This is a genomic window from Natronococcus sp. CG52, assembly GCF_023913515.1.
GTDB classification, from domain to species: Archaea; Halobacteriota; Halobacteria; order Halobacteriales; family Natrialbaceae; genus Natronococcus; species Natronococcus zhouii.
In genome coordinates this window covers 173,014-288,356 of the sequence record NZ_CP099393.1, presented here as the reverse complement: position 1 = coordinate 288,356, position 115,343 = coordinate 173,014, and the positions used below count along the sequence as shown (strand labels likewise).

The window sequence follows — 115,343 nt, the reverse complement described above, 5'->3', positions numbered from 1 at the left end:
GAGGAACTTGAACGGTGCTTGATAATACCAAGCAACCCCTCCCTGACTTTCCGCGTCACAGATATGCCCGCCGGGATTACCATCGCTCTCACGATAGTTCGGATGGTCGCTCCCGCCGTTTTGCGAGATGAGCCAGCCGTCGGCGTCCTCGTCGAACGTGCTCTCGATGCGGTCTACAGACTCGGTCTCCGGGTTGATATCTGACGTGTGGATCGTCTTCGAGAACTGCTCCGTCCCTTCCTCGTCGTAAATGCCGATCGTCAGTTCGTCGCCCAATTCGTCGACCTCGACGGTGCCGAAGTTAGCGTACTCGCCCTTGGCAAAGAACTCCGTCGGATTGAGCGGCGGATAGAGGTCCTCCGGCAGGCCGGCGGGTGCGCCGAGCGGACCGGCGATAGCTTCGAAGAATTCGAACTCGCCGTCACCGTCCGGATCGTACGCACCGACGACCGACTTGTGGATGTCTCCGGCGACGACGACCAGATTCGAAATCGGCTCCGTCTGGATGTGTTCGACGACCTCGAAGAGTTCCGTCTCGTAGCCAGTTCGGTCCGCCGGGGTCGCCCACGAATCCGACGGGTGTCCCAGCGGAGCCGGCGAAGCGAGGATCTTCCACGTCGCATCGGAGTCCGCGAGTGCGTTTTTCAGCCACTCGAGTTGCTCGTCGCCGAGCAGCGTCTTCGAGTCGCGTTCGACGTTCGGATCGCGGTACTGGCGCGTGTCGATGATGAACAGCTCGACGTGTTTTCCCCAGCGGAACGAGTCGTAAAACCGATTGGAGTCGCCGGGTCGGGCGTCAGCGTCCCGGTCGAGCGGCCAGTACTCGCGAAAAGCCCGCCGCCCCTCGGGCATCAGCGGTTCGATCGGGCCTGCGAAGTTGTTGATGACTTCGTGGTCGTCCCATACCGTGTACACCGACGTCGATTCGAGCAGTTCTCGTAGATACGTCCGCTCGGCGACTTCAGCCGGCGGATCGCGCATCTCCTTGTATTTGGCCCGGTAGATCTCGAGCGCGTCGTCGATCGGCGTGTTCTCGGTGATTTTCCCGGCCGGCGTCTGTGCGTCGGCGTAGATAGTGTCCCCGTGATAGAGGAAGAAGTCCGGCTCTCGCTCCGCGATCGTTCGAAGTCCCGGGAAGGGCGGTTCAACGGGGTTATCCCCGTAGCCCCACGTGTCGCCACTCCAGGCGAACATCACACGCTCCTCATCGGTGGATCCGGGCGCCGTGACGAACGTCCCCGTGGTCGCCGTATCCGGAGCAGATCGCGTGTCGGAGCCGTTCACCCCGTCACCGGCGGTCGCCCAGACGCGATAGTAGTACCGCGTTGCCGATTTGAACCCCGTTAGGCGAACCTGGCCGGTGAAGTCGGTTGTGGAGTCCACGGTGGTGTGTTGCTGCCGGGAGGGCGAGAACGTCTCGTCGGAACTAAACTCCACGTGAAGGGTCGACTTGTCGGTCGCTCGTGCCCAGACGACGGCCGTCTTGGCCGTAACTTCACCTGACGCTACACCGTGGGTTAGAGGAACTGTGTCGCGTCCGCTCGCTCCGTTTTGCTCGGTCGCACTTACGGTACTAGAGAGACCAGTCACGGTCGCTGCCGTTCCGCCGACGGCCTGAAGGAAGGTTCGACGTTCGTCATCCGGATCGTCGGTGCTCGTATCCGTCTCGTTCGTATCAGACATCGTGCGATGAGTGATCGAGATATAAGAACAATAAAATTTTATATGAATGATATATTAATTTATTAATTATAATATAGAAATACTATTTGAATATGGAAGAAAGTAGTTCTACGGATGTCTCCTGAGTCAGAAATACCGTTTCACACGCTTCTCTCGACGTACGCCCGTCCGAATCTTCTCATCAGACTAGTCGGCCTGCAGACGGTCGCTCCTAGCGAGAATTCACCGAACTATGCCGCGAATTATCATTTCCGAAGTACCGCCGTACAGCGTCACAGGACCCCGTTACGCGAGTTTGGAGGCGATGAATGAACTCGGTGGGTCAGACCTCGAGGAGCGAACGCGACAGGCGAGTCCGAAGCAGCTCGTAGAGCAGAGCCTCTGGACGGACCTCGAGACGGCAATCGGACTCCGCAAGTATCGGTACTACCGCCCCGATATCCTCGGCGAAAGTACAGTGAGTGCAAGAGGCGTCACACGCGTCGTAACTCCCGAGGAAGACGAAAATTCTAACGACGAGCGAGATACGGATCCACTGAACCTCGGTGTAGTCGTGTACAACCGTTAGTCAACGTTCGTACCAGTTGGGATTGAAGATCTCGGAGGCAGACTCACTCGTTCTCGAACACCTCCGCCGTTTCCTCGGCTAGTTCGCTCGCCTCGATATGAGCGTACATCTGTGACGTCGTCCGCGGGTCAGCGTGTCGGAGCACTCGTTGTGCTGCCGCCGCGCCGTGCTCGCGATAGACAGCTTCACCGACGCCACGCCTCGCGCCGTGCGGTTTCAGGTAATCGCCGTCGACGTCGATCTCGGCGTCGTCGCACAGCCGTTTCAGGACGGACCGGCCGCCGTTCGTCGAGAGCGACGGCGGGACCACGCCGTGTTTCCGCTGTAACTCGAGCGATTCGCCCGCGGATGGGTCCACGTTGTCCGGGAGATTACTGTACAGCGACGGTGCGTGACTCGTCACGAAGACCGGCCATGCCGGCGACTCCGGCTCGAGGGCGTGCTCGAGGCGCTCGATCGAGCCGTGTGCCTGAGGTGGGAGTTGGACCTCCTTGCGTTGCTGATTCTTCCCGAGGACGTTGAGTTGGTTGTTCTCGAGGTCGACGTCGCCACATCGCAGGCCGGTGCGCCGGTCGTCGCGTGGATCGCTCAGGACTTCGCCGCCCCGAGCCCCGGAGTACGCGAGGACGTACACGAGCGCGCGATCTCGGAGTTCCTCGAGTGAGTCGAGACCCTTCTCGTCGACGGCGTCGTGAACTCGGCGATCGGCGTACCGAACCAGGGCCTTCCGATCCTCGGGCGACCAGAACTGCTGGTCGCCGCTCTTCTTCTTCGGCCGTGGCGGCAGCTCATCGAGTGCGATTCCTTTCTGTGCCGAGTTTTCTTCGAGATAGTCCCACCGAACACAGTAGGACAGAAACGCCGAGACGTAGTCGTAGTACGTCCATGCCGTTGCCGCAGTGATTCTGCTCTCGGCTTCGCGGGACTTTCCGGCGTCGACGCGCTGGGAGAGGTACTGCGCGTAACTCGCCATGTTTCGTTTGCCGACTCGGTCGACCGTTTCGACGCCGCGATCCTCGAGTCGCTTGCGCCACTAGGTGAGGACGCACTCTAAGACGTCTCGGTAGTTCCCCGATTTGTTGCCTGACTCGAGAAGATCGTCAATCACTGTCTCAAGAGCATATTCCCAGAGATTCGCCCTGGATCAGTCGATTCCATTTGGTCGGATGACCATACAGTGTAGACCCACATAAATTCACTGTACATTACTCGTCTAACGCACAGTAGAGTGTTAGTTCGCTAATTCCGGTGTTTTCGGTGGTCTCGAGTGTCCTACCCTTCTAATCCATGTTCTATAAACTATATATCACTATACAAAATTCAGTGGTCTTGGAAGTTGAGACTACAGCGGGTTTAGCGGGCCTGTGATGCGGATATTTGATCGAATCAGTAAATTCCTGTCAAGAGAAGCCTGCTGAATATAGAGGATGAGTTCAGCACGACGGTTGGCTTTGTTTCGTCCGATTGGCTCTGAACTATCCGAAAGAGAAACATGCGTATCTTGCACCGGCCGTGTTCGAACTGGGACGGTCAGTGCAGGTGAAGCAGGTAACAGAGTGATACTCAACTCTAGCGATAGCCGTCAAGAATACCATTCTGAAGAGAGGGATGGATCGTGCATCCAGCAGATCCTGCTATTAACCAAGCAAATCGGTTTGGGACTTGCACACCATTGTTACGCAGCAAAACGGTCTGAGAAATGACTTTGGGCAACTTCAGTCTCTCATTCCCGAGATTCTCTCACGGTTCAAAAGTTAGCATCCTGTTTCAGTCCCGTAATTATGATGAATGGTTTAAGGATCTAGTCGTAGCCAGACTCGTCTGATGGTACGAGAGACAGCACGACGGCGAGTTCTTCAGATGATCGGCGGAGCGATTCTAATCGGGTTGGGAAGTGCGCCTGTAAGTGCACAAGAAGACGATGAAGCTCTCGAGCCCGATACACAGATTTTGCTCGAAGCCCTGACCGAAGGCTGGGTCGGCGTTGAGCCAGAAGAGATTGCGGACGAAGAGAATCCGACACTCACGCTGCAGGACGGTGAATCGTATGAAATTGGCTGGGAAGAAGGCGACGGCGAGCCGCACAATATCGAGCTCGTCGATGAGAATGACGAAGTCGTCGAAGACTACGAGACCGAAGAAGCAACCGAAGGCGGCGATGATCAGTTCATCGAGTTCGACGCGACCGATGAAATCGTCGAATACGTCTGCCGGGTTCACCCCGAGACGATGCGCGGCGAAATCGAAATCCAGTAACTGTCGCGCATAACACTGAAACGGCGAAGCATGAGCGCGACAATGATTCCCTCGTAGTACTTATTCTGATCTAACTTCGCATTCGGCTCTGCCGACATCACTGGTACCTCATAGAAGTATCAGCATTACGTTCGCATCTACACATAGCATGACATTCTCAGAAGCTTAGGGGAGAATAGAACGATTACGTGAGACTGGATGTACTCAATTCTATGGTTACGCAGTCAGAATTTCCCGACAGAATTCGATAGTTTCCCGAAAATCATTAATCGCACCAGCATCAACAGCAATCATGAATCCTGTTATTTCGTCCACCAAAGCGTGAAGTTCGGTTGCATCAGTGAAACACCGGGCTGTGTAAAGGAGTTCACCATGTGCGTACATTGACCCTTGATTCTCGCTATCAATTGCTTCAAGGCGAACATCACGAATGATCTGGCCGAGCTCAAGGGAGTCGTACGTCGACTCGATGTCATCACGGATGAAGACGAAATCGCTCACAAGACCAGAAAAATTTTGTATTGAAATCCATTGCGAGGATTTCTGGGATCGGTGCCAATCTACTGTTGAACTATGGCAGCGGGTAATACTGTAGTACTCGCTCCTTCTCTCAGGTAAGCAAATCTAGTGGATGTAACGGTCTGGGCTGCTTTTTGAGTCGTCGATATACTGAATCAGAAGGAACAATGGCTAACAATGACGAGCAGAGGGATGACTCAGCAGAAGTCCGTAGTATACGGCGATCAGTATCCCCCAACCGGCGGTACGAGCACATGTCACGAACCTCCCGGCGGCGGTTCTTACAAGCCGCAGCAACTACCAGCGCAGTAGTCGGGTTCAGTACCCCCAGCATTGCCCATGATCATTAGCGATCAAGGACGTTCACTACACGACAGAGAAAGCGTGGGATGGTCACATCGGGATGCAGGTCTTCCGCCGGTAGTGATTCAGATGAATTCTGGGCATAGCGATTCGGTAGTTTCTGCTCACGATGCTGTAAACGGCTACGTTGAGATAACCCATACCCAAAAGTTCGCTTAACTACTATTAATCTGGAAGACCTGCGTGTGTTGTCCGTTGACGCAAACTACTCGTGGAGCGACCTCCGTGAGAGTGTCGCTCCGAGTCAACGCGACCGTTGATCAAGCACAGAGAACAGACGCCGTTACAGAAGGCCCACAAGCTCGAATGGACGCTGACGCCTACAATCAGCATTAGATGAATGAAACAGGCTTCCCGCAATTGAAGGAAGACGACGACGAGAAGCTCAGCTCCCGGAATTGGCCGTGCCGGCTCCGGGAGCTGACTCGCAAGTGCATCGTGCATAACCTAACGCAGGCAGCAAGTTAGGCTCGCCGCCTGTTCCCTTTCTCTGGACGTATCCGGGAGAGGCATCGCCATCGTCCAGTTCATACTTCACGCGGTATGCCATGAAACTGATGTTTTGAACACCGAACAAACCGACTGAAAGTGAATCATCTGATCTCAGAATCTGCCGATAGAGCGTATCCACTGGTGGAAAACTGAATGTTACAATACTGATAGCGCCGCCGTCTTGCGTTCAACACTGCAGGTAGGAGTGGTATCCTCGAAAGCTCACAGTCACATCGGTGAGAATTACCAGCGATGATCTTCTCACGTGGTCCCATAACACCGTTAATCCACAAAAATTCCAGCGCAAATTCATTTGAATTAATAGAACCTATCACATCGTCAGAGAGGTTTCCCGTCGTTGGTCGTGTGTTAGCCGAGTAGGGTTGCGGCCGGATCGCCGATTGTCTGCGACGTTAAGTAATCTATGAGGGACTAGACGGCTGTCGCGCTGTCTCCAGCCAGAATTCTTCGATTGCTTGTGCCATTGAGTCGAATTCAGTTGGGTCGTCTGGCTTGGTAAGATATGCATTTGCAGCGTTTTCGTAGCTTTTGGCGATGTCCTCTTCACCCTGTGAACTCGAAAGAACGAGGACTGGGGGTGACGGATAATCCAGCTCTTTGTCGAGTTTTTCAAGAACCGTGAAGCCATTCATCTGTGGCAGGCTCAAATCTAACAGAACTAAATCAGGGTAGGGGTTTGATTCTGTAGACTGGTGGGAATCAAAGTACTCTACTGCCTCTTCACCGTCACTGACGATGTGAAATTCTATTACACTCTCTAGTGATTTGAACGCTTCATGTGCAAGGCGAACGTCGCCGGGATTGTCTTCAACGAGTAGGATATCTACTGGCTCATCGGGAGTTTTGTTGCTCATACTCCCCTTCCACGAGCGACTCAGATAAGATATATCCCTACACATGTGGTGGTTGTCAGCTTCACGTCTAAATGTGAATCCGGTTTAGTACCTGGACTGAGCATTTGCCAACTGACGCGGGAGGGTGTGCAAACAATTCGATGACACCCTATCCGGGGCGGTACAATGATCGCTAATTCTCAAGGAACCAGTCGGAGATCTTCTCACAGTTCTCCTCTCTTCGGCTGTCGAGACAACTGATGGAGGCAGATCACGCGCTGCCGCTCTGGCAAGTCATTTCGGAGATGGTGTCTCTCGCTGTGTCTCTGGGTCTTCATCAACACTTCATTGGACGAACCCATCGGCTGAGAGTTCTTGAAAGTCCGTTCCGCCACAGTTCGGACAGCCCTTCCTCGAGCCGACGATCTGCATGTTACCGTCTGCGATGTATTTCGCAGTATAGGGTTTCTTACAGTCCCGGCAGGCGGCCAGGACTCGTTTCATCGCTGATGTGTGGTCAGTGCTGTTGGTCTCGGTCTCGGGTTGGCGTTCAGTTGTCATGGTCGTGATCCTCCTCGCTGTGCGTGCCTGTCTGTGAGGAGCCGAGCGAGTCCTGCCCGGGCGCGCCCAGATACTCGTTGGTCTTCCTCTGCTTGGCGAACTCCAAAGAGGAGTCAATCTGCTCGCCGTGCTCGGTGAGCGTCACCGTGCCGGTCTCCCGATCGAACTCGATGAATCCGTAGTCTTCCAGTTTCGGCAAGTCCGCGTGATGGAGGCCAGCGTACACGCGATTCGACATTTCTGCTGTGGCCAACTCGACGGTCGTCCGATTCTCCCACGCGGCCAGATGCTTGGCGATTTTCTCGAGGATCGCGGTCCCACCGTGGTCGGTGAGATAGTAGAGGGCGTATTGCTGGCGTTCGTCCGCAAGGATACCAAACACGACGCTTGGCGAGAAATTCGTGTTGCGCGCTTCCTCTGGGTCGATGACACGGCGGTCGGGTGACGTCGCCGTGTCGTCGACCGCTTTTGCTTTCGCAGCCGCGTGCGCTTGTTCTTCCGTCGGGTTGGGCGATACGTCGTCGACCGCCTCGTCAGCTGGATCATCAAACATGATGGCTCGCTCGTCTCGAGTCGACTCATCCCGCCTCGCTGCGTCGGGATCCTTCTGTTACTTTCCAATTATACCCCGGCGAGATCGTCTGGGATCCGTACTACAACTGTACAGTCGTCAGGGCGATAAGAACCGCCTTCGCAGGCGAAGCCCCTTACCCGGAAAGAGGGTAAATTCGGCTCATACACAAGAACCGACGCTCCTGCCTTCGCAAGCGAAGCCGCTGACAGACAAGATATAACTTTGACTCGCCACTACCCTCAGTATACCACTCCCTACCTGCGGTCACTCCGCAGTACGAGGGGAGGGTGACAGCCACGACTACACGAGGTGAACACCCATGATCGTCATTACCGACATTAGTATCCCTGCCCATGCGTTCCCGCTAGGCCGGGTGCTTGAAGAGTACCCGAACGTCGAGATCGAATTAGAACGAATCGTCCCGTTGCGCGAAGCGATCATCCCCCTGTTCTGGGTGGATGCTGAGAGCGCGGACCACATCGAGGAGACACTCGAAGATGATCCGTTGACGATGAGCGTCGCGCAACTCACCCAGACCGACTCGCGGATTCTCTACGAAATCCAGTGGAGTACCGACATCGATGGACTCGTCCAGTCGCTTATCGAGACCAATGCCCGCATTCTGGAAGCCGAGGGCACCGCCGACGTGTGGGACTTCCGATTGCAGTTCAGAAGTCGCGAGGACCTGAGTGCGTTTCGTGACGCCTGCGAGGCCCACGACATCCCGCTCACGTTGCGACGCTTGTACAATCCAGCGCTGCCCGAAGACGGCGGGCAGCTCTCGGCCGACCAGTATGAGACGCTCATTTCGGCCTACCGAGGGGGCTATTTCGAGGTGCCACGCGGGACCTCAATGGATGCGCTCGCTACGGAGTTCGACATCAGCGACAGTGCGGTCTCCCAGCGGATCCGTCGGGGAACAGCCGCGCTCATCGCTGAAACCTTGCTCACGAACTACAACAGCGGGCATTCCTGACGGCTCTCTCGAGTGGTTGTCTCGACAATCGTGTATTCGCCGACCGATGGACGGATTCAGCTCTGACGTCGTCAACGAACTCCCCGACGAGTGAACCAGCCCAGCTGGAAAATCGCCAGCATCCGTGTTTCTTGCTGGATGTCAACCAGTATAATTTCCAACGGACTTTTGGGAGAATAACCCGTGATATTCGACAATGGATTTTGCTCCGGCAGACCGTTCGATGGACGATCAGTCGGTGAGTACCACGGTTATCGAGACGATCGCGGCCCGTGACGGCGTCGATCCAGTCGAACTCGAACACCCGTTGTACGAGGCGACCGACCCGGACGCGTTAGACGCCCTCTTTGCTCCACCACGGACAGGGATGGCTCGTTCGGATGGTCGGCTCCAGTTCAGCTACTGTGGATACGACGTTATCGTCAGGAGTGACGGGGACGTTACTGTCACCGATCCAGCCGAACCAGCAGCGTAGATTGAACGAGAATAGACTCAGTACTTCACAAAGCCGTTGATTGAGAAGTCCGCTTGCTGAGTTGTGTCCAAGCAAGCAAAGCAAGCGGACGGTTCAATCCACGAGGACCAGCTCCGTAACTTCCTCGTCAAGGGAGTTGACGAGGAAATTGATCTTGATCTCGGCAAGAATGCAGAGGTAGACGCAAAAGACATCTATGAGGTCCTCGTCGGCGCGTGCGCCGACGGGACCTCGGTTTCGGAGCTTTGTGAGAACAGCAACGATTCACCTCACCAAAACACCGTTCTGTACCATCTCCGCGAGAAATTCGATCTTGAGTCGGTTGAACAGGTTGGAAACACGCTTCTCCAGAAGGACGCACTCGCTGTCCTTCCTGAGCAGGTGGAGGTCTGTGTAGACCTCCACCTGCGGCCCTACTATGGTGATGAAAACGACACAGACGGCCTCTATCACTCGGAAGCGAAACGTGGAACCACTGCGTTCCATGCCTATGCTACTCTCTACGCGCGTGTACAGAACAAACGCTATACGCTGGCGGTGCGCCGTCTCACCGACGGCGACACCGCCAGCAGCGTCCTCGCGGAGTTTCTCGGGATTCTTGATGGCCTTGACCTCAGCGTCAAGGCCGTCTATCTTGACCGTGAATTCTACGATAGCAAGTGTCTCACGCTGCTTCAGGCGCACAACCACGCGTACGTGATGCCGATCATCCGCTGGGGACAAACGATCAAGCAGGAACTCTCGGAAGGCTGGAGCCGCGTTATCCAGCACGATCTGACGGCGAAACTCGACGGTCACAGCTGGACCGTCGAGTTTCCCGTCTACATCGACTGTACCTACCAAAACGGGCGGTACGACGAACATGGGGTGGCGCGTCACGGCTACGCCGCTGACGCGCCGTTTATCGACTCACCACGCGACGCCCGATACCACTACGCGAAACGCTTCGGTATCGAGGCGACGTACCGGCTCTCCGAGCAAAGCATTGCAACGACGACAACGCAAAATCCGGTGGTTCGGCTGTTGTACGTCGTGGTGAGTCTGCTGTTACAGAACGTCTGGCGGTACTTGCGCTGGGAGTACGTGGCGACGCCCCGCCGTGGCGGGCGTCGCCTCTGGTCCTGGTCGTTCAAGGAGTTCATCAAGATGGTGTGCCGGGTAGCATGGACGGCCCGACGCACCACGAGGGCCGTCCCTGCAAATCGGCCACCAGACGATCGGTTCCACCGCTAACGCCGATCGAGCCAGCCTCCCTGCAAGTGGCAACGCCGTCTCGTCGGCGGCTGACCGCCGCCGACAGCGACGACTCTGCTCGACCTTCGGTCAGAACTTTCGTCAATCACTACCGTTCAGGATGAAACTGCGGCTTCAGTTCAAGTGAGCAGGGACGCTTTGTGAGGTACTGAGACTGCACTGCCCAAGGCAGTAGGTCCATCATCCAGCGGAACCTTCGAGAGTGTAGATTCTATCAGGCACATTCCTTCGCTACCGAAGGTAATGTATGTCCTTGGGGGATGTATTGTACTGGTATGGGACGCGAAGACCATGCGTCGGTAGACGACACCTTCAGTCTGATCGCACACCCCCGCCAGCGGCTCGTCCTTCAGTATTTCAAACAGCACACGAACCCCGTGGCACTCGATGACCTCGCGGCCCGGGTTGCCCGCTGGGAGCAAACTGCGACCGAACCCTCGGATGAGGAGATCAGTCGCGTTCGGACGACTCTCCAGGAGACGCATCTCCCAAACTTAGTGGAGGCAGGCGTGATCGACTATGATCCTGACGACCACACGATCAGGCACGATAGGGCCGCGATTGCGGCGTCGATGGAAACCGCGAGCAGCGTCATGGAATTTCTGTGGCACCCCGAAAAGGGGGTCGAGGACTGATACCGCTGTCAATAGGCGTCACACCCAGTGGCGAGCCACTCATTTATTACGATGGGTTATTCATCAGGGAGCGTTTGTCCGGCGACATGGAACGATGAAAACTACGACCGGAATCTCGATATTATCATAATGATCGGGATGTATTGACTGCTGAGAAAGCTATTTTCCGCTCCAGCCGTCTAGTAAGGAGGGTGTCATAGAAGAGTTCTCACACCGTGATCACGGTACTTCCTGGATTGTCTCCTCGTTCGTAGTTGGTGATTGCGACGACGAGGCGAAGACACAGCGCGAGGAACACCTGCGCTCGTGCGTGGACGCGGCCTCGGGCGCGAACGTGCCCGAGGCCGCAGTCCTTGACTGCGTCGTTGGTTCGTTCGACTCCACTCCGTCGGTTGTACGTCTCGTCTAGTGTCGCTTGCTTCAGCTGCACGTCCTCGCTGAGTTTCTCGATTCGGTCTTCGACCCTGTACTCGATGTCTTTCGGGTGGTCAGTGTTTCGTGCGTTGTACGGAGCGACTGGCACGACCACTTGCTGGCCGCAGGGGTCGTGCCAGTCGAGCGTGTCGTAGGCACTATCCCCGATCATCCAGATCGGCTGTTCGACGGCGAGCGCGTCACGTGTGACGCGCATCGCCGTCTCTTCTGGCGCTTGTTTGCTCTCAGTGAATTCCGCGGCGATAGGGATCTTTTGTCCGGTCGAGACGATCGTACAGCCATAGCCGTAGTAGTATTCTTCAGCGGTTGGATCGTAGCATTTCGACGCATCTTGATCGGCGGGCATTGTTCTCACGTCGGTCGAATCGATGCAGTAGGTCAGGTCGAGCAGGCCGCCTGCCGCGGCTTGCTCGACGAGATGGTCGAAGATCTCATCAACGACGTGTTCGAGATCAGTGAGAAAGCGATCGACCGCGTCTCTCGACGGCGGTCGATCGAAGCCACAGCTGAGCCAGACGACTGTGTTTCGAAGCTCTCGTTCGACGGGACGAATTCCATAGATGTCGTGGTAGTAGCAATGAAGGAAGCCACGCATCATCTCGGGTGGTTCGTGGTCTCGTGTTCGCCCCGTCTCCGCCGGGGCGAACACGTCGAGCTCTTCGAGAAACTCGAAGGAGAGATGCTCAAACAACGCTAGCGTCTCTGTCTCCACGACATTGAAGAACGTCTCTACCGAAGGAGCATCTTGCAGGGTCGCTGAACACATCCACCTCAACGTTCACCCTGCTCTTTGGTATGGTAACTGTTCTATGACACCCTCAGCCGATATTGAAACTCCATTGGCCCTCAGTCTTGCGGTTCCCCTTATCTAGGCAGTGCTCCGACGATCAGTTCAGCAGCTCTTGAATGGCTGGTTCACCGGTATCAACGCGAAACAAACGGTGCTGCCGTGCTGCACCTATCCTCTGTAATCTGCTCTGTAGGATCGCTAGGCTGCGCTGCAATTGACCCTAAATAGCCGAGAAACAGCCAATTACTGGACTGATAATCCAAATCCACTGCTGGTTCCGGGTTTCGCTGAAATCGGTTCACATGACTACCCGTGAACGGCTAAGGTTCATGCGAAATTCGTAGATATTAACTACCATCAATCGCCCAAAATCCACCGTTGCCTAGTGATCCTACAGAGCACTGTAATCAGCACACTGCTCTTGGCAGTGATTCGGTAGTTTGATCAAGTCTTGCTGAATACAGAGCGCGTATCTTGCACGATCTTCAGCGACAAAATGGCTATAACTACACGTACGGACCTTGCAGTGAGAAAGTAAGTATAGTTAGGCATCGAGGTCTTCGACGTGCTCCAGGAAGTGTATCTCATACGAGTGGATGCGAGCGCGATCCCACTGTTTCGCAGGGATGACTTCCTCCATGAACTCGCGGGCTTTTTCTTCAGATTCCCACTCAAAAAGAACGACGATCTCGTTCGGGTTCGCTGGCGATTTGAAGAGTTGACCTCCCTGGGACCCGCTTTCGGCACGCCGGTCTGCTAACTCCTCCACGATTGCCTTCCATTCCTCGTAGTCGCCGACCACCGCTCGTTGGAGTGAATAGACCATGCTCCAATAAGGCACGGCACCACCATAAGCATATTATTGGTACCGCTCTGCTGCATACAACCTCTGTACTGAGCGTTCGATCTTCCGCGCTGATCGCCTCTCAGTCTGTGCCACATTTGCGCTGTGTATTCAGCACAGCTCCTCAACAATCTCCATTAGATGACAGAAACAATCGCACTAGGTTCGCACTCTCTATGTATCGGCGATCCCAGTAAGGCTCCTGAAACAAAGTAACGAAATGAGTCCAATTCCATATACATTGAGCGGAACGGTCGCAACTTCTGCTGCTACTTCCCCTAGAAATGATTCTGCCGAAAACAAATGTCTGACGAGTTCTATCTCCTCAAAATGTTCGCTCGACTTGTGTTCGTCGCTTGGTGCCTCAGCTAGCGTTCTTTCGCACTGGGAGCCACACGAATGAATTCAGCCTTCTCACGGGCTTTCTGTATTGTGTGACCGCCACAATAGGAGAGACCAGACTGGATACCAGCACAAAACTCGTCCACGATATCGGTGACCGGACCTTTGTACGGTGTTAATGCCTCAACGCCCTCATCTGTTCGAACATTGTTTTCCTTGTCTTCACGCTTCTCGGCGGCAACCGTGGTTGCCATTCCACGTGAGCGCTTGTATCGGGTCCCGGCGATATCGACTACTGCACCGGAGGCCTCCTCGGTGCCAGCAAAGAAACTGCCAAACATCACAGTATCTTCACAGCATCGCCAGATGTGCGTATACCGCCATCTGCACAGATAATAACATCGAGATCATCAGCCACCCCTGCACAGTCATCGATAGCAGTTATCTGCGGAACGCCAGCACCAGCGACTTTTCGGGTCGTACAATGGGATCCAGGTCCGATCCCGACTTTCACACAGTCGGCACCAGCGACTGCGAGATCTTCAACGCCCGCTGGAGTAGCAACATTCCCAGCAATAATATCGATAGTAGGGAACTCTTCTCGGAGGATTTGTACAACAGTGAGTGTTCGCTCGAGGTGCCAGCGTAGTACTTAGTCGATGTTTTACCAGTTCGTAATAAATAATCTCTTTGAGTAAGATAATTCATGGAATAGTGTGATGTATCTATAATCCAATTCTGAGAATGCCGGAGATATGGTGGGTAAGGGCGGATCAGTTGAGAATTGTGGTGTGTCAAGCAATTCCCTTCCCTCGGCGATCCGTCCGCCTCCGGTGCCTCCGACAGTGAAAAAGACGCTCTTTTCATATTATAAAGGATTTGTTTTTCATCGGATTCTCCAGCGAATAAGAGTATCTAGAAGCGAATAGAGTTGGTTATTCTCCCTCGGCTGGCATCCTGGTGATGAACCACTTCGCGCGCGTGACGATCCCGGCTTGGGCCTTGCGCTCGGAGAGACTCTTTTCTTTTTCCACGTACTCCACCAGCTCCGTGCGCTCTTCGCGATCGTTGATGAGCGTGCGTTTCTCGTTGCGCAGTCGTTCGACGTCTTGCTCAAGGTCTGTGATACGACTCTCGTACTCGTTGCGCAACTCTGCCAACATGTCGCTGTCTGCCGATTGTTTGACTTGCTCGACTTGCGCAAGATGTTCGTCACTTACGGTAGCATTGACACGGCCCATGTGTACGCATTCGCAATACATTGTCCATGAGTGTGTGTCAGACGCGCGAATGACGTCTGTCAGCTGCGCTTCATCTGGTTCGAGTGGGACGAGTGGAGAATTCGTTTCGGGTCGAGAATTCGCTTCGGGTGGAACAAGTGGAACAGACCACAGTCGCGTTTGTTACTCAAAGCCCTAGAACGGGAGGATCCGGCTCTCAGGGTAAGCGGAGTAGAAGACGTCTTGTCTCGAGAACCCGAGCGCTATTCATTGGCGAGTTCGTCGAAGATCTCCTGATGCTCGTCAATGTAGTCATCAACGAACCGCACTGCGCGCTCACGGCGCTCTTCAGAGTTTTCGTACTCGGGGTGGTTCTCAGCTCGAGACATGGTTCGTACCTCGTACGCTCTTAGAGATACGTAACGACGGCATGATCTCAACAGACTCCGCATCAGTAGCAAACGCTCGGAGATAGTCTTTGATTTGGCGATCAACATGGAGATGGTAGCCGTTGAGATCGTAGAGATACGCCGCTGCAGCGAGAGCTGTTCGCTTGTTACCGTCCACGTAGGGGGTGTCCAGCAGCAATGCGTCTCATAAGGTGTGCAGCCTTCTCGTGGATCGTCTCGGGTCGCTCGCTGAAGAATAGATAACTTGGGATAACAAGCCGATTGTCACGTAACTGCTCGAGGATTGTTCTTTTTCTGCCACAGTCCTTTTTCCATGGGTAAGCAGCGTATACCTAAGTTGGAATCTCCCGTAGGAATCAATGCGGCTCGGCAGAAATTGACAGGTATTGTGACGTCTCGGCAACATAGCAATGGGGAACCCCGAAGCTCCCCCCAGGCTTCGGGATCCTTCGAACGTGTAAGTCGCTATAGCTTCGAGTCTATATCTCTCGAGAGAGAGAGACTACTCAGTGACTCATAAGTCGGATTAACAGGCCTTGTTGAAACCCTTAAGCGCTGATAGGTTTCTGCGGGTGTATTGGATAGAGAGGATGAGTGCAGCACGCTGAGCTATTTAGTCCATAGACTTCACTCTGGATTGTAAAATATAGATTGATGAATGAACGAATATCGGGAATAATCGCATAGATTTGAGAGTGGACCGTCAATTGTAGGCTGTTGGTTGAAAATTATTGGTTCCATCCATAATGTTCTGATCCTCAAGAGAAATATTCATGAAGCATATTAGTGTGATAATAGTATGGTTCTCAAGAAAGGTCCACAGGGAAAGAGACATTTTCCGAGTTATAGGAACGGTTGTTATTACCGACGACTAAGCGATTGCTGCTGGTTGTGTATGGTCCGTCTGGCCACCGATTCGACCTCGCCAATTAACTACCGGATTCGAGAGGCAAACACCACATTCGAGCATGATTTTGTCGGTGAACGACTCAGGGTCCCGAATATTGGGCAAGGCTCCAATGAGACACCTCTCGAATACATAGGAGGCACAGTCGTTGAAGTCCACATGCTTTCTGGCAACGATCTCGATATTCTCACCATATTGACAGATGACGATCAATTCATCCATATTGATCTAACGGCCGGACCACTTGAGCCTTCGAAACCGACATAAACGACACTGAGTTCTGTACTCTCTATACTGATCAATTCTTTCCTCATTCTGATCGGGCAATGATGCCTGCTGTATATGCGCCTTGGGCCGTGTTTAGACGCTAGTAATATTGCCACTATGTCGGGATTTCTAGGAAATGAAGCGAGCACGGTCGGATGTGCACTCCAAATTGGCCCGCTTCACCGAACGATGCGTCGAATTATCTCAAAAAGCTGTCAGAGACGATCCAAAAGAACCTCTCAGCAAAGGAAAAGGTGGCTATGCTGATTAGGTAATCGTGGCGATTCACGGTCTTCGAGAATATCTTGATCACTCTTATCGACAACTGCTAGATGTACTTCGAGAAATGCCTGCTATTGTCGCTAAACTCGGTCTTTCAGTGAATGAGTTGCCGGACTTCACCACCATTTGTGCTCGGAAGCAAGACCTCCAGATGCCTGTCTGGCGGATGCTGTTGCAGCTGTCGGCGGAACTATTCGATACCGGAGAGGTACAAGCAATCGACTCAACTAGTATCGCTCATCGCTCGTCGAGCCATAATTACGCAAAACGCGTCAAAGGGATGTTTGAATCGGTCTAGGCCACCATTCTCGTAGACTGCTCCACGAGGGCTATCCTCGATGTACACTGCTCGATGAACCTACCACATGACACGCAGATTGCGTGGCAAGTACTGAAGAGAAACCTCAACAACGTGGAAACTGTCGTCGCTGACAAAGGGTTTGATTGGGATAAACTCCGACAGATGCTGCGAAACGAGGGTATTAGACCGGTGATCAAGCATCGTGAATTCTACTCACTCGATGCAGCACACAATGCTCGGATTGATGATGAAACCTACCATCAACGTTCTATCGAAGAATCGATGTTTTTCGCATTGCGCAAACGGTTCGGTTCAACACTTAAGGCACGAACGTGGTTTGGGCAGTTCCGAGAACTCGTCCTTAAGGCCGCTGTCAGAAACATCGAACAATCGCTCACGACCTAACTCGGATGATTTCGTGCGTCTAAACAAGACCGAAGGCGCGTATTCATCAGTAGAGTCTGCATCCGAGCACTGAATCGAGATGCGCAGTACCGTGGCCGGAATGACCACTGGATCAGTTACCTGAACCGTAACGGATGGCCCCAGTGCACACGGTAGGTCTGTCGGTCACTGGCCGGACTACTCCTCCCACTGAATCTCCTCTGCTTCTTCAGTTTCGCGAAGGGTAAACGGCCCCACCGCAAGCGTCCGCTTCGCTACGGTAGCGACCCGAAGAATGTAGGCGAACAGTACCATGAACGGCATGACGCCGAAAGTTACTGCGAGACAGACGATTAGGAGCACACTCTCCACTCCCCAAATCGTTCCCGACACGAGTTCGGGATCGAAAAACAGTATCATTGTAAACGCTACAATCAGTGCCGGGATTGTAGTGAAGAGGATCGCGTAGGACAGGTTGATCAGTTCCCACTGGAAGTAATATGTCTTAAAGTGTTCACGTGCCGGTCCCAGAAATTCCAACACCTCCTGGAGATCGTCGAGTGTTCCATTTGCCTCGTCGGAGAGTGCATCACCGTGATCATTCTGGATCTGGCGGGCAGTGTGTATCTTCCGCGAATAGTCGTAATCCAGCGCCGCTCCGAGAACCTGATACGTTCCGAACTGCGCATCCGCTAATTCCTCGCTCACCTCTTGGGCATTCTCGGTCAGATCATCAACGTAGGAAGTGACCTCATCGACGGCTTCCTCGTCAGTGCGGTCACCGACAGTGTCCTGGAGTGCCACCGCTTTCCGTTCGGTAGCCTCAACGAGTGCTCGGAGAAACGCGGATGCTTCCGTGGGGCTCACGGCCAACTCCGTCTCTGCCTCTACGTCTTGGCGGAAATTCATCGCGCCTTGCATTCGGTCGCGCTGTTGGCCCAGAGGACCGAGTTCCTGGGATAACACCAACTGGTTGATCGTTAGCACGAGAGTGACGCCGGTAATGATACCAGCGATGAGCCCTTGGAAAGCGGTATCCACCGGCGCTTCGAGTTGCAGAAGCTCACTGGCGGGGGCAGGATTGGCGGTGGCGAGCAGGACGAGCAAGATGAATACTGCCAGCAAGAGGAGACCGACGATAGTCCATCGATTTGCCTCCAGTAGTATCCACTGGTTGAGACGGCGTTCACTCTCACGTTCTTGCATCGTATCGCCGGAGCCCGACTCACTGTTCGACTGGTCCATGATGGCAGTATTCCCTATCGAAGAGTGAGAGGTTTAGGTGGTTCGATCAGGAATCTGGACGGGAGCAGCGCCCAGTCACAGTAAGCTGTTCCTGTCAGACACAAAAGGTTTCAACAGAGCCGACTAACAAGTTCTCAGTAGTCCAAAACCCCGTGCAGGGGTAGGGGGGTAACAGCTTGGCGAGCGTCGGATCTCGCCGGTTAGTCTGGCCATCTGCAGTGTTATAATACGTACGGGTGGTGCGCAATTCGCTCGGATTGTGGAGGACGTCGATTGGAGTACTCTACCATGCGTATGGAGAGGAACAGGAGGCCGTTCACGCGGCCTCCCATGAAAGTTGTCAACAGATGGGCCGTTCGTCCGAAGCGATCGACCTGACCGAGCGGAGGCCGTCGCAACTGTCAACGACGGCCATCTTGAGCTATTACATGTAGCGAGAAAAAACCGCGCTATTCTTTCACACTGTAAAACGAGCGCTGCCAGTAGCGGGCAATTCGTCCTACGGTGTCTCACAAGACGATCCAATCTGCGAGAAGTGCTGTGCAATTCGTCCGGCTTGTAGGGGGCGTCAATCGGTTCGATGGGGAAAGTGGAGAAAACGGCAGGTGGGGTGAATGGTGGGGTTGCGAAGGGTGCAGGGGGAGTGCTCCCTCTGGATCGATTGGCTCGCGTAGAGCCGATTGCGTCTGAGCCCTTTCGGGCACTCGAAGCCAGGGGACAAGGGTATATTGAACGTCGGGATTGTGCTGCTGGATTACAGAGCGTTAAAGCGAGTTGTCGCCCTCTTCACGATGGTTCTCCAAACCCCGAGGACTACTCTTCGTCGTTTTCTTCGCTATCCACCCCCCACCCCCACCTCACGTGTCTGCTGACCGGCCTCGGTATCGGGCTAGCCGTCGCGTCGATACTCGACAGAATGCTCGGGATTGACGTGTTCAGCGAGCTCTGAGTCACACGCCGACAGAGAACGGAGGGGACCAGGTGGGTCCACGCCGTGTTGTTTCGAGGCACGATCTGTCCAATAGCCGTCTGGGGAGTGAGCCGACGGCCGTCTTTTTGCACGACAGATAGTGACAAAAATGTATGATTTGTCTCCATGATATGAAATGGGGTCGTTTTCACTGAGTAACAAGCCTGGCGTAGACAATTAGGCCCAACAGTTCTGAGTAGTTTGCTCGGAAGTCGACCGCCCTATCGCCCCCAAAGCTACGGGGGTCAACGCCACCGAAGTGCGTCGGCTTGAGAGTCGGGCCCACCATTTGAGAGTGAACCCGTTATTCTGAACCGTAAGACGGTCAGTTTAAATCTATCGGCTTTTCGGTTCTGCCTCCACTCTCCCGACCACACCACATACTGAAAATGTAGGTGGCGGATCCCTGGGGAGATCGATACCCTCGTTATCAGTTTTACCAGGATGATTTCTGCACCCTTCTGAATCGTCTTTTGAAGGTCAGCCGAAAAGCGGTCATGCCACGTTCGCTACAGCGTCAATTGATCCGGAACCGTCTCAAATCCGAGTTGGTGACAAACGGTTGGTCGATGTTCAAGATACTCGGTCAGCGCTGTTTCGTGATCCCAGCCGTGGATCGCTTTCAAGAGAAATGCACGTACCAGCGGCTTCATTTCATACCTCACTGAACCACTATAGCCATCATGAGGCCGAAAATTGATGCACTCCAACGGGAGTTCATAAATGAACTCATCGATTGAATTGTGAGTAGAAAGGGTAAACCAGGCCGTTGCGACAGTTCGAATATCTTCTTCGAGTGCACCGAGCGAACTCCGGTCGTACAGCGGTGTCGTGTCGTACGCTGGCCACCCGTGGTACGAGGTCGTCGCGATCGTCCGAAAAATATCACGTCGCGAAGCCAGCGTCGAGCCCATTGGCCGAGTGCTGCTGATCCGATTGCAAGAGCCTGTCTATACTGATCAGTATAGGAAAACGCCATATCGCTATGGATGATCGCATATAATGAATCCTAAGTGAGTGGCATGCTGCTGTCTCCCAATATAATTAGACGGAGTCGTTTTGCCATCGGAAGCCCTGCTCTGAAATGAATAGAATATGGATCAGACGGAGGCAGCTCACGCTCTTGCCAGCGCTGACCGTCAAATTCTTCTCCATGAGTTGGTAGAACGAAACGGAGAGGGCACTATAACGGAACTCTCACGAGAGGTAGCTGCCCGAAGGCACAAAATCCCGCTCGAAAAGGTTAACAATGAAAAGAGTAAGCGTGCCCAAGTTCGGCTAATTCATACTCATCTTCCGCAATTGGTAGAGAAAAACATCCTTACTATTAACCGAAAGGACAGAACAGTGGCATTTGGTAAGCAGAAGGAGATAGACCAACTGTTTGAAGTCGCCACAGAGTTGGAAAGCTGGCCGCCCACTGATTTACTGGATTATCCCTCTCAGAACGGGTAATCTCTGAGCACTGCTCCAGTTCTCCTTCCGCATCTCGAACGATCGAATAGGCCACCGATGTTACCTCTAGTTGACAGAGTTCGTAGCGTTACGTTCGCACTCTCTATGTATCGGCTATTTCAGCGCGGGTTCCTGGAACGAAGTGACGAAACGAATGCCAATTCCATATGCATTGAGAGCGACAGTCTCAACTTATGCTGGAGTTTTTCTCATAGGTGTACTGATCACTGGATCTCAAAGCTTTAAGAAAAATTTACGAAACGCTTTCGATGATCTGATTAGTAGTTAAGGTATGTCCACGACCGTCACAACCCCAGAAGCGGACGAGACATGTGAGTACTGTAGGTCACGTATTTTCGACCATGACCCTATCTGCGTCCGTGACTGCACCGATGAGTGTAGGTCACCTACATACTTCTGTAATTACGCTTGTCTCTCGACATACATCGCCGATAACGACCTGACAACTGGCAATACCTGCGAATGGTCGCCTGATGAAAGCAACTGTTGTTAATTAGACCTCCGTACTGAACGATCATTACCTTCGTCAATCGATTTCAGGGAATGCTGCATTGAGTGCATCTATTCAGGGACGTAGTGAGACAAGAAATATCAAATAAATAACTGCAACTTAAGAATCTTACTTATCCCTTGCATCCTTCGCATGATGGAGAATCCGTGGCGTAGTACTTCATATGTTCGTGTCGCAACCTATCGCGCTTGAGGATACCAAAGCCGATCAAAATGCCCTGTTGAATAGCTTTTCTACAACTACTCATGGAGGGAAAACTGTAGCGTAGGCCGGTTCGTTTTGCAGTCGAGAATAGCGTACTTATCTGGATTGGTGGCAAGAACAAAGATTGATTTCTGAGATATTTTCCTTCGGGCTCTAAGTCGTGGCTGTAGCACACCTACCCGATGCCGTACCCCTATTCAACAGAACACAAGAGTCGATTGATGACAGAATTCCAATTCAGATGGGTTTCCGAACCCTCCTACCCCACCAGTTCCGCTGTTAGAGAAGGAACGACTATACCACCCTCCATGTGAGGAGGGTGTTTTGTTGTTTGGTGATGAACAGACAATGAGATCATTTTTCCACATTTGCTTAAAACCTTTCTAGCTAATCAGACAAATAGGACACGTATTAAACCACAAAGTGCGTCCAAAGAGAAAGTACAGACACTCTTGTCCCTGTTAACAGCGGAAGCAGTGGGGTGGGTGTCGGCACCCACCCCTCTTTTTTGGATGAGCTAACAGCGGAACTGGTGGGGTCAGGGAGTCGCTCCAAGAAGTTCCTTCAATCCAGCCTTGACACTCGAGATCGATTGGTCCAATTCGTGCTCTTTGTACTTTCCGCCCCCTTTGCCGCGGTTAATCTGTGTTGATGATATGATTCCGAGTGTTTCCAACTCAGCAAGATACTCACGTACTGCTCGATCGGAGACGGGATTGCTCCCCTCACTGTCGCACAAAATTTCATATGGTTCTCGAATATCTCGTGTGCGAACTGGTGTCTTCTCTTCCTCTTCTAAGATCGTCAGTGCCCACAAAACCAATTGACCGTGTCTTGAATAGTTGCTAATCCCGTCGAACAGCCGCAATCGTGCCGGAGCGGCGTGGGGAACGTTCCTCCGGATGCTCGAATACAAGTGCGAACGCGAAGGCACGCACTTCGTCGCTGTCGATCCGGCTGGGACGACCAAAGAGTGTGCGGCGTGTGGTGTCGAGACGGACAAACCGTTGTGGGTCCGCGAGCACTCGTGTCCGTCGTGCGGATTCACGGCGGACCGCGATTGGAACGCGGCCTACAACATCCTGGTACGCGGACTGAAGCAAGTAGGGGCGGGCTGTCCCGAATCAACGCCTGCGGAGACTGCGCTCCCTACGGGACCCAGTCGGTTCCTGCAAAGTGCGTCGTGGAAACAGGAAGCCCTACCCTCCAGGAGCGAGCGCAAGCGAGCGAGTAGGGTGGGGAGGAAGTCACTTTCTGCGGGGAAGTATCGTTTTATCAGATATCCGCACCCCACTCCCGGAGGATTTCTTCTGCGTCATCGATGTTCTCCATCCCGGCACGATAGATCGCCTCGCGAGCATCGAGCTTGTACACATCCCCGAGTCGATCCTCAAGTTCCCGACGAGCCTCTTTCTCTCTCTCGGCGGTGTCGGAGTAGACGAACAGTTGGTGGACCGCATCACGGTCCTCTTTGACTGTGTCTCGCGTGAGGATTCGAGGTAAGTCTGAACGGTCAATCTGAGTAGTCGAATCAGCCGTCTGTTGCTGGTTCTCTGGTTGTACTGACGAGTCAGACTGGCTGGTATTACTACCTGTGTTTTCGGTCTGATTAGGGTCGTCGGATTGGCTGTCTTGGTCGTCGTTCGCGAACGGATCGGTCGCGCCAGATTTCATGCTTGAACCTCCGGCTGTTCGAACTGTTTGGTGATGTATGCAGCAAGGTCGTCGAACTTCTCGAGTGTCGATCGCTCGTAGTCGCGGAGATCTCGGTAATCGTCATTCGAGTCGAGCTCGTAGACCGAAACCTGATTGTCCCAAGCGTCACCGAGCATCGATCCGCGCTCACCGATCGATACCGGCGCGATCGGGAGTTCCTCCTCCTCAAGCGCGTCGAGATATTTCTGGTTGATGTTCGTCCCCTTAACCTTGTTTGGGACAGTGCCGAGGACGCCGACGTCGATATCGCCGAGTTCGGATTCGATCCCGTCGACGACGTCGCGAAGCCCATTGACGCTTTGCTCGCCTTTTGGCGACGGCTCGAAAGGAATGAGAAGGTTCGATGTTGCGTAGACAGCGTTGTACAGGTGCTGGCCCTCCGAAGCCGGCGGGTCGATAACCAACACGTCGTACTCGGAGGGAACGCCTGCTTCGACGAGAACACGTCGGAGTTGCTTTTCCTTCTCGTACTCATAGTCCGGGTTCGGGTTTGTGTCTTCCTCGAGTTCCTTCGCTTTCCCGAGTAGGTCGTCGAGCGTCCCGAGCATATTGTGGCTCGGGATGCAATCGACGCCTTCACTAGAGCGAACGAGATCGTCGAACGGACCTCGGCCGCGGTTGAGCATGTGGAGCACGAGGTTATCGACTTCGCCGTCGGCCTTTCGGTCGTCGAGTCCGAAGTGATTCGTTAGGCCGCCGTCCTGTGGATCCATGTCGATCACGAGTACGTCCTGGTCGCGATTCGCGTGCGCTCGAGCGAGGTTCGCCGCGAGCGTCGTCTTACCGACGCCGCCGGCCTCCGACCACACTGTGTACGGAATCATACACTCGATAATCTGTGTATTAATACATAAATCCTCGGCAGATTATTCAGTCATATTGTCCAGTATTACTGGCCAGTGTAACTGGTCAGTAAAACTAATAAAGTAGTCTGTTGATGTTAGCATATGGGATGTTTCATTTGCGGTCAAGATAATCCCGCTGTATTGCAAGATCACCATGTCGTTCCGCAACGATCGCCGCGACGAAAGTATGAGTTGTTCACAAGAGTATTATCATTGCTCAGAGTGATACTAATTTCGGGAATGCAACCAGTTACTCAATTCGAAAGTCGTAACTGCCACCGTTATTGTCGGCCCGACACCGACGGCGACCAGCCCCACTCAGCGCCGCCACGCTGTTACCGACTGGCCGCTCGCACTCCGCTTCGCTCCGTGCTCGCTCTGCATGCTGTAGCCAGAGGTGACCCCCAGACACTACCTCGAGATCTCCCAGGATTGCATGTTTACACTCGAGATTAGTCTACCTATCTACCAGCCTGTTGATAGTCCACTTTGTCGGTGCTCAGTCTGATAGTCCACCCTGTGCTCGAGGTGATGATTCTCTCTGCTGTAACCTAGTGATGATCTCACTTCGCTTCGCTCCTCGAGGTTCGTTCTGCTGGTTGCGCCGCGCCGCGGCACTCGTAATCTCACTTGCTATCGCTCACTGTTCAACCACTCTTCTCTCGTTTCGTTGATAGTCACTCGAGGCTATCAACGCGGAGTCTCAATGCGGGTTGCTCGAGATTAGTATTGAGGGGGTAGCCGGGCTAGATGTAGTCGGTAATTCCCGTTTCAGGCTAAATTGAACTAAATATTTAACCGTCTAGAGATGGACATGTCTGTATGGAAGCTGACCAGGATCCATGGGAGATTGCTGAAGAGATATCAAGGAAACCACACAAGATATTGATCGCGATCCGCCACCGCGGCGGTGACGCCAAAACCTCGAGCATCACGAGCGATACTGACATCGACGCACCCCTCGCGAACTACCACCTCAAGAATCTCATGCGCGCTGGTCTCGTCAAGCGCCACGACGAGGGCGACCCGGCGTCAGTTCAACGAGACGGATATAATTATCATATTACTGATAGAGGCAAAGAAGTCCTCACAGCGACACAAGAAGACTACAATCTCACTCCGATCGAAGAGGGAGAAGTCCGCCGGCGCTTCGACGATCTCGAAGCGCGTGTGGAGAAACTCGAGCAGGAAAACAAGCAGCTCCGAAGTGTGCTCTACGATTCACACGAAAACTACGAGACACTTGACGAGTGGGTCGGGGCAATTCGTGACAATGTTGTCCTACTCCAAGAGAAGTGGCGGAAAGAAAACCAAGATTAGAATGAGGTCATCGGCTCACTGCTCGCCAACTACAGTGATGTCATAATCGTCGATCCCATCGGACCTGCTGTAAGGCGCAATCTCGAAGCGCCACTCCTACTGGACCGAATTCGGTGTTAGATCGCTAAAAACCGCTCGCTTTCGTCGGTCGCTCGCAGTGCAATTTAGTACTCTTGCCCGTGTATATCGTCTCCGCCCGTACGTAACGCGTTCTGTACCGAGATCCGCTGTGGCAACAGCAGTTCAGTTATAGAAAGAGACTGAACCTTACTCGAGTAGACCGAGGTCTTCGAGACGATCAGCGATGATACCAACAGCCTCCCTTGCGTCGTCGACTTCTTTCCCACCAGTCACGACCAGTTTCCCGGAGCCGAAAAGGAGGGCGACAACTCCGGGTTCGTCAAGCCGATAGACTAGCCCAGGGAACTGCTCTGGTTCATACTCGATATTCTCGAGTCCAAGCCCAATCGCGATCGCGTTCAGATTGAGATTGCGACCCAGGTCGGCACTACTGACGATATTCTGAACGATAACTTCTGGATCCTCATCGACCTCAATATTGAGGTCACGAAGTATCTCGAAAACGATTTACAGACTCTAGTGGACGTTCTCGACGCTTTTTGCCCCAGTACACACAATTTTTCCGGAGCGGAAGATCAGGGCAGCAGATTTGGGATCTGTGGTGCGATAGACGAGGCCAGGAAACTGTTCAGGATCGTAGTCAGCTCCCTCAAGGTCCATTGCAAGACTCTCGAGCGCAAGTTCTTGTCCGATACCGGATGATGCGACGACGTTTTCGATCTCGATAGAATCCTGTGGGTCTGTCATCTATCACCAAAGTCGGATTTGCGCGTTATAAAGATCAATAGTTCTACCCAACGATTTTCGGATCCCAGCGGTCCTCGAGAGCCCAAAGGTCGACTGAAATGCGGTGCTCTGTTCAAGCACCGACAAGGCAGAGCGATTGTTGAGAGCATCACGATAATCCCTCGACAGACTGTGGAAGCGGTTGCTGAGAGACGGTCGGGCCTATAAGCACCAGATCACACGTCGGATCGGGCTTCGGAGACTCGCATGCTGCATCGATCAGCGGAAGGACCGATCGGAGCCACGGCCACTCCTCGCACAGCGTTTCGAGAGCCGACTGTCGATGATCAACGATCACCACGGGATCTAGATCAGGAGGAAGCGAGAACACTCGAGCGTGTCATAGAATAGCTCTCACCCATACCTGGCGATTATACAGTTCTCATTTCGCGTGTAATCCGGTGGTTTTCGCCAGTTGTGTGTTTCGTTCAGGATTGAGATCGTGAATAATGGCTGTTGGGAACTATTGTATGACACTCTCAATAGTAGTCTAAGATCGATCCTCTGGCACCGAAGAACGTCTTTCTCGAGGACCACCATTCTCCGCCCGAAAAGATATTTTCTCAATCCGAGAGAGCCGCCAAAACGACGTCAGATCCGCGCATAAGTCGGTGTTCTAGGTAACTCCCTTCGCTGTGTCCACTACCTGTGTGTCGTGATTCGATGACGCCGAGAAACGACTGCTCTTTCAGAAGTCGATAGACACGGTCTTGGTTCAGCGGATCACTGCCCTCAGCATCTGCAATACTCTGGTATACCTGGTAGATTTCGTGCGTCGAGAAGGCGTCGCCCTCGCGATTCTCGGTGAGGTTCGCTAATGCACGAAGGAGGTATTTGACGTGTGGTGTCGAGCCCGAAACGAGTTCTTGGAAGCGCTGAACTTCTGCTTTCCGTTGACCGCGCTCGACGTGTGCTTCAGCACCTCCGCTGGTGTCTGTCCGTTGAGTGGCTGATGTGGTCGTTGTGTATTGTAGTAGTGTACGAACTATTCAAGTCACTCTCTGACACTCGCCCGACCGCCCACCCACGAGTTATGGAAGCGATCAACTCGCATCTTGAGAGTATGAAATCACTTTTCGATCAGGTTTCTCTCGACGTAATCGAGCTGACCGCTCAATTCTAACCGGGAGTTGGTAGTCAGATATCCGTAGCCATCGACGAGAAACACCGTGTCGTCGAGATCGTGTTTCTAGGTCAATCGATGCAGGAACGCAGCGGCTGGATCGGTGCCTTTCCGTCCGAACACTGCGATACCAAGAATTAGCCGTGAGTCTAGGTCTATTGCAGCGTATACCCAAGACCAGTCACCGTTGATCTTGACAGCGGTTTCATCGATGGCGACCCGCGACGGCTTCGCCGTCGGTGGGCTGTGTCCGCTGTCAGTCAGCCGATGTACCCAGTTCTAGACCGCTCCATGAGACCGCTCAACGCCTAATTCAGCGAGAATCGCTTGTACCTCTCGAGGTGAACAACTAGTCTGGTGGAGGCGGACGGCGAACACCCTGACGGGCGTTGCCGTACACTCTTTCTCCCAAGGTTCTTCTAAATCCGCCTCATAGCTCTTGCTGAGCAGGTTTACAAGCATCATTCCAAACTAACTCCACGACTTGCTCGTTCCTCAAACTGCGCTAACTAGACGGTACCGTTTGGACGTATGTATCCTATTCCTAGAATTATCTTATTATGACACTGTCTAGTTAAGCGCTTCTAGCGTAGAGCGATGTTTCAGCGCCCATTTCGCTACAATAGATGAAAAGGGAGATAATCTCTTTTCATGAGAAGTATACTGAAGCAGCCGAATTTTCGCCGCTCGTGGAACAGACTCTCTGTATGTCAGATCTAGATTCTGATTTCACGGCCGATACCGCAACTTCATCGTCTTTCAGTCTTGCGATTTCCCTCATCTAGACAGTGCCCTTATTATTATAATATCTGAGATAAAATAGTTATTATTTTGAATTAAAGAATATACCCATATGGTGTATAATGGTTTGTATTAATGACTGATAATAGCAATTAGTTCTGAACCGGAGGATGTATTGTCACCGCAGGTACTGTCTACACGTTCCTTTAAAAATGTAACCGGGCTTGATGAACAGACGAATACCAATTATTTATGGGCTCACATTTAACGAATTGCCGGCCAGGCCAATTAGAAATACTTATAGGTATGATAGAGAGGAGTGTATATGTCCGTGTCAGAAATTACCAATATATCCACTGGGTTGTATGGTATTCCCAATGAAGAGGCGCTCAAGGACGCAACACAGACGTTTGATGAATTAGAACTAGTAACTGTTACAATCGAAACATCAGCGGGAGAGCGCGGAGTTGGATTGACGTACACGATTGGGGAGGGCGGTACATCGATCAAACAATTTTTAGACGATGTTCTCGTCCCTAAACTCGCTGGTGAATCTGCTGCGCCAGAATCTATTCGAACGAAGCTCCGCTCCGAGACAACATTTATCGGTCGCGAAGGAATCTCCGAACTCGCGTTGTCAGCGATAGATATCGCGCTCTGGGATATCGTTGGAAAGGAGGCAGGAAAGCCGCTATACGACATTCTCGGTGGCGACCAAACACTCGTCCCGGCATACGAAACCAACGGTGGCTGGATTCAGTTCGATATTGAGACGCTACAGGAAAACGCAGCTGAAATTGCGGACAACGGGTTCTCTGGTATGAAGATGAAGATTGGACGGGGATATGCTGAGGATGCAGAGCGGATCCGCGCTGTCTACAATGTTTTGCCGGAGGACGTAGACCTCTTTGTCGATGCGAACTGCGCGTTTTCGGTTGCCGAGGCGCGCCGGTTTGCGAGCCACATTGGAGATATCGATCTCGCCTGGCTCGAAGAACCACTCGAAAAAGGTGACTACGATGCGTATGCCGATCTCCGTACACAGATCGATATTCCGATCGCTGTTGGGGAAAACTTCTACAATGAGACGCAGTTCAAACAGGTAATGGCTCGAAAGGGTGCTGACTTCCTTCAACCTGATGTTTCGCGTGTAGGTGGAATCACGCCTTGGATGACCGTCGCTCGCGCTGCGAGTCTCTGGAACATCCCTGTTTCACCCCACTATATTGAGCCAATCCACGTTCACCTCGCTACTGCCGTCGACAATGTGCCGTACATTGAACACCACTCCACGGTGCTCAATCGCGTTGTCGAAGAACCCCTGACTGTCGAAAACGGAGGTCTCGTTCCGCCCGATAGACCCGGACACGGTCTCGTTTTCGATGGGCTTGATCAATTCGAGAAATCGGGATAGTAATCTGCCAGCGGGAATCCGATCAGTCGCTTATATTTGGCTTTTGAAATTGAGCATTCACAACACAGTGCTACTTCGAGATGCCGTACACGTCGTCACCCCACTCTCTGGTACGATCATCGTAGACCGGATAATTCCGATCGAGTTGGTCTATACGCTTGCGGTCGGCTGCGTCGAGTTCCCAGTCGGATAACTCGCGGTTCTCTCGGATGTGTTCCGGTGACGTTGACTTCGGAATAACGACAACGTCGTTTTCGACGGCCCACTTCAGAACAACCTGTGCGGGGTTCTTGCCATATTTCTCGGCGATCTCTCGGACGTCCTCATCAGCCAGGATTTCGGTTCGGGCCAGCGGAGCGGCGGCCTCTACGACTGTCTCGCTCTCACGACAGTACTCGATCCAGTCCGGGCGCTGGAGCCACGGATGGTATTCGATCTGATTGACTGCGATTGGCGTTTCTGAGATGTGGTGCGCAATACTGAGCTGGTACGGACTGAAGTTCGAGACGCCGATATTTCGGACTTTCCCGTCATCGTGAAGCGTCTCCATCGCATCGAGAGTCTCTCGCAGCGAGATGGCGGGATTGGGCCAGTGAATCAGGTAGAGATCCAGATAGTCCGTTCCCAACCGCTCCAACGAGCGATCACACGCTCGGAGAACTGATTCATAGTCGAGATTCTTCGGTAGCACTTTCGAGGTGAGAAACAGTTCCTCACGATCATAGTCGGCGATCGCATCGCCGATTTCGTTCTCGTTCATATAGCCCTCGGCAGTGTCGATGTGGGTATATCCGGCCTCGAGTGCGGTGCGCACGGAGTCCTCGACGGCATCACCGGTCACATCCCAGGTTCCCATACCGACGACTGGCATCTCGTCACCGCTCGGAAGCGTCACTGACGGCGTGTTCATCTGTGTGTCACACCTGCACATGAAGAACATATTAAGTTTCCGTTTGTAGATCACGCCCTAAGGCTGCTGGAGACAAGGAACCCCGGCGCGGTGTGTCGATCCAGAACCGTGGGATCAGAACGCGATGTGCGGCGCTGGATTCTCGAACTGTCCGTCGTCGAATTCGATCGGCTCCGGTTCCCGAACTACTCGGAGATCGTCGCGCTGACGCGCCTCCTCTACGAGCGCCTGCGATGCGTACAGAGTGCCGAGATGCATCGTGTCTGCTGCTCGAAGTACTCGAACCTCATCCGGGTCGACGACGCCGATCGTCGAGAGTGATGCGATCAGTCCCGCACGATCCGTTTCGACGACCGGCGGCAGTCGAACCCCTCGAATCGTGCTCGCGGTAATCGCGTTAATCAACGTATCGTCGCTGTTCAGGTCAGCGAAGAGGTCTGCGTGAACGAAGTCCGCAGATCCCATACCCATCGCGTTTCCGTGAGTCGTTTCGGTGAGTCTGCGGACGAAAATCCGCTTGACGTCCGGGCGTTCTGGCTCGGGTTCGTTGATCGCGAACGGCCGTCGACCGATGACGTTCGTATCGAGTCCCTGCCCGCTCACGTCCTTTCCTTGGCGGTCCAGAACGAGAACGTCGACCTCGCCGAACGGAAGTGTCGGCATGATCTCGTACGCCGTCTCCAACAGTTCCGCTTCGCGATCGAGAAAGCCCTCCGGGCGGATCCCCTCGATGAGGGTCGTCTCGTCGTGCTGATCCTCGACGACGGCGACGCCACCGACGATCGGCAGGGCATCGAGTAGTTGCTCGGTGATTTCGGGTATCATGTTCCGAAAACTCCAATCGATTGCCCATTCGTGAGCGGTTTTTGCGCCGCGCTGCTTCCCCATTCCGATCACCAGCATCTTCGAGAGCCCACTCTCTACGGCACCGTCAAAATCAGTGTGCGGTTTGACTCGGTTGATTGGAAGGATTGCGTCCGCCGCTGCAGCGTGTTCGTCAGCAACGACTTCGACGCCTCGATCAGGTGTTTCGCCCACTTTGACGACTTCCATACTCGAGCGGATCTCGCAGCCGACCCGGCTTTCGGTTACACCGAGTGATTCGATCATCTCCTGCTGTCCTTCTGCGGTGGCCCCACCGTGGCTCCCCATCGCAGGAAAGATGAACGGCTGGTAGCCGAGCTCGTCGAGTCGCTCGACGACCCCCCGGACGAGTGCCGGCAGATTAGCGATCCCTCGACTGCCGACGCCAACGGCGACTTCGCCGCCGTCGGGGACGTCCTCGAGGGCGAGTGCGTTGACTTCCTGTCCGGTTCGATCCGCGATTCGGTCTTCGAGGATCGGGTCCGTCTCCCATATCTGTTCGATGACGCCGAACTCCGGCAGCGCCGTCTCTCCGCAGGCGTCGAGTATAGTCTCCTCAGGAACGCTGAGATCGATCGTCGCTTCCATAAGATGAACGACCGTTCAGAGCGCCATAAAGGTACGTGGCCGATGCGCTGCTACGCTACTTCTCTCGCTGTCTCCATCGAAGAGTTCGATTCTCACGGACGATTTTTCAATCGGTTGCGTCGGGTTGAGCAGCCGGAATCGGAACCAATAAACAGAAACACATATCTGATACATATGGTAGCTTCCCACATGACGACGCCAACGATTACAGCTATTCGATCCACCGAGTTCAGCTTCACCGTTGAAGATGTTGGATACTCTCCGTACGGATTCGATCCAGTCTACGAGCCAGGCAACGAGATGGAGCGAAAACTGTTCGCGCTCGAGATCCACACCGACGAGGGGGTGACGGGCGAGTACGTCGGCGGCAACTCGCCGGGCGCCGCCCAGATCAACATGTTCGCCGATTACCTCGTCGGCAAGAACCCGCTCGAGCGCGAGAAACACTGGAGCGAGATCAAACGCGCCCTTCGCAAGTACGACCGGATGGGCATCGGCCCGATCGACATCGCACTCTGGGATCTCGCCGGCAAGTACTACGATGCACCGGTCCACGAACTCCTCGGTACCTACCGCAAGCGCCTTCCAGCCTATGCCTCGACGTACCCCGGAGACGAGAACGGCGGGCTCGAAACGCCCGAAGACTTCGCCGACTTCGGTGAGGAGTGTCTCGAGATGGGGTATCCGGGATACAAGATTCATACCTGGACGGAAGCCAAGCGGGATACAGAGGAGATCATCGAGATGATCCACGCCGTCGGCGAGCGAGTCGGAGACGAGATGGACCTCATGCTCGATCCGGCCTGCCAGATCGAAACGTGGGCTGATACACTGAAAATTGGCAGGACTTGTGACGAAGAGGACTTCTTCTGGTACGAGGATCCGTACAAGGATGCGGGGATTTCTCAGCATGGTCACGAGACACTTCGTGAGCATCTCGAGACGCCTCTGTTACAGACCGAACACATCCGGGGTCTCGAAAGCCATACGGACTTTGTGGCTAACGGGGCGACGGATTTCGTTCGAGCTGACCCTGAGTACGATGCGGGTATTACGGGCGCGATAAAGATCGCTCGAATGGCCGAGGGATTCGGACTCGACGTCGAGTTCCACGCGCCTGGTCCGGCACAACGTCACTGTATGGCTGCGACGCGAAACACGAACTACTACGAACTGGCACTCGTTCACCCCAACTGTCAGAACCCGATTCCACCGGTGTACGACGGCGATTACTCGGACTACATCGATGCGATCGACGACAATGGAACGGTTCCGGTTCCGGACGGACCAGGGCTTGGCGTCAACTACGACTGGGACTTCATCGAAGCTAACCAAACCGGGAGTGTCCACGTATACGAGTGAATTGACGCCGAATCATACGGAATTATCTAACGAATGATTTTCGCTCTCCGAGATCGCTGCTTTTCGTCTCTCGCTACCAGTTCTGAATCGGCTGGCGTCTCAGAAACAAAATCGTGTACCGTGGCTTACATCGAAGGGCCGACGCGATTTATCGCGAACTTCGTAAGTCCGTGCTGTTCTGATGCTGTCGGGTGCCCGTCGGCTATTCGGCGGAGTTCTGCGAGCAAGTCATCCGGAGACGCCGACTGTGCATTGACATCGATATCGTCTGCGAGCGCATCGGCAGTCACGCCATCTCCCGTTACCTTGAGAACGGGAACGATCGGGTGTCCAGTGGGGATCCCTTCAGCGGTCACGTGAACGACGATCGAGGCGCCGGCTGCTGCGAGCGCTGTTGTGGCTTCCTCGAATCGCGACGGCGAGTCGACGACGACAAGTCCGTCGTCAACGGACGCCCGATCCCCGTACGAGACGAACTCTGCGGGGGATGCGGCTCCCCAAGCTCCGACGACGGACTCGAACGGCAGGTCCGCGGCTCGATGGACGATCCCTCGAACATTTCCGGGCTGTGCCGCCGATCGATCGACTGCTTTGCGAATCTTCTCGCCAACCTCGTCGGTCTCAGCGCGGCCAGCAGCGGCATCCGCATCGGAGACCAGTCGTTCGGTACCCGTGACGAGAACGCGCGCACCAGCTTCTAGTAGGCTGTCGACAGCTTCGCCGACCAATGGATCCGCGATCGTTCGAGTCGATTCCTCCAGATCCGAACTCACGATACCGACGGTGAGATTTGCGAGCGCGGCGTCAGTCCGATCGGCGGTTTCCGCCGCCGAGACGAGGTCAGTCGTTGCCTCGATGCCCTCTTCGAGACAGGCATCAGTCCCTCCCGCGTCTTGGATCGCTGTTTCGCGGACCGGGACGCCGCTGTCTCCGATACGGTCCGCAAACGGGCCGCTCTGCAGGTGCTCGCAGCCGAGACCAACCACCGTCGTCCCCGCAACGTTCGGGTTTTGTGCGAGGCTCAGCAACGTTCGCTCGGTCTGTTCGTGGTCCGCACCGATCTGGGCACAGCCATGGTCGTGCGGGGCGCTTACGGCGCCCTCGGAAGCTTCAGCGATACGATCTGCTACGATGTGTGAGCAGATAACTGACGGCGCGACGAGCACGCGATTTCGGACACCGATCTCCCCGTTTGATCGTTGATAGGCTTTGACGTCGTCCTCCAACGGGTCGGCAGCTTCGGTAGACAAGCGTTCGCTTTCTGGCGCCGACATCAGGCCACCTCCTCGTTCCCGGCGGCGAGGTCTCCGCGACCACGGGTACTCTCGCAGTTGTGGGTGTGGACCCATTCGCCCGGCTCGACGGACTCGGTCAGTTGACCGATGCTCTCGCCGTACTTTATAACCGTGTCGCCAGATTCGAACGCTATCAGGGCGATCTTATGGCCGAACGGGACGTCTTCAACGAGTTCTACGGTATCACCGTCGTACGGAATCTCGGTTCCGGCCTCGAGATCGTCGATGGCCGTTACGACGTTGTCATCGGCGGTCATATGCAGCGCGAGGTTACCGAGCACTTCGCCCTTCATGCTCCCGTTTCACCCCGTCGTTCCGCCAGTTCGTTCGGCTGGATTTCGTTGATGGCGAACTCCTCCAAGCGCCGCACCTCCGCAGCGGTCCGTTCGCCGCTGGCCACCGACAACAGTTTCTCGTAGATTCGCTCGCCGACTGAGGCGATTGACTCGCCGTCAATGACTGTACTCGCATCGACGTCCATATTATTGGCGAGCCGATGGGCTGTTTTCGGATTACCGGTCACCTTGATCACCGGCGCGATCGGATTCCCCGTCGTCGATCCACGGCCGGTGGTAAACGCGATCACCTGCGCGCCGCCAGCGACTTTCCCAACAACGCTCTCGACGTCGTAGCCTGGCGTATCCATCAACACCAACCCGCCTCCGACGGGCAGGCGCTCGGCGTAGTCGACGATACCGCGAACAGGGGTCGTTCCGCCCTTCGAGATGGCGCCGAGGCTTTTCTCCTCGATGGTCGTGAGGCCGCCTTCTTGATTTCCGGGACTCGGCTGCGCACCGCGGAAGTCGACACCCATCAACTCGGCGTTCGCCTCTCTCCGGTCGACGCGGGCCAGCATCTGCTCACGAACGTCGTTGTCGACGCACCGATCGGCAAGGATGTGTTCAGCGCCAATAAACTCCGGTGTCTCGGAGAATGTAGCTGTACCGCCGTCTTCGACCAGCAGATCGCAGGCCGCACCGACCGAGGGATTCGCGGCGATTCCGCTGGTCGCGTCCGATCCGCCGCATTCGACGCCGAACCGCAGTTCGCTCGCATCGCACTCGACACGCCGCTGCTCCGCAATCTCATCCCAGAGGGCGCGGGCGCTCTCAGCGCCGTCCTCGAGGGCGGCCGTCGTCCCACCCACTTCACGGATAGAGAGTGTCTCCACAGGCCGCTCCGCGTTGGCGATCTCGTCGGCTACCTCGTCAGCCGTGATCGTCTCTGTGCCGAGATCGATAACAAGCGCGGCGCCGACGTTGGGATTCGTTCCGACACCGGTGAGGGTTCGCGCGATCTGTTCGCGTGCACCGTCCGGTGGGTCACTCCCCATTTGATGGGGCGTTGCTCGGACGTTCTCTCCTGTACGATTCGCTATCTCTTCGGCAACCGGGGACGCAGCGACTGACGTCGGTAAGACAGCGACGTAGTTTCGGACGCCTGCTGGTCCGACCGGTCGGTCGTACCCCTCGAACGTTTCCATGTGTACTGTTCTCATCTCTCCCTCGATAAAAGGATTCTGGAATGAATGATATATAGTGAAACATTCCAACGGGCGAACGGTGGGTGCCCGGTGAATGCTGGGAGACGGCTAGAAGTATACTTATAGTATATTTGTATGCACGAATTCTGTTCCGCCATCACAGTGTTTATATTTTTAACCTGTGACCGTTCGTACGACTGCAACCGGTATTCGACTGGTGAGCCGAGTTGCGGACTACATGATCAACGCACGGACACAACCGAAGGATAGAGTATGAACGCGCCGGAACGTTCGTCGACCGTAACCTGCTGGTTTCCCTCGATTCCCCATCAAGCCGATATTGCCATTCCGCTGGAGCGGCGATGTCCGGAATCCATCGTAAAGTCAGGAGCGTGGGTCGTGTAACGTGAAAGGGATCTATCGCAGTGCGAGCGCGAAAAACGGAGTGGCTATTCGATCAGAGCCATGAACTGGCGCTACCGGGATACCGTTCTCACCCTGTGTACTCTCGCGTTCTTCGTGACGATGGTCGGGCGACTCGCTATCAGTCCGGTCGTCCCTGAAGTAACTACCACGTTCGATGTCTCGAACGCGGTTGTCGGAGCCGCACTCTCTGGGATGTGGCTCGCGTACGCGTTAACACAGTTTCCGAGCGGCGTACTCGCCGACCGGTACGGCGAGCGCCTGGTAATTCTTGCGTCCGTGGGCGGAACCGGCCTCCTCAGCCTGAGCATCGTATTTGCGCCTCACCTCGCCGTCTTCTTCGCCGGGACCGTCCTTTTGGGTGCCGCAGCTGGGCTTCACTATAGCGTCGCAACAACACTGTTGAGCCGCATTTATGACGATTTCGGCACCGCGGTGGGCGTTCACAACGCAGGCGCTCCCGCGGCTGGGCTCGTTACACCAGTTGTCGTCGCCTGGCTCGCTGTCGCGTACGGCTGGCGCCTGGCCGTCAGCGTTACGGCAATCATCACCGTTCCTATTCTAGTCCTCTTCTTTCTCCGTGTTCGTCCAACGGAACCGCGACGACCGAACCAGCCAATGCGTAACCAACTCGAAATTCGGCCGTTGCTCGGCGTCATGAATCGACCTCCTATCCTCTTCACCGGTGTTCTTGCGATCATCGCCGACTTCACGTGGCAAGGAATCGCGTCATTCCTTCCAACATTCCTGATTGAACACCAAGGCTACTCCGCAACCGTCGCCGGCGGGTTGTTCGCGGCGTACTTCGTTGTTCAGGGGGTCCTGCAGATCGGCGTCGGGTCGTTCTCGGATCGGTACGGTCGCGACCTCGCGACCGGCGTCTGTCTCGGTGGCGGGGTTGTAGGGCTGTCGCTGCTCGTGATTGGATCAGGATTCGTCGCTGTCGGCGGGGGCATCGTCCTACTTGGGTTGAGTATGGGGTGGGGTGCGGCGGTAATTCCGCGGTTTATGGATTATCTCTCTCCTGAAGAGCGAAATACTGGGTTCGGATTTATCCGAACGGCATACATGGTCATCGCCTCAAGCGGTTCTATTGCCGTTGGATTGTTTGCGGACCTCTTCGGCTGGGTCGTTTCGTTCGGCGTTCTGATCGTTCTGCTTGGTGTCGCGCTCGTACTACTCATTGTGAATTGGGCGTTCCGACTTGATCTCTGATGGATTTGGTTCTGTAACAAAGGAACTGTTTCGGATACCCTGCCAAATTTCCGCGTTCCACATGATATACGACGCATTCGAGTTCAAAATGAGATACCGTGCAAGCACGCCACTGTCGGAGCTGACTGTCGCTCTCCTGGCATCACTCCACGACTAAAGTCGCGGGCTTTCTCCTGATTCTCGTGTAAGCTGGTGGGCGTGAACGTCAGCTGTTGTCCGTTAGTACGGTTACTGGTCCGTCGAAGTTCAGAATCACGGACTGAGCCGTATCTCCGAAGACGGCTTTCCCGGTAGGAGACCGTTTGCGGCCGGCGACGAAGATATGATCACAGCCCTGTTTCTCGGCGACCGTCAGAATGTCGTCCGGAACCTTGCCGACGACACCGAGAACATCGTACTCAATGTCTTCATCGGCGAGCACTTCGTCGGCGAGTTCTTGGGCGTTCGCCGCGGCTTTCGTCGTCACCTCGTCGAAGGATTCACCCTGTCCACCACGATTCGCCTGTCGTTGGACTGAACCCGTGAACTCGTTCTCGTCAACGATATCGAGGACGACTAACTCACACCCGACGCCGGCGGCGATCGTGCCGGCCTTCTCGAGGAGTTGTCGGTGTGTCTCCGAATCATCGACGACGACTAGCAGTCGGTCCATACCGAATCCAGTTTACGAAGATTCATAATTACTCTGGTAGCCCATCTCGCGCTCGATTCGCGCCGCGACCATCGAACTGGGTGTCGGCCGTTCAATGAAAATCGGTTATGAGAGTGGTAATACCGGTCGAATGGCGATCAGAGACGGATGCGTTCGTCGACCGGAATAACCTAATCGGGGCAGACGAAGATAGGAGAGGTTAGTTCGCTATCTCCGGGACTATGGTCACGATCTCGGGGAAGATGATGATGAGGAAGAGCACACCTAGGATCGGGAGATAGAACGGCAGCACTGCCTTCATTACCTCCTCGATGCTGGCGTCAGTCACTTTCTCGAGGACGAAGAGGATGACGCCGAACGGGGGCGTCAGGAGCCCCAACATGAGGGTGAGGATCATCACGATCCCGAAGTGGAGCGGATCGATCCCAGAGATCTCGAGAACGGGCATCAACACCGGCACGAGGATGGAGATCGCTGCGATCGTCTCCATGAACGTTCCGACGACGAGCAACAGGAGCACCAGGAGGAGGATGATGAGGGTGGTGTTGGTCGTGAAGTCGGTGATCGCGTTGGCCATCATGATGGGGAGCTGGAGTTGCACCGCGACCAGCCCGTACAGCGCGGCGACGCCGACGATGAACGTCAGCGAGAACGTTTCAACTGTACTGTCGCGCATTTCTTGGAGGAGTCCGCGAGGGTTAAGCTCGCCGTAGTAAGCGCCGACGAGGAGGACGTACACGATCGCAATCGCACCCGCCTCGGTCGCGGTAAACCAGCCGGAGAGAATCCCACCGATAATGAGGAGTGGCGTCAACAGGGCAAGGAACGCGCCTCTGAAACTCTCCCAGAGTTCGTCCCATTCGAACACCTGGTCGATCCCGTATCCGCTCATGCGAACGATCACGACGACCAGCACCATCATGAGCAGTCCGAGGAGGATTCCTGGGAGGATGCCCGCTAAGAAGAGGTCGCCGATCGACTCCTCCGCAAGCACGCCGTAAATGATAACCGGAACACTCGGGGGAATGATCGGTCCAATGATGGATGAACCGCCCGTGACGCCGAGCGAGAGCTGCTTGTCGTACCCGTTCTCGCGCATTGCGGTGTACTCAACACGCCCGAGACCGGCGGCGTCAGCGACCGCGAGTCCCGACATGCCCGAGAACAGCATACTCGCGACGATGTTGACGTGCGCGATGCCGCCGCGCAGTTGGCCCACAAGCGCCTGCGCGAACCGGAAGATACGCCGCGTCATCCCGATGTGATTCATCAACCGCCCAAGTAATAGGTAGAACGGGATTGCCAGTAGGGTGAACGTGTTGAGGCCATAGAGCATCTGGTTTGCGATCACACCCAGGTTGAGGCCGGTCCCATAGGGCGAGACCATCACGACAACGCTGGTCACACCCATCGCGATTGCGACGGGAACGCCAGCTCCGTACAACAGAAGCAACACGCCCAGGAAGAGAAAGCCGATGATTAGCAGATCCATCTTAGAGTTCCTCCGTATCCGATCCCGCGCTTGCTTTCGATGACTGTCCTACTTCCACACCGAGCACTTGCTTGATTTTGGTGATCTCGTAGAAGAGAAACACTGCAAGCCCGATACTGATTCCGAGGTAGAGGTATCCCTCGGTAACGATTCGGACCCCGCCGATGCTGGTGTACCAGTTTCCGAGCGCAGCACGAAACGTCGCGATCATTGCGAGAGCAACGAACCCAATTACGATCGCGCTCGAGACGATTCGCAATGATCTTGCTGCGCTTGGACTGTAGTTTTCGAGTCGGTCCGTTATGAGCGTCATTTTGATGTTTTCATCATTTCGGGCGGCAACTGCGGCGCCGAGAAACGTCGCAATGATGAGTGTGAATCGTGCAAGTGGCTCCGTCAGGTACATCGGTCCAAGCGATTGGAAGCCGAGTTGTCGGACAAACACTTGGACGACCGTTAAACCGATCGTGACACCGAACAATGCAGTCGCGGTATACAGTGTAACGGCATCGAAAAGGGAGTCACGACGAAGGCCCAAATCCTGGTCAATATCCATGGTGATCTACTCGTACCGGATGGTTCAGATACTCAAGACATCGTCCCACGTTCCAACCCACTCTTCGTCGAACCACTGCTCGACTGCGTCCTCGGCTTCGTCCTCGAACGCCCCGTGGTCGACATCGTCCACGACTTCCATTCCTTCCTCCTCGAGTTCGTCGATGAGGTCATCCTCTCGCTCGAGTGAGATTTCTGCCGCTTCTTCGGTGACGTCCGAACCGATTTCGAGGACCATGTCCTGATAGCTGTCGTCGAGACTTTGGAAGAAGTCCTCGTTCATGTAGATGTTTCCTGTTTCGACGAGATGTCCAGTTAGGCTGACGTGGGATTGAACCTCGTGGAGGTTAAACGAGGAAATCTGTTCCGCGTCGCCCTCGGAGGAATCGGCAGTCCCCTGCTCCAGCGCACTGTAGAGTTCGTCAAGCGCAACCGGCGTCGGATCTGCTCCGACCTGATCCCAGATATCTACCCACGGATCGAGTTCTGGAAGCCGGAGTGCAAGTCCCTCTAGGTCTTCGGGCGCCGTGACCGGACTGTTGGCAGTGAAGTGTCGTTCACCGCGGTAGATCTGCTGTCCGAGCGGGCGCTGGTTACCTTCTTCGATCATCTGATCCTCAACCCCTTCCATGATATCGGTGTCCATCACGCGGAGGAGGTGGTCGTAATCCTCCATGACGAAGGGGCTCCCGAAGAACCAGTATTCGGGCGTGTACATGTCGAAGGGAACAGTTCCGGCTGCGTGGGCTTCAGCCCCCTGCTCCGCCACGAGCGACGTGATCTCGTCTTCTGCACCCATCGCTCCACCGGGTGTCACTTCTACCTCGAAGTCACCGTCAGACTGTTCTTCGATCTCCTCCGCGAACATTTCAGCGGCTTCGACGTTGATGTGACCAGGTTCGAATGCACTCCCGATCGTCATTTCAACGCCGCCATTATCACCGCCCATGCACCCCGCTAACGCAGCCATTCCTGAAACAGATGCTGCACCTGCGGTTGAGAGAAATTTCCGCCTATTCAGGTTGTTTCCTACTGTCATGCCTCATTGGTAGGTGAGCACATCCCTATTTATAATTTATGGTGTATCCCGACTCACGGGTAGAGCCAACTACCAGAATTTGTATCGAAAGAGTAGATGCAGAGAGGAAGAATTTATTTAGGCGTGTTCCTTCGTCGGGAGTAGCGCATGGAACCAGCAGTAATCTTACCAACCGAACCGGACGAGCGCTGGCAGCTAGCGAAACAGATGGGCGTTACAGACGCGGTCGTCCATACGCTCGAAATCGGAGACGATCGCCAATTCTGGGACTATGATACGCTCCTTCGATTACGGAATAGCTTCGCCAATGCGGGAATCGACATCGAAGTTATCGAAGGGTGCGTTCCAATAACGGACAAGACGCGATTAGGAAAGCCTGGCCGAGACGAAGAGATCGAAGAGTTCTGTCAGTTCCTTCGCGATGTTGGCGAACTCGGGATCCCCGTCGTCTGCTACGACTGGATGGCCGGGCGTCGCTGGGCACGAACGGCCGTCGATATTCGTTCTCGCGGCGGCTCACTGACGACCGGATACAATCACGAGCACATGGTTGGGGGGCCATCTGATCCAGCCGGGCCGGTGTCCGAGGAAGAACTCTGGGAGAACCTTGAGTACTTCCTCGAGCAGGTTGTTCCCGTCGCCGAGGAGGCAGGGGTAAAACTCGGTCTTCATCCGGACGATCCACCGCTACCCGAAGTTCGCGGCATGAGCCGCATCATCCGTAGTGTCGAGGCGTATGATCGTGTCCTCGATATCTATCCGAGCGATCACAACGGCATTACGTTCTGCCAAGGAAACTTCGCCGCAATGGGTGTCGACATTCCCGAAACGATCCGCCACTTCGGCGATGCGATCAACTTCGTCCACTTCCGGGACGTCGAGGGAGATGCGGAACAGTTCGTCGAAACGTGGCACGACGACGGACCGACGGACATGCTTGCGGCGATGCGCGCCTATCGGGATATCGGATTCAACGGCCCGATGCGACCTGATCACGTCCCGACGATGGCGACTGAGGAGAACACCAATCCCGGCTACGAGACGCTCGGTCGGCTCTTCGCTGTCGGGTACATGAAAGGGCTTATCGAAGCCGTCGAGTCGGACGCGTAGAGCTGCGCCCGCGGACGACCTCCGAGAATGGAGGTAACAGAGAACGCCCGAAGACCACTAGTGAGTTTGGTGCCCTACCGTGGTCAGATACATGCTTTGGAGACGGCAAGAACAAAACCGTCATCCGACGATTTAGCGAGTGCACGGAGGGGAAACTATAATTGGCGTTAGGTTAATCTCAATCGTGAACGCAAGAGAATGACCATCAAAGAAGCACTCATCTTACCACCGAATCGAGACGAACGGTGGGATTTGGCGAAGCAAAGCGGCGTCGATCATGCCGTTATCAATTCCCTTAATATCGGTGCCGGTCAACGATATCGGGAATACGACGAATTGTTACGGTTGAAAAACGCATTTCGAAACGCAGGATTGGATCTCCAAGTTATCGAGGAAGCCTTTCCTCTGACCGACAAAACGGTACTCGGCAGGGAGGTACGCGATGCAGAGATCGATGCGTTCTGCGAGTTCTTGCGGAACGCCGGCGCTGCCGGAATATCTACCGTCTGCTACGACTGGATGGCGTCGCGTCGATGGAGTCGCACCGATAGTGCTCGCCCTGCCCGCGGTGGATCGCTCACCACGGCCTATGACCACGACGAAATGCAGCGTGGCCCCAACCCGCCAGAAGCGCCAGTCACTGAAGAGACGCTTTGGACTACTCTCGAGTACTTCCTCGAGCGGGTTGTCCCCGTTGCCGAGGAAGCAGATGTCTACCTCGCGCTCCATCCAAACGATCCGCCTCTGTCGCCAATACGGGGTATTGAACGGATCATCACCAGTGTTGAGGCCTACGACCGTGTTCTAGACATCATCGACAGTGAACACAACGGGATCACGTTCTGCCAGGGGAATTTCGCTGCCATGGGTGTCGACATCCCCGAAACGATCCGCCACTTCGGCGACCGCATCAATTACGTTCATTTCCGCGACGTCGAAGGATCCGTTGACTCCTTCGTTGAAACATGGCACGATAACGGGCCCACCGATATGCTTGCTGCCATCCGTGCGTATCGAGACATTGGGTACGACGGCCTCATGCGTCCCGATCATGTCCCAACAATGGCCGGCGAGTCCAACGACAATCCTGGCTACGAAACACACGGGCGGTTGTTCGCCATCGGATATCTGCGCGGGCTCCTCGAGCAGGCCGAAGACTAGCTATGAACTCTCCGCCCTACTCGGTCCTACTGGTCGCTCAGTGAAGACGAGGACGTGACAGCCTCACGACAACGGCTACGGCCGAAAAGATAGCGATCGTCCCGCTTGGACTACGTTTGAGTGGGGGCGATCAATTCGATCGGATGGGGCGGCCGATCCCCGACGAGATCGCTGATCTGATCCTGACAGGACGTTCCGCTCGCGACGGCCGGATCTCCGACAGTGTCGTGTTGCTCTTTTAGCCGTGAACCGACCTCCATACTCAGTTCGTAATAGTCGCTCTTGTATCCGAACGAGCCGGCCATCCCGCAACACTCCGTATCGCTCGTCGAGACTTCGTACTCGAGATCCTCGAGAACTGATACCGTGTACGGCTCGAGACCGAGCGTGCGCTGTTGACAGTGACTGTGGTAGAACACCGACGATGCTTCGCCGGTCGAGAGGTCCTCGAGGGAGGCACCGTTCTCGTCGAGTCCGTACACGTACTCCAGAATCTCGTAGCTGTTCGCCTCGAGCCGCTCGAACTCATCGCTCGGGAGGAACTTTTCGTACTCGCGCTTGAACATCGCGAGATCGCTCGGCTCGATAACGACCACGTCGTAGTTCGCTTCGATATACGGTTCGAGTCGCTCTGTAACGTCTTCCGCGTGGTCCTGCGCAGTCTGAACCATTCCTTGCGAGAGCGGCGCTCGGCCGCTCGAACGGACCGGCGGCATCTCGACGGCGACGCCGAGCGCCTCGAGCGTCCGGACCGCGGCTTTGCCCCGGTCGGGATCGACGTAGTTGGTGTACAAGTCCGGGTAGAGGACGGCACGACGGATGGGGTCGTCAGGCTGCGTCATATCACGTGCTTCGAACCACTTGCGAAGCGTCTCGCGCTCGAACGAGGGGAGTTCGCGGCGCGCATCGATTCCGAGTGTCCGTTCGAGGATTGCTCTCGTCGGCCCGAGGTCCGCGGCCCAGTTCGAGAGGGGCGCGGTTGCGCTGCCGAGTTTGGCGGCCGTTTCGAAGTTTCCGAAGAAGCGCTTGCCAAGATCCATCCCGGCGGGCTCCTCGTCCGGAGTCAGGCTTTCGAAGACGTGATCGAACGCTTCGGGATCTTTGCCCCGATTGATGCGGTCACGAACGACGGTATTGATCCACGGGATATCGATCTTGACGGGACACTGGTTGACACACCGTGAGCAACCAGTACAGAGATCGTTGAACTCGGCAGCCGACTCCTGTCCGTGGACGCCCGCTTCCCAGCCAGTAGCGATGCCGCCGGTGTACGTTTCACCGCCGAAGGCGTGGCCGCCGACCGACTGGAAGTTCGCACACGAGTTGAGACACGCCGAACAGCGGACGCAGTACAGCGTCTCCCGGAGCTGGTCGTCGTCGCGCATCTCCATCCGTCCGTTATCGATCAGCACGAGGTGGAATTCCCGCTCGTCGGCGTCGACCGGTGGTGTATCTACCGGCGGCGAGAAGAGGCTCGTGTACGACGTGATCGACTGCCCGGTCCCCGATCGGGCGACGAGTTGGGTGAACGTCGCGATATCCTCGAGCGAGGGGACGATCTTCTCCACGCCCGCGACTGCGATGTGCGTATCGTTCGCCTCGACGACCTTGCGGGCGTTCCCCTCGTTCGTGATTAGTGCCATCGTCCCCGTATCCGCGGCGAGGAAGTTTGCCCCCGTCATGCCGACGTCAGCCTCTGCGATCCGCTCGGCGAGGTAATCGCGAGCGAACTTCGTCAGCTCTTGGGCGGTCTCGAGCGGCACATCGGGATCGAAGTGTTCGTTGAAGAGTTCCGCGATCTCCTCGCGAGACTTGTGAAGGCCGGGGCCGACAATGTGCGAGGGTTCCTCTCCAGCGATCTGGATAACGAGTTCCCCGAGGTCGGTCTCGACGGGCTCGATTTCGGCCGTCTCGAGCGCGTCGTTGACTTCGAGCTCTTCGGTTGTCATCGACTTGCTCTTGACGACGGTTTCGGCACCTGCGTCTTCACAAACGTCTCGGATGTACGCGTTCGCGTCCTCGGCGTCCTCGGCGACGTACACCGCACCGCCGTTTTCCTCGACGCTCTCGGTGAGCTGGTCGATCAGCTCGGGAAGCCGTTCGATAGCGTCCTCCTTGATCGATCGCGCCCGCTCGCGGAGTTCTTCGTGACGGCTCTCGCCGAGCTCCTCGAGCGACATGTACCGCCGCTCGTTGAACAGGCGCGTGTTCGTCGACACCGCTTCGCCTTCCTCGCTCATCAGCCGGCGGATGTTCGCCGCGACGTCGCGGTCGGATTCGCTACTCATCGTCGATCACCACGAGGTGTAGCTCCGCCGGTCCATGGACACCGGTTACGAGTGCGCCCATGTCTCCTGTCGTACTCGGGCCCGTGACTATTACTGCGTCATTCCCACCGCTGTCGGAACGATACCGTTCGCCGAGCGACGAAAACGCCGACTCAACGTCCTCAACGATGTTGTTGCGCTCGATCACCGCAACCTGTCGCTCTGCAAAGAGACTGATCGGTCCCGTCGACGCTTCGTCGGAAGGAACGACGACGCTCCCGAGCGTTTCGATCCCTAACGGAACGTCTGTAATACCGGTGATAGCCGCCCGTAGTTGCTCATCATCGGGATTCGTTTCGACCCCTGCTGGAAGCGACACGCCGTCGATCGACAACGGGACACCGACGGCAGGGGGTCTGACGAGTTTCTCGAGTGTTTCCGCGGCGTTCGCCCGGTCGACGGTGTGGACCGTCGCGCCGGCGGCAGTCGCGGCGCTCGAGAACCGATCGATTGCGCTCATTGAGTACCCACTCCCGGACGAGCGGGACAGGTGACTGGAACGAACAAGTTGCTCTCTACTCGGACCATTTACGTCCCTAATCGGGAGTTACCCGAAATAAAGGTTTCGCGCTCTTCTGATAGATAGGTGACAGGTACAGGTCGTGAGAAGTGGTCGAAAGCCGAAACGGAACTAACGCGAGCTACTCGCGTTAGTAGCTGTCGTACACCGTCTTGCTGATGGTGTAGAAGTCGAGTCCAGCGTCTCCCTGTTCGCGCCAGGTCTCGCTCGAAGAGGCCTTGACGCCGCCGAAGGGAACGTGCAGTTCGAGTCCGGTCGTCTTGTCGTTGACCTTCACGACGCCGGCCTCGACCTCGTCGACGAATCGGTTCGCCTCGGTGTGATCGTCCGTGACGATGCTCGCGGAGAGGCCGTACTGCGTATCGTTCGCAACCTCGACCGCCTCGTCGAAGCTCTCGACCTCGATCACCGAGAGCACCGGGCCGAAGATCTCTTCCCGAGCGATCCGCATGTCTGGATCGACGTCAGTGAACACGGCGGGCTCGACGAAATACCCGTCGCGATCGAGTTCTTCGCCGCCGTACTCGAGGGACGCACCCTCGCGCTGGCCGACATCGACGTACTCGAGAGTGCTCTCGAGTTCGTCCTGGCTCACGTGCGGCCCCATATCGGGATCTTCGAGGCCCACATCCGGCTCAATCGCTTCGGCCCGTTCGACGACCGCATCAACGAACTCGTCGTGAACGTCCGTGTGGACGATTGCGCGGGAGGCGGCGGTACAGGCCTGTCCAGTAACGCCGAACGCACCGTTGGCGACGATGTCGGCGGCTTCTTCGACGTCCGCATTCTCCGAGACGATTGTCGGATTCTTTCCGCCCATCTCGAGTTGGACCCGCTTTCCATCGTCGGTTGCTTGATCGTAGACCGTGTTCCCGACTTTTGTGCTGCCCGTGAACGACACGGCGTCGACAGCCTCGTGGGTAGCAAGTTCGCTGCCAACGTCGCTTCCAGATCCGGTTACGAAGTTCACGACGCCATCCGGAATGCCGGCCTCATCGAGTGCTTCGACGATCTCGCGGGCGACGCCGGGTGCGAGCGATGCCGGCTTGAGAACGACCGCGTTACCCGCGGCGAGCGCGGGCGCGAGCTTCCAGGCCGGAATGGCGATCGGATAGTTCCACGGTGTGATCAGAGCCGCGACACCGACGGGCTCGTTAATCGTGTAGAGATTCGTCTGCGAACCACTTGCACTCTTCACCGTACCACCGAGGTCGCGGGCCTTCGCACCGTAGTAGTCGAAGATGTCGATCGCTCGCTGGACCTCGCCGGCGGCCTCGCTTCGGGTTTTTCCTTCTTCGAGAACGAGCAGTTCCGTCAGTTCGTCCTTCCGATCAGCAAGAATACGACCGGTTTCGGAGAGGATCCGACCACGTTCGGGGCCGGGCGTCTCAGCCCACGTCTCTGCTGCATCGTTCGCGGCTTCGATCGCACGAGCGGCGTCATCAGCGCTTCCCTTGGGGTACGTCGCGACGGGCTCTTCAGGTGCCGCGGGATTATGCGTCTCGAACGTTTCGCCGGTCTCGGACTCAGTCCATTCGCCATCCACGAAGTGGAGGCGAGTCTCGTTTGCGGACATACACTATCCGGTATACCCCGAGTTGTGAAATTTCTTGCGTCTGCTCGTAGTTGACCTCCGCTCGCCTCTGATCAGACCGCTACGGACGATTGGAGAGCTATGCGGGGTTCAGTAGTGGTTGTACCGGAGTTCGGCCACATTTGCTCGGTTCTGAACGGCGTTGATGATCTCCTCCTCAACCTCGGTTCCGCTCTCGTTTGCAACGAGTCGCTGTCGCGGGCCTGAGATCGAGAGTGCTCCAATCACTACATCGGCCTGCGTGTCGAATATTGGAACAGCGACTGCGACGACTCCGTTTCGGTGCTCTTCGTTTTCGACCGCAAATCCTTGTTCGCGAATCTGTTCAAGCTCATTAAACAGCTGTTCACTGTCAGTGATCGTTTGTTCTGTTGCTTCTGGTAATCCGTGTCGGTCTACGATCTCGTTGACCCGCTCGTTCGAAAGGTTCGCGAGAATCGCTTTTCCGATCGATGTCCAATGCATATGCGTGAATTCGCCCGTCGACGTATTATCGTAAATCGCCTCTCCAAACTCGGACTTGTAGAGGATAACCCGCTGTCCGTCCTGTTCGACGCCGAGATTCGCCGCCTCCTCAACCTCGGTCGCGAGCCGGTCGACTTCTTCTCGGGCAGCCCGGTAGAGGCTATTTCGTCGACGAACGATGCTCCCGGTTTCGAGAAACCGTAGGCCGACGTCGTACTTCCCGTCCGTTTGAACGACGTAGTCCCAGTTTCGGAGCGTCTGGAGGTGAACGTGGACGGTGCTCTTCGGCATGTCTACCTTCTTTGCAAGGTCGGAGACGCCGATCGGTCCGTGATCCCGAAGCTGTTCAATGATGCCTAACGAGTGTTCGACCGATTTGATCCCGGTACGCTCTTGATCGTTCATACTCATGATGGACCATAGGTGCATATATGTACTATGGTTCGACGTATCATAGTGTTCGTGAGGGATGAACGTATGTTCTCCATTAGCCACCTCTTCGTTTACACCAGTACTTCTGTAATATTTGGGGCCGGGCTACCAGCTTTCTGATGATAGGTGATGCTCTCAGCATGGTGCCCGAACATATTCGTTCTTAGAGTCTGAACACGTATCGAGGAAGGATAATTAAATTTGTATGACATATACGTCTGGCGAAAGCATCAAACAGGCTCATATTATTGGGTACTGCCGGCATCGTAATTCGAGATAGAAAGAGCGTCAGTTCGAATACTCTAGGTTGAGTTCGATGACGTTGGCGGTGCTACGAACGGCGTTCGGTAGCGTTTCTTCGAACAGTTCGCCTTGCATGCGCGTCATTGGCCCTGAGACGCTGATCGCGCCGGCGACCACTCCGTCGTTTTTCTTGATTGGGGCGGCGACGCACCGGAGTCCGGAGAGACGCTCTTGGCGGTCGAACGCCACACCGCGATCACGTATCGCCTCTAGTTCCTCGAAGAGGACGTCTCGATCGGTGATCGTGTGCTCTGTCGACTGCGGCAGGCCACGGTGGTCGAGGATCTCCGTTATTCGGGTATCAGGCAGGTGCGCGAGTATCGCTTTGCCGAGCGCGGTGTTGTGGAGATAAGGCCGGTGACCGGCATACGTATCTGCCTCCACTGCCTTCTCTCCACGCGAGAGAGAAAGGTAGACGCACCGCCCGTGCTCTTCCGTCGCGAGATTGACGAGCTCTCCGGTTTCAGAAGCTAACTCCTTTACTTGCTCTCGACCGATTCGGTACAGCCGCATCTGATTTCGCTGGTACTCTCCAAGCTCAAGAAATCGTAACGACAAGCGGTACTCTTCGTCCTCCTTGACAACGAACTCGATCGCTTCGAGCGTATTCAGGTGGTTGTGGACGACTCCTTTGCTCATATCGAGCGCTTTCGCTGTTTCAGTTACTCCTGCCCCGTGGTTCTCTTTGAGAAACTCGATAATCTCGAATGATCGAACCGTCGTGCGAACCGGATATTTTGGATCTCTTTCCATGTCTTGGGATATAGATCACAGGTACAAAACCGTTGTTCTATCATACAGAACGGTTCGCCGTGTATCTCCCGGTGTGCTAGCCGATCGAGACCGCTCAAGAATTAGCTCATGTCGAACTGGAAAGCCGGTTACAAAATAAGCAGGCGCAACGCCTCGCCCTTCACAGTAGTTCGGTATTGTGCATTGGATTGGGTGAGATCCAACCAGTTAGACGCTCTTGTCCCGGTTTAGGTAGTGTCCAATGCACACTTCGCAATTACTGTTCTGGGCGGGGAGGAGGTCAAGCCTCGTCGATGAGCGTTTCGCCCTCAGCCATGTGCTTCTCGACGGTATCGAGGTCGAGGGTGAGACCGAGACCCGGCTGCTCGGGAACTTCGATGTACCCCTCTTCGATGAGGTCCTCTTCGACGAGATCGTTCCACCACTCGACCTCATAAGCATGGTACTCGACGGCCAGCGAGTTCGGAATCGCGGCGCCGACCTGTGCGCTCGCCATTGTTCCGACCGGTGAGGAGACGTTGTGCATCGCGACCGGGATATAGTACATGTCCGCCAAATCGGCGATCTTTCTCGTCTCGCGCATACCGCCGACCCGGGGAAGATCCGGTGCGATGATGTCGACCGCTTGCTCTTCGAGGAGCTGGCGGTGACCGAACTTCCGATAGACGTTTTCGCCGACGGTAATCGGTGTCGTGGTTCGCCGTGTCACTTCGCGCTGAACGTCGTGATTTTCTGGTGGAATCGGATCTTCGAGCCACCAGACGTCGTACTCCTCGGCGGCGGACGCGAGGCGATGAGCGCTGTTCGCGGTAAACGCCCAGTGGCAGTCGAAGGCGACGTCGGCTCGGGTACCGATCCGTTCGGTTACGGCACGAACGATGTCGATCTTGTGTTCAATCTCAGGTTTCCGAAGGTGTCTGTTCGCGCGGTCCTTTTGGTGGCCTGACGGGACGTCGAGGTCGAACTTGATTGCGTCGAACCCGAGTTCTTCGACGACGCGTTCGGCCTCCCTGGCGTTGGCTTCAGGATCAGCTTCGTCGCCAGCATGACAATCGCAGTAGGCCCGAACCTCGTCACGGTACTTGCCCCCGAGCAGCTGGTACGCCGGAACACCGAGAGCCTTTCCGGTGATGTCGTGAAGCGCGATTTCAATCCCGGAGATGGCAGAAATCACCTTTCCGGAGATTGACCCTTCGCCAGCGAGCTTTTCGACGAGGTGTTCATACAGGCGGTCGATGTCGGTCGGGTTCTCGCCGATTAGAAAGGACGACATTCGCTCGATGATTTCTGGCTCTCCCGCACCCCAGTAGGACTCGCCGTCGCCGACGATACCGGCGTCCGTGTAGACGCGCACTAACGTCCATGGGTAGTTCCCCTCAACGATCGTGGTCTGTATATCGGTGATCTCGAGGTCTCGGGGCCCAGCCCGGGTGTTTTTAAGACCCATTGTTTCCGACGAGAGGTTTCGCATCGTATACGTTGCATTCGGATCTGAGAGATTGCGGTAGTTCATACCTCAACTATCCACGATATGTTACGTCATACTAAAACTTCCCTTTCCCACTAATCTAGCAAGGCCGTCGTGGACGGGAGTTGTAGACTGCTTCATCCCTTTTTATCTAGAATCGTGGGAACTCCGGTAGATCGATCCACCATCGATTTCCGGTGTTGTCAGGCCTTACTTGGGTTGCACACAGACGGACAAGTAGCCGTTATTCGCGACACTCGGAGAGGTCGAAGACGGGCTTGCACGTCTCGCCTGCGAGGAACGCTTCGAACGCCTCGTCTTCATCTCGAACGGAGAACCGGGTATCGACGAACGTCTCGCAGTCGATTACGCCGGAATCGATCAGTCGGAGGGATCGCTCGAAGTCTTCCCACATCGACGCGTAAGAACACTGGAGGTCGGTTTCCGAACGAACCAGCGGCGAGTACGACATCGTCGTTTCGCCGGTCAGCGCGATCAAGACGATCTGTCCTCCCTTTCGGACGGCATCAGCTGACATCGTCAGTCCCGAGGGATGGCCGGTCGTATCAAACACGACATCGAATCCGATCCCGTCGGTTCGGTTCTCAAAGACGGCGTCGGCGTCCTCGGTTTCGACGTCGACGGTTTCGAATCCGAGTTCGCGCGCGAGCGGGAGTCGGTATGACGAATCTTGCTCGACGCCAGCAACGAGAACCTCGCCCCCCTGTGCATCAGCGATCTGTGCAGTCAGTAGACCGATCGGACCGGGACCCGCAACCAGTACTCGGTCGGCGGGTCTAACTCGTGAGTTCTCGATAACGGCTCTTGCGGCGATGCTCGTCGGTTCGACGATAGCGGCGTTTCTCGGGTTGATACTGTCAGGGACGGCCTGAAGTTCGGATTCTGGAACGCTAATGTATCCCGCAAACGCACCATCGTGATCGACGCCTGTGATCACCGCGTCCTGGCAGACGTTCTCGTTACCGGATTTACACTGGTAGCACGAACCGCAACCGCGGATCGGTCGCTCAACGACCTGGTCGCCAGGCTCGAAATCCGTGACCTCATCTCCGGTTTCGACGATGTGGCCGGTATACTCGTGGCCTGTGATCGTCGGGAGATCCATTCGCTCGAACGCCGACTTAAACTTGTAGATTCCCGCATCGCTACCACAGAGTCCGGCGTAGTCGACCTCGATGAGCGCTTCGTTCGGACCTGGCTCTGGGACCGGGTACTCTCTCAGTTCCATCGAACCATACTCTCGCGCAGTCTTGGTTAGCGCTTGCATGTGAAGATCATACCCAGGGGTAGTTATAATTCTGTGGGATTGGTGAATCGCCTCAAGGTCAAGCCCCAGGGCATTCTCCTAGACCGCCTGTAAACGCCAGCAGTCGTTTCCTCTCTACACGCCTGTCACGGCGGTTGACTGTGATGTGACTGGAAGTTGTGGTCGTGACCGTCCGACTATCGAGTGCACGAGAGATGTATTGCCTATCTTCTGTCTTGCTTCAGGCAGCTCTCGAAAAACCGGCTGAAATCGGCGAACGCGACGCGCGAACTACAGTCTCGAGACAGCTTTAGCGACGTTGGCAGTCGTCACTCCTGAAACGCGCTGTTCGAGAAACCGCCGTCGACGGTGAGAATCTCGCCGGTCGTGTACGAGGCCGAGTCGCTCGCCAGGTAAATCGCTGCGCCGGCGAGTTCCTGAGGCTGACCGATTCGGCCTACTTCGGTCTGATGTTCGACGCCTTTTCGTCGAGAGGACCCTTCGGCGTAGGCGTCTTCGGTCTGAGGGGTCAGGAAGAATCCCGGCCGAAGGCCGTTCACGCGGATGTCCGGGCCAAACTCCTTCGCAGCCACTCGGGTGTACGCATCGATTCCGCCCTTCGCGGCGGAGTACGCGGCGAGGTTTGGCATCGACCGCTGCGGGGACATCGAGGAGATCGTAATGATACTCCCCTCTTCGATCGCCGGTTCGAAGAGTTGGCAAGCCCGGTGGACACCGGTCAACTGTATCTCGAGGACGTGGTTCCACGCCTCGTCGGCGATTTCAGTGATCGATTCCCGGGCTATTGCTCCTGGAGAGGCGACGAGTACGTCGACACCGCCGAATTCGTTAACGACGGCATCGCGTAGTTCGATCAATGATTCCCGGTCCGTGACGTCACAACACTGTTCGATCGTATCGGCCCCTCGCTCACGAAGCTCCGCCGCAACCTCTTCGACCGCCGACTGCGTTCGGCTTGAAGCAACGACATCAGCGCCATCCTCGGCGAACGCAAGCGCGATGGCGCGACCGATGCCGCTCGTTCCGCCGACAACAACTGTACGCTTTCCGTCGACTGATACGTGACTGTCTGTCCCTTGTCGAGACATATCATGATATTCGCAACTCGCTTCCTTAATGTATCGATTTCGAGGTAGCCCTGATTAGATGCTCGGTTGGTTACACCCGGTTGAGTCAAAGCCGTGACTCGAAATGCCGATACCGCTCGCCGCCACAAGGGGCAAAAACTATTACGGAATACCCAGAACTATTTCTGGTATGCGATACTTTCACGTATCGACCGATAGCGGTCAGCGACTGATCGTCGATCACGATGGCACCACGTACGACCTCACTGCGATAACCGATTCCCTCACGTCGTTTACCGGTCTCGCCAGGACGGCCGACGTCGTTGGAAAGTCGATCGATGAACTTACGGATCAATTGCTCACAGACGCCGAGGCGGTGACAACGTCGCTCGATGAACCGCTCGCACCCATCGAGGCCGCGGAAGTATGGGCCGCAGGCGTTACGTATCAAATCAGCGAAGAAGCACGGGAATCCGAAAGCGGGATGCCGGAAATGTATCTCAACGTGTACGAGAGCGAGCGACCGGAGGTCTTCTTCAAAGCGACGCCGAATCGGACGGTTGGTCCCGACGAGGCGGTCGGTATTCGGACCGACTCCGACTGGGACGTCCCCGAACCCGAGCTGGGGATCGTGCTCTACAATGGAGAACCGGTCGGATACACGATCGGTAACGACATGAGTAGCAGATCGATTGAAGGAGAAAATCCGCTGTATTTGCCCCAAGCGAAAGTCTACGACCGTTGCTGTTCGATCGGACCGTGCATCGTTTCGCCGGAGACGATTGGCGACCCTCACGACCTGACGCTGTCGATGACGATCGAGCGCGACGGGGAAACGGTCTATACGGGTGAAACGTCGACTAGCGAGATGGACCGCACCTGCGAGGAGCTCGTCTCTTACTACACTCGAAACAATTCCGTCCCGGAAGCCTCGGTTCTCCTCACAGGGACGTCGCTCGTCCCGCCTGAAGAGTTCACGCTGCAGGAGGGGGACCTCGTTACGATCGACATCGAGTCGATCGGTACCCTCTCGAACCCGGTCATAACGGTGTAGCTACCTTTACGTTGGTTGGACGACGGGGATTCGGTTCAGTAAGAGTAAGTCCTGATGTGAATTTCCGGCCATACCCCGGAACTATCGCCGTTTCCCTTTCCTACAACCCTCCGAATTCGATTGACTCCGCTTTCCTGCCTATAGTACCAACTGAAACGGTTTCCACGCCGATCGCACTGTCCGCGGTTCGGAGCGAGCGAAGCAAGCGAGAACCGCGCTCCCGTCGTGCGATCGGGTGTGCACTGACTTTCAGTGGCTACTATAGCTGTGGCGCTCACTCTTTCATCTCATTCGAACGGCGACCACTACCTTGCCGGCGGAATCGAGCAGATTCACCGGCTTTGCGTCCGAAATTCTTTTTTGGTTTCGGAGAAACACTGGCATAGGATGACTCACACGATACTAGTCACGGATTTCGACTTTCCGGATCTTTCCATCGAACGCGACCATTTGTCGGACGCCGACATCGAAATCGCTGAAGCGCAGGCGGAAACCGAAGCCGAAGTCATCGAGGCGGTCAAAGACGTTCGTCCCGATGCACTCTTGAATCAGTACGCGCCGATCACACGGGAGGTTTTCGAAGCCGGTCCCGAGATACAGGCGGTGGGACGATACGGTATCGGGGTCGACACGATCGATCTCGAAGCGGCGACCGATCACGACGTCGTCGCGCTCAACGTCCCCGATTACTGCCTTGACGAGGTACCGACACACACGATGGCACTCATTCTATCGGTCGAGCGTCGAACGGCCCAGTTCACTGCCGAGATCGAGTCTCGGACTTGGGACTGGACGAACGGACGGCCCATCTATCGCCTCCGGGGACGAACGCTCGGACTTGCAGGGTTTGGCAAAATCCCGAAAGAAGTTGCCAAAAAGGCGGAACCGTTCGGGCTTGAACCGATTTCCTACGACCCCTATGTCGACGAAGCGGAAATGGCTGAGCACGGCGTCGAGAAGGTCTCGCTCGAGGAACTCCTCGACCGATCCGATATCATATCGGTGCACACGCCACTGACCGACGAAACCCGAGAAATGTTCGACGAAGAGGCCTTCGCCGCAATGGACGACGACACGGTCATCGTTAACACATCTCGCGGGCCGACGATCGATGTTGATGCACTCCACGACGCGCTCAGCGACGGCGAACTCCGTGGTGCCGGTCTCGACGTAATGCCCGAGGAGCCTCCGGAAGATCACCCGCTTTTCGATCTCGAGGAAACGGTGTTAACGCCCCACGTCGCGTGGTACTCCGAGGAGTCGATTGTCGACATGCGGAGTACTATCGCAGGAGACGTCGTTTCGGTGCTCGAGAACGAAACGCCGACGAATCCAGTCAACGAGGACGTGCTTTAGTAGAACGAGCCGACGTCTCACCGTCGTCACATTCCTTTCATCACGATTCGATTGCGTAAAAACGGAATCGCCGATGCCTTAGATCTCTCGGACGTCGTGCTCGAGGGTTCCGATCCCTTCGACTTCGACTTCGACACGATCCCCATCAGAGAGCGCTCCGACGCCCGCAGTGGTCCCCGTCGAAATGACGTCGCCCGGCTCGAGAGTCATGTACGCCGTGATTTCGGCGATCAACTCCGGTACTGAGAAAATGAACTCATCGATAGTCGATTCCTGACGGGTCTCACCGTTAAGCCGGAGTTCGATACGTGCGTCGTCAGGAACTTCGTCCGGCGTCGCGACGACTGGACCGATCGGTGCGGCGTCATCGAACGCCTTTCCGCGAATCCAGTTTTGTTCCTGCCGCTGATCGTCACGGTTAGAGACATCGTTTATGCAGGTGAATCCCTCCACAACATCCATCGCCTCGTTCTCGGGGACGTTCCGACACTGTTCGCCGATGACGACGCCGAACTCGGCTTCGAATTCGACGGTCTCTTTCCCCGCTGGTAGCGTAATCGTATCTCCGTGGCCGGCGACCGTGTTCGGCGGTTTGAGAAAGAGCATCGGACGGTCGGGCAACTCCATCCCTTCCTCTTCCGCGTGATCGGCATAGTTCAATCCGATGCAGACGATCTTCGACGGATCGCTCGGCGGAAGAATGTCCACTTCGTCCGGATCGTACGTTTCCGCTCCGAACTCGATTCCATCGTCGGTCCATACACCGGTACGAGTCGCGCCAGCTAAGTCTCTGAATCGAACGCGTCGCATACCGGTGCTGGTCGCGCTCACCCGATAGTCCTTACTATTTCGGCAAGCCGATACGACAATTCAGTACCGTAATGTCGGGTTCGATTCCTGGGAAGGATGCCAGCGAACCGATGGAGACTCTCCTTCTGCAGCGTTACTCTCCGGGAGTGGCGACCTGATTTTCGAACTCGGTGTCGTATCCTTCTGCTTCGATACGTTCGACGTTACGAACCATGATATCCGTATGCCGCTCCCAGTATTCTTCGGTGTGGCCCGAATAGTGCGGCGTTATCAGTACGTTCTCGAAGTCCCACAGCGGGTGGTTCTGTGGCAGCGGCTCTGGGTCGGTCACGTCAAGTGCAGCACCGCGGATAGCATTCTTTTGCACCGCCGCGAGTAGTGCATCGGTATCGACGACTGGACCGCGGGCAACGTTTACGATGACCGCGTCTGGTGGTAGGGTCGTGAAGACCTCATCGTTGATCAACCCCTCAGTTGTATCCGTCAACGGGCACGCGAGTACCAGATAGTCGGTTCGCGCGAATGCCGCATGGATGTCGCTATCGTACCCGAAAATCTCGTCAGCGGGACCACCTTTCTCGGGGGAATTGCGGATTCCGATCCGCTCAACGTCGAGCGGCTCGAGCAGTTCGAGCGTCCGCTCTCCGATCGCTCCCATCCCGACAACAGTTACTGTACTCCCGTTGAGTTCACGTGCCGGGAAACGGCGCCACTCGTTGTTACGCTGTCGACGCCATCCCTCGTGGAGCCGCCGGGCGAATACGAGTAGGTTGCCGAGAACGTGCTCGGCAATATTCGGCGCGTGGATCCCAGAGGCGTTCGTCACTGTGACGCCGTTCTTTGCAAGTGTTTCCAGTGGGAGGTGTCCCACACCAGCGGAGGCACAGGCGAATAGCTCGAGAGAAGACGCGCTAGAGAGTAGATCCGTATCGATGTCGGTTCCGGTCGCAATCGGCGCGTGCTCGATTAATTCCCTCTCTTCTCGTGGCGTCGACGCTAACCTGATATCGTATTCCGGAAGACGTGACTGGAGCGCATCCGCGCACGCTTCGCTGGATATTCCGTGTGCTGTGCTCCGAAGAACGACGATGTCGGGTGTACCAGAACCCATGTACGGGCGTACTTGCCGAGAGTACGTATATTCTCGGTTGAAGATAGGCAATACGCTGCGAATTGCTACTTTTGGGTCAGCGGTGACTTCGAGCGAGAATCACTCGCCCGGATCCCGAGATGAACGCGTCTCGTCCGGCTCACCAAGACGTGACGCGCACGTCACGAAGCGGCCTCGCGAGCGGCACGTCGACCTGTCCGTTCGTATGGTGCGAGAGGTAGAAGGCGATGATGATCTCGAGACTCTGGGTTGCCTCTTCGCCGGGCGAAGCGTTCTCGGCACGTCCGTCCAGTACGTCGACGATGTGGGAAGCGGCGTTACTAAACGCCCGCTTGTAGTCGTCTTCCCAGGTCCAGGCGCCTTCGATCCCGGGGAGACTCTCTTCGACATGCTCTCCGTCATCAGTGAGTCGCCAGTACCGCCACTCACCATCGTCGTTGTTCAGATAGAGTTTGCCGTTCGATCCGATGATCGAGATCGCCATCGACGAGTGCTCACGCGGAATCGTACAGTCGACGGTGACGAACGTCCCGTCGTCCATCACGACGAACCCACCTCCGCCAGCATCATCGACCGTCTGGGCTGCGTCGAGACTGTCGACGGCCTCGTTTTCACCGGTGATGTAGCCTGAAACGGTTTCGGCCCGCGAATCAAGAAGATACACCAGCGTATCGAGCAGGTGCGTCGAGTTCCGCAGAAGTTCCATCCGGAACTGCGTGCTAACTGACTGAATCTCGCCGAGGATGTCCTCCTCCTGAATGAGTTGCCTGAGTTTCCGTTGCTTGTCGGTGAATCGGAACGAGTGGTTGATCAACAGCTCGGTATCGGTCTCCGCACAGAGGGACGCCATCTCCTCTGCGGCGCTGACCTGCGAAGCAATTGGCTTCTCGCACCAGATGAGGTCGGGTTCTGCATCCGACCGTGCCGCGTCAATGACGTGCTCGTGGTGGAGATAGGATGGTGTACACACCGATACAATATCCAGATCTTCGGCCGCGAGCATCGACTCGTGGCCGACGTACTGACGCTCGGCGGGAATGTCCCACGCCGTCCCGAACCGTTCGAGTTTCTCTTCGTCAACGTCTGCGACTGCGACGAGTTCGATCTCGTCCTGAGCCTCGAATCCGCCGGCGTGACTCGCTCGAATTTTCGACTGCCCGATTTTGTCCTCCTCGTGCATGCCGAGGATGCCCATTCCAGCGATACCTCCCGTACCGATGATTCCTGCGCGGTAAGTCATATTATTCGTAAACGTGGATCGAACCAGTCTGCATCTCTTCGATGTACTCCCAATCGTACTCAACCCCCAGTCCAGGGCCGTCAGGCACGTCAACGCGACCATCGTCGTCGATCGCGTCGATCATGTCCGAGTACTCTCCCTTGTAGACTGGTGGTTGCGTGTTCGCACAGTCGGGATGAACGAGTGCCAGTTCGTAGTAGTTCGTGTTTCGCGTCGCAGCGATACAGTGACGCTGTGCCGGACCGGGCGCGTGGAACTCGACGTCGAGTCCGAACGCTTCCGTCATGTGCGCGATCTTCATCGCGCCCGTGATGCCCGCATCGTACTCAGGATCGGCCCGAACGAAGTCCGTTCCGTCGCCGATGACGAAATCTGCGTGTGCCTCCAAGCCGCGGATGTGTTCCGTTTGCAGCAGCGGCGTCTCTAATCTCTCTCTGAGCTTTCGATGGCCGCTCTGTGAAATGCCTCCGTCGCGGTACGGATCCTCGTACCAGAGGAAGTTCTGCTCGTCGAGTGCCCGGCCGACCTTGAGTGCCTCGGCGAACGTTTCGTACTCGCAAGCCGGATCGAACATGAGGTCCATTTCGTCTCCGACTCGCTCGCCAACGGCGTGAATGGAGTCGATTTCCCGCTCGATATCCCGGCTCTCATCGCCGCCGCCCCAGCCGTGAATCTTGAAGCCGGGGAAGCCCCGCTCGAGACACTCCTCACCGAAGTCGGCGAAGGCTTCCGGCGTATCGAGGCCGCCGTTTTCGTCGCCGTGATAGGTTGAGGCATATGCAGGGATCTTCGTTCGGTACGTGCCGAGCAACTCGTGAATGGGCGCATCGTAGTACTTGCCGGCGAGATCCCAGAGTGCGATGTCGATCGGGCCGATGCCCATCCGGTCGTACTTGCGAAGGGCGCGCTTGATCTCGCTCCAGTGTTTCTCGCGCTCGAGCGGGTTCTTGCCGACGAGGTAATCGGCGAACATGTTGATCTGGGCGGCGCCCGGCGAGTTGCCGCCGACGTACTCGCCCGTCACCCCCTCGTCGGTGTGGATCTTGATCGCGAACAGTTTTCGCCACGTCGTCTCTCCTGGCTCGTAGACGAGATTAAATCCGTGCTCGTCGCTCCCAACGTCTTCGAGCGGATAGCGGAACTCCTGACTCTCTATACGGGTGATCGTCGGACCCATACACTGGGAAGTGGAAGCCATCGTAATAAATCCAACTACGTAGAGACCGACCGATCGCGGGAGAGGAGAACGAACGAACACGTTAATCCGGCGGCGGCAAACAGTCCGAGAACAACGAAGACGACGACGATCGATGCGTACGTGAGGAGTGCCCCGACGATCGTTGCACCGGCGGCACCGATCCCGAACGCAGCGAGGTAGGTGTAGCCGAACGCCAGTCCGCGAGATCCCGGTGGTGAGTATTTAGCGATCGTTGCTTGAATTAGCGGCTGCATCGCAAATAGCGCAAATCCGAGAGCCGCAGTGATGAGCAAGAGCGTCGTGAGGCTCGCATTGGCCGCAGGGACGAACGCCAGACTGATCCCTACGAGTCCGATCAGTACGACTACTAGCCCCCTTTCGGGCTCGAATCGATCGGTCAGCTTTCCACCGACATACTGTCCGCCGATTCCCACGGTGAGCAGACCGACGTACACGTACTGCGCGAGGTCGAACTCCTCTGCCACCGGACTGCTTTCATCAAGGAATTGATGCTCGATATCACCGGTAAACGCGATGAGGAAATCGCCGAGCAACTCCGGAAGGAACGTTAGTATACCCCGATAGTAGAGGCCGTCGAACGTGATCACGACGAGAATTAACACGAAACCGACTGTGAACACTTGGCGCGTGTTCCCGATGAATTCCGCTGCTGATCGAATCTGTGCAGACGAATCTTCCCCTCCGTCAGTCCGGTCGGTTCGCTCTAAAGCCGCCCATTCGTCGAACTCGATTGCTACTCCCGCAACAGCGATGACCAGTGCTGGGACCGCGAGCAATGCAGCGGCTATTCGCCACTCGACGGTTAGCAATAGAAGCGCAGTTGCGAGCGGACCGAACGCGGTTCCAATATTCCCTGCCATTCCGTGATATGCGAATGCTGATCCGGTCTCGGTGACACCGTTACTGATCAGGGCGAGCCCTGCCGGGTGATAGACGCTGGCAGTGATCCCCCAGATTGCGAGCGCAACCGTGATCGTAGCGATGTTTGGTGAGAGACTGAGAAGCAGAAACGATACGCCCATTCCGAACAGACAGCCGGCGATCAACAGCCGAGAGTCGTATCGATCGACAAGGATACCACCAGGAAGGGCCCCAACGCCGAAGAGTGCATACCCGACGGTGACGACCAGCCCGAGTAGTGCTGATGTTACCGAAAATTCGAGTAGCCAAATCGTCATCAGAATCGGAATCGACATTTCGTACGTGTGTACTAGCCCGTGGCCAGCCATGACATACCCGACGATCGACCGATCGTTACTGTTCACTGGGTCTCCCTCCCACAGGTGTATATGCGCAATCTTCTGCTCGATGAGCTGTAGCCGGTTCTGTATAAATGACCATGATACAAATAGCATCTAAATAATCCCTATTAAAACGTACGAAAAAGCAGTTGTCATAAAAAATTAAGAGAAAAACCCCGGGATGGGTCTATACAAAATACCAAGGGTGAGTACCCGCGCCACCGTGTACGGAGGTGAAGCCTGATACCCGGCCAACTTATCAGCCGTCGTCCATACCGACTCCGCAGCACCACGATTCAAGTGTCGGGAGTGCGGCCGACAAGACCACGGGAATCGGAAGCGACCATCAATATCGTCAAGAAGGGGAGTGTTTCAGAGTAATCTATGGGAAGCCACGGGCGCGGTGATCCGTGGCGGTTCACTTACTGGTGAGTCGGTGTAATGTACTCACTCTCAAGGAGCAAACCGCCTACTCGTTAGCGGTAGCGAATGTAAGAAAGGATCGTTCATTTTCCGATTATACTCGCCCGAGGCACTTTTAGTCGCTTACACGATATTGATCGACTGCAGTAGAATCAAGATTGATACCGAGACCCGGTCCAGTAGGAACCTGCACTGTTCCATCCGTCGCACAAATCGGGTCTGGGCTGAGGCTGTCACGTAGGGGATTGGACGAGGTATCAAACTCGATCCACGGGTCTCCTGGGAGCGTTGCGATGAGTTGCAGACTTGCAGCTAGCGCTACAGGGGTTCCCCAAACGTGTGGAATTACTTGAACGTGTGCTGCAGCTGCGGCGTGTGCGACCCGATTGGCCGCAGTGATGCCGCCGACGTTACACAAATCCGGTTGGGCAATATCGACAGCATTGTTCTCTAACAGTCGTTCAAAATCACGCGGCCCGTGGCACTCACCACCTGCGACCGGGATCTCGAGTGTATCCCGTAAGTGGACGTATCCATCGACGTTTTGTGGACGGACCGGTTCTTCGAAGAAGCCGATGTTCATATCCTCAAGCGCTCGACCAACTGTCCGGGCAGTAGCAGTATCGTACGCATAGTTCGCATCCACAAAAAGTGCCACATCTGGTCCAATCGCATCACGAATGCGGCGCACAAGTTCGATATCTGCTTCGTGACCGTACCCGAGTAATTCGAGCCCTATCTTCGCTTTGACTGCACCGAATTCGGCCGCGTTGTCTGCAGCCTCTGCTGCGATTCGATCGTACTGCTCTTCGAGAGCGTGTCCATGTTTGAAGTAGTGACCTGTCGCATACGCACGAACGGCATCCCGGCGCCGACCGCCGAGGAGGTCCGCAATCGATTGGTTCAGAAGTTTCCCTCGAAGGTCCCAGAGCGCGATATCAATCCCACTAATCGCAGGGAGTGGAATCGTAGACATATACGCGGCTCGGCTTGCTTCGTACAGATCTTCGTATATTCTCTCGACGGCGAGTGGATCCTCCCCCTCGAGCTGTGGGGTAAAAAAGTCTGTAATGGTCTCTCGTGTACCGGCGATCGGGCCCCAACATTCGCCCCAACCAACCGTCCCATCGCTCGCCTCGATTCGAACTAGCGTGGAAGTACGTTCCGTTACCCATTCCTGGGAGTACCCAAACGGTTCTGCTGGTGGTGCAGTGAGGCCGATCGCTTTGACAGTATCGATTACAACTGACATACACCCAATCCAGGTTTCGACTTGATAATGAAAGTTCTGTATGGCAGTCTTTTCCTTTTACTGGTCAAGGGTTGGAGAAGACGAAAATCGTTCATACAAACTGTGACCAATGCGTTCACCTACGAATCTGTATAATAAAAAATAAGGATGGAAATCACACAAGTCACAAAACATTCCGGTATTTTTGAGAACCTCGTAATTTAGGGCATTTGTGATGTTTAAAATATGCAGTTCGATAGAGCCGTATTGCTCTCCTTCACTAGCTTTGTCCCCATCTAAGAGTTCTAATTCGCAACCAATACTACTCATTTCTATCATATTAAGAACATGCTAGAGTCGTGATACTGAGATTCATTACTATATATGGAGAAATGAATGAATAATATACTATCCTAATATAAGTAAAATATATCCGTATATTTTCATCATTAGGAACTATTATATAGTATGAAGATAGTTGTACTGCTTGTGAGCATGGAACACGAGAAGTCCGTTAACGGGGGACAGAAGGGTACTGGTAATATAAATAAAAAGCGACGGCGGCTTTTACAAGCGACAGGGGCTACAGCGGCAATGGGCTCAATTGCCGGCTGTACCGATATGATCTTCCCTGACGAGGGTAGTAGCGAGGCAGGTGGTGACGTTGATAACCTTGACGACTTGCCCGAAATCGAAGCAACTCTCGCACATTCCGGGCCGGAAGATACGGGGATGCACCAGCACCGGGCAGCAACGACGTTCAAGAATTACATCGAGGAGCGTACTGACGGACAGTTCACGATCGATATCGTTCCTGGTGGCGGCCTCGGTGGTCTCGTGGAGGTGACTGAGCAGAATATCGAGGGTGCGGTTGAACTCGTCGGTTCGACTGCTGAAGGCCACCTTGCGCCGTTCTATCCAAACATCAACGTATACGCCTCCCCGTTCGCATTTGCAACTGGGAACATAGAGCAGGACGTTATCACTGCAAACTACGTCTTCGACAAAGAGTTCGGTCAGAGATTGTGGGAAGACTTCCGTGATCACACCGGACTCCGAATGCTCACCTGGTACGATAACGGTGGGTTCCGTAACTTCGGCGTTGCGGGTACTGAAATTCGGGATGCGAGTGATATGGAGGGACTGAACATCCGAACGATGGAGATCGAGGCCCACATGGAACTCGTCCGACAGCTTGGTGCCAGTCCGGAGCCGATGGCGTGGGAAGAGCTGTACGAAGGAATCGATCAGGGTGTCGTCGACGGGCAAGAGAACTCTATCCCGACGGTAATTAGCGGGAACCTTCAAGAAGTGATAGACTGGATCGTCACTGATGGACACTGCTTTACGATGAACTTTATCCACTGTAACGACGAGTGGTTCCAGGACCTTCCCGCCGAATACCAAGGTTTGGTGATCCAAGCTGGACAGATGGCATCGGCCGACGCTCGGAAAGTCAACCAACTTCAGCGAGCCTGGGGGACCAACATCGTGGAAGCGGAAGGCGTCGAGGTCTACGAACCTGACGAAGAGGAAATCGCGACGTTCCGTGAGGCGACGCAAGAACCAGTCAACGAAGTTATTCGTGACGAGATGGACGACCCGGACATGCTCGACGATATGATGGACGCGATCGACCGAGCACGCGAAGAACTCGGCTTCGACGACCACGCGCCCTAAGCACAACTCCTGAGCGGATACTCACGTTTATTTACTATGATGAACAACACCAGAGAGACGCAAGTAAAATGACCGAGGATACAGCGACCGAAATGCGACCGAGTGAGGCGGATAGTACTATCGAACGGGTGATACAGCTTTACTTCACCGCAACCGATAAGCTCGCGTCCTTCATCTGGGCGATTTGTGTCATTACGGGAGCGATTCTCGTTCTCGTAATCACGGCACAGGTTATTACCAGGTATATCCTTGGATTTGTGCCGGCTTGGGGTAGCGAACTCAGCCGTTACATGATGATCTGGATTACGCTATTACTCGCCGGTGTTCTGATCAAGGATGACAAGCACCTACAGGTCGAATTCGTCTTCCAGCGTCTGCCCCTTACTGTCCGTCGTATCATCAGGTCGATTGAACTACTCATCGTTTTCTGGGTCGGCCTGTTTTTCTTTTTCCAGGGATGGTATTACGCGGCCACGAGCGGCTTCCGCTCCACGGCTCCAGCTATGGGCTTTGATATGTTTTGGACGTACATCGTCTTCCCTATCTCGGGAGTCATTATTATGATCTTCTCTACACGAAAACTAATTGAGATAAACTACTATCCCGATACGCTTGATCGGGATTACAATGCCCGATTCCAGGCATACGAAGAGGATCAGAAAACAAAATCGGAAGAAGTTGAGCGTGCGAGAATCGATGGAGGTGATGACTGATGAATACGATGCTGATCCTCGCACTCGCTGTCCTTCTGATAATTCTTATCTTCGCCCGAATGGAGATCGCGTTCGGGATCGGAATCATCGGCTTATTGTGGCTGTCGTTCGCTGATCAGTCGATGACGATCGGCGTCTCACGCGTCTACAATGGTATGGATTCGTTCGTCCTGCTGGCAATTCCGTTTTTCCTGTTCGCCGGGGAGTTGATGAACGAGGCAAAGATCACACCGCGGCTTGTCAAGTTTGCTAACGTTACGATCGGACGGGTTCGCGGCGGACTTGCTCAGGCGAACGTCTTCGCGAGTCTGTTCTTCGCCGGGATTACGGGTGCAGCAGTCGCCGACGTAGCGGCACTCGGCCGAATCTTTGTGCCCGCGATGGCCGAAGAAGGGTATGATCGTGATTTCAGCGCTGCAGTAACCGCTTCCTCGTCGCTCGTTGGACCGATCATCCCGCCGAGCATTATTATCGTTATTTACGGAGGCGTCACTCAGACATCCGTCGGAGGATTGTTCGCCGCGGCCATTATTCCCGGTGTTCTACTCGGTCTTGCACTGATGATACTGGTTGGTATCCTATCTTGGAAGAACGATTATCCAAAATACGAGGAAGACATCGATACGAGTGAGTATCCACGACTCGTACTCGACTCGGTGCTCGCGCTGACTATGCCGATAATCATCCTGGGTGGAATCATGGCAGGGATCATGACGCCTACCGAAGCGGCCGCGGTCGCGTGCGCGTACGGAATCCTCCTTGGACTGCTCATCTTCCGGACTCTCGACGCTCATGGAATCTACCGCGCGCTCCACGATTCGCTGCTGCGTGCTGCTCAACTGTATCTTATCATCGGGTTCGCGATGATTTTGTCATGGTTACTCGCTCGGGAGGGCGTCCCACGAATGCTTGCTGATACAATCGCCGGAAGCGGCGTCGGTATCATTGGATTCATGGTAATCGTCCTCCTCGTACTATTGTTCATCGGGACCTGGCTCGAGATCGGCGCGGCTACTATCATCCTTGCACCGACGCTTCACGATATGGCGACCCAGATTGGAATTCACGAGTTCCAGTTCGGAATCATGTTTATCGTTGCGCTGTGTTTCGGGCTCATCACACCTCCTGTCGGTATCTGCCTCTTCGCGGCCTCGAGTGTGTCAAGCACGCCAGTCTGGCCGATCGCAAAGCGGATTGTTCCGTTCTTCGTCGTCGATCTAATCGTTATCATGTTTGTCATCTACTTCCCGGAACTCACCCTTTGGTTGCCGCGACAGTTTGGGTTCATCTGAACTCTCTTTCGTTCTCTAATCCAATCACTCGAGGACCTTTCGTAGAATTGTCCCTTCTCGTACAGTTTGCCCAGTAATTAAATAGATTCGAAGAGTGTAGTCTGTATGGACTGTGCATTGACAGTCGTGGATGATACAGAAGCAAGCCGTCGTCTGCTCTTGAGGGCCGGTTTATTAGCGAACGGAGTTGCAGCGAAACTGGTTGTCCTCAACGTCGTTGACGCTGATGAGTATGAAGGCGAAGTACAGCGAAAAGCAAACCAGGGCGTGAAGGCGGAAGATTTCGACGATGTAACCGATGCAGCGAAACGTACTGCAGAAAATGTTGCATCGTCGGCGCTGGCAGACATTGACGTTGATTATGAGGCCGTCGGACTCGTTGGTGACCTTCCGGAAGATATCCTCACGGAAGCGGAAGATCATGATTGCGATCATATATTCATCGTTGGCCGGCGTCGATCGCCGACCGGCAAGGTGATTTTCGGTGATGTCGCACAGTCGGTGATCCTGAACTTCGAGGGACCGGTAACCGTTCTCATTGACGAGGAGTGAAGCTCCTCTCGGTCTTCACCCTAGGCAATGTGTTGGGCATACTCGAACTAGCGGCATGTCCTGCGTCTGAACTGCTGAGAAATTCGGTGGTGATATTGATGGACCGCATTCGGTTTTAACCGGTTACTGGTAGCACGGTGTTCTATATGGATGAACGCATTATGGGATAACGTACCGTGGCAATTGGAGTTTTCGCTCTCATATCTGCTTCTATTGCGATCTATACGTCCGTACTACTGTAATAGTCTCTGTTCTGTTATCTAGAACAAGGGCCAGGATCGATGTACCGACTGCCGAAATAGACGAAACAGAAGAAACCTCGCCGGAACCCAGTTGAGGCCGTTGGTAGCTGGATATGAGAGTCGCTAAATTCGTACTAAGTTGGTTAAATCAAGTAGCGGTGTTTAGATATGTGGAACGATATGAAAGACTGATTTCTGACTACTGTAACTGGACGAGAATCACCGATTTAGTCGTAACGAGAGGTGTATACTCTTCCCTGCCCTCTCACTATGGATATGACATCGGATAGATTCTACTCGCCGAAATGAACAAGAGATCTGGCGCACTCCGCGCTCGAGAGGAACTATTCGTCGTGACCTTCGTATTCGACTATTGCGGTCCGCCACTCCTCCGGAATTTTGATCGACTGCCGCTCTTCTCTGTCGAACGCGATCAGTACGACCAACCGGTTGCGGCAGTTTCTCCGTCAGTTCGTAGTTCGTACGTGAACGGGATGCTCGATTCCCCGAGGCCTCCGATTCTCTGATACACGGTTACCGTCTCTTCTAACGTGAGTTCGGCTGTATATTCGAATTCACTCTTGACGATTTCGACATCGGCGTCGACCTGATCGACTGCTGTCACCGCGTGGCGGACCATCGCACCCCACGTGAGGACAGTCACGTCCGACCCCTCGCGGACGACTCGTCCGTCGTCGAGCGAAAGCGTAGGTTCCGTTTCGGGAACTTCTTCGGTTTCCCGCGATAGATGCTCTTTGTTCAAGGGATATGACCGGATCGTCCGACCGAATGCTCGCTTCGAGGAGTCCTCTCGTCTCGGCAGGCGTGCTCGGACAGACGACGCGGATTCCGGGAGTGTGTACAAAGAAGGTTTCAGTAGACTCGGAGTGGTACTCGCTCGATTTGATCCCGCCTCGGAAGTCACATAGAACGGAGTTAGTGAATGACATAACTTATAATTCGCGTGCTGGAGATGGTACAGCTATGACAGACAGTCTTGTTTCACTAACCGGGCCGTACTCCGTACAGAGCCCCGATCAGATTACGTACGGACTCGGTGCCGTCAGCGAACTATCGGAGTACGCCACCGCCAATGGCGTCGACTCGGCCCTCATCGTTACCGACGAGAACATTGTTAACGCGGGCGTGACCGACCCCGTCGTCGATACTCTCGAGGAAGTGAATACCGATGTTGACCTATTCACAGATGCGAAACCAGAACCAAAGCTGTCGATGGTTGACGACGCCGTCGAAACGCTTCAGGCCGGCAATCACGAACTGGTGGTCGGTGTCGGTGGTGGCAGCGCACTCGATACGGCAAAACTCACATCCGCGCTCGCCGATCACGACGTCGACATCACAGATACGCTCGGAATGGGAAACGTCCCAGGGTCTGGTCGACCGCTTGCGCTTATCCCTACGACTGCGGGAACCGGGAGTGAGGTAACTCATATCGGTGTGTTCTCCGATAACGATGGTATCAAACAGGTGGTCTACGATAAACACCTGTTCGCCGATCTCGCTATCGTAGATTCGGAGTTAACTCGTTCGCTCCCGAAACCAGTCGCAGCGGCGACCGGATTAGATGCGCTCACCCACGCAATCGAAAGCTACACCACGGTGCCGAGAACGCCCTACTCCGATATGCTCGCACGCGAAGCGATCAGGCTGGTTGGTCAGAATCTCAGACAAGCAGTGCACCAAGGAGCGAACAACGACGAAGCACGATACAACATGAGTCTGGCGGCGACGATCGCTGGACAGGCGTTTGTCAATTCCGGACTCGGTGCCGTCCATGCGCTCACATACCCGCTCGGCGTCGAATATAAGGTGGGCCACGGAAAGGCAAACGCGATGTTGCTTCCGCACGTAATGGAGTATAACGTGCCGGCCGAAGTCGAACGGTTCGCCGAAATCGCCGAGATCCTCGATGCTACCGCTGCTGGCTCGACGCTGGAGCGGGCGTACGCGAGCGTCGACGCAGTGTTCACACTAACTGAAGACGTCGGCATTCCGACGACGATCGGACACCTCGGTGACCTCGACCGCGAGGAACTGGAGTCGTTTGCCGACATCGCTTTCGAATACTCGCAGCACAATATCGATCGCAATCCGCGAGATCTCGACCGATCGGACGTTATCCAGATCTACGAAAATGCACGGTGAATTCGAGTCCGATGTCGAGCTCACTAACGGGGCCGGCGGGCATACAAAAATAAACGCTCTTGCGTAGCACTTGTTGATTTCAGAGAGTCGCTTGAATAGCGTGTTTGAGTGCGTCTCTTCCCGGCTTTCGATATAATTCTTGGCGGAGTTGGAATGCCCTGAGATACTGTGTTAGCTTATTTTTCGAGATACCTCGATGTGGCGAGAGCCACCGTCGCGTCAGCGACGCGTGGCTCTCACAGGTATTAACGTGGACCTCTTCGTCGGCGTATTCACTGTCACTGTGGACGACGTATTCACGAGTGAATGCGTCGTCCTCTTCAAGTGGCTCGTACGCTCGAAAGCCGTCAGTATAGACGGTCAGCGACTCCTCTTGGCGGACCGCCAAGAGGAGTCGAATCGTCGATTCGTCAGCGGCTTTCGCCGGGATCACGTACCGCTGTCCCGTCCCGCGATCAGCGAGAATAAACACGGGTGGCTTGTCGCCATCATACGTTCCGCGCCCACGCGTGGAGAGACCACGCGAGCGCGACTCTTGGTCGCGCTCGCGGCCTTTCTTTCCAGCAGATACGTACACTTCGTCAATTTCGACCGGCCCGACGAGATCGAGGGAAGGCGCATCGAGCGCTCTGGCGAAGCGCTCGATGCGCCGGTGGATCGTCTTGTGTGTCACCTCGATCTCGCACTGTAGCTGCCGGAGACTCGTGTTAAACCGGAGAAACGCGTAGATCGAGAACAACCACCGGCGGAGCGCAATCTTCGAGTGAGCAAAAATCGTGCCCGTCTTATCGTTGAATGTGCGGTCGCAATCCTTACAGAGATACCGCTGAAAGTGCCCATAGCTGCCGTTTCTGACCGTGAGGTCAGAACGGCAGCGAGGACAGGTAACACCGTCACGCCAGCGAACCTGTTGGAGCAGGTCCGCTGCGACCGATTCCGACCCAAATACATCTAGCGGAATCATCCGTGTCGGGCACCGCTAACGCGGTGCCCTTGTCCTCTTCGACTCTACAGCGACAGCTCAGCAGTATCAACAATCTCCTACGGAAGAGCGAAAAGAAAAGACGCTGGTCCATGGTGAGGAGTCTCTATCTTTCCACTGCGTAGCTGGGGTGATGGCGGAACGCCGAGACGACGTCTCTCCATGGATACCACCATTACGGAGCACCTGAGTACGGAGACGTTCGAAGAGCAGTGCTCGTGTGATAGCGACTGTTGCTACCGATAGCTCGCTCACTACGAAATCATCATAATCGGCGGGACAGATGGGTATTCAACACAATCTTTATCTGGCGATACGAAAGAAAATGAACCATGGATTTACAACTGGACGGGAATTCAGCGCTCGTAACCGCTTCTAGCAGTGGTCTCGGCAAGGCATCTGCTCGTGCACTCGCACAAGAAGGAGCGAACGTCGTAATGAACGGTCGAGACGAAGATCGACTTCAAAAGGCGGTCGAAGACGTTCGCGCAGACGCCACGGGCGAGGTCATCGGCCACTCCGGTGATCTAACCGAGCCCGATGACATCACGGCGTTAGTAGATCGAACCGTCGACGAGTTCGAAGGACTCGACCATCTCGTGACGAGCGCAGGTGGCCCGCCAAGTGGACCGTTTCTCGAAAAGAGCGACGAAGACTGGTACGATGCGTTCGATTTACTGGTGATGAGCGTCGTTCGACTCGTTCGTGGAGCAAGCGGCCCCCTTGAGGACGGTGGTGGAACGGTCGTCAATATCACCTCGGGCAGCGTCAAAGAGGCGATCGACGGCCTTGTTCTTTCGAATTCCGTTCGGATGAGCGTTATCGGACTCGAAAAGACGCTTTCAAAAGAACTCGCCCCGGAAGTTCGTGCGAATGCCGTCCTCCCTGGGATTCACGAAACGCCACGTATCCGTGAAATCATCGAACAGGAAATCGACCGAGGAGAATACGACTCTTACGAAGAGGGGTTGGCCGATCGGAGTTCCGGTATTCCCAATGAGAGTATCGGCGACCCAATGGACCTCGGACGGACCGTCGCATTTCTCTCGTCACCCCAGTCAAGTTACATAAATGGGGAAACGATTACGCTGGACGGAGGCGCGGGGGCATCGAATTTGTGAAGTACCGCGGGCGCGGTGGTCCGCTGCGTCCGTGTTTAGTCCTGTACTGCTGACGTAACGGACTTTAATTCCACTCGCACTTGCTCCACTTTGGAAGCTTGTACCGACGTTCCGTGTCGGTAAACATCCAAACCAAATACTGGTCCGTGAGGATCAGCCTCTCCAATAGGGCTCGATGCCGTCCGGTCTCACTTTCTCCACTTGCGGAAGGGTGTAGAGAGGACGGTGTTTAGTTACTTGACTTCGCACGTTATGCTGGTGGAGTGAGTAGAGTCAACGTGATCCGCTGATGCTCCCTATCACATCATTCTTATCATTTACTGAACCAATAGACCAGTTAGAGTATTTCTCGACGAGGCAGAAGCATCACGCCAAGACGTACGTCACAGGTCTCGCTGCAGCCAGCAACAAGACCGTTCAAGGTATCCATCCGACTGAGCATGCGTGGGCGTCATCGATCTCACCGGTTACGCCCGGGACGGCGTACCTACAACCGACCACGAGACCCTCCCGCAACGGACGACTCGAGTTCCACGATGAGGAACGCACTTCCTAGCCTGTACGATGGATACGATCATTATCGAGCAAGGATGCGCCGCCTTATTCGCCTCTACGACTACACCCTGATTGCCTCGTCACCCATAGAACCGGTACTGATGAGGGACGCGATTATCACCTGATTTGCGTTCCACATGGCGAACAAATTTCAGACCGTTTTGAACATCCACGAACGTACGGGCATTCACGGCATAAGAACGGTGACACTGACAAAGTGGCGTCGGATCCGCTACAGCGTACAGTCGACAATACCTGAAACGGTCTCTCTACCTCCGGAATTGGGCGAATTGTTCGTAACTCGTACGTCGAATTATCGCTATCGATATGGCTCCACGCTCTCGAGCACGCTCGATTGTCGCTACTTCGTTCCACATTGTGAAACGAAGTTGGTCCCTCTTCGCGTGAACGGATGCCGTTCAGAGAGGTCTAGAACCTGGTGAAGTCGATCCAGCGTAGGTCGGCTGATCGGCCGCACTCGGATCGTATCGCAGCATTCGTTCCTCAATAAGGAACAAATGTGAGTGAGAAGCGAGTGGCGCGGAAAGACCGGGCAGAAGCCACGGGGACGACATCAGAATCGACCGAAGCGCCCTTTTCGCGGTCGAAACGGCGTCTTCAGCCGACCTTTCCGACTTCTGTAGCGTCGTCGCTGGCGCCACCCGCCTATCGAAACCGTCGCGTACGTCGGCGATACATACAAGATACCAGAAAGAAACAATCTATCCGATGATCGAGAACCGTGCCAATCTTGCCCGTACGCGGGGACACGAGGTGGCGCTGACTTGCATCCAACGGGGCATCGAAGCCGCTCGTCCGGAAACCGTGATCGAAACGGGGATCGACGTCGACGAGAACCGACTGACGCTCACACTCCCGCATCCCGCGGCGGGATCGCCCACGTACAATCTCGACGCGTACGATCGGGTCGTCGTCCTCGGCGGGGGAAACGCCGCAGGCCGCCTCGCGAAGGCACTCGAGACGGCGCTCGGGGACCACCTGTCCGGCGGCGTCGTTGCCACGGACGTGCCGGCGACGACGGACCGTATCGAGGTCCTGGAAAGCGACCACCCGGTTCCAAGCGAGCGGGGCGTTGCGGCTGCCGAACGCGTTCTGGCGGCCGCCGAAGCTGCCGGCTCGGACGATCTCGTCGTCGGCTGTGTCTCCGGCGGCGGAAGCGCGCTGCTTCCCGCTCCCATCGACGAGATTTCGCTTCACGACCTGCAGGCGACGACCGAAGCGCTGCTGGAAAGCGGCGCGACTATCGAGGAGATAAACGCGGTCCGCAAGCATCTCTCGCGGATCAAGGGCGGACGACTGGCACAGACTGCGTCACCCGCACCCGTCGTCGGAATCCTTCTCAGCGACGTCGTCGGCGACGATCCCGGCGTGATAGCCAGCGGACCGTTTACGCCGGATCCGACGTCGTTCGACGACGCGCTCGACGTCCTTGAGCGCTACGCCATTAATCCCCCGACCGCAGTAATCGACTACCTCCAAGCGGGCCAGCAGGGTCGGCGACCGGAGACGCCGACGGCCGCGGAAATCGATCGCGCGTCAACGCACGTCCTGGCGAGCAACCGGACCGCCCTCGAGGCCGCACGTGTTGCGGCGCTAGAACGCGGATATGAGCCCGTTGTCCTCTCAGCGAACGTTCGCGGCGAAGCCCGGGAAGCGGCGAAGCCCCATATCGCGATCGGTGAGGAGTCCCGGGCAACCGGAAACCCCGTCTCCCCGCCGGCCGTGTTTCTCTCCGGCGGGGAGACGACCGTCACGCTGGTCGACGATCCGGGCGAGGGGGGGCCGAACCAGGAGTTCGCGCTGAGCGCTGCGCTCGAGTTAGACCTCGACGACGTCGTCGTCGCGAGCGTGGATACGGACGGCATCGATGGTGCGACGGACACCGCCGGTGCGATCGTCGAGGCGTCGACGGTCGACGGCGCGACTGGACGGGCAGCCCTGGCGCGCAACGACGCACGGAGCGTGCTTGAGGACGCCGGTGCGATACTTCACACCGGCCCGACCGGAACGAACGTGAATGATCTACGCGTTCTCGTTGTTGGGGAACCGTAGTCGGTCCGGTATCGCGATCGGAACGTGGTTCCCCCTTTGGAGATCTCGTCGTATCTCACGAACGAGACGGCGTGCCGTTACCCGAAGAGGGTGATGAGAAAGACGCCGACGAAGACGACGGTCGCTGCAGCGACGAGACGCCACGTCACTTTCTCGAGGCGCGTCGGCATGAACAGTATCGAGAGCAGGATGACGAACAGCGTGTTGGTGATGACGATCGGGGCGACGATGCTCACCGGTGCGATGGAGAGCGCGACGTAGTACCCGAGGAGAAACAGCGTGCTGACGATACCGCCGAGGATGAACCATCGCCTGTCAGAGGAGGCCGTTAGCTGTGGGAGGGCGTCGTGCCACCGGAGGTAGAGCGTGAACCCGTGCAGGCGAGCGCGCGGATGGCCTCGTCTTACGAGGCGTTCGAGGATGTTCCCGACCAGACCGCGACGTTCACGCTCGTGCTCGAAGGCGACGTTCCGCTGATTTGTACGACCAGTCAGCACGCGCAAGGCGACACGCAGCTCAAAATCATCGGCACCGAAGGGACGATCGAACTCGCACCTGCGTTTCACGGCGAAGCGACCTTGCACCTCTCGTCGGGTAGCCTCAGCGCGACGATCGAAGACACCGACTACGGTGCCATCGAGGAGATGCGCGAGGAGTTCGATTACTTCGCCGACCGCGTGGTGAGCGGCGAGTCGATTCTCCCCGACGGCCGCCACGGACTCGCAGACATGCGAACGATCCGGGCGATTCACGAGGCCGCCGAACGCGACGAACCCGTCGACATCTAACTCTCGGAGACAATCAGTCGCTCCCATAGAATTATAACCGTCGGACGAGGATCCGAGGTATGCACGCACTTGCGAAAACGAGTCGAGAGTACGGGGAAATGGAACTTGTCGATCTCGAGCAGCCGGAGCCGGCGCGGAGAGGCACTGATTGAGGTCGATTACGTCAGCCTCTGTGGCAATGACGCGGGGATATACAAATTCAAGTCGGCTTTCGAACGGTGTCGCTTCCGACCGTCATCGGCCACGAATATACCGGCCGCATTGTCGACGTTGGCGAGGATGCTACGCTTCGAACCGGGCGACCGTGTCGTTGAGCGACCGATCCGTGGCTGTGGCTCCTGCTATCAGTGCCGACTTGGCCTGGAGAATGTCTGCCAAGATACGGTCATCACCGGCGTTGATTCACGACGGCGCGTACGTAGGATTGAACAGCTCGCACATTACTACAACTATCAAAGACCGCATCAATCACTTAACGAAAAACGTCAGTCGAAGAGGAATTCAACTAGACAGTGCCTGTGGTCATCGGAATTCGTTCACAGGTAGTCGGTACCTGACCGATTAATGACCATTGGTTTTCAATGCCGGTAGTCTGTAGCACCGGTCACCAATCGATTCAAACGTTGTCGTACGGATTAGCCACCAATTCGCCGTCTTCGACGGAGAGTGGTTCAAGAGGACCGACAGTAAGGTCGTCTCGGGCAGACAGTTGATTCGCGACGGGTTCAGAGACGACGAGCGAGTCTGGTTCCATAGTGCTTTGAATGCGAGCCACGCGGAGCTTTTCGGCCTCTCCGACGCCGGTCGTCGAACACGCGAGCAGAAGTGCAGTCAGGTCATCCGGGACAACGAACGGTAGCTTCGCCCGGTTGGTCTCCCCGCTCGTCACGATATTGACGTACATGTCTTCGAAATCGATATCGGCCACGAAATCCCGATGGACAAAATCCGCCAAACCCACTCCGAGCCCGTTCCCGTGTGAGGGGTCAGTCAACGACCGAACGTACACTCGGGTGATGTTTGGTGATTCGGGTTCGTCCTCGCCATGGAACTGGTAGCGACCGAGAACATTGCTATCCATCCCGGTACCAGACTTGTCTTTGCCCGCCTCATCGACGATCAGCATGTCGAGATCATCGACCGGCAGTTTCGGAAAGTACTCCCGAGCTATCTGGAGCAGTTCCGGTTCCCTTTCTTGAATCTCTGAACTGTTTATACCTTCAATATGGGCCGCTCGATCGGCCGCGTTCTCGAGGAGGGCGATTCCGCCGACGATCGGCGTCTCCGAAAGCAAAATCTCCATCCTGTCCTGAATCACGTCCGAAAAGTCAGTCGCAATGGCGGCGTTGTGCAAGGATTCAGCACCTCGGTGTTTCCCGAGACCGACCACTGCAATTTTCGACAATCCACTCTCGACGGGGCCATTGAAGTCGGTATGCACTTTGACGCGGTTCACCAGAAGAATGGCATCTACCTCGAGGGCGTCACGTGACGCGTAGACTGGCCGACCGAGCGAATCCTCGTCGACTTCCTCGGTTTCCATTGATGATCGGATTTCACAGCCCATCACCGTCGGTGTAACGCCGAGTCCCTCAAGCATCTCACGTTGCCCTTCCGCCGTCGCCCCGCCGTGACTTCCCATCGCCGGCAGGATGAACGGATCGTACCCCCGGTCCTGTAACTCTTCGATTACGGCCGAGAGTGTCGCAGGCATGTCGTGGACGCCACGGCTGCCTGCGGTGACCGCTATCTCGGCTCCGGTTGGAAGCGATTCAAATGCGTCGATGTCGTCAACCGCGGCTTTCGATGCAGCCGCGACATCGCCGACTTGCTCTAGATTCCGTTTTCGTTCAACGGTGGCGAATCTGGGCAACTCCTCGAGCGTGTGATCGTTCGCTCCTCGAAGAACGTCGGCGTCGGGGAACTCGAATTCCATTTTCATTCAGTACCCTCACCCACGTCCGGTGACGTTTGCTCGCGTTCGCGACGGCGGCATGCGATATCAGCTGCGACTTCGGTCGCATCTACCATGCTGACTGACGAGGCGATTCCTTCACCCGCGATGTCAAAGGCGGTGCCGTGATCAACACTCGTTCGGATGATCGGCAAGCCGATAGTTACGTTGACGCCGGAAACTGTGCCTCCGCTAGAGAATCCGAGCATCTTAATCGGGATGTGACCCTGATCGTGATACATCGACACGACACAGTCGTAGTCGCCACGAGCGGCCTGCACGTAGACAGTATCTGGCGACTCCGGCCCGGAGGCGTCTATTCCCTCGTCTCGAGCGTGTTCGACAGCCGGTCGGATCTCCTCGCCGTCCGCATCGCCGAGAAGCCCGCCGTCACTGGCGTGAGGATTAAGTCCGGCGACGGCGATCGACGGATCGTCGACTCCGAGATCGTGGAGCCCATCGTCAGTCACCCGAATCGTCTCGAGGACGTTTTCCTCTGTTACCAGTTCGCAGGCTCGCCGGAGCGGTACGTGCGTGCTGACGTGGGTGACAATGAGGTCGTCCTCGACGAGCATCATCGAGTAATTCTCAGTATCCGTGTAGTCGGCGAGCATACCAGTGTGGCCAGCGTATTCGCTTCCGGCGAGTCGTGTCGACTGCTTGTTGATCGGTGCAGTCGAGATCGCGTCGACCATTCCGGCCTTCGCAAGTTCGATGGCACGGTCGACGTACTCGAGACTTGCTTCACCGTAAGATTCCCGGATGACGCCATACTCGAGATCATCGACGTTTCCCAGATCAAGTACAGGAATCGCATCAGCGCCGAAAGAGGCGACCTCAACGCTTTCGACTGCTTGAATCGCATGCTGCGAGTCGCGGACGTCGACAGCTGAGCGCATCACGTCGGCGTCCCCGATAACGATGGGACGAGCGGCCTCAAGAAGTCGATCATATGCATCGACGATGATTTCGCTTCCGATCCCGGATGGATCACCCATCGTTATGGCGATAATTGGGCGTTCAGTTTCGCTCATCGATATTACCTAAGTAGGTGAGACAGTTAAGTATACTCCCCTCCGTTCCGAACCCGCCTGCTTTCGTCACGACACGAGTTCCAGCGAACTCTCCGTCGCAAATTCGCCCCTCGGGGATTCCATCACCAACCAAGGTACCTGTGAGTTCGATTTCGGTTGCTGACACTGACTCGAGAACGGCTCGAGCGGTCGATCCGCCCGTAAGAAAGAGAGATGATAGGGGCGCCCTCTCACTCACCTCAGTGGTAGCCGCTGCGAGTGCGGATGCGACGCGTGCGCCCGCATCGATATCACCTCGAAGATCGGTGGCTGCTTCATTGGCTCGTTCAACCGCACTTGGTTCGGTCGTGGCGGTGATAACGGCACATCCGTGCTCAGCCAATCGGTCGGCGAGCGCGGTCGCCGCACCCCGACCGACGCGAACCGGTTCACGGACGGCCGCAGCCGAATCGAGAGAGTAAATATACTCGGCCGATACGGCCTCGAGTTGCTTTAACGTGGCTTCGTTGACGCTTCCCACGACGGCGAGAATATTGCCATCGGGAGCGTCTAAACACGGAGTTCTGTTATCCGAACCTGGGACGGATACGGCGCTCGCGAGCCCGCCGCTTCCGACGAACAGAACGGTTGCGTCGAGCGACTGCGCGCCAGAGGCGATAGTCGCCAGATGACGGTCGTGAACCGCGTCGCACGCGACGATAGTCGGGTTAGAACTGACCTCTGACGCGAGCGCCGACCGAACAGCATCGGATCCTTGAACGACGGTCTCGACGCCGAGAGTCGAGACTCGATAGCGTGAGGGGTCAAAAATCGTTCGGAGGTTCGACTCGGGGACGTTGTACCCAGCGTCGGCGAGTGGAATGCCATCGACGAGGTGAACACCGTTCGCGGTCACTCGTCCCGTTGACGGGAACGCGGGAGCGACGACGGCGATATCCGCATCGATTGCATCGATAGCACCGTCGACTTCCGGAACGACGTTACCACGCAACGTCGAGTCAACCTTTTTATAGACGAGTGGACAGTTGGGATCGAGCGTATTTGAGACGGTCTTGCGGGCGGTTTCGGGTGAAACATCTCGCGTATCCACGTCGATTGTCAGCACGTCGGTCGACTCCGACGATTCGCTGTCGTGTATCTCGAACGATTCACGGTCAGTTCCGCTCGTGGGTTCCGAGAGTACCACGCGGACCGCTCGTCCGTCAGCGGCGAATCCGTATCCCGTATCCATCGCTCCGGTAAAGTCGTCTGCAACGACGAGGACATTCATCCTATATGTACATCTTTGGCGCCAGTACAAAACAGTTCGTCCCGAAACGTGTGGTTTGATGTGATAATAACTCCACACAATGAGGGTCGAGTTTGAGACGAACTTGCGGTTAGACGTGCGGAGGGTGTCGTTCGTCCCAATGAAGGGCGCTACTTTTTCGCTCGGTTCCGTGAGCGTCTCGAACGCCCGACAAAAGTGGGCGTATCGTCCCAGAGCATCACATACTGTATACCGAGATTGATCCAGTTTTGAGCTATTTTCAGGCATCAGCAAACGTTCCAACAAGTTCACCCGCATCTTCCGTCGTTTTGACGTATTGTTCGGGAGAAGTTATCGACCATCTCGAAGGCTACTCCAAAGAATGGATGTCTTTGATCAAGAACGATCGCACTGTGATGTACGCAGGGGAACGGTTGCGCGTTGATGCGCTACGTGAGCGCATCGACACGCAGCCATGAACTGTCGATAGCGAGACCTACCACATCTGGACGAAGAAGCTCGCAGTGTCGAAACTGGGACCGGTAGGTGCTGATCACGAAGAAAGAGCCGGACGACGAAGACGATGAGTTGAGCATCAAGTACATTGTGAGCACTAAGATCGACGCACCAGCGAGCCATTGGGAGACTGCGACTTGCGAAGTGACACAGGTGCCAGTCGCCACTGGCACCTGCTGATGGTCAGCTACAATCTTCTGAAGCTCGGTGCTGCACAAAGCGCTCTGGGAACAGTGCTTTCACGAGCGACGTCCTTTCAAGTCAATCTCAAACTCTCGTTTCGAGAAACTCTGCAAAATATCCTTTCCTGGGCTCTCGCTAGCCCATCTCGAAGCATCGACTATCTCATGCACGATGTGGAGGACCTGTACATATAGGTGCGAAGTCAAGTAGTTTAGCACCTTCGCTAGCGCCTGTCCGTTGAGTGACTGATGTGGCCGTTGTGTGTAGTAGTGTACGAACTGATCAAGCCATTCTCTGATACTGGCCCGACTGCCATCCACGAATTATGGAAGCGATCAACACGTATTTTGAGAGTGTGAATCCATTTTTCGATCAGGTTCCAACTAATATAGTCGATCTGGCTGCACAAGTTCTAATCGACAGAGGTCAGCCAGACAGCCGTAGCCATCGACGAGAAACACGGTGTCGGAGGGATCGTGTTTTTCGGTCAAACGGTGCGGGAATGCGGCGGCTGGTTTGGAGCCTCGTTATCCAAAGACTGCGGCGTCAAGAGTCAGCTTTGACTCGGCGTCTATTGCAGTATATACCCAAGACCAGTCGCCGTTGATCTTGACAGCAGCCACATCAATGGCGATCCGCGACGGATACGCTGATGGCGTTTCAGGCACGCCATCACCTAGCCGACATGATCAGTGCCAAATTGGTTGACGAGGTCACTCTAGACCCATTGAGCAAAGATTCGCTTGTGTCTCTCGAAGCGAGTATCCGGGAGAGTGAAGGCGAACGGCGCACCCTCTGGCGGGCGTCGTCGTCCGCTCACGCCAACTTCATCAAATTCCGACGCGTAGTACTCGCTGAGCAGGTTTACGAGCGTCCAACATAGTGCTACAACCTGCTCACTTCTCAAGCCGGCCTAACTATTGTTGCTTCAAGTATCATTTGAGACAGGATAGAGCGTTCGGAGTTTCGTCCGAACGTTTGTGGTTGAGAACTGCCAGTCGATAGAGGTAGTTGACTCGTTCCAATGTTGCTCCCACGCAACGACCTCCATACGGAGGGTCGCTGCGTCGGGGATGCGCCGGGTGAGACACTGGGATGCGAGTGCACTGAACTCGATTTGACATTCCGTGAAAACAAGATTAGCTACATCGGTTTAGCGTCGTTTTTACCAGTCGTGAATCCTTTTCAATTCGGGAGTCTGCTGGTCTGATTGCTCAGGTGCGATCACGTTAATTGGAGTCAGCCTCAATACCGGAGGGTGCCTCACTGCGCCTTCCGAGATCTCCGCGATGGCCGTTATGTATCGCTCAAATCGGCGTTGTTGAGAAGCTGCCAGTATTTGATCAGTGTTGCTGCGTGCCCCTCGTTTTCGTCTGTACGACGAACTGTCGCTTTGTACGCCTCGTTGACGGCGGCATTGAGCGGTAGAGACGTCCCATTCTCACGAGCTACTTGTCGAGCATAATTGATATCTTTGTGCCAGATGGCTAACCCACCTAGCCCTTCGATGTCCTGACTAAAATCGCCAGAGAAGTAATTTTCCCAGATGCCCATCTCGAGGAATTCGTTGAGCACTTCGGGATCCACATCGTTATCTCGACAGAACTCGACGACTTCTGCGTCTACAGCATTGTGCCCCGCGTAACGCATCTGAAGTGCAAGTTTTAGTATCGTTCCTTTGCCGATTTCGCCAACGCGGGTATGATCGCTACATATCACGTCGAGTATCTCGGTTGCCGCCCGATAGTCTGTTTCACGTCCACCGATCATCATGTGGTACCCTTCGCGAGGGGACCCACCAGTAATCGGTGCTTCGATAAACCGGACATTCTGTTCGTCGCATTGTTCATAGCAAGTGACCGAGGTTTCGGGATGCGTCGTCGTGACGTCTATAACAAGATCTCCGTCGTCTACCCCTTCCAAAAGACCGTTCTCTCCTTCCAGTGTCGCTTCTACTTCGACGGACCCCGGAAGCGACATGAGAACGATGTCCACTTTGCGGCCGAGTGTCGCGGGGCTATCCGACGCCGTTGCGCCGCGTTCGATCGCATACTCAACCTTCGAGTCGTCGATGTCAAAGACAACAACGTCGTAATCGGCTGTAATCAAATCGTCGAGAAACAGTTTTCCAATAAAACCGACACCAATGAGTCCAACTGTGGGCATGGTTCACTATAATAAAGTACACCGAAGATACATAAGTATTGGCGACTGATCAGATCGATCAATTCGCATTCCACAACGGAGACAATTACAGAGGACGCCAAGTGTATGGTGAATCGTTGATCATTTCGGACCCATCTTCGGTCAGTATCATGAGTGTCTCCAACCGAACACCGAATTCGCCCTCTACGTAGATACCCGGTTCGATGCTGAACACCATCCCCGACTCGAGCACAGCGTCAGAGCCTGCGCTGATAGACGGTGGTTCGTGTGCTTGGAGACCAACCCCATGCCCAGTTCCAGTAATGAATTCGTCGCCGTACCCATGGTCTACGACGACGTCGCGGACGATACTATCGAGTTCGCTCGCCGTCATGCCCGGCTGTGCCGCCTCGACGCCTGCTTTCAGCGCCGCTCGGACGATGCGATGAGCCTCAACGAACTTATCCAATGGATCACCGTCGAAGACGACGGTTCGCGTCTGATCGCTAGCGTACCCGTCGAAGAAACCACCGAAATCGAGCACGACTGGTTCGTCCTTTTCGATTTGACGATCACCATGGCGATGTTGTGTCGGGTGCGCTCCGTTCGGCCCCGCCGCTACTACAACTGGAAACGCCATTCTTTCGGCCCCTTGCTCGTGTAACTGCGACCGAATTTCGACAGCGAGCTCCCGCTCTGTCAACCCAATAACGTCGTCCCCTAACTCCCGGATCGTGCGGGATACCTGATCGGTCTTCGCTGCGGCATTGCGAAGCGCATCTCGTTCGGTTTTGTCTTTGATCGATCGCATCGACATTACGATTTCGTCGAGGAGAGTAAACGTTGCATCCGGTAGCGCCCGTTCCAGGCGATATGCTTCTTCGGCGGGCATGCCGCCATCAACGAAGTATTGTCCGTTCCGATCTGGAAGTCTCTCAACGAGGGTACTAACGACTGCATCGATCGTATTGCAGGATACCGATCGCACTTCACCGACTCGGCTATTCTTCCGAACCTGACCGGCGTATTGTTTGGGTGAAAAGAACGATCGTTCACTGTCAGCCGTAACGAGGAAGAGCAGATGCCGATTGCGTTCACCGCTAAATCCCGTGAAATAGCGGGCGTTAGGCCCCGTTCCAATTATTGCTCCGCTCGCACCGTTATCTGTGAGACGTCGTTCGAGTTGTTTAAGACGGTCGCTGAATGGTGCCATGCCGTAACACATCGAAAAAGTGGGTGATAATGTTTTGGTCTCCCCGATTGCTTTCATGCTGGGACGACTCCCGAAAGCGTGACTCGAGTGATCCACGTCTCACACGATCGGTAGTTCCGTCGTTTCCGATACTCTGTACTACCTTTTGCCGGATCGCTCTCCTCGTCCCAAACGAACCTATTGATAAACTGACGGCTGGTGAAGAAATAGAGTGCGATCACTATCCGATTTACTTTCAGGGATGCCGCCGGTTACTGTTGGAGTTTGGACCATCGGTTACCGGTATTCGACCTGACCATGCAGAATTCTGTAGTAAGGCAGGATGGTAGAAGTTGTACTTTCGATCTCTTGACGGCTCATTTTCAAATTTGACGTAAGGTTTTTTAACTGATGCATTTGTTGTTCACATACACCATGCAAATCGAGCATGTCGAACCGATCGTATTAGAAAGTGCTATTGATACCGTTGCGCTTCAGAGCGGCAGGACGTCGTTCGACGCGACCGTTACACCAGTCGTCGTGAAGGTCCACACCGATGAGGGAATTACGGGGTTAGGAGAGACGTACCTCGACGACCCAGTCGGACTTAAGGCAGAAACAGCGGCGAAAGGAATGGAAGCCGTGGGACACGAGATCGAGGGCAAAGACCCGCGCGACGTCATCGCTAGGTGGCACGAGATGGATATCCACGTGAAACGCGAAGGATCGTATCGTGCACTGAGCGCCATCGATGAAGCGCTTTGGGACATCAAAGGGAAACATGCGGGTGAACCCGTGTACGAGTTGTTGGGTGGCGAAGTTGGCGAAGTTCAGGCATACGCAACCTTCCCCTTTTCAAAACCGATTGATGAGCTAATCGAGGACGGTCACTGGCTGGCTGAAAAGGGGTTCCCGCTGATGAAAATCGTCGCTGGCCATGGAGTCGAAGAGGATCGAAAGCGGATCCGACAGGTCCAGGAGAACACACCAGATGAACTGGACTTAGCCATCGATTCGAACACGACTTACGACTTTAAAGACGCCCTCGACGTCGGGGAGACAGCGAGCGAGTACGGTCTCGAGTGGTTCGAGGAACCGATTTCTCACAATAACGTCCAAGGCCAGGCTGAACTGAATCGGCGGCTCTCGGTATCTATCGCGGCGTATCAGAACCACGTAACGCACTATCCCGCAACTGATCTCCTCGAATCGGCGGCGCTTGAAGTGTATCAGCCTGCTCTCGACTTCGTTGGCGGAATTACGGCGGCAAACCGAGTCGCGACGATGCTCGAACCGTACGACAAACGACTTGTCCCGCACGCATTTGGCCCTATTATCAACTACGCCGCGAGCGTCCACATCGCCGCCGCGAGTCCGGCTTGCGATCTCATCGAATTCGGGGTCTATACAGACGACATCGACGATCCGGGGCGATACATCGCAAGTCCGTACGTAGAGAATCCCGAGGCGATCTACGTGGAAGATGGCGGCCGAATCCAGCCTCCGGAAGAGCCCGGCCTCGGAATTCGACTCGATGAAGACGCCGTCGAAGAGCATCGACTGAACTGATCCAGTACGTCTCGGAACTACATCGCGGTCACTGGGTTCGCGAGATAGTTTATCGAGGAGCCGCAATCGACGGTATTTGTTACATTTCTAATTAATTAATTATTTATCAATTTCCAAAAATGGGGGTAACTATTTACTTCTTAGAGAGGTCGCTGCGGTGTCCACAGCAGAACAGCTGACAAAAGCCAACGATCGAACTTTCTGAAACCAATTCGTGTATTACTACAATGTTCGGAGACCGCATCAAACTCTCGATGGAAACATACCAATCGAGGAGGATCAGAACTAGACGGTGTCGTTACAAGATGGTTGTAACCCGTTAGATACTTCTCTTAAATACGAAACGAAGAATAACACAAATTGTAATAAATTCGATGAAGGCGTCTATCGATTCTCATTGTGAATTACTCACCTGACAAATGTTATGATAGACCGCCTTTTTGATTACAGTAGTACTATTGTAAGAGATTCGAGGAGGATAACGCTATCCCATCAATCAATTTTGATTTTCTACAACGGTCAGTCTCATTCACAGTGACCTCAACCCGAATATTACAACAAAGATGTAATCGAATACCCTGAGAGCGTTCTGGAAATAGTAGTTGATACGACTGCTACTGAAAAACGAGTTATCCAAATATACCACGGGCTTGCCTTCTCCCAAAGTATTATATATATTCGAATCAATCTCCGGCCTGAACATGGAAGTTCAGAGTGTGCGGATGCCTGACCCAGAAGAGCTGGAACTAGTCGAACGAGATTTGTCATTAGACGAGGATGAAGTGCTTGTTGAGACAGCACAAGCGAGTATCTGTGACGCGGATCTTCGCGCATGGAAGGGGCTCCCGATTTCGGATGATCTCCCTGACGGGATTTTTGAATACCCCGGACACGAGGGGAGCGGAACTGTCATTGAAGTTGGATCGAAGGTCCGTGAGTACGAGCCAGGGGACGATGTGATGCTCTTCGGACCGAATAATTCTTTCTCGTCGCATTTCAAGGCGCCTGTCGACAGTCTTCAACCAGCACCGGACGAAATTGACCTGGAACTGGCCAGCCTCGAGGAGCCGGCTTGCGTCGGCATCTACGGTGTCTTCCAAAGTGGTGTACAACCGGGCGACGATGTCCTAATCACAGGGTTGAACTTTCAGGGCCAAATCGCAGTCGAAGGGCTGAAAAAGAAAGGCGCGGCGACCGTTATCGCAGCCGATCACCGTGACGCCCGGTTGGAAGTTGCGAAAGAACGTGGAGCAGATATTGTCGCAAATACCGAAACGGACGATATCGCCTCGATCGTTCAAGAGCATACACAGTATAATGCCAATGAAGATGCGAGTGGTCATGCGAGCGGTGATGCAGGCGTAGACGTGAGTTATCACTCCTGTGGCTACTGGAATCCACATGCGGAGGAATATCTTAACATGGCAATTCAACAGACTCGCGACGAGGGAATCGTCGTCTCCATTCCGGACGTATTTGATCCAATCGAGGTCGATTTACACCGTATTCATCATCACGGCATGGAAGCGCGATTTCCAAACCTCATGCACCACGGTCCGGAGTTCCTTGACAGGTGGGTTTCCCGGCTCATGAAGCCAATCGTTAATGGAACACTCGACATTCGCTCTCTCGTCACTGATTCGTACCCTATTTCGGAAGCGAACGAGGCGATGGAGCAGTATAGTTCGGACGAGTCACAAATCAAAGTTATGCTGACACCATAGGACAATGAGCTCGAAAATTAACATTGCTGTTGTCGGATTAGGAAGGGTCGCGAGAAGTCATATCGATGGCATCACTCATTGGGACAACCTGTGTGAACTAACAGCTGTCGTCGATATCGACGAATCCCGTGCGAAAGCTACTGCAGATGAATACGGTGTCGAATATTATACCTCGACGGAAGAGGCGTATGATAACCCGGATATCGATGCCGTTGTGGTTTGTGTTCCCCATCACCTCCATGCTCCAATCGCCATTGAAGCGCTCGAGGCTGGGAAACACGTCCTGGTCGAGAAGGTCATGGCTACCTCGGTTGAACAAGGTGAGGCCATGGTCGAAGCGGCCGAAGAGAACGACGTTAATCTGATGATTGGCCAATCACGGCGATTCTTCTCCTCTCTTAAGGAGGCCAAAGACCGGATCGACGAGATTGGAAAGCCACTGAATCTTCAGTACACCTTCGCCTGTCACTTCGATATCGAATCTGCACCACCGTGGTGGCAGTCTGAAGAAAAAACGGGGGGACTCTCATATCCGATGCTCGGATCTCATAGTATCGATTATACCCTTTGGATGTTGGACGATCGAGAACCGGTTTCGGTGTACGCCTCAGGTACATCCAATAACGATGATTTCGAAGGTCACGATGATGTGACTCTCGTCATCAACTTCGATGACGGAACCCACGCGACTAATTTCCTCTCGATCAACAACGCGCCGATAAGACATCAAGGGCTAGTCGTCGGAGAGGATGGTTCGATCTTCTGGGACCAAAAGGGAGATCACAGCGGTGAGCTAGTCGGTGTCGCAACCACGAACCTCGAGATAAACGACGAGTCAATCACACAGGCAGGGAACGAACCGCACAACTTCGCGCTCCAGATGAAGGAGTTCGCCGAATCGATCCGAGACAACCGTCAACCGGAGGCATCTGGTCGAGAGATCCTGACCCAGCTTCGAATCATCGAAGCCGCGAAACAGTCCGCAACCGAAGACCGCGAGATAGCGCTGACCGAAAACTAGCGTTCCTAAGTCACGATAGCGGGAAACACGCAGAAAGTCCCCTCGGACCCAGCCCAGTTCATCTTCCGTCTCGTTGTTTTGGCCGCTGATTTGCCACATGTTTAAGTAGATAGATACAGATCGTAACTTATGATCGATGATCTACATCACATTGGGCACATAGTCGATAATCTCGAGCAGTCGGTCGATTACTACACGAATATCTTGAACGGTGAAGTAACACAGACGGGAAGCGTCGACGAGAAAGTCGACGTGGCCTTCGTCGACCTACCTGGATATCAAATGGAAGTTATTTGCCGCCACGAGCGTGGAACGTATCTCGACGGATTGCTCGATACACTGTTGGAGCAGTCGCGTTATCACATCGCGTTCGCCGTCTCCGACATCGAGGCATCGATGGAAAAGTTCGACACAAACGGGTACGAGATGTACAACAACGAACCAGTCGACGGACTCGGATCGTACGCGCGCGCCTTCGTCGATCCGTCGTCGACCCCCGGAATGCCCGTAGAGTTGATTGAGTACAAATAACTCAATCCCTGATATAGAAACCGGACACATTAGAAATCAGCACAAGTGTCAAACTGGAAGAAGTTCCGAAGCAGTACCTTTCTTCCGTTCCATCCCATAACAATTGTTACTCGACTAACATTGCAATGGTGTATCCCGACTTCATGACGTGTGACGATGATGAGAAAGGGAGGAACGCTTCGACCGTGGAAGCATCCGTAATCGGTCCTGCAGAATGGTGTACTACCCTTCTTCGACGACAAGAACTCGGAGATCGTTCACGTTCGTTCCAGTCGGACCCGTGTGAATTAGCGCCCCAGCTTCTTTGAGTGCAATTCGCGCATCATTACGCGCTAGCGCCATCCGATCTGCTAAGTCGTCGACTGTCGATGATTCGACAATAGCACCGGCGACATTCGTTGCACCGTCGATGCCGTCTGTATCCACACTCGCAACAATAACGTTGTCATCATCGAGTTCAAGTGCTGCGCTCAGTGCGAACTCCTGGTTCGGTCCACCATCACCCGAATCATCGACTAGCGTAACAGTTGTTTCTCCACCAGAAAGGAACACGACTGGAGGTGAAACAGGGTCACCCGTCGCTCGAGACTCTTCGGCGATCGCGACGTGAGTCTTCGCCGCTTTACGGGCTTCACCGCGAACATTCGCGGACAGTACAACAGACTCGTATCCTCGCTCTCGCGCTTCGGTACGCGCGGCCTCCAAGGCGGTCCGGTTGCTCGCCAGAACGTATGTCGACGTGTGAGTGACTTCAGTAGCTGTGGGAGTTTCTAGCTGCTGACCCCGTTGGCCGTCCCGAAGATGGTTGACCACTGCAGCCGGTGGATCGATAGAGTAGCGTTCGAGGACATCAAGCGCATCGTTGAACGATGTCGGATCCGGAGTGAACGGCCCACTGGCGATCACGCCAGGGTCGTCGCCGACAACATCACTGAGTAGAATTCCGATGACTAATGCCGGGGCAGCGGCCTGTGCCAGACGCCCACCCTTGATCCGTGAGATGTGCTTGCGGACCGCGTTTATCTCCTCGATAGTCGCGCCGCTTTCTAGCAGAGCTTCGGTCGTTTCCTGCAAGTCGCGAAGCGAGACCCCGTTGACGGGAGCAGGAAGTAGCGCACTTCCGCCGCCGGAGATACAGCCGATGACGAGGTCATTTGGGCCGGCGCGTTTGGCAGCCTCCAAGACACGCTCAGCAGCAGCCACACCACGCTCACTCGGAACAGGATGGTCGCTTTTCAAAACCTCGATTTGGTTCGTCGCCGCTACCACGTCTGTAGCCACGATGCCCTCAGTCAGGTGCTCCCCGAACTCTGCCTCAAGCGCCTTTGCGAGGCGGCCTGCAGCGTTTCCACCCCCGAGAACGACGATTCGATCGTACGCGCTGAGATCGTGGGTAGACGATTCCGTGGCAGCATGTAGTGGTGAGATCGTTAGTTGATCTCCATTAACTTCGATAGAGGTCTCGATTACGGTTGCTGGATGAGCAGCTTTGATATCTCGTTTGACACATGCCAATGCCACTTCGTGGCCCTGTGTCCGGGTAAGACGGCTATGGTTTTTGATCATTAGATAGCATTGCTTTTCTCCAGCATCTTCTATGTATCGCCGATGATCCGCCGACATCAGCCGTCGATCGACGGAAGTTAGAAAACACTCAAATTGAAGATACTAACTCAAGATTTGTAGATGCGTAAACCGATACAAACGCCAGGGACAGGCGTTCTCTAGTCTTTGCTTGCGTGAGGGGACGTTCACGTGCACAGTGTATTTACTATCGTCTTCCAAACTTACCCACCAGACCAAATCAAGCTCTTTGAGGAGACGGCGAGACGAGTGACCGTAGCAGCGCATCACCCCACGTACCTTTATGATGACCTCGAGTCGATCTGATCTCGCTTTCATTCATATAGAACGCAGTGACATCTCTTCTTTGGATCCACGGGTTGGAGAAATTCCGGTTTCGTCCACACGAGACCGATCATTCGTTTATCCTAAAAAGTCTTGCAGTTATTCTAACTGATACGCCGCATTTCAAGCACCATTTCGACATATGGCAGATCTGAAGATTGATCATGGAAAACTATTACTAGGAGGGAACTGTGATATCCAATTCATGACGTCCGTTCAAAAGATAACGATCATCGGTGCAGGTATTATGGGCTCTGGGCTCGCAACACAGTTTCTAACGAACGACGTTGAGGTCGTTCTAGTTGATCATCGCTCGTCTAACATCGACCGCGCGATGTCCCAGATACATGACAATATACTGTTCCTTCGACCGAATGCCGATGAGGATGAGATCCAGACATTGGTCGACGAGCAGATCGATACGTCACTCGACCAATCTGATGCCGTTAGCAATGCTGATCTCGTTTTAGAAACGATTTCCGAAGAACTCAGCGCAAAGCGAGACTTGTTCGAAGCCCTCGAAGAGGACGCACCCGACGAAGCAATTCTTGCTTCGAACACGTCTGGAATCAAGATCACGAAGATTGCAGCTGAAGTCCCACACGTTGCAGAGCGGATCGTCGGTTGTCACTGGTGGAATCCACCGTATCTGATGCCTCTCGTCGAAATCGTTCCGGGACAAGAAACCGCCCAAACAACCATCACGCGAACGAAGGAATTCATCGAGGACATCGGCAAGAGACCAATCGTCCTCAACAGAGATGTCCCTGGGTTCGTTTGGAACCGCATCCAGTTCGCAGTTCTCCGGGAGTGTTTACATCTCGTTGAAGAGGATGTCGCCTCGGCCGAAGATATCAACGCCGCTGTCAGAGACGGGTATGCACTCCGGACAGCTGCTGTTGGTCCGTTGGAGACGGTCGATATTTCCGGTCTCGAGCTGTTTCAATCCATTTCGGAAAACCTCTATCCGGAACTCTGCAATGCTGAGGAGCCTCATGGAGTCTACGAGGAACTACTACAAGAAGGCCGTGACGGAATCGCCGACGGAGAAGGGTTCTTCTCTTATAATCGCTCCTCCGAAAAGATAATTCAAGAACGTGACGAACTCCTACGTGCGATAAATAACCAAAAATAAACCACCTTTCGAGTAATCGAGGTTGTGTGTATGTGGATCAGCAAGGTTGCGAATTCCAACCCCACCACGGGACTGATTTTTATCTAGTCATCGGAACATTGAAGTCTTGAGAAAGAATCCCTAACCATACGTATCGAAATGGATCAGCTACGCTGGAGATATCAGTATACGATCCTCGCGCTCTGTACTGGCGCTTTTTTCGCAACCATGGTGGCCAGGCTCGGTATCAGTCCGCTTGTGCCTGCAATAACGGCTAACTTCAGTATTTCGAATACTGCGATTGGACTTGCTCTCTCAGGAATGTGGTTAGCGTATGCTCTCGCACAGTTTCCGAGCGGTATTCTCGGAAATCGATTCGGAGAGCGAATAGTCATCCTCATCGCTATCGGGGGGACGACCGTAATGACTATTTTGCTGGCTGTATCTCCCGTATTTCCGGTATTCGTGGTTTTCGTGATTCTATTGGGTGGTGTTGCCGGGCTCCATTATAGCGTCGCAACGACGTTTCTCACGCGAGTCTACAAAGACAGCATTGGAACGGCAATCGGCATTCACACGGCAGGAGGACCCGCCGCGGGATTGATTGCACCACCCGCAGCTGCGTGGGTAGGAACGCAATTCGGGTGGCGAGCTGGCGTTGCGATCGGCGCCGTAGTTGCAGCACCCGTGTTCGTGCTATTCGCGTGGCGTATCCGCCCGACTGACGCAAAGGAACCAGATAAGCCGATGACCGAGAAACTTGAGTTAGGGCCGCTCGTGTTGCTTCTCTCCCGACCGTCGATCGCGTTTACGGTTGGGATTGCTGCGAGCTTTGCTTTTATTTGGCAGGCGATCGCCTCGTTTCTTCCGGCGTTTCTGATCGATTATCACGGTCACTCCGCGACATTGTCCGGACTCGTATTTGCCGGGTATTTTGTCGTTCAGGCGGTTACAAAACCCTTCGTCGGATCGCTCTCGGACAAATACAACCGGGATAGCGTCATAATCGGTTGTATGCTGATCACATCTGTCGGATTCGGCGTTTTTCTCGTCTACTCATATCTCGTCGCGATTGGCGTTGCCGTCTTGTTAGTCAGCATCGGATTAGGTGTCGAATCAGCAATTGAACCTCGGTTTATGGATAATCTGTCCGCTGAAGAACGAAATACCGGCTTCGGACTCGTAAGAACAGTGTATCTTATACTTGGGTCCTTGGGATCGGTTGTTGTCGGGTTTCTCTCGGATATCTTTGGATGGCTGGTCGCGTTCGGCGCACTCACTGTACTCTCCTTAGCAGTTCTGGTAGCGATTGTGATTACAAGCATACTAGAATAGACGGTTGCATCGACACTGTTGGCTCGACCGACGAAGTGGCTAGTGACGCATCTATCTCGAACGCCCACCAGAATCGCTCAAACACCGATGCTAGGCTTGAGTGATTCATATCGGTCGCATTGCGACCGGGACGTCGAGTGGGTGTGGGTACTCGAGCGGTGTGTGATTCACAAGAGGGTTCTCTACGAAAATATGCGGTCAACAGGACGAACGGAGTGGGATCAACGAATCCACCTCGGTTACCTGAATCAGCTGTTTAGGTATGGTAAGCAGATATTCTCGAGGCGTTCTCGGCGAAGTGCTATCACGAAATATCAACGATGGACTACCGGATACGTTCGACGTTCCGAATTGCAGGAACCCCAATATTTAAACCATCTCTTGGACATTCGCTTACTTGGATTATGATCAGTATCCCCACAAAATTGGCTAATCAATCGGATCCAATAGCGGTCGGCGTAATCGGCGCCGGTCTCTTCGGAGAGAACCTCATCGATCAGATCGAGCAGGTAAATGGGATGAAAACCGCTGCAATCGCAGATATTGATACGGAGAAGGCGAAAGACGCGTACGACTCTGGCGGCGTCGACGATGAAAATATCGTTACGTTGAATGACCCGGTGGCTGCGTCTAAGGAGATTAGGAACGGAAACAGGGTAATTTTTTCGGATGGATTAGACCTCATCGACGCAGATATCGATGTTGTGGTCGAAGCGACAGGAATTCCGAATATCGGTGCTCGACACGCGTACCATGCCATTCAGGACAAAAAGCACGTCGTTATGGTGACAGTCGAGGCAGACACCGTCGTCGGACCTATTTTATCAAAGATGGCCGAGAATAATGGCGTCACCTATACGATGGCGTACGGCGATCAACCAGCACTTATCGTCGAACTGGTCCACTGGGCGCAGACGATCGGACTCAACGTAGTCGCAGCAGGAAAGGGCAACGCGTACCTCGAGGAAAACCAGTACGAAACGCCGGACGACGTCTTCGACCGAATGGATTTCGAACACGAGTTCGTCGAAGAGCACGATCTCAATCCACAGATGTGGAACTCGTTTATCGACGGTAGCAAACCCGCCATCGAAATGTGTGCCGTCGCAAATGCGACCGGTCTTCGCCCCGACGTTCCCGGCATGCACTATCCGACGGCCGAGATTCCGGAAATAGGAGACAAACTACGTCCGAAATCTGATGGTGGGATATTGAATAGCACCGGTGTCGTTGATACCGTTAGCACGCTCTACCCGGACGGGAGTTCGGTCGACAACGATATCAGTAACGGCATTTTCGTCGTAACAGAGGCACCGGTCGGTCGAGTGCAGGAGTATCTCGAGCAGTACGATGGTGATGGGTTGTATACCTCGAACAATGGGAAATACCAGGTTTTCCACCGACCGTTCCACCTGCCAGGACTCGAAACCCCGGTCAGTATTGCGAACGCCGCGCTTCGAAACGAGGCTACTGGCACCTCAGATAAACACGTAGCCGAAGTCGTCGGTGTGGCAAAACGCGACCTTGAGCCGGGCGAAGAGATCGATGGCGGTGGCGGATACACGGCATTCGGACAAGTCATCGAGGCGTCGACGGCTGCGGAAGAAGATTACGTTCCCTTTGAGCTGTTGGACGGCGCAGAAGTGACCGAAGAGATCGCAAAGGACGAGACGATCACGTACGAATCCGTGGATATCGACCAAAGCTCGTTCTTATACAACCTCAGACAACTACAGGAAGAGCTGATCAGCGTCTCGTAAGAGAATTCTCGGGCGCGTATCGGCTACCGTAATCGATCAGCGGACGATTTTTTATCGAACACGATAGAGGTGGTCGGTCGCGGTTGGTCGCGACCGATAACCGCTTATCTCAGTCGTCTCGAACTCTCTATACGCGGAACGTATCACGAGGATAAGCCACCGGTGTTCATTCTGGTTGACCGTGTCACCGGAAATCGCTACGTGATCCCAGCGAAAGCCATAGACGAATCGACGATTCGACTCCTGCTGGCTGACCGTCAGCAGGAGTTGCTCACCTTCTATACTAACGCCTTTCAGCGTACGAACCGCTGGACAAGGACGACGCATTCGACCGCTAATACGTCGTTCACGGCGAGGGCGAATACGCAGATGGAGACGTTCTACCTGCGAGAGCCAGGGGTCGCCGGTGCGACTGAGCTTCTCGCCCCATCGAGGTATCCCCAAAGACAAACTTACACCGTATCTCCGTGCTTTCTAGCGACGCCGTCGTGTCTATCGAAAAACAGGGAAAGAAGCGCTCAAAACTATCCTCGAAACTGCACTGTGCCTCACCAACAATCTACGCCACAAGAGCGATCGAAAATATCCAGGGCTCGAAGGCCGAGGGTGAAGCTACACAGAAAAATGCAGCCGAAGTCTATCGGGAATCTGAGGAGGTTGTTACCCGTCTCGGACAGAAAGCTAATGAGTGCGGTGAGGTTAGGCCTCGACCTGCCGACGGCGATTTCACACAACGCTACGACGGGGACGTCAACAACGAAGCCCTTCGAGGATATCGCCGGCGCATTCAACGAGATGCTCACGGACCTCAAGCAGACGATCGTCAACATTCAGAAGTTAGCGGAAGATATCGAGAGAACCAGTGCGGATGCAATTGAGCGTGTCGGAGCGATCGAACGCGCAAGCGACGATGTAAGCCACTCGATCGAAGAAATCGCGCCGCGGCGTCGGAGCAAAACGAACGGTATCAGCAGGCCTACAATGAGATGAACGACCTGTATGCGCCCGTCGAGAAAATCACGTCGATCGCTGATGAAGTCACATCTCGATTCAGTCAGGTCACAAATAAGGCCAACATCGTCGATGATACCTCCGGAGAAATACAAAGACCTCAAGGGTTAGGACATCTGCCTCAACAGCCTATGAACAGTTCGAAATTCGAATAGCTAACAACTGTTTACAGTAGGGAGAATCTTACCAGGCCCCAACACTGAGTGTTCACGGTACAGTGCTATTGCGAGATGCCATATACGTCGTCGTTCCAGTTTCTGGTACGATCATCGTAGACTGGATAGTTACGGTCACGCTGGTCGATACGCTTGTGGTCGGATGCATCGAGTTCCCAGCCGAATAATTCACTGTTTTCACGGATATGTTCAGGTGACGTCGACTTCGGAATAACGATGATGTCGTTCTCAACGGCCCACTTCAAAACAACCTGCGCAGGTTTCTCATCATATTTCTTAGCTATTTCTTGAACGACCTCGTCGCTGAGGATTTCAGTTCGAGCCAACGGAGCGGCGGCCTCCACAAACGTCTCGCTCTCGCGACAGTAGTCGATCCAGTCCGGCCGCTGGAGCCACGGATGGTATTCGATCTGGTTGACTGCGATAGGCGTTTCTGAGATGTGGTGCGCGATGCTGAGCTGGTACGGACTGAAGTTCGAGACGCCGATGTTCCGAACCTTCCCGTCGTCATGAAGTGTCTCCATCGCGTTGAGAGTCTCTTGCAGCGAGATGGCGGGATTGGGCCAGTGGATTAAGTAGAGGTCTAGATAATCAGTTTCCAACCGCTCCAACGACCGGTCACACGCTCGAAGAACCGACTCATAGTCGAGATTCTTCGGTAACACTTTCGAGGTGAGAAACAGCTCCTCGCGGTCGTAGTCGGCAATCGCGTCGCCAATTTCACTTTCATTCATATACCCCTCGGCGGTATCGATGTGAGTGTATCCGGCATCAAGCGCGATACGCACAGAGTCTTTGACCGTATCACCGGCTATATCCCAGGTTCCCATACCGACAACTGGCATATCGTCACCGCTCGGCAGTGTCACTGACGGCGTATTCATCGTTGTGTGTCATACTCCCACACGACAAATATATTAATGTTTGCGTTTATAGCCTCGCTTCGAAGCTGCTGAAGACAGGAAAATCAGCTATGCTACACCAGTTCAGAGCCGGGGGGTCAAAACGCGATGTATGGCGATGGATTCTCAAACTGCCCACCATCGATTTCGATCTGATTTGGCTCCCTGACTACCCGGAGACCGTCGTATTGACACCCCTCCTTATAAGCGCCTGAGATACGTCCAGCGTGCCGAGGTGCATCGTGTCTGCTGCTCAAGGCACTCGAACCTCAACCGAATCGACGACACCGATTCTCAAGAGCGATGCGATCAGTTCCGCATGATCCGTTTCGACGATGGGTGGCAGTAAAATTCCTCGAATCGTGTTTGCAGTAATCGCGTTTATCAACGTACCATCATTGTTTAGTTCGTCGGAGGTGTCTGAGTAAACAAAGTCCGAGGATTCCATACTCATTGCGTTCTGGGTCGTTTCGGTGAGTCCGCGGATGAGAGCTTGATGTCCGGGAGCTCGGGGTTCGTTGGTCGTAAACAGTTATCAATCGATGACGTTTGTATTGAGCCATGTCTACTCATGTCTTGGCAGTCCAAAACGAGAACGTCGACTTCGTCGAATGGAATTGTCGGCATGAGCTTGTATATCGCCTCCAGCAATTCCGCTTCTCGGTCGAGAAGGCACTCCGGGCGGATTCCCTTGATGAGAGCCGTCTTGTCGTACTGGTCCTCAACGACGGCGACGCCACTGACAAATGTCAGATCATCAATAATTGTCCAGTGATTTCGAGAATCAGGTTCTGAGAACTCCAATCGATTGCCCACTCGAGACCGGTTTTTGTGCTGCACAGCTTCCCTATACCGATCACCAGTATCTTCGAGAGCCCACTCTCTATCACACCGTCAAAAATGGTGTACAGTTTGATCCGATTGATCGGAAGTATCGGATCCGCCGCTGCAGCATTTTCGTCAACGACGACCTCGACACCTTCATCGGGAGTTTCGCTCGCTTTGACGACTTACATACTCGAGCAGATTTCACGACCAATCCTGGTCTCGGTCACTGCGTGATTCAATCATCTCCTACTATCTCTCGGCGGTTGTCCTACCGTGGCTCCTCATAGCAGGAAAATTGAACGGCTCGTAGTCGGCTCGTCAAGTCGCTCAAAGACGCTCCGGATGAGTGTCGGTAGGTTTAGCAGTCCCCCGGCTGCCGACGGTGACTTTGCCGTCGTCAGGTACGTTCTCACGGGCAGGCATGATAATTGCCTGCCTGGTGCGCTCCGCGGTTCGGTCTTCAGGGGGTTGGGGTCGTCTTCTACACCTGCTCGATGACGTCAAACTCCGGCAGCGGCATTTCTTCACAAGCGTCGAATATCGTTTTCTCAGTAGCAGTGAGATCAGTCGTCGGTACCATAAGATGACCGATCGTTTAGAGCATTATGCAGAAACGATTTGAAGTCGTACACGTACGCTGCTCCATAGAGGAGGAAACCAATAAATCCAGCAAAGAACAGAACTGGTGTGGGGATTCCTGCACCAGGCGTTCTAACATGAGAGAACTCGAACATCGTAATCACTGTTGCATAGACCATTACGAGTGAGACACCAATCACGGTTAACCGCGCGGCAAGGTCCAGCAGCGTTTGAACGCGCTCTGGATACCGATTGTAGAAGAAATCGACACGAATGTGCTCTCTGTCGATGCGCATCCGCCCAAGGGTCAAAAATACCATAAATATGACCATCAATGATGCTGCCTCAGGTACCCACGTCGATTCGAATCCAAACGTTCGCCCCATCACCTGATAGGACATGAACACAATTATCACGATCATGAGCAGGGCCGAGAGCTCCATTTCGTACTCTCTCTCGAATGCGGTCATCGCGAGATTTTTTATCCGGTCCATGTATTTTTGTGTATATAAATGGAATGGGGTGTGATATAATTAACTCTTGATGGTCTACGCCATATCCCTGATCTGGTCCATCATTGAAACCAGATCATCGAACTCTTCTTCGACCTCTTCTTGGACAGGTTCCCTGAAGTCGTTTCGGTCGAACTCTTCTTCGGTACCGAGTTCGCCGGAACCTACGACTTCGGTCCCCTCATCTTCCTGCAACTCAACGAGGAGCTCTTCTTCGCGTTCCAGTCCTCGGTCGACCGTTTCTTGTCCCAGCTCGTCCATCAGGTTATATACAGTCTCCTGATCTTCATCGGATAGCTGTTGCCAACTATCTTCATTTACCGTGATTGAAATCGGTGCCCGCATGTGAGCGGTCAGCATCACATGGGACTGGTTCTCGTGAAGTGCGTTATCAATGATGGTGTCAAGTGGGTTCTCCTGGCCTGATACAACACCGGTAGCTAATGCGCTCGGGAGTTCGGAGAACTCGACAGATTCGGGCTGAGCACCCATTCCACGGCCCATCGCAATCCACATGTCGTTCGGGACGACTCGGATCGCCTTTCCATCGAGGTCGTCAGGATGCTCGATACGTTCATCACAGGTCAACATACGTCGACCGTAGTAGTATCGGCCGATAAGCCGCATGTTGGTTTCCTCGATCATCTCGTCTTGCATGTCCTGGATAACCGGTGACTCCCGAGGATCTAATGCTTCCAAGAGATGATCCGTATCTTCGTAAATGAACGGTGTGTTAAACACATACAATGGACGGTACATCGAAGCCATTGCCGAATAATCGTAGTGGCCCATATCGATCGAGCCGCTACTGACACCTTCAACCTGCTCTTCGATACCGCCTAGTTCACTGGAAGGGTACACCTCGATGGACAGTCGACCATCAGTTTCCTCCTCCACTCTGTCTGCGAAATCCTCCGCTGCTTGTCCAACATTGTGTTCGGCAGTGTGTTCGTGGGTATATCGCCACGAGATATCGTCGCCATCTGTCCCCGTGCACCCAGCTAACCCTGCCAGAGCTCCTGCACCAAGTGCCTTGAGCGCTGTACGCCTACGGCAATCTGTCACATTCACCATGCACTTTCGCCAATAGTAGAGGGAAGGGATAAATATAACGGTGGCGGCGATGCGAGACAGTATCGGAAGTAGAGGAGAATCAATAAAATATTGTATGTGTTTACCCCGAGGACTCGACAGCTGGCACAGCGTGCTTCCGGGAAACCATCCCGTTATCTCGGACGACTCGCTTGAGTTCCTCATAGGGATTCCGTCCCTGCTGGCGACGTGGCGCCAGCAGGGACAGCAACGTCTCGTGAACGAACATCCCGCGGTCATTGCGGAGTGTCCCGATGATTTGCCGGAGAACGACCGGCTCACGAAGAGCGTTCTCGGCGGCGTTGTTCGTCGGGGAGACCGCTGGCTCACCGACAAAGGTGAGCCAGTGGTCAATCCTATCTTCGATCTCACCTCGAACTTCCCCTCGTCAGGGCACTCGGGGTGAGAAGCAACGGTCTGGTTCCCACAGGAGTCGCACTCGTAGTGGTGGCGGTTGTACTGGGTTGTCTCTGGAGGTTGCGGATCAGGAATCTCTTCGACGAGTCGAGGGCTGACGCCCTCCGACTCGTCGAACGTCTCGCCACATTCTGGACAGCAGTCACAGGTGACTTGGACTTCCCGGTCTGGCTCAGGTGCAGAGCGCCATTCAGGATCATGTTCAGGGTTCCGACCAGGCGTCCCACCGTCAGTCCGAGGCTCTTCGTCGTCGTCCTCGCTCAACGAGGACGACGACTCCTCATCGGTCGATTGGTCTTTGCTAGGTGGTGTATGCGGTCCTTCGTACCATCGAAGCTTGGCCTAAGCCGTTTGTTCTCTTCACGAAGCTGCTCGACTTCGTCCTCAAGCGCAGCAAGGCGAGTGAGTATCTCTTCTTTGGAAGGCTCTGAAGAAGTCATGCGCAGGCGATACGGGATGGTCTCCTGCCTGGAGACCATCCCTCAGAAATGCATTTGCTTGCCTGCTGCATCGACCTACCGTGCCAACTGTTCTCCACTTACGAGAGAATACCGAAATTAGTCTGGGGGTAAACAAGTACCTTTTACATATGTTCGAGATTTCCTCTATAGAAATGTATAAGTATGCGCATTATGTTGTGGCGACCATGCACACACTTGGTGATGGGTCATGAGCGAAATCTTCGGAGTGATGGTCGTTGCCGCGTTCTTATTGCTGTTGCTTTTACGCTTCCCGGTGGCGATTGCGCTGCTGGCACCATCAATTGGCTATGTGTTGTGGGCGGGTGAACCGATTACCATCGTCGCACAACGGGTAGTATATGCACTCAATTCATACACGGTCCTGACGATTCCGTTGTTTATCTATGTCGGCTCTCTCCTAAATCACGCTGATTTCACAACAAAAATATTTAAATTCTCGAATAAATTAGTCGGAGGAATTCGTGGTGGTCTTGCTCAGGTCAACATCATTGCGAGTCTCATCTTCTCTGGAATGTCCGGGGCTGCACTGGCTGATATCGGTGGAGTCGGTCGAGCGATGATCTACGCAATGGAGGAGTATAATTACGATAGTGCCTACGCGGCCGCGATAACGGCTGCTTCGGCGACCGCTGGTCCAATATTCCCGCCGAGTATTCCGCTGATCATTTATGGACTACTGGCTGAAGAGTCAATTCTTGCGTTGTTTATGGCGGGGATCATCCCGGCACTCATGACCGTCGTCTTACTTATGATCACAACGTACTTCATCTCGGTGCGACGGGACTTTCCCACAGTCGATCCGGACGAGAAGGTCGGTTGGAGTGGGTTTTCCTACACGCTTCCTGCCGTCATGACGCCGGTCATCCTAATTGCCGGAATGCTTGCAGGACTTTTTGGCCCGAGTGAAGTGGCCGCAATAACCGTTCTGTATGTCATCGCTATCAACGTATTCGTTTACCGGAACGTGTCGACAAGCTATATCATGAGTGCAAGTAGAGAATCTGTCCGAACCACATCAATCATTCTGTTCATCGTCGCCGCTGCGGCGTTGTTCGCGTGGGTCATGTCGGTTACTCGTATGGCGCCTTTCGTTACGGAAACGATTCTCGGCACCACGACCAACCCGATAATAGTGCTCTTAATCATGAATCTGATCATTTTGGTTACGGGTCTCTTCCTCGAGACAATTGCAGCGCTCGTTATGATTACGCCGCTGCTGTTACCCGTTGCGACGCAAATCGGAATTGATCCAATCCACTTCGGCATGATCATCGTGTTCAACCTCATGATTGGGCTGATGACCCCGCCATTCGGGCTGTCACTGTTCTTATCTAGCCAGATCGCTGAGGTTCCGGTCGAAGAGACGATAAAACAAATACTTCCTTACTATATCCCGCTCTTTGCGGTCTTGTTCATTATAACCTTCTACCCAGAAACGTTCATGTGGACCATCGAACTTCTATAATCCGACGGATCTTCACTTCTATTTCATCGAGTAGCAAACTACTAAATGATGCTCCCAGAGCAGGGAAGAGTCAAGTCAGAGATGATAGCATTCGAAAGCAACTGCGCTTACTTGGTGCGATTCTTGCTGACAGTTCGCTCACGCTCAATGCATCGTCTAAGTAAGGGGAATCGCAAGAGGGGAGTTCTCGAATCATATCGTGCGCTACGCCATTTCCGAAGGGGCGCTGTCGGCGGTTCTACTGCTGCCCATAATGGTCGCTGAACATTTTTCGCAAGTCAGCGACGTTATCTTTGTCCATTATTTCGGGCTCGCCGATATTCACCGCCTGGTAATGAATCCGGGCACAGTACTCCACCATGAGTGCGACCTCAAGTGCATCTTCACCAGTTTCACCGACCGCGATAACGCCGTGGTTCTTCAGTAATACCGCATCGTGGTCGTTCCCCATGGCGTCGATCGCCAACTGCCCGAGCTCTTCGGATCCAGGCGGGGCATACCCTGCAACGGGGATTTCCTGTCCAATATACGCGATGAGATAGTGTGACGCGGGAATCGGTTCGTTGAGGCTTGCAAACGTGCTCGCGTACGGAGAGTGTGTATGAACGATTCCACCGACACCATTTCGTTCGTTGTATATGATCGTGTGCATCGGCGTCTCGTTCGACGGCTTCAGCTCCCCGAACACTCTCTCGCCGGAAAGATCAACAAGCGGGACATTATCCGCGGAGACGTCTTCGTAGGGAACTCCCGATGGACTGATCGCGACACGATCATCGGCCCGTACACTAACGTTCCCGCCGCTCCCACGCGTCAATCCTTGCTCAAGCATTTGTCGTCCGAGATCGCCAACGGCTCGCCGCCGCTCCCTCAGATTGTCATTTACCATATCTTCCCTGTCAACTACCCTTATCAAACATATATATGTTGTGCTGGGAGCGAAATCTTAATACGAAGAAATAGAAAAGGTTCATTCAATGAGTACTAATACTCAAAAGACCGCTATTTGTAGTCGCACGATCTCGATCAACGGAACACAAAACGAGACTGGTGAGTGGTGATGAGTGATTACCTTTTATCGTTCTATGGAGATGATATAACGGGCTCGACGGATGCAATGGACGCACTAAGCCGTCGAGGAATCGAAACGGTGCTGTTCTTTGAGCCGCCAGATCCGGAAAAAGTATCCGAAGAGTTCGACGATGCCCAAGCGGTCGGGGTTGCCGGAACAAGCCGGTCGATGAATCCCGACGAAATGACCGAGTCGCTTCCTTCCGTCTTCGAACAGCTTGCGGAGATAGATGCGCCGCTTCTCCACTACAAAATCTGTTCGACGTTCGATTCTTCGCCCGAGATCGGAAGCATCGGAACGGCGATAGATGTAGCAGAACAGACGCTCGAGACCGGGACCGTTCCCGTTTTTCCGGCAGCACCACCACTCGGTAGGTACGTTGTCTTCGGGAACATGTTTGCAGAAGAGGCGTCGGATATCTATCGGCTCGATTGTCACCCGACGATGAGCGAGCACCCTGTAACGCCGATGGACGAGAGTAACCTCCTTGAACACCTCTCGAAACAAACTGAGAAATCCATGGAGTTGCTCGACGTGCTATCGGTCGAAGAGGGGGCCACGACTCTCGAGGAGGAACTTCCGGATGCTCGAGAACGGAGCGAGGTTCTGTTTTTCGATGCGTTGAACAAAGCCCATATGACCACGTTCGGCGAAGTGTGCTGGGAAGTATTTGGGAAAGAGTTGTCGGAGACGTCGTTCATTGTAGGTTCCTCGGGTGTCGAGTACGCACTCTCGTCGTATTGGAAATCGGCCGGTGTCGTTAATCTCGAACCGGAATATCCGCCGCTGCCAGCTGTCGATCAGGTACTCGTGATGTCCGGGAGTGCCTCGCCGATGACAGATCGCCAAATTGCTGCTGCAAAGGAGGCGGGCTTTTCGCTTGTCCCGATCGATACCCCGCGGCTAGTAGATCCGGACACTCGCGATGCCGAGAAAAACCGTATTAACGAGACAGCGGAAGCGTTACTCGAAAACGGAGAGAGCGTCGTCGTGTACACCGCACGCGGGCCGAACGACTCGATAATAGATGAAACGATCCAACGCGCGGATGACGTAGAATTCGACGGAAACATCGACCGCCGTATTGGTAAAACGCAAGGAGTGATCGTCCGGAGGTTGTTATCCGAAACCGATATTACGAGAGTTGGTATTGCCGGCGGTGACACATGCGGATATGTGACTTCAATGCTCGATATTTCGGCACTCAAAACTCGCTTCCCGCTCGCGTCCGGAGCACCGGTCTGCCGAGCATATTCCAATTCAGAGAGATTCGATGGACTTGAGTTAGCCCTGAAAGGCGGACAACTCGGTGGGAAGCAATTTTTTGTCAAACTTCGTGACGGTGCGAGCGAGTGGAAAGACAACTAACCGCGATTGAACCCTTTCGATATCTCAGGGCGTATTTTGTGAAGGTCTATCCTTAAAAATAATGGCCGTACTTGTCCATACGGAGGTTCGACTCGTTGGGAAGATCAATCGGATCTATTCATTGCTTGATGATAACATACATCTATATTACACCAGTATGGGCGTAAATATTTCTCCAGCATGGCAGATATGCGTGATTAATCTGCGTGAATGAATGATCAATTCCAACAATTGTGGAACGAGTGAACCGGAAAACGAGGTCTAATTCAGCACGTCAATATAAGTTAGCGCCCTCTGATTTCTGAGATCACCACGATCGCAATCGCGGCCGCTATTATGAGTGCGACGAACAAGTACAGATTGATACCGATATTTCCGATAACTGCAATATATAATGCCAGAAAAAACGAACTCCAGAGCAACAATGATAAAATGGCAGAAATAGTTTCATCATCTTCGTCCATGAACTGTGATACTCTCATTACCGGACTAGACATGGGCTTGGATTAGTATATAACTAGCCCACCGTTTTGCATCGTCGAATATACAGTCGCAATTCTCACCAAAGGGGCGCATGTTGCTACCGTTTGGCTAGTCAAGAACGGTAGCAGAGCGAAAAGTACCTTGTGATCCAACTGACCTAACGGATCCGCTACGAACGATTCCGGTAAGGCGATTTCAAGCGGAATCTTTCATATCAGACATTGTTAATGCGATTGAAAATTTCGTTTTGACGCGCTGGATACCGTTAGAACTGTCACGATTGACCCACCGGAACGAAGCAATTTTTTAGCGCACAAGCCCAAACATCAATCATGGCGAACCTGGCTAACTCTGAAACCAATACACAAACGATAAAATCTGTCGATCTTGCTTTCAATATAATTGACCTAATTGAAGAGCAACGGGGAGCAACAGTCTCGGAAATTGCTGCGGAATACAATATGGCTGAAAGTACCACCTATGTCTATCTCAGGACGTTAGCTCAAAAGGGGTACATTACAAAATCAAATGGGAAATATCATACGGGTATCCGGTTTCTCAAACACGGTGGGTTCGCGAGACAACGTATGAAGATCTACAGATGCGCAAAAGACGAGGTAAACAGACTGGCAGACGAAACGGGGGAACTCGTCAGTTTAGCAGTCGAGGACATGGGTAAGCGAGTGGTACTCTACCGGTCTGAAGGGGAAGACGCCGTTTACGACCGGGCACCAACCGGTGAATACACACACATGCACTGGACAGCGCTCGGCAAAGCGCTTCTTGCATCACTTCCACGCGAACGAGTCAAAGAGATAATCGATACACACGGATTGCCAGCCGCGACCGAGAACACGATTACGAAGTGGGAAAAGCTGTGTGACGAACTGGACCGAATCAACAAGACTGGATACGCTATCGGGGACGAAGAACGACGATCCGGTCTTCGTTCGGTTGGAAAGGCATTCGTCTGTGGAGAAGCGGACAGAGCCTCGATTGCCATCGCCGGACCGACAAAACGGCTAGATAAGCGTTCTATCGACGAACTCATTGATGAGTTAGACCACAGTATAAACATTATAAAACTGAAGTATGAGCATTATTGAACTGTATGTTCCAAAGGTTAACTTTATATATGCTGATAAGGAACCTACCTGAAGATGCAAGAAGTAAATTTCAATTTTGAGGGAGAGACTGTTGTTGTCACGGGGGGAAGTTCGGGAATCGGACGCGAGATTGCGCTTCAATTTGCCGAAGCAGGTGCAACAGTTGTGAACGGCGATCTCGAGGCGTCGCCAGACCACGTTGAAACAGCCACGCACGAACTCATCGAACAACGGGGTGGAACGGCTACGTACGCAGAAACGGACGTTACGAACTCTGCGGACCTCACCGCCCTCATCGACGAGGCTCGAGAGTATGGCGGCGTCGACATAATGGTCAACAATGCCGGTGTGAACTTCCGAAAGTCGATTTTAGAGATCAGCGAGGAGGATTATGAGGCGGCTGTGGGGGTCAATTTCTTCGGCGTCCTATTCGGCACACAAATCGCCGCGATGGATATGATTGAACGAAACGTCAGCGGGTGCATTATCAACACGGCATCCATTCGAACGGATTTGGCCCTTGGCTCTCAAATCCTGTATAATTCGACGAAAGGGGCAGTCAAAATGATAACAAAAAGCGCCGCGTTGGATTTGATCGACGACGAAATCCGGGTTAACGGTATCTCACCCGGAAGAACGGTAACCGCACTCGCCGATACCACCAAGAACGCAGCAGAGATGGCCGACTCGGGTCAGTTAGAGAAAGAAATCCCCGCAGAACGGCCGGCAACTCCTAAAGAGATCGCGCCGACGGTCCTCTATATGGCGAGCGATGCGACCGAATACATGACTGGCGAGATCATCACCGTTGACGGCGGTCTATCGATCTACTGATACCACGCGAGAAACCGTCACCTTCCAAATTGTCCGTCTGCTTGAAGAACCGAGACACAGTAAGCGGTTTCAGACATACCAATCGTACACTTATTTACGCTGTGAGGTGAATACCTTGGCTGTATGGAAATTCAACACTCCGCGATGCAGGTCTCGGATTTAGAAGCGACAAAATCGTTTTATGAAAACGGCCTCGGACTTGAGTACGCGTGGGACTTCCACACCGACGAGGGCGTTCATAACTACTACGTGACCGGGGACGAGCTCGATACCTGGATCCAGTTCGTTCATGATCCTGATAAAACCGAACCCATAGATCCGTCGGGATTCGCTCACCTCGGTATCTTGGTCGACGACACAGACGACGTTTTCAACCAACTCTGTGAAAGAACGGATTGTCCGGTCATCAAAGAACCAACGACTGTCGACGCAGCGAACGCCCGCGTCGCGTTTGTCAAGGATCCCGACGGGTACGAAGTAGAAGTCTTCCACACACTACACTGAAGCACTAGCAGTCACTCGTGGGCAAACATTATCTGGTGATTTGAGTCATTTCCTAGTGGTGCAGTCGGTATACTGTGTCTATTCGAGACTGCTTTGCTGTAAGCAATTCAATGTTCTAATTCACCAAGTACTATCGGAATCGCAAAAGCGTGAAGCCTGCACACTATCTGTGGTTACAATTGCTTCAGCAACAAGGAGTGAGGTTCTGTCAGGCGGATCTCAACATACCGCCACGAATCGTTTGACGACTGCGTGCGCATTAATTGTCGATTCGGGCTTGTTCCCCACCGAGCATTTCGATTATTTGGATGATCCCGGAGTTGTCGTCCTTCCCCATCCCATTCTCTTTCATCGCCTTATACAACTCTCGAGTGGTCTCGGTAACTGGCATGGGTGCACCGAACACTTCGCCAGCATCGGTTGCGATTCTGAGGTCCTTGTGCTGGTATGATGCGAAAAAGCCGGGCTCAAAATCACCACGGATCATCGACGGCGCTCGGTTGTCCAGTGCCCAGCAACCGGCTGCGCCACCGCTGATCGCTTCGATAACCGCCTCGAGATCAGCGCCGGCTTTTTCGGCAAACACTAACGCCTCGCCGATCGCCTCGAGTGTGTTAGAAACGACGATCTGGTTGCAAGCTTTCGTGACCTGACCAGCCCCGTTTGGTCCGCAGTACGTGATGCGTTCACCCATCGCTTCGAAAATTGGTCTATACTCCTCAAGTACCGCTTCGTCTCCGCCGACCATGATAGAGAGTGAGCCGTCGATCGCTCCTTCTTCGCCGCCACTAATCGGGGCATCAAGCATGTCGACGTCGTGTTCGGCTAACGCATCGGCGATTTCTTCCGTTTCAACCGGTGAAATCGTGGACATGTCGATGACGGTCTCTCCGCCGGAGACGCCCGAAAGTATCCCTTCTTCGCTGTGAACTATTTCGGATACGGTGTCAGTATTCGGAAGGCATGTGATAATCACGTCTGCGTTTTCGGTGGCTTCTTTGGCGCTGTCAGCTGGTGCACCCCCGGAATCAACGAGATCGTTGACCGGACCTTGTGATCTATTGTGTCCGATAACGTCGTATCCAGCACTCAGGAGGTTCTTTGCCATTGGACTACCCATGATTCCGAGGCCGATAAATCCGATTGTCTTTGACGACATACCATCGTCTTCAACACCCCCCTAAGTAAAATCACTGACTATCTATCTATATTTTCTAGGATTAGTTGAAATCTCTCCTCAAGTGCGTCTAATGGCGAATTTTGGACCGATCCGTTCGGACTCTATAAGAGTGTATTTCAATTTGATTCGGAGGGCGCAACCAAGACCATAATTTTTTTTTAATTTATGGGATATGGATTATCTATGCCATACAAACGAGGTGAAGCTCTTGCTGACGTCTATAGAAGAGCGAAGGAAGGGAACTACGGGTTTATCGCCAGCAATATCACTCATCTAGATATATTGGTCGGGCAGCTGATGGGTGCAGAGCAAGCGAACTCGGACATTGTTTTGCAAGTAAAACGCGACACCGCCGAATACGTCGGAAATGGGGACGCGACGGCAGGACTCAGAATTATCGAGACGTATTTAGAGGAACTTGCCAAAGATATCGACGTTGGGGTCTTTCTGAACGTCGATCACATTGACGTGGAAGATGCGGCGATGCTTGACGCGTCGATTACGGCGAGTAATCCGTCGTCAATAATGATCGACGCATCCGAGTATCCCCTCGAAGAGAATATCCAACGAACGGCAACGGTCGTCGACTGTATTGACGAGCGAGACGAGCCAATACTCGTCGAGGCAGAACTCGGAGTGATCGCAGGTACGGAAAGCGGTGAAACGACCGAAGAGGCACTGTACACCGATCCAGAAGAAGCCGTCGAGTTTGTCGACCGATCTGGCTGCGATCTCCTCGCCGTGTCCATTGGAACCGAACACGGCGTCTCGAAGGGACATAATCTCGATCTCCGAGTCGACCTCGCAGCCGAAATCAACGAGGCGCTGCAAGATCACGGTCTCGACATACCACTGGTCGTTCACGGATCCTCCGGACTCACCCCCGATCAGGTTTCAGAGCTCATGAAAACGGGGGTTTGCAAGCTTAATACGAACACACGCTTCCAGTACGAACACGCACGCACCGCGTGTGAATTCTACCAAGAGCACACCGATTCGATCGTCCCGCCGGAAGACACGGCGGACGACCGGGCAACGTTTTTCGCGGACAGCAAGTGGTCCCCCCGCAAATCCGATTTCAACCCGCAGGTTGTCGGAGAGCTGGTGCGCGAGCGGATCGCAGACGTATACAATGAAATCGCGACTACTTCCGGAAGTGCACAGAACAGCGTTTACAAATGAGTTCCGAGCACAAACAAACCGAGTGTATCCTTGGTATCGACGCCGGCTTGACAAAAACGAAATCGGTGCTGTTCACCCCAGACGGAGAGGAGCTGGCGGTGGCAGACCGGAAAACACCAGTTACCCATCCCGCTCCGAATCAGCACGAAGTCGAACTCGAAACCCTATGGGATGTGACGACGACGACAATTCGCGAAGTGATCGAAGACGGACCTGTTCACTCTGACAACATCACTGGAATCGGCGTTGCTGGACACGGACACGGACTGTACGCACTTGACACCGAGCGAAACCCCGTCCGCCCCGGTATCAAATCTACCGACAGTCGGGCAACGGACCTCATGGACCAGTGGGAAACCGACGGAACCGCCGAAACGATCGACCGGCGGCTCGGGTACCGGCCCTTCGCAGCGGATCCACTGTCGCTCCTGGCGTGGCTCAAAAAACACGAACCGCAGTCATATGAGCGGATCCACCACCTGTTGTTCTGTAAGGATTACCTCAAGTACCGCCTGACTGAAACGATCTGTACGGACGAAATGGAAGCCAGCGTTTTCTACGACCCGCAATCGGAATCGTACGATCAGGGGGTATTCGAGGCACTCGGTCTCGAGGAGTGCATCGAAGCGCTTCCGGCCGTCGTTCCCAGTTGGGAATCGTGCGGGGAAGTGTCGTCGCAAGCGACCCGTGAGACTGGACTTCCTGAGGGGATCCCCGTCGCATCCGGATTACATGATATCGGCGCGACCGCACTCGGGGTCGGCGCGCACAGAGCACGACAATGCGTGCTTATTCTCGGAACGTGGGGTCAGAGTATCGTCATCCGTGAGGAACCGACGACCTCCGAAGACTGCAGTTCAGGGCTCGATCGGCGCTTTCTTGAAGACCACTGGATCTCGTATAAGGGGAACCGATCGGCAACGGCGTGTCTGGACTGGTTCCTCGACGAAGCTGGCCACGAATGGCGCGAACGAGCGTCGGCTGAGGGGGTGAACCTGTACGAACTAAGTAACCAGATTGTCACCGAAACCCCGCCAGGTGCGGAAGGGCTCCTCTTTTATCCATACCTCGAAGGATCAACCGACAATCCGTCTGACCGCGGTGGCTTTTACGGGTTAACGACGGACCATACGAAAGCACATATGCTCCGTTCGATCTACGAGGGAGTTGCGTTAGCACAAAGTTTGAATCTGGTAAATCTGATAGGGCCGACCGGTATTGACGAAATTCGATTGGGAGGTGGTGGCGCACGAAGCGAGATCTGGAGCGGGATCTTCGCGAACTGTCTCGACGAAAACGTCCTCATTCCGGCCGGAGAAGAAGCCGGTGCGCGCGGCGCGGCGATCAGCGCTGCTATCGCGGTTGGTACCCACTCGGACCACACCACAGCGGTTGAGCATATGGTCGACCTTGCTCGTCGACACGAACCGGATCCTGAACTGGTGTCCCTGTACGAGCAACACAAACCCATCTTCGAAGATTCAATTCGATCGCTACGCCAGATATGGCAACAATTAAGTTAGGTCCCAGTCAGATCGAATTGATGGGAAATAAACACTGTCTCCTGTGCGGCGATCCACAGCAGCCGAGTGAATATATGTACGAGTCGATGTCCTTCCTCGAAGGACAGGGTGTAACGTTCGAACGGACTGACTGGCACAGCGATTCGTCCGCGTCCAAGTTCCGCGATGTGACGATGGATATGGAAGAACGCGGTCCAAACGACTACGATGCAAGCGAGATCGTCTCGAATCTTGACGGTGTCGAGTACCTTGTAGTACACAAAGCGCCGGTCTCTCAAGCAGTCTTCGAGGCGGGAGATGATCTGGAAGTCGTCGGCGCTGCCCGCGGTGGAGTCGAAAACATCGACCTCGAAGCGGCAGAGAAACACGACGTGACGGTCCTTCATGCCCCAGGTCGAAACGCAAACGCCGTCTCAGATTACGCCGTCTCGTTCGCCTGTTCTGTTCACCGACGAATTCCCTACTTCGTCGAAACCACGAACCACGGTGAGTGGGCCTTAGAGTTCAATCCGGAGAACCTCCCGCGAGACCTCAAGAGTCTTACTATCGGCATCATTGGATTTGGAAACATCGGTCGGCAGGTTGCAAAACGCTGGGCTGGATTTGGCCCGGATATCGTTGCATATGATCCGTTCGTCGACGACGAAGTTTTTGCAGATCACGGCGTCTCGTCCGCGTCACTCGACAAATTGCTTGGTGGGGCTGATATCGTAACGCTTCACGCTCGGCTCTCCAAGGATACGAAGAACTTGCTCAGCGAAGCTGAATTCAGCCAAATGAAAGAAACCGGCTTACTGGTGAATACTGCTCGAGGCGGGCTGGTCGACACCGATGCAATAGTTGATGCCCTCGAATCGGGAGAGATCGGTGGGGCTGCACTTGACGTGTTCGACGAGGAACCGCTCCCCGAATCCCATCCGCTGTTGGACATCGAGAACGCGTGGCTCTCTCCACACACGGCCGGATCCACTCGCGATGCGGTCCTCAACGGATCGAAGATTATCGCCAGCGACCTGGAGTTGCTGCTCGCAGGAGAGGAACCACAACATCGCTTCGTCTAATTCCCGTTCACACAGCCTTTATAGTTGTAAACCGTTCATCAATGTTATGACCGAGAACCGATTCGAGGCACGGTATCGTATCGAAACGCCGTATTCGCTCGTCGAAGCCGCCGATGCGATAGCGGGTGAACAATCCTCTGGAACGTTCGTCGAGGTCGAACACGCAACAGCAGACATTCATGACCGTCACGGTGCGATAGTTGAAGATGTAACGGAGATTGAATGCACGTCGGAGCCAGAGCTTCCCGGAGCCGATGCCAGCGAAACCGGGACATATCAACGTGGGGAAATCACAATTTCGTTTCCCACACAGAATGTTGGTGGGTCGCTTCCAAATCTCCTTACAACGGTCGGTGGAAACCTCTTCGAACTCCGGGAGCTCTCCGGCGTCCGATTACTCGACGTCGAAATGCCGAAACCGGTGATCGAACGCTGTCCCGGTCCGCAGTTCGGTGTTGAAGGAACGCGTGAGCTTGCCGGTGTTCACGATCGACCGTTGATTGGCACGATCATCAAACCGAATGTGGGGCTCTCGCCCCAGGAAACCGGTGAGTTGGTCGAGACGCTCGTCGAATCCGGAATCGATTTCATCAAAGACGACGAGCTGATCGCATCTCCACCGTATTCACCCGTCGAAGATCGCGCCGCCGCGGTGATGGATGTTATTCGCCAACACGAAGAAACCGAAGGTGAAGTCATGTACGCATGCAATATCACCGGAGAAACCGACGAAATGAAACGAAACCACGATGCCGTCGTCGAGGCCGGTGGAAACTGCGTTATGGTCAGCGCCGAAAGCGTCGGATTGTCCGGACTCATCGCACTCAGACGACACGCGGAGGTCCCGATTCACGTCCACCGGAACGGCTGGGGTGCGCGGTCCCGATCTCCCCTGCTCGGCTTCGAGTTCGATGCCTACCAAAAATTCCTGCGGTTAGCAGGGGCCGATCACATCCACGTAAACGGCATCGACAACAAGTTCACAGAGTCGAATGAATCCGTCATACGGTCGGCCAATGCGGTTCAGACGCCGATCGACGACGAGAACGATGTTGCGGTTCCGGTGTTCTCGTCGGGACAGTGGGCGAAACAAGCACCGAAGACGTATAACGCACTCGGGAATTCCGATCTAATGCACTTGGCCGGCGGGGGGATTCTCGGTCATCCGGATGGTCCCGCGGCGGGAGTTGAACACCTCCGGCAGGGATGGGAGGCGGCTATGAACGGCATTGACCTTGAGACGTTCGCGGAGAACCACGCGGAACTCGAGCGAGCACTAGCGTACTACGGAGACGAGGACGAGTGACTTCCCATCGGTAGTCGTAAGTCCCCTGAACCGAATTCGCAATGGTGCTGAGAAAGAAACAACAATTAGGACGACGAAGTAGCAGCAAAGCACTGTCCTCTTCGTTCGCGTCGTTTCCGTCGCTCTCACGGCCTGATACATGCGAGATTAGAGACCGTCTCTACCGATTACAGCAGATCCGACGAGTTGCGTCGAGGAGTACAGGAGAACAGCACAGTCTTTTAATTGCCGAAGACGAGCAACTCGATCTCGACTACTATGCTCGAGACCGTGCCGACTGCCCATTCAGTGAATACAACAGTCCGTGAGACGACTCTTGAAGTGGCCACTGATAATCCGTCCGAACAGGTTGTTAGCGGCTACTCGTCGTACGCTATAAGCGTCGTTACCGGGCCATCAAAGTTCAACAGTATTTTCTGAGAGATGTCTCCGAAAACTGCCTTTCCCGTTGGTGATCGTTGTTCACCAGTAATAAACACGTGATCACAGTTTTGCTCGGTTGCCAAGTCAAGCAAATCGTTGGGCAAGGAACCGACCATCCCCTCTGCGGTGTACGAGACGTCATAGTTCTTAAGGGCATCAGTGGCGATTTCTTCTGCTGTGTTGCTCGCTTCCTCGATTAGATCGCTCTCTGATTTGATTTCGGCACCAGAATGGCCCTTTCGTTGAATTTCTTCCTGGTATTTCGACTCATCTAACGCGTGTATGATGATTAACTCGCCACCCAATCCTTCGGCGAATTCGCCCGCAATTCTCGTCAATTCGCGTCCTTTCTGCGATGGCTCGATTACTACGAGAGCTCGTTCCATACCCTGAGTATCGGTGCCTTCCTACATGGCAATTATGGAACTGAAGATATAATAACATTCCTATACTTTTCAGTTGCCGGTGCACAGGTAGTTGAGATGGCTGCTTGCTGAAAGTGTGGCTAAGACTAAACAAGCAGATGGTGAAATCCACAAGAATCAACATCTTAACTGTCTTGT

At 54.5% G+C, this 115,343-nt stretch carries 95 protein-coding genes and 12 pseudogenes (1 of these 107 running past the window's edge); 48 read left to right on the top strand and 59 right to left on the bottom strand.

The annotated features are described in order from the left end of the window. Positions 1-1,683: the 5' portion of an alkaline phosphatase D family protein gene (locus tag NED97_RS22700; RefSeq protein WP_252491028.1), read on the bottom strand. Its footprint begins 360 nt before the window's first position; the window shows 1,683 of its 2,043 coding nt (coding positions 1-1,683); its start codon is at positions 1,681-1,683; its stop codon lies off the left edge, out of view. Between the two features lie 304 nt (positions 1,684-1,987). On the opposite strand from NED97_RS22700, the gene NED97_RS22695 reads away from it, so the two are divergent. Beyond that, entirely contained in the window at positions 1,988-2,251 is a 264-nt protein-coding gene (locus NED97_RS22695; RefSeq protein ID WP_252491027.1) for a hypothetical protein, read from the top strand. Between the two features lie 43 nt (positions 2,252-2,294). On the opposite strand, the gene NED97_RS22690 is transcribed toward NED97_RS22695, so the two are convergent. Further along, entirely contained in the window at positions 2,295-3,224 is a 930-nt protein-coding gene (locus NED97_RS22690; protein ID WP_252491026.1) for a tyrosine-type recombinase/integrase, read from the bottom strand. 851 nt (positions 3,225-4,075) lie between these two features. Between NED97_RS22690 and NED97_RS22685 the strand changes: the two genes are divergently transcribed. Continuing rightward, positions 4,076-4,507: a cupredoxin domain-containing protein gene (locus NED97_RS22685; protein ID WP_252491025.1), complete on the top strand. Its 432-nt coding sequence runs from the start codon at positions 4,076-4,078 to the stop codon at positions 4,505-4,507. Positions 4,508-4,723: 216 nt separating this feature from the next. Here the strand turns inward: NED97_RS22685 and NED97_RS22680 are convergent, their stop codons facing one another. Then, a complete protein-coding gene (locus tag NED97_RS22680; RefSeq protein WP_252491024.1) occupies positions 4,724-5,008 on the bottom strand; it encodes a hypothetical protein in 285 nt (94 codons plus the stop codon). Between the two features lie 185 nt (positions 5,009-5,193). Here NED97_RS22680 and NED97_RS23415 point away from each other — a divergent pair, with 185 nt between their 5' ends. After that, complete coding sequence (locus NED97_RS23415) at positions 5,194-5,376, top strand: twin-arginine translocation signal domain-containing protein (protein ID WP_382207946.1); 183 nt, start codon at positions 5,194-5,196, stop codon at positions 5,374-5,376. After that, a pseudogene (locus NED97_RS23410) lies at positions 5,370-5,857 on the top strand (hypothetical protein); the annotation flags it as partial. The gene NED97_RS23415 and the pseudogene NED97_RS23410, both read left to right, overlap by 7 nt. Positions 5,858-6,303: 446 nt before the next feature. Here the strand turns inward: NED97_RS23410 and NED97_RS22670 are convergent. The 3 genes from NED97_RS22670 to NED97_RS22660 form a co-directional block, all read right to left on the bottom strand. Then, on the bottom strand, positions 6,304-6,756 hold the full coding sequence (locus NED97_RS22670; RefSeq protein ID WP_252491023.1) for a response regulator: 453 nt from the start codon (positions 6,754-6,756) through the stop codon (positions 6,304-6,306). A gap of 324 nt (positions 6,757-7,080) precedes the next feature. Then, entirely contained in the window at positions 7,081-7,296 is a 216-nt protein-coding gene (locus NED97_RS22665) for a hypothetical protein (protein ID WP_252491022.1), read from the bottom strand. Then, entirely contained in the window at positions 7,286-7,849 is a 564-nt protein-coding gene (locus NED97_RS22660; RefSeq protein ID WP_252491021.1) for a DUF7344 domain-containing protein, read from the bottom strand. The genes NED97_RS22665 and NED97_RS22660 overlap by 11 nt, the downstream gene beginning before the upstream one ends. Positions 7,850-8,189: 340 nt before the next feature. Here NED97_RS22660 and NED97_RS22655 point away from each other — a divergent pair, with 340 nt between their 5' ends. The 4 genes from NED97_RS22655 (at position 8,190) to NED97_RS22640 (ending at position 11,210) form a co-directional block, all read left to right on the top strand. Further along, on the top strand, positions 8,190-8,846 hold the full coding sequence (locus NED97_RS22655) for a helix-turn-helix domain-containing protein (protein WP_252491020.1): 657 nt from the start codon (positions 8,190-8,192) through the stop codon (positions 8,844-8,846). A gap of 238 nt (positions 8,847-9,084) precedes the next feature. Then, positions 9,085-9,321, top strand: coding sequence for a HalOD1 output domain-containing protein (locus NED97_RS22650; RefSeq protein WP_345781252.1), 237 nt, complete (start codon positions 9,085-9,087; stop codon positions 9,319-9,321). Positions 9,322-9,384: 63 nt separating this feature from the next. After that, complete coding sequence (locus tag NED97_RS22645; RefSeq protein WP_252491018.1) at positions 9,385-10,554, top strand: ISH3 family transposase; 1,170 nt, start codon at positions 9,385-9,387, stop codon at positions 10,552-10,554. Between the two features lie 296 nt (positions 10,555-10,850). Beyond that, a complete protein-coding gene (locus NED97_RS22640; RefSeq protein WP_252491017.1) occupies positions 10,851-11,210 on the top strand; it encodes a DUF7344 domain-containing protein in 360 nt (119 codons plus the stop codon). Between the two features lie 208 nt (positions 11,211-11,418). On the opposite strand, the gene NED97_RS22635 is transcribed toward NED97_RS22640, so the two are convergent. From NED97_RS22635 to NED97_RS23180, 5 genes and pseudogenes are all read right to left on the bottom strand, one after another. Continuing rightward, on the bottom strand, positions 11,419-12,411 hold the full coding sequence (locus tag NED97_RS22635; protein ID WP_252491016.1) for a transposase: 993 nt from the start codon (positions 12,409-12,411) through the stop codon (positions 11,419-11,421). A 568-nt stretch (positions 12,412-12,979) separates the two neighbouring features. Then, positions 12,980-13,261, bottom strand: coding sequence for an antibiotic biosynthesis monooxygenase (locus tag NED97_RS22630; RefSeq protein ID WP_252491015.1), 282 nt, complete (start codon positions 13,259-13,261; stop codon positions 12,980-12,982). A gap of 389 nt (positions 13,262-13,650) precedes the next feature. Then, positions 13,651-14,273, bottom strand: a pseudogene (locus tag NED97_RS22625) (IMP dehydrogenase); the annotation flags it as partial. 283 nt (positions 14,274-14,556) lie between these two features. Next, the gene (locus tag NED97_RS22620) at positions 14,557-14,862 is read right to left on the bottom strand and encodes a CopG family transcriptional regulator (RefSeq protein ID WP_252491014.1); all 306 of its coding nucleotides are present in this window, start codon (positions 14,860-14,862) and stop codon (positions 14,557-14,559) included. Positions 14,863-15,104: 242 nt separating this feature from the next. Continuing rightward, entirely contained in the window at positions 15,105-15,230 is a 126-nt protein-coding gene (locus NED97_RS23180) for a hypothetical protein (RefSeq protein WP_256493436.1), read from the bottom strand. 1,352 nt (positions 15,231-16,582) lie between these two features. Here NED97_RS23180 and NED97_RS22615 point away from each other — a divergent pair. Beyond that, positions 16,583-17,413 (top strand): annotated as a pseudogene (locus NED97_RS22615) (IS5 family transposase). 177 nt (positions 17,414-17,590) lie between these two features. On the opposite strand, the gene NED97_RS22610 reads toward NED97_RS22615, so the two are convergent. Together NED97_RS22610 and NED97_RS22605 are read right to left on the bottom strand one after the other, a co-directional pair. Then, on the bottom strand, positions 17,591-18,637 hold the full coding sequence (locus tag NED97_RS22610; RefSeq protein WP_252491013.1) for a hypothetical protein: 1,047 nt from the start codon (positions 18,635-18,637) through the stop codon (positions 17,591-17,593). Between the two features lie 1,479 nt (positions 18,638-20,116). Then, on the bottom strand, positions 20,117-20,521 hold the full coding sequence (locus NED97_RS22605; protein ID WP_252491012.1) for a hypothetical protein: 405 nt from the start codon (positions 20,519-20,521) through the stop codon (positions 20,117-20,119). A gap of 181 nt (positions 20,522-20,702) precedes the next feature. On the opposite strand from NED97_RS22605, the gene NED97_RS23510 reads away from it, so the two are divergent. Both NED97_RS23510 and NED97_RS22600 read left to right on the top strand, forming a co-directional pair. After that, the gene (locus tag NED97_RS23510; RefSeq protein WP_455429880.1) at positions 20,703-21,062 is read left to right on the top strand and encodes a DUF7344 domain-containing protein; all 360 of its coding nucleotides are present in this window, start codon (positions 20,703-20,705) and stop codon (positions 21,060-21,062) included. A 292-nt stretch (positions 21,063-21,354) separates the two neighbouring features. After that, complete coding sequence (locus tag NED97_RS22600) at positions 21,355-21,576, top strand: hypothetical protein (RefSeq protein WP_252491011.1); 222 nt, start codon at positions 21,355-21,357, stop codon at positions 21,574-21,576. 760 nt (positions 21,577-22,336) lie between these two features. On the opposite strand, the pseudogene NED97_RS22595 reads toward NED97_RS22600, so the two are convergent. Continuing rightward, positions 22,337-22,684: pseudogene (locus NED97_RS22595) on the bottom strand (cell division control protein Cdc6); the annotation flags it as partial. On the opposite strand from NED97_RS22595, the pseudogene NED97_RS22590 reads away from it, so the two are divergent. Then, positions 22,647-23,032 (top strand): annotated as a pseudogene (locus NED97_RS22590) (RNA-guided endonuclease InsQ/TnpB family protein); the annotation flags it as partial. The pseudogenes NED97_RS22595 and NED97_RS22590 sit on opposite strands and share 38 nt — an antisense overlap. 41 nt (positions 23,033-23,073) lie before the next feature. Here the strand turns inward: NED97_RS22590 and NED97_RS22585 are convergent. Continuing rightward, complete coding sequence (locus NED97_RS22585; RefSeq protein ID WP_252491010.1) at positions 23,074-23,472, bottom strand: hypothetical protein; 399 nt, start codon at positions 23,470-23,472, stop codon at positions 23,074-23,076. Beyond that, a complete protein-coding gene (locus tag NED97_RS22580) occupies positions 23,469-24,338 on the bottom strand; it encodes a ParA family protein (RefSeq protein WP_252491009.1) in 870 nt (289 codons plus the stop codon). The genes NED97_RS22585 and NED97_RS22580 overlap by 4 nt, the downstream gene beginning before the upstream one ends. Positions 24,339-25,181: 843 nt before the next feature. Here NED97_RS22580 and NED97_RS22575 point away from each other — a divergent pair. Continuing rightward, entirely contained in the window at positions 25,182-25,679 is a 498-nt protein-coding gene (locus tag NED97_RS22575; RefSeq protein ID WP_252491008.1) for a hypothetical protein, read from the top strand. Between the two features lie 267 nt (positions 25,680-25,946). Here the strand turns inward: NED97_RS22575 and NED97_RS22570 are convergent. The 3 pseudogenes from NED97_RS22570 to NED97_RS22560 all read right to left on the bottom strand — a co-directional run bounded on the left by NED97_RS22570 (position 25,947) and on the right by NED97_RS22560 (position 28,134). Continuing rightward, positions 25,947-26,507 (bottom strand): annotated as a pseudogene (locus NED97_RS22570) (TATA-box-binding protein). 602 nt (positions 26,508-27,109) lie between these two features. Next, positions 27,110-27,397: pseudogene (locus tag NED97_RS22565) on the bottom strand (cell division control protein Cdc6); the annotation flags it as partial. Then, a pseudogene (locus NED97_RS22560) lies at positions 27,361-28,134 on the bottom strand (IS6 family transposase). The pseudogenes NED97_RS22560 and NED97_RS22565, both read right to left, overlap by 37 nt. 601 nt (positions 28,135-28,735) lie before the next feature. Between NED97_RS22560 and NED97_RS22555 the strand changes: the two are divergent. Continuing rightward, positions 28,736-29,824, top strand: coding sequence for a mandelate racemase/muconate lactonizing enzyme family protein (locus NED97_RS22555; protein WP_382207938.1), 1,089 nt, complete (start codon positions 28,736-28,738; stop codon positions 29,822-29,824). Positions 29,825-29,894: 70 nt separating this feature from the next. Here NED97_RS22555 and NED97_RS22550 read toward each other — a convergent pair whose 3' ends face one another. Together NED97_RS22550 and NED97_RS22545 are read right to left on the bottom strand one after the other, a co-directional pair. Next, complete coding sequence (locus tag NED97_RS22550; protein WP_252491006.1) at positions 29,895-30,734, bottom strand: aldo/keto reductase; 840 nt, start codon at positions 30,732-30,734, stop codon at positions 29,895-29,897. A gap of 114 nt (positions 30,735-30,848) precedes the next feature. Continuing rightward, positions 30,849-32,186 carry a nickel pincer cofactor-dependent isomerase, group 22 gene (locus NED97_RS22545; RefSeq protein ID WP_252491005.1) on the bottom strand — a complete coding sequence of 446 codons (1,338 nt, stop codon included), beginning with the start codon at positions 32,184-32,186 and terminating at the stop codon, positions 30,849-30,851. A gap of 189 nt (positions 32,187-32,375) precedes the next feature. On the opposite strand from NED97_RS22545, the gene NED97_RS22540 reads away from it, so the two are divergent. Continuing rightward, positions 32,376-33,548: an enolase C-terminal domain-like protein gene (locus tag NED97_RS22540; RefSeq protein ID WP_252491004.1), complete on the top strand. Its 1,173-nt coding sequence runs from the start codon at positions 32,376-32,378 to the stop codon at positions 33,546-33,548. A 125-nt stretch (positions 33,549-33,673) separates the two neighbouring features. On the opposite strand, the gene NED97_RS22535 is transcribed toward NED97_RS22540, so the two are convergent. The 3 genes from NED97_RS22535 to NED97_RS22525 are packed head-to-tail and all read right to left on the bottom strand — an operon-like array spanning position 33,674 to position 36,326. After that, positions 33,674-34,822: a UxaA family hydrolase gene (locus NED97_RS22535; RefSeq protein WP_252491003.1), complete on the bottom strand. Its 1,149-nt coding sequence runs from the start codon at positions 34,820-34,822 to the stop codon at positions 33,674-33,676. After that, on the bottom strand, positions 34,822-35,136 hold the full coding sequence (locus tag NED97_RS22530) for a UxaA family hydrolase (RefSeq protein WP_252491002.1): 315 nt from the start codon (positions 35,134-35,136) through the stop codon (positions 34,822-34,824). The genes NED97_RS22535 and NED97_RS22530 overlap by 1 nt, the downstream gene beginning before the upstream one ends. Then, on the bottom strand, positions 35,133-36,326 hold the full coding sequence (locus NED97_RS22525) for a UxaA family hydrolase (protein WP_252491222.1): 1,194 nt from the start codon (positions 36,324-36,326) through the stop codon (positions 35,133-35,135). Before NED97_RS22525 ends, NED97_RS22530 begins: the two co-directional genes overlap by 4 nt. A 465-nt stretch (positions 36,327-36,791) precedes the next feature. On the opposite strand from NED97_RS22525, the gene NED97_RS22520 reads away from it, so the two are divergent. Then, a complete protein-coding gene (locus NED97_RS22520) occupies positions 36,792-37,964 on the top strand; it encodes an MFS transporter (RefSeq protein WP_252491001.1) in 1,173 nt (390 codons plus the stop codon). Positions 37,965-38,169: 205 nt separating this feature from the next. Here NED97_RS22520 and NED97_RS22515 read toward each other — a convergent pair whose 3' ends face one another. From NED97_RS22515 to NED97_RS22500, 4 genes are all read right to left on the bottom strand, one after another. Then, positions 38,170-38,616: a universal stress protein gene (locus NED97_RS22515; RefSeq protein ID WP_252491000.1), complete on the bottom strand. Its 447-nt coding sequence runs from the start codon at positions 38,614-38,616 to the stop codon at positions 38,170-38,172. A 199-nt stretch (positions 38,617-38,815) separates the two neighbouring features. Continuing rightward, positions 38,816-40,108, bottom strand: a complete 1,293-nt coding sequence (locus NED97_RS22510; protein ID WP_252490999.1) for a TRAP transporter large permease — start codon at positions 40,106-40,108, stop codon at positions 38,816-38,818. A 1-nt stretch (position 40,109) separates the two neighbouring features. Next, on the bottom strand, positions 40,110-40,664 hold the full coding sequence (locus NED97_RS22505; protein WP_252490998.1) for a TRAP transporter small permease: 555 nt from the start codon (positions 40,662-40,664) through the stop codon (positions 40,110-40,112). A gap of 24 nt (positions 40,665-40,688) precedes the next feature. Beyond that, positions 40,689-41,702, bottom strand: coding sequence for a TRAP transporter substrate-binding protein (locus NED97_RS22500; protein WP_252490997.1), 1,014 nt, complete (start codon positions 41,700-41,702; stop codon positions 40,689-40,691). A 147-nt stretch (positions 41,703-41,849) separates the two neighbouring features. Between NED97_RS22500 and NED97_RS22495 the strand changes: the two genes are divergently transcribed. After that, positions 41,850-42,812, top strand: coding sequence for a mannonate dehydratase (locus tag NED97_RS22495; protein WP_252490996.1), 963 nt, complete (start codon positions 41,850-41,852; stop codon positions 42,810-42,812). Between the two features lie 198 nt (positions 42,813-43,010). Continuing rightward, on the top strand, positions 43,011-43,973 hold the full coding sequence (locus NED97_RS22490; protein WP_252490995.1) for a mannonate dehydratase: 963 nt from the start codon (positions 43,011-43,013) through the stop codon (positions 43,971-43,973). 110 nt (positions 43,974-44,083) lie between these two features. On the opposite strand, the gene NED97_RS22485 is transcribed toward NED97_RS22490, so the two are convergent. The 8 genes from NED97_RS22485 to NED97_RS22450 form a co-directional block, all read right to left on the bottom strand. Continuing rightward, positions 44,084-46,261: an LUD domain-containing protein gene (locus tag NED97_RS22485; RefSeq protein ID WP_252490994.1), complete on the bottom strand. Its 2,178-nt coding sequence runs from the start codon at positions 46,259-46,261 to the stop codon at positions 44,084-44,086. After that, positions 46,254-46,760, bottom strand: coding sequence for an LUD domain-containing protein (locus NED97_RS22480; RefSeq protein ID WP_252490993.1), 507 nt, complete (start codon positions 46,758-46,760; stop codon positions 46,254-46,256). Before NED97_RS22480 ends, NED97_RS22485 begins: the two co-directional genes overlap by 8 nt. A gap of 190 nt (positions 46,761-46,950) precedes the next feature. Continuing rightward, positions 46,951-48,396 (bottom strand): 2,5-dioxovalerate dehydrogenase, encoded by a 1,446-nt coding sequence (gene xacF, locus NED97_RS22475; RefSeq protein WP_252490992.1) that lies wholly within the window; start codon positions 48,394-48,396, stop codon positions 46,951-46,953. 108 nt (positions 48,397-48,504) lie between these two features. Beyond that, positions 48,505-49,374 carry an IclR family transcriptional regulator gene (locus NED97_RS22470; RefSeq protein WP_252490991.1) on the bottom strand — a complete coding sequence of 290 codons (870 nt, stop codon included), beginning with the start codon at positions 49,372-49,374 and terminating at the stop codon, positions 48,505-48,507. A 225-nt stretch (positions 49,375-49,599) separates the two neighbouring features. Next, positions 49,600-50,367 (bottom strand): IclR family transcriptional regulator, encoded by a 768-nt coding sequence (locus tag NED97_RS22465; protein ID WP_252490990.1) that lies wholly within the window; start codon positions 50,365-50,367, stop codon positions 49,600-49,602. A 280-nt stretch (positions 50,368-50,647) separates the two neighbouring features. Continuing rightward, the gene (locus NED97_RS22460) at positions 50,648-51,880 is read right to left on the bottom strand and encodes a mandelate racemase/muconate lactonizing enzyme family protein (RefSeq protein ID WP_252490989.1); all 1,233 of its coding nucleotides are present in this window, start codon (positions 51,878-51,880) and stop codon (positions 50,648-50,650) included. 199 nt (positions 51,881-52,079) lie between these two features. Further along, a complete protein-coding gene (locus tag NED97_RS22455; protein WP_252490988.1) occupies positions 52,080-53,123 on the bottom strand; it encodes a zinc-dependent alcohol dehydrogenase in 1,044 nt (347 codons plus the stop codon). Positions 53,124-53,431: 308 nt separating this feature from the next. Beyond that, entirely contained in the window at positions 53,432-54,211 is a 780-nt protein-coding gene (locus NED97_RS22450; RefSeq protein WP_252490987.1) for an SDR family NAD(P)-dependent oxidoreductase, read from the bottom strand. A gap of 169 nt (positions 54,212-54,380) precedes the next feature. Between NED97_RS22450 and NED97_RS22445 the strand changes: the two genes are divergently transcribed. Then, a complete protein-coding gene (locus NED97_RS22445; protein ID WP_252490986.1) occupies positions 54,381-55,244 on the top strand; it encodes a fumarylacetoacetate hydrolase family protein in 864 nt (287 codons plus the stop codon). Positions 55,245-55,496: 252 nt separating this feature from the next. Then, positions 55,497-56,600: a C-terminal binding protein gene (locus tag NED97_RS22440; protein ID WP_252490985.1), complete on the top strand. Its 1,104-nt coding sequence runs from the start codon at positions 55,497-55,499 to the stop codon at positions 56,598-56,600. Positions 56,601-56,678: 78 nt separating this feature from the next. Here the strand turns inward: NED97_RS22440 and NED97_RS22435 are convergent, their stop codons facing one another. The 6 genes from NED97_RS22435 to NED97_RS22410 all read right to left on the bottom strand — a co-directional run bounded on the left by NED97_RS22435 (position 56,679) and on the right by NED97_RS22410 (position 63,896). Then, the gene (locus NED97_RS22435) at positions 56,679-57,410 is read right to left on the bottom strand and encodes a fumarylacetoacetate hydrolase family protein (protein WP_252490984.1); all 732 of its coding nucleotides are present in this window, start codon (positions 57,408-57,410) and stop codon (positions 56,679-56,681) included. A gap of 133 nt (positions 57,411-57,543) precedes the next feature. After that, positions 57,544-58,521, bottom strand: a complete 978-nt coding sequence (locus NED97_RS22430; RefSeq protein WP_252490983.1) for a D-2-hydroxyacid dehydrogenase — start codon at positions 58,519-58,521, stop codon at positions 57,544-57,546. Positions 58,522-58,660: 139 nt separating this feature from the next. Beyond that, positions 58,661-59,761 carry a Gfo/Idh/MocA family protein gene (locus NED97_RS22425; protein ID WP_252490982.1) on the bottom strand — a complete coding sequence of 367 codons (1,101 nt, stop codon included), beginning with the start codon at positions 59,759-59,761 and terminating at the stop codon, positions 58,661-58,663. A gap of 1 nt (position 59,762) precedes the next feature. Then, positions 59,763-60,938: a mandelate racemase family protein gene (locus NED97_RS22420; RefSeq protein WP_252490981.1), complete on the bottom strand. Its 1,176-nt coding sequence runs from the start codon at positions 60,936-60,938 to the stop codon at positions 59,763-59,765. A gap of 35 nt (positions 60,939-60,973) precedes the next feature. Continuing rightward, on the bottom strand, positions 60,974-62,245 hold the full coding sequence (locus tag NED97_RS22415) for an MFS transporter (RefSeq protein ID WP_252490980.1): 1,272 nt from the start codon (positions 62,243-62,245) through the stop codon (positions 60,974-60,976). A gap of 514 nt (positions 62,246-62,759) precedes the next feature. Beyond that, entirely contained in the window at positions 62,760-63,896 is a 1,137-nt protein-coding gene (locus NED97_RS22410) for a mandelate racemase/muconate lactonizing enzyme family protein (protein ID WP_252490979.1), read from the bottom strand. Between the two features lie 447 nt (positions 63,897-64,343). Here NED97_RS22410 and dctP point away from each other — a divergent pair, with 447 nt between their 5' ends. The 4 genes from dctP to NED97_RS22390 all read left to right on the top strand — a co-directional run bounded on the left by dctP (position 64,344) and on the right by NED97_RS22390 (position 68,112). Then, positions 64,344-65,555 carry a TRAP transporter substrate-binding protein DctP gene (dctP, locus tag NED97_RS22405; RefSeq protein ID WP_252490978.1) on the top strand — a complete coding sequence of 404 codons (1,212 nt, stop codon included), beginning with the start codon at positions 64,344-64,346 and terminating at the stop codon, positions 65,553-65,555. A 68-nt stretch (positions 65,556-65,623) separates the two neighbouring features. After that, the gene (locus tag NED97_RS22400; RefSeq protein WP_252490977.1) at positions 65,624-66,268 is read left to right on the top strand and encodes a TRAP transporter small permease; all 645 of its coding nucleotides are present in this window, start codon (positions 65,624-65,626) and stop codon (positions 66,266-66,268) included. Then, on the top strand, positions 66,268-67,560 hold the full coding sequence (locus NED97_RS22395; protein ID WP_252490976.1) for a TRAP transporter large permease: 1,293 nt from the start codon (positions 66,268-66,270) through the stop codon (positions 67,558-67,560). Before NED97_RS22400 ends, NED97_RS22395 begins: the two co-directional genes overlap by 1 nt. A gap of 126 nt (positions 67,561-67,686) precedes the next feature. Continuing rightward, the gene (locus tag NED97_RS22390) at positions 67,687-68,112 is read left to right on the top strand and encodes a universal stress protein (RefSeq protein WP_252490975.1); all 426 of its coding nucleotides are present in this window, start codon (positions 67,687-67,689) and stop codon (positions 68,110-68,112) included. A gap of 817 nt (positions 68,113-68,929) precedes the next feature. Here the strand turns inward: NED97_RS22390 and NED97_RS22385 are convergent. Continuing rightward, positions 68,930-69,304: a hypothetical protein gene (locus NED97_RS22385; protein ID WP_252490974.1), complete on the bottom strand. Its 375-nt coding sequence runs from the start codon at positions 69,302-69,304 to the stop codon at positions 68,930-68,932. Positions 69,305-69,338: 34 nt separating this feature from the next. Here NED97_RS22385 and NED97_RS22380 point away from each other — a divergent pair, with 34 nt between their 5' ends. After that, a complete protein-coding gene (locus NED97_RS22380) occupies positions 69,339-70,520 on the top strand; it encodes an iron-containing alcohol dehydrogenase (protein WP_252491221.1) in 1,182 nt (393 codons plus the stop codon). A gap of 79 nt (positions 70,521-70,599) precedes the next feature. Here NED97_RS22380 and NED97_RS22375 read toward each other — a convergent pair whose 3' ends face one another. Then, the gene (locus NED97_RS22375) at positions 70,600-71,484 is read right to left on the bottom strand and encodes an IS1595 family transposase (RefSeq protein WP_252490973.1); all 885 of its coding nucleotides are present in this window, start codon (positions 71,482-71,484) and stop codon (positions 70,600-70,602) included. Positions 71,485-71,834: 350 nt separating this feature from the next. On the opposite strand from NED97_RS22375, the gene NED97_RS22370 reads away from it, so the two are divergent. The 3 genes and pseudogenes from NED97_RS22370 to NED97_RS22360 all read left to right on the top strand — a co-directional run bounded on the left by NED97_RS22370 (position 71,835) and on the right by NED97_RS22360 (position 75,251). Further along, on the top strand, positions 71,835-72,623 hold the full coding sequence (locus NED97_RS22370) for an SDR family oxidoreductase (protein WP_252490972.1): 789 nt from the start codon (positions 71,835-71,837) through the stop codon (positions 72,621-72,623). 289 nt (positions 72,624-72,912) lie between these two features. Further along, a pseudogene (locus NED97_RS22365) lies at positions 72,913-73,050 on the top strand (IS701 family transposase); the annotation flags it as partial. An 857-nt stretch (positions 73,051-73,907) separates the two neighbouring features. Next, entirely contained in the window at positions 73,908-75,251 is a 1,344-nt protein-coding gene (locus NED97_RS22360) for a glycerate kinase type-2 family protein (RefSeq protein WP_252490971.1), read from the top strand. 77 nt (positions 75,252-75,328) lie between these two features. Here NED97_RS22360 and NED97_RS22355 read toward each other — a convergent pair whose 3' ends face one another. After that, positions 75,329-75,487, bottom strand: a complete 159-nt coding sequence (locus tag NED97_RS22355) for a hypothetical protein (RefSeq protein WP_252490970.1) — start codon at positions 75,485-75,487, stop codon at positions 75,329-75,331. 111 nt (positions 75,488-75,598) lie between these two features. Here NED97_RS22355 and NED97_RS22350 point away from each other — a divergent pair, with 111 nt between their 5' ends. Both NED97_RS22350 and NED97_RS22345 read left to right on the top strand, forming a co-directional pair. Further along, positions 75,599-76,039, top strand: a complete 441-nt coding sequence (locus tag NED97_RS22350; protein WP_252490969.1) for a Gfo/Idh/MocA family oxidoreductase — start codon at positions 75,599-75,601, stop codon at positions 76,037-76,039. A 69-nt stretch (positions 76,040-76,108) separates the two neighbouring features. Continuing rightward, positions 76,109-76,585 (top strand): alcohol dehydrogenase catalytic domain-containing protein, encoded by a 477-nt coding sequence (locus NED97_RS22345; protein ID WP_382207922.1) that lies wholly within the window; start codon positions 76,109-76,111, stop codon positions 76,583-76,585. Positions 76,586-76,655: 70 nt separating this feature from the next. On the opposite strand, the gene NED97_RS22340 is transcribed toward NED97_RS22345, so the two are convergent. The 6 genes and pseudogenes from NED97_RS22340 to NED97_RS22315 all read right to left on the bottom strand — a co-directional run bounded on the left by NED97_RS22340 (position 76,656) and on the right by NED97_RS22315 (position 84,390). Then, positions 76,656-77,975 (bottom strand): nickel pincer cofactor-dependent isomerase, group 22, encoded by a 1,320-nt coding sequence (locus NED97_RS22340; RefSeq protein WP_252491220.1) that lies wholly within the window; start codon positions 77,973-77,975, stop codon positions 76,656-76,658. Between the two features lie 2 nt (positions 77,976-77,977). Beyond that, positions 77,978-79,027 carry a 4-hydroxythreonine-4-phosphate dehydrogenase PdxA gene (gene pdxA / locus NED97_RS22335; RefSeq protein WP_252490968.1) on the bottom strand — a complete coding sequence of 350 codons (1,050 nt, stop codon included), beginning with the start codon at positions 79,025-79,027 and terminating at the stop codon, positions 77,978-77,980. Then, the gene (locus tag NED97_RS22330; RefSeq protein WP_252490967.1) at positions 79,014-80,297 is read right to left on the bottom strand and encodes a four-carbon acid sugar kinase family protein; all 1,284 of its coding nucleotides are present in this window, start codon (positions 80,295-80,297) and stop codon (positions 79,014-79,016) included. The genes pdxA and NED97_RS22330 overlap by 14 nt, the downstream gene beginning before the upstream one ends. An 887-nt stretch (positions 80,298-81,184) precedes the next feature. Then, positions 81,185-81,837 (bottom strand): annotated as a pseudogene (locus NED97_RS22325) (IS6 family transposase); the annotation flags it as partial. A gap of 434 nt (positions 81,838-82,271) precedes the next feature. Further along, positions 82,272-83,141 (bottom strand): NAD(P)-dependent oxidoreductase, encoded by an 870-nt coding sequence (locus NED97_RS22320; protein ID WP_252490966.1) that lies wholly within the window; start codon positions 83,139-83,141, stop codon positions 82,272-82,274. 85 nt (positions 83,142-83,226) lie between these two features. After that, complete coding sequence (locus tag NED97_RS22315) at positions 83,227-84,390, bottom strand: M24 family metallopeptidase (protein WP_252490965.1); 1,164 nt, start codon at positions 84,388-84,390, stop codon at positions 83,227-83,229. Between the two features lie 357 nt (positions 84,391-84,747). On the opposite strand from NED97_RS22315, the gene NED97_RS22310 reads away from it, so the two are divergent. The 4 genes from NED97_RS22310 to NED97_RS22295 all read left to right on the top strand — a co-directional run bounded on the left by NED97_RS22310 (position 84,748) and on the right by NED97_RS22295 (position 89,157). Beyond that, a complete protein-coding gene (locus tag NED97_RS22310) occupies positions 84,748-85,881 on the top strand; it encodes a mandelate racemase/muconate lactonizing enzyme family protein (RefSeq protein ID WP_252490964.1) in 1,134 nt (377 codons plus the stop codon). 701 nt (positions 85,882-86,582) lie between these two features. Continuing rightward, on the top strand, positions 86,583-87,605 hold the full coding sequence (locus tag NED97_RS22305; RefSeq protein WP_252490963.1) for a zinc-dependent alcohol dehydrogenase: 1,023 nt from the start codon (positions 86,583-86,585) through the stop codon (positions 87,603-87,605). Positions 87,606-87,609: 4 nt separating this feature from the next. Beyond that, positions 87,610-88,626, top strand: coding sequence for a Gfo/Idh/MocA family protein (locus NED97_RS22300; RefSeq protein WP_252490962.1), 1,017 nt, complete (start codon positions 87,610-87,612; stop codon positions 88,624-88,626). 129 nt (positions 88,627-88,755) lie between these two features. Further along, a complete protein-coding gene (locus tag NED97_RS22295) occupies positions 88,756-89,157 on the top strand; it encodes a VOC family protein (protein WP_252490961.1) in 402 nt (133 codons plus the stop codon). A 222-nt stretch (positions 89,158-89,379) separates the two neighbouring features. Here NED97_RS22295 and NED97_RS22290 read toward each other — a convergent pair whose 3' ends face one another. Next, a complete protein-coding gene (locus tag NED97_RS22290) occupies positions 89,380-90,780 on the bottom strand; it encodes a glycerate kinase type-2 family protein (protein WP_252490960.1) in 1,401 nt (466 codons plus the stop codon). Between the two features lie 427 nt (positions 90,781-91,207). On the opposite strand from NED97_RS22290, the gene NED97_RS22285 reads away from it, so the two are divergent. The 5 genes and pseudogenes from NED97_RS22285 (at position 91,208) to NED97_RS22265 (ending at position 96,264) form a co-directional block, all read left to right on the top strand. After that, positions 91,208-92,200, top strand: a complete 993-nt coding sequence (locus NED97_RS22285; RefSeq protein WP_252490959.1) for a 3-hydroxyacyl-CoA dehydrogenase family protein — start codon at positions 91,208-91,210, stop codon at positions 92,198-92,200. A gap of 138 nt (positions 92,201-92,338) precedes the next feature. Beyond that, positions 92,339-93,514, top strand: coding sequence for an MFS transporter (locus tag NED97_RS22280; RefSeq protein WP_252490958.1), 1,176 nt, complete (start codon positions 92,339-92,341; stop codon positions 93,512-93,514). 404 nt (positions 93,515-93,918) lie between these two features. Further along, positions 93,919-95,274, top strand: a complete 1,356-nt coding sequence (locus NED97_RS22275) for an NAD(P)H-dependent oxidoreductase (protein ID WP_252490957.1) — start codon at positions 93,919-93,921, stop codon at positions 95,272-95,274. 132 nt (positions 95,275-95,406) lie between these two features. Then, positions 95,407-95,818 (top strand): annotated as a pseudogene (locus NED97_RS22270) (IS1595 family transposase); the annotation flags it as partial. Between the two features lie 62 nt (positions 95,819-95,880). Further along, positions 95,881-96,264 carry a hypothetical protein gene (locus tag NED97_RS22265; protein WP_252490956.1) on the top strand — a complete coding sequence of 128 codons (384 nt, stop codon included), beginning with the start codon at positions 95,881-95,883 and terminating at the stop codon, positions 96,262-96,264. Positions 96,265-96,505: 241 nt separating this feature from the next. On the opposite strand, the gene NED97_RS22260 is transcribed toward NED97_RS22265, so the two are convergent. From NED97_RS22260 to NED97_RS22240, 4 genes and pseudogenes are all read right to left on the bottom strand, one after another. Then, positions 96,506-97,345: an aldo/keto reductase gene (locus NED97_RS22260; RefSeq protein ID WP_252490955.1), complete on the bottom strand. Its 840-nt coding sequence runs from the start codon at positions 97,343-97,345 to the stop codon at positions 96,506-96,508. 1,409 nt (positions 97,346-98,754) lie between these two features. Further along, on the bottom strand, positions 98,755-99,240 hold the full coding sequence (locus NED97_RS22250; protein WP_252491212.1) for a TRAP transporter small permease: 486 nt from the start codon (positions 99,238-99,240) through the stop codon (positions 98,755-98,757). Between the two features lie 78 nt (positions 99,241-99,318). Then, on the bottom strand, positions 99,319-100,356 hold the full coding sequence (locus NED97_RS22245) for a TRAP transporter substrate-binding protein (protein WP_382207916.1): 1,038 nt from the start codon (positions 100,354-100,356) through the stop codon (positions 99,319-99,321). A gap of 100 nt (positions 100,357-100,456) precedes the next feature. Next, positions 100,457-101,270 (bottom strand): annotated as a pseudogene (locus NED97_RS22240) (hypothetical protein). Positions 101,271-101,460: 190 nt separating this feature from the next. On the opposite strand from NED97_RS22240, the gene NED97_RS22235 reads away from it, so the two are divergent. Then, on the top strand, positions 101,461-102,738 hold the full coding sequence (locus NED97_RS22235) for a TRAP transporter large permease (protein WP_252491210.1): 1,278 nt from the start codon (positions 101,461-101,463) through the stop codon (positions 102,736-102,738). 238 nt (positions 102,739-102,976) lie between these two features. Here NED97_RS22235 and NED97_RS22230 read toward each other — a convergent pair whose 3' ends face one another. After that, entirely contained in the window at positions 102,977-103,627 is a 651-nt protein-coding gene (locus NED97_RS22230) for a class II aldolase/adducin family protein (protein ID WP_252491209.1), read from the bottom strand. A gap of 171 nt (positions 103,628-103,798) precedes the next feature. Between NED97_RS22230 and NED97_RS22225 the strand changes: the two genes are divergently transcribed. The 4 genes from NED97_RS22225 to NED97_RS22210 all read left to right on the top strand — a co-directional run bounded on the left by NED97_RS22225 (position 103,799) and on the right by NED97_RS22210 (position 108,105). Next, positions 103,799-105,178 (top strand): four-carbon acid sugar kinase family protein, encoded by a 1,380-nt coding sequence (locus NED97_RS22225; protein ID WP_252491208.1) that lies wholly within the window; start codon positions 103,799-103,801, stop codon positions 105,176-105,178. Positions 105,179-105,993: 815 nt separating this feature from the next. Then, complete coding sequence (locus NED97_RS22220; RefSeq protein ID WP_252491207.1) at positions 105,994-106,767, top strand: IclR family transcriptional regulator; 774 nt, start codon at positions 105,994-105,996, stop codon at positions 106,765-106,767. Between the two features lie 54 nt (positions 106,768-106,821). Beyond that, a complete protein-coding gene (locus NED97_RS22215; protein WP_252491206.1) occupies positions 106,822-107,601 on the top strand; it encodes an SDR family NAD(P)-dependent oxidoreductase in 780 nt (259 codons plus the stop codon). A gap of 123 nt (positions 107,602-107,724) precedes the next feature. Continuing rightward, positions 107,725-108,105 (top strand): VOC family protein, encoded by a 381-nt coding sequence (locus tag NED97_RS22210; RefSeq protein WP_252491205.1) that lies wholly within the window; start codon positions 107,725-107,727, stop codon positions 108,103-108,105. A gap of 259 nt (positions 108,106-108,364) precedes the next feature. Here the strand turns inward: NED97_RS22210 and NED97_RS22205 are convergent, their stop codons facing one another. Further along, complete coding sequence (locus NED97_RS22205; RefSeq protein ID WP_382207911.1) at positions 108,365-109,264, bottom strand: NAD(P)-dependent oxidoreductase; 900 nt, start codon at positions 109,262-109,264, stop codon at positions 108,365-108,367. A 204-nt stretch (positions 109,265-109,468) separates the two neighbouring features. On the opposite strand from NED97_RS22205, the gene fba reads away from it, so the two are divergent. From fba to NED97_RS22185, 4 genes are read left to right on the top strand one after another with little or no spacing between them, the layout of a single operon-like run. After that, the gene (gene fba / locus NED97_RS22200; protein ID WP_252491203.1) at positions 109,469-110,467 is read left to right on the top strand and encodes a class II fructose-bisphosphate aldolase; all 999 of its coding nucleotides are present in this window, start codon (positions 109,469-109,471) and stop codon (positions 110,465-110,467) included. Beyond that, on the top strand, positions 110,464-111,990 hold the full coding sequence (locus NED97_RS22195; protein ID WP_252491202.1) for an FGGY-family carbohydrate kinase: 1,527 nt from the start codon (positions 110,464-110,466) through the stop codon (positions 111,988-111,990). Before fba ends, NED97_RS22195 begins: the two co-directional genes overlap by 4 nt. A gap of 20 nt (positions 111,991-112,010) precedes the next feature. Continuing rightward, the gene (locus NED97_RS22190; RefSeq protein ID WP_252491201.1) at positions 112,011-113,051 is read left to right on the top strand and encodes an NAD(P)-dependent oxidoreductase; all 1,041 of its coding nucleotides are present in this window, start codon (positions 112,011-112,013) and stop codon (positions 113,049-113,051) included. A 46-nt stretch (positions 113,052-113,097) separates the two neighbouring features. Next, positions 113,098-114,357: a ribulose-bisphosphate carboxylase large subunit family protein gene (locus tag NED97_RS22185; protein WP_252491200.1), complete on the top strand. Its 1,260-nt coding sequence runs from the start codon at positions 113,098-113,100 to the stop codon at positions 114,355-114,357. Between the two features lie 359 nt (positions 114,358-114,716). Here the strand turns inward: NED97_RS22185 and NED97_RS22180 are convergent, their stop codons facing one another. Next, positions 114,717-115,166: a universal stress protein gene (locus NED97_RS22180; protein ID WP_252491199.1), complete on the bottom strand. Its 450-nt coding sequence runs from the start codon at positions 115,164-115,166 to the stop codon at positions 114,717-114,719. Positions 115,167-115,343 lie beyond the last annotated feature (177 nt).

What these genes read in the sequence shown, in the direction of transcription:
- NED97_RS22695 (WP_252491027.1), top strand. Translation starts at nt 1,988, where the DNA reads ATGAATGAACTCGGTGGGTCAGACCTCGAGGAGCGAACGCGACAGGCG.
- NED97_RS22690 (WP_252491026.1), bottom strand. Translation starts at nt 3,224, where the DNA reads ATGGCGAGTTACGCGCAGTACCTCTCCCAGCGCGTCGACGCCGGAAAG.
- NED97_RS22685 (WP_252491025.1), top strand. Translation starts at nt 4,076, where the DNA reads ATGGTACGAGAGACAGCACGACGGCGAGTTCTTCAGATGATCGGCGGA.
- NED97_RS23415 (WP_382207946.1), top strand. Translation starts at nt 5,194, where the DNA reads ATGGCTAACAATGACGAGCAGAGGGATGACTCAGCAGAAGTCCGTAGT.
- NED97_RS22670 (WP_252491023.1), bottom strand. Translation starts at nt 6,756, where the DNA reads ATGAGCAACAAAACTCCCGATGAGCCAGTAGATATCCTACTCGTTGAA.
- NED97_RS22665 (WP_252491022.1), bottom strand. Translation starts at nt 7,296, where the DNA reads ATGACAACTGAACGCCAACCCGAGACCGAGACCAACAGCACTGACCAC.
- NED97_RS22660 (WP_252491021.1), bottom strand. Translation starts at nt 7,849, where the DNA reads ATGTTTGATGATCCAGCTGACGAGGCGGTCGACGACGTATCGCCCAAC.
- NED97_RS22655 (WP_252491020.1), top strand. Translation starts at nt 8,190, where the DNA reads ATGATCGTCATTACCGACATTAGTATCCCTGCCCATGCGTTCCCGCTA.
- NED97_RS22640 (WP_252491017.1), top strand. Translation starts at nt 10,851, where the DNA reads ATGGGACGCGAAGACCATGCGTCGGTAGACGACACCTTCAGTCTGATC.
- NED97_RS22635 (WP_252491016.1), bottom strand. Translation starts at nt 12,411, where the DNA reads ATGTGTTCAGCGACCCTGCAAGATGCTCCTTCGGTAGAGACGTTCTTC.
- NED97_RS22630 (WP_252491015.1), bottom strand. Translation starts at nt 13,261, where the DNA reads ATGGTCTATTCACTCCAACGAGCGGTGGTCGGCGACTACGAGGAATGG.
- NED97_RS22620 (WP_252491014.1), bottom strand. Translation starts at nt 14,862, where the DNA reads ATGGGCCGTGTCAATGCTACCGTAAGTGACGAACATCTTGCGCAAGTC.
- NED97_RS23180 (WP_256493436.1), bottom strand. Translation starts at nt 15,230, where the DNA reads ATGTCTCGAGCTGAGAACCACCCCGAGTACGAAAACTCTGAAGAGCGC.
- NED97_RS22610 (WP_252491013.1), bottom strand. Translation starts at nt 18,637, where the DNA reads ATGGACCAGTCGAACAGTGAGTCGGGCTCCGGCGATACGATGCAAGAA.
- NED97_RS22605 (WP_252491012.1), bottom strand. Translation starts at nt 20,521, where the DNA reads ATGGGCTCGACGCTGGCTTCGCGACGTGATATTTTTCGGACGATCGCG.
- NED97_RS23510 (WP_455429880.1), top strand. Translation starts at nt 20,703, where the DNA reads ATGGATCAGACGGAGGCAGCTCACGCTCTTGCCAGCGCTGACCGTCAA.
- NED97_RS22600 (WP_252491011.1), top strand. Translation starts at nt 21,355, where the DNA reads ATGTCCACGACCGTCACAACCCCAGAAGCGGACGAGACATGTGAGTAC.
- NED97_RS22585 (WP_252491010.1), bottom strand. Translation starts at nt 23,472, where the DNA reads ATGAAATCTGGCGCGACCGATCCGTTCGCGAACGACGACCAAGACAGC.
- NED97_RS22580 (WP_252491009.1), bottom strand. Translation starts at nt 24,338, where the DNA reads ATGATTCCGTACACAGTGTGGTCGGAGGCCGGCGGCGTCGGTAAGACG.
- NED97_RS22575 (WP_252491008.1), top strand. Translation starts at nt 25,182, where the DNA reads ATGGAAGCTGACCAGGATCCATGGGAGATTGCTGAAGAGATATCAAGG.
- NED97_RS22555 (WP_382207938.1), top strand. Translation starts at nt 28,736, where the DNA reads ATGTCCGTGTCAGAAATTACCAATATATCCACTGGGTTGTATGGTATT.
- NED97_RS22550 (WP_252491006.1), bottom strand. Translation starts at nt 30,734, where the DNA reads ATGAACACGCCGTCAGTGACGCTTCCGAGCGGTGACGAGATGCCAGTC.
- NED97_RS22545 (WP_252491005.1), bottom strand. Translation starts at nt 32,186, where the DNA reads ATGGAAGCGACGATCGATCTCAGCGTTCCTGAGGAGACTATACTCGAC.
- NED97_RS22540 (WP_252491004.1), top strand. Translation starts at nt 32,376, where the DNA reads ATGACGACGCCAACGATTACAGCTATTCGATCCACCGAGTTCAGCTTC.
- NED97_RS22535 (WP_252491003.1), bottom strand. Translation starts at nt 34,822, where the DNA reads ATGTCGGCGCCAGAAAGCGAACGCTTGTCTACCGAAGCTGCCGACCCG.
- NED97_RS22530 (WP_252491002.1), bottom strand. Translation starts at nt 35,136, where the DNA reads ATGAAGGGCGAAGTGCTCGGTAACCTCGCGCTGCATATGACCGCCGAT.
- NED97_RS22525 (WP_252491222.1), bottom strand. Translation starts at nt 36,326, where the DNA reads ATGGAAACGTTCGAGGGGTACGACCGACCGGTCGGACCAGCAGGCGTC.
- NED97_RS22520 (WP_252491001.1), top strand. Translation starts at nt 36,792, where the DNA reads ATGAACTGGCGCTACCGGGATACCGTTCTCACCCTGTGTACTCTCGCG.
- NED97_RS22515 (WP_252491000.1), bottom strand. Translation starts at nt 38,616, where the DNA reads ATGGACCGACTGCTAGTCGTCGTCGATGATTCGGAGACACACCGACAA.
- NED97_RS22510 (WP_252490999.1), bottom strand. Translation starts at nt 40,108, where the DNA reads ATGGATCTGCTAATCATCGGCTTTCTCTTCCTGGGCGTGTTGCTTCTG.
- NED97_RS22505 (WP_252490998.1), bottom strand. Translation starts at nt 40,664, where the DNA reads ATGGATATTGACCAGGATTTGGGCCTTCGTCGTGACTCCCTTTTCGAT.
- NED97_RS22500 (WP_252490997.1), bottom strand. Translation starts at nt 41,702, where the DNA reads ATGACAGTAGGAAACAACCTGAATAGGCGGAAATTTCTCTCAACCGCA.
- NED97_RS22495 (WP_252490996.1), top strand. Translation starts at nt 41,850, where the DNA reads ATGGAACCAGCAGTAATCTTACCAACCGAACCGGACGAGCGCTGGCAG.
- NED97_RS22490 (WP_252490995.1), top strand. Translation starts at nt 43,011, where the DNA reads ATGACCATCAAAGAAGCACTCATCTTACCACCGAATCGAGACGAACGG.
- NED97_RS22485 (WP_252490994.1), bottom strand. Translation starts at nt 46,261, where the DNA reads ATGAGTAGCGAATCCGACCGCGACGTCGCGGCGAACATCCGCCGGCTG.
- NED97_RS22480 (WP_252490993.1), bottom strand. Translation starts at nt 46,760, where the DNA reads ATGAGCGCAATCGATCGGTTCTCGAGCGCCGCGACTGCCGCCGGCGCG.
- xacF (WP_252490992.1), bottom strand. Translation starts at nt 48,396, where the DNA reads ATGTCCGCAAACGAGACTCGCCTCCACTTCGTGGATGGCGAATGGACT.
- NED97_RS22465 (WP_252490990.1), bottom strand. Translation starts at nt 50,367, where the DNA reads ATGGAAAGAGATCCAAAATATCCGGTTCGCACGACGGTTCGATCATTC.
- NED97_RS22460 (WP_252490989.1), bottom strand. Translation starts at nt 51,880, where the DNA reads ATGAACTACCGCAATCTCTCAGATCCGAATGCAACGTATACGATGCGA.
- NED97_RS22455 (WP_252490988.1), bottom strand. Translation starts at nt 53,123, where the DNA reads ATGCAAGCGCTAACCAAGACTGCGCGAGAGTATGGTTCGATGGAACTG.
- NED97_RS22450 (WP_252490987.1), bottom strand. Translation starts at nt 54,211, where the DNA reads ATGTCTCGACAAGGGACAGACAGTCACGTATCAGTCGACGGAAAGCGT.
- NED97_RS22445 (WP_252490986.1), top strand. Translation starts at nt 54,381, where the DNA reads ATGCGATACTTTCACGTATCGACCGATAGCGGTCAGCGACTGATCGTC.
- NED97_RS22435 (WP_252490984.1), bottom strand. Translation starts at nt 57,410, where the DNA reads ATGCGACGCGTTCGATTCAGAGACTTAGCTGGCGCGACTCGTACCGGT.
- NED97_RS22430 (WP_252490983.1), bottom strand. Translation starts at nt 58,521, where the DNA reads ATGGGTTCTGGTACACCCGACATCGTCGTTCTTCGGAGCACAGCACAC.
- NED97_RS22425 (WP_252490982.1), bottom strand. Translation starts at nt 59,761, where the DNA reads ATGACTTACCGCGCAGGAATCATCGGTACGGGAGGTATCGCTGGAATG.
- NED97_RS22420 (WP_252490981.1), bottom strand. Translation starts at nt 60,938, where the DNA reads ATGGGTCCGACGATCACCCGTATAGAGAGTCAGGAGTTCCGCTATCCG.
- NED97_RS22410 (WP_252490979.1), bottom strand. Translation starts at nt 63,896, where the DNA reads ATGTCAGTTGTAATCGATACTGTCAAAGCGATCGGCCTCACTGCACCA.
- dctP (WP_252490978.1), top strand. Translation starts at nt 64,344, where the DNA reads ATGAAGATAGTTGTACTGCTTGTGAGCATGGAACACGAGAAGTCCGTT.
- NED97_RS22400 (WP_252490977.1), top strand. Translation starts at nt 65,624, where the DNA reads ATGACCGAGGATACAGCGACCGAAATGCGACCGAGTGAGGCGGATAGT.
- NED97_RS22395 (WP_252490976.1), top strand. Translation starts at nt 66,268, where the DNA reads ATGAATACGATGCTGATCCTCGCACTCGCTGTCCTTCTGATAATTCTT.
- NED97_RS22385 (WP_252490974.1), bottom strand. Translation starts at nt 69,304, where the DNA reads ATGTCATTCACTAACTCCGTTCTATGTGACTTCCGAGGCGGGATCAAA.
- NED97_RS22380 (WP_252491221.1), top strand. Translation starts at nt 69,339, where the DNA reads ATGACAGACAGTCTTGTTTCACTAACCGGGCCGTACTCCGTACAGAGC.
- NED97_RS22375 (WP_252490973.1), bottom strand. Translation starts at nt 71,484, where the DNA reads ATGATTCCGCTAGATGTATTTGGGTCGGAATCGGTCGCAGCGGACCTG.
- NED97_RS22370 (WP_252490972.1), top strand. Translation starts at nt 71,835, where the DNA reads ATGGATTTACAACTGGACGGGAATTCAGCGCTCGTAACCGCTTCTAGC.
- NED97_RS22360 (WP_252490971.1), top strand. Translation starts at nt 73,908, where the DNA reads ATGATCGAGAACCGTGCCAATCTTGCCCGTACGCGGGGACACGAGGTG.
- NED97_RS22340 (WP_252491220.1), bottom strand. Translation starts at nt 77,975, where the DNA reads ATGGAATTCGAGTTCCCCGACGCCGACGTTCTTCGAGGAGCGAACGAT.
- pdxA (WP_252490968.1), bottom strand. Translation starts at nt 79,027, where the DNA reads ATGAGCGAAACTGAACGCCCAATTATCGCCATAACGATGGGTGATCCA.
- NED97_RS22330 (WP_252490967.1), bottom strand. Translation starts at nt 80,297, where the DNA reads ATGAATGTCCTCGTCGTTGCAGACGACTTTACCGGAGCGATGGATACG.
- NED97_RS22320 (WP_252490966.1), bottom strand. Translation starts at nt 83,141, where the DNA reads ATGCCCACAGTTGGACTCATTGGTGTCGGTTTTATTGGAAAACTGTTT.
- NED97_RS22315 (WP_252490965.1), bottom strand. Translation starts at nt 84,390, where the DNA reads ATGAAAGCAATCGGGGAGACCAAAACATTATCACCCACTTTTTCGATG.
- NED97_RS22310 (WP_252490964.1), top strand. Translation starts at nt 84,748, where the DNA reads ATGCAAATCGAGCATGTCGAACCGATCGTATTAGAAAGTGCTATTGAT.
- NED97_RS22305 (WP_252490963.1), top strand. Translation starts at nt 86,583, where the DNA reads ATGGAAGTTCAGAGTGTGCGGATGCCTGACCCAGAAGAGCTGGAACTA.
- NED97_RS22300 (WP_252490962.1), top strand. Translation starts at nt 87,610, where the DNA reads ATGAGCTCGAAAATTAACATTGCTGTTGTCGGATTAGGAAGGGTCGCG.
- NED97_RS22295 (WP_252490961.1), top strand. Translation starts at nt 88,756, where the DNA reads ATGATCGATGATCTACATCACATTGGGCACATAGTCGATAATCTCGAG.
- NED97_RS22290 (WP_252490960.1), bottom strand. Translation starts at nt 90,780, where the DNA reads ATGTCGGCGGATCATCGGCGATACATAGAAGATGCTGGAGAAAAGCAA.
- NED97_RS22285 (WP_252490959.1), top strand. Translation starts at nt 91,208, where the DNA reads ATGGCAGATCTGAAGATTGATCATGGAAAACTATTACTAGGAGGGAAC.
- NED97_RS22280 (WP_252490958.1), top strand. Translation starts at nt 92,339, where the DNA reads ATGGATCAGCTACGCTGGAGATATCAGTATACGATCCTCGCGCTCTGT.
- NED97_RS22275 (WP_252490957.1), top strand. Translation starts at nt 93,919, where the DNA reads ATGATCAGTATCCCCACAAAATTGGCTAATCAATCGGATCCAATAGCG.
- NED97_RS22260 (WP_252490955.1), bottom strand. Translation starts at nt 97,345, where the DNA reads ATGAATACGCCGTCAGTGACACTGCCGAGCGGTGACGATATGCCAGTT.
- NED97_RS22250 (WP_252491212.1), bottom strand. Translation starts at nt 99,240, where the DNA reads ATGACCGCATTCGAGAGAGAGTACGAAATGGAGCTCTCGGCCCTGCTC.
- NED97_RS22245 (WP_382207916.1), bottom strand. Translation starts at nt 100,356, where the DNA reads ATGGTGAATGTGACAGATTGCCGTAGGCGTACAGCGCTCAAGGCACTT.
- NED97_RS22235 (WP_252491210.1), top strand. Translation starts at nt 101,461, where the DNA reads ATGAGCGAAATCTTCGGAGTGATGGTCGTTGCCGCGTTCTTATTGCTG.
- NED97_RS22230 (WP_252491209.1), bottom strand. Translation starts at nt 103,627, where the DNA reads ATGGTAAATGACAATCTGAGGGAGCGGCGGCGAGCCGTTGGCGATCTC.
- NED97_RS22225 (WP_252491208.1), top strand. Translation starts at nt 103,799, where the DNA reads ATGAGTGATTACCTTTTATCGTTCTATGGAGATGATATAACGGGCTCG.
- NED97_RS22220 (WP_252491207.1), top strand. Translation starts at nt 105,994, where the DNA reads ATGGCGAACCTGGCTAACTCTGAAACCAATACACAAACGATAAAATCT.
- NED97_RS22215 (WP_252491206.1), top strand. Translation starts at nt 106,822, where the DNA reads ATGCAAGAAGTAAATTTCAATTTTGAGGGAGAGACTGTTGTTGTCACG.
- NED97_RS22210 (WP_252491205.1), top strand. Translation starts at nt 107,725, where the DNA reads ATGGAAATTCAACACTCCGCGATGCAGGTCTCGGATTTAGAAGCGACA.
- NED97_RS22205 (WP_382207911.1), bottom strand. Translation starts at nt 109,264, where the DNA reads ATGTCGTCAAAGACAATCGGATTTATCGGCCTCGGAATCATGGGTAGT.
- fba (WP_252491203.1), top strand. Translation starts at nt 109,469, where the DNA reads ATGCCATACAAACGAGGTGAAGCTCTTGCTGACGTCTATAGAAGAGCG.
- NED97_RS22195 (WP_252491202.1), top strand. Translation starts at nt 110,464, where the DNA reads ATGAGTTCCGAGCACAAACAAACCGAGTGTATCCTTGGTATCGACGCC.
- NED97_RS22190 (WP_252491201.1), top strand. Translation starts at nt 112,011, where the DNA reads ATGGGAAATAAACACTGTCTCCTGTGCGGCGATCCACAGCAGCCGAGT.
- NED97_RS22185 (WP_252491200.1), top strand. Translation starts at nt 113,098, where the DNA reads ATGACCGAGAACCGATTCGAGGCACGGTATCGTATCGAAACGCCGTAT.
- NED97_RS22180 (WP_252491199.1), bottom strand. Translation starts at nt 115,166, where the DNA reads ATGGAACGAGCTCTCGTAGTAATCGAGCCATCGCAGAAAGGACGCGAA.